This window comes from Halomonas sp. Cn5-12, assembly GCF_021532545.1.
Taxonomy (GTDB): domain Bacteria; phylum Pseudomonadota; class Gammaproteobacteria; order Pseudomonadales; family Halomonadaceae; genus Vreelandella; species Vreelandella aquamarina.
On sequence record NZ_JAKGAY010000010.1, the window covers coordinates 1 to 92862 of the forward strand.

At 56.6% G+C, this 92862-nt stretch carries 87 protein-coding genes; 44 read left to right on the plus strand and 43 right to left on the minus strand.

What is annotated here, in order from left to right; all coding sequences use genetic code 11:
* The coding region (locus L1249_RS07655; RefSeq protein WP_235253473.1) for an aminotransferase-like domain-containing protein at positions 1 to 1284 on the plus strand (1284 nt) is incomplete at its 5' end.
* Positions 1285 to 1302: 18 nt separating this feature from the next.
* Here L1249_RS07655 and L1249_RS07660 read toward each other — a convergent pair.
* Both L1249_RS07660 and pcsA read right to left on the minus strand, forming a co-directional pair.
* Positions 1303 to 1911, minus strand: coding sequence for a DNA-3-methyladenine glycosylase I (locus tag L1249_RS07660; RefSeq protein ID WP_058578131.1), 609 nt, complete (start codon positions 1909 to 1911; stop codon positions 1303 to 1305).
* A complete protein-coding gene (gene pcsA, locus L1249_RS07665; protein ID WP_228168742.1) occupies positions 1911 to 2651 on the minus strand; it encodes a phosphatidylcholine synthase in 741 nt (246 codons plus the stop codon). The genes L1249_RS07660 and pcsA overlap by 1 nt, the downstream gene beginning before the upstream one ends.
* 169 nt (positions 2652 to 2820) lie before the next feature.
* Between pcsA and L1249_RS07670 the strand changes: the two genes are divergently transcribed.
* Positions 2821 to 3270, plus strand: coding sequence for a GNAT family N-acetyltransferase (locus L1249_RS07670; RefSeq protein WP_062363059.1), 450 nt, complete (start codon positions 2821 to 2823; stop codon positions 3268 to 3270).
* Between the two features lie 16 nt (positions 3271 to 3286).
* Here the strand turns inward: L1249_RS07670 and L1249_RS07675 are convergent, their stop codons facing one another.
* From L1249_RS07675 to codB, 3 genes are read right to left on the minus strand one after another with little or no spacing between them, the layout of a single operon-like run.
* Complete coding sequence (locus L1249_RS07675; RefSeq protein ID WP_062363062.1) at positions 3287 to 3763, minus strand: YbaK/EbsC family protein; 477 nt, start codon at positions 3761 to 3763, stop codon at positions 3287 to 3289.
* Positions 3764 to 3814: 51 nt separating this feature from the next.
* A complete protein-coding gene (codA, locus tag L1249_RS07680) occupies positions 3815 to 5062 on the minus strand; it encodes a cytosine deaminase (protein ID WP_058578133.1) in 1248 nt (415 codons plus the stop codon).
* Positions 5063 to 5077: 15 nt separating this feature from the next.
* On the minus strand, positions 5078 to 6340 hold the full coding sequence (gene codB, locus L1249_RS07685; RefSeq protein WP_058578134.1) for a cytosine permease: 1263 nt from the start codon (positions 6338 to 6340) through the stop codon (positions 5078 to 5080).
* A 247-nt stretch (positions 6341 to 6587) separates the two neighbouring features.
* On the opposite strand from codB, the gene L1249_RS07690 reads away from it, so the two are divergent.
* From L1249_RS07690 to L1249_RS07700, 3 genes are all read left to right on the plus strand, one after another.
* A complete protein-coding gene (locus tag L1249_RS07690) occupies positions 6588 to 8024 on the plus strand; it encodes a putative bifunctional diguanylate cyclase/phosphodiesterase (RefSeq protein ID WP_172416584.1) in 1437 nt (478 codons plus the stop codon).
* Between the two features lie 65 nt (positions 8025 to 8089).
* Entirely contained in the window at positions 8090 to 8920 is an 831-nt protein-coding gene (locus L1249_RS07695) for an amino acid ABC transporter substrate-binding protein (RefSeq protein ID WP_058578181.1), read from the plus strand.
* Between the two features lie 11 nt (positions 8921 to 8931).
* Positions 8932 to 9810 (plus strand): amino acid ABC transporter substrate-binding protein, encoded by an 879-nt coding sequence (locus tag L1249_RS07700; protein ID WP_063610158.1) that lies wholly within the window; start codon positions 8932 to 8934, stop codon positions 9808 to 9810.
* 65 nt (positions 9811 to 9875) lie between these two features.
* Here L1249_RS07700 and L1249_RS07705 read toward each other — a convergent pair whose 3' ends face one another.
* Genes L1249_RS07705 through L1249_RS07730 form a run of 6 tightly spaced genes read right to left on the minus strand, consistent with a single transcriptional unit; the run spans position 9876 to position 16197 of the window.
* On the minus strand, positions 9876 to 10193 hold the full coding sequence (locus L1249_RS07705; protein ID WP_170968087.1) for an AtuA-related protein: 318 nt from the start codon (positions 10191 to 10193) through the stop codon (positions 9876 to 9878).
* Positions 10186 to 11559: an acyclic terpene utilization AtuA family protein gene (locus L1249_RS07710; protein ID WP_062360938.1), complete on the minus strand. Its 1374-nt coding sequence runs from the start codon at positions 11557 to 11559 to the stop codon at positions 10186 to 10188. The genes L1249_RS07705 and L1249_RS07710 overlap by 8 nt, the downstream gene beginning before the upstream one ends.
* A complete protein-coding gene (locus tag L1249_RS07715; RefSeq protein ID WP_058578138.1) occupies positions 11556 to 12404 on the minus strand; it encodes a 3-keto-5-aminohexanoate cleavage protein in 849 nt (282 codons plus the stop codon). Before L1249_RS07715 ends, L1249_RS07710 begins: the two co-directional genes overlap by 4 nt.
* Complete coding sequence (locus L1249_RS07720; protein ID WP_058578139.1) at positions 12401 to 13330, minus strand: 3-hydroxyacyl-CoA dehydrogenase NAD-binding domain-containing protein; 930 nt, start codon at positions 13328 to 13330, stop codon at positions 12401 to 12403. The genes L1249_RS07715 and L1249_RS07720 overlap by 4 nt, the downstream gene beginning before the upstream one ends.
* Positions 13327 to 15204: a TRAP transporter permease gene (locus L1249_RS07725; RefSeq protein WP_058578140.1), complete on the minus strand. Its 1878-nt coding sequence runs from the start codon at positions 15202 to 15204 to the stop codon at positions 13327 to 13329. The genes L1249_RS07720 and L1249_RS07725 overlap by 4 nt, the downstream gene beginning before the upstream one ends.
* Positions 15205 to 15222: 18 nt before the next feature.
* Positions 15223 to 16197, minus strand: a complete 975-nt coding sequence (locus L1249_RS07730; RefSeq protein WP_058578141.1) for a TAXI family TRAP transporter solute-binding subunit — start codon at positions 16195 to 16197, stop codon at positions 15223 to 15225.
* Positions 16198 to 16327: 130 nt separating this feature from the next.
* Here L1249_RS07730 and L1249_RS07735 point away from each other — a divergent pair, with 130 nt between their 5' ends.
* Entirely contained in the window at positions 16328 to 17275 is a 948-nt protein-coding gene (locus tag L1249_RS07735; protein ID WP_063610144.1) for a LysR family transcriptional regulator, read from the plus strand.
* 18 nt (positions 17276 to 17293) lie between these two features.
* Here the strand turns inward: L1249_RS07735 and preA are convergent, their stop codons facing one another.
* Genes preA through L1249_RS07755 form a run of 4 tightly spaced genes read right to left on the minus strand, consistent with a single transcriptional unit; the run spans position 17294 to position 22391 of the window.
* Complete coding sequence (gene preA, locus L1249_RS07740; RefSeq protein ID WP_058578142.1) at positions 17294 to 18637, minus strand: NAD-dependent dihydropyrimidine dehydrogenase subunit PreA; 1344 nt, start codon at positions 18635 to 18637, stop codon at positions 17294 to 17296.
* Positions 18634 to 20013, minus strand: coding sequence for an NAD(P)-dependent oxidoreductase (locus L1249_RS07745; RefSeq protein ID WP_058578143.1), 1380 nt, complete (start codon positions 20011 to 20013; stop codon positions 18634 to 18636). Before L1249_RS07745 ends, preA begins: the two co-directional genes overlap by 4 nt.
* Before the next feature lie 40 nt (positions 20014 to 20053).
* Positions 20054 to 21493, minus strand: a complete 1440-nt coding sequence (gene hydA, locus L1249_RS07750) for a dihydropyrimidinase (RefSeq protein ID WP_058578144.1) — start codon at positions 21491 to 21493, stop codon at positions 20054 to 20056.
* A 31-nt stretch (positions 21494 to 21524) separates the two neighbouring features.
* Positions 21525 to 22391 (minus strand): nitrilase-related carbon-nitrogen hydrolase, encoded by an 867-nt coding sequence (locus tag L1249_RS07755; protein ID WP_058578145.1) that lies wholly within the window; start codon positions 22389 to 22391, stop codon positions 21525 to 21527.
* A gap of 620 nt (positions 22392 to 23011) precedes the next feature.
* Here L1249_RS07755 and L1249_RS07760 point away from each other — a divergent pair.
* The gene (locus L1249_RS07760; protein WP_058578183.1) at positions 23012 to 24529 is read left to right on the plus strand and encodes an NCS1 family nucleobase:cation symporter-1; all 1518 of its coding nucleotides are present in this window, start codon (positions 23012 to 23014) and stop codon (positions 24527 to 24529) included.
* A gap of 41 nt (positions 24530 to 24570) precedes the next feature.
* Here L1249_RS07760 and L1249_RS07765 read toward each other — a convergent pair whose 3' ends face one another.
* Positions 24571 to 25497 carry a LysR family transcriptional regulator gene (locus L1249_RS07765; protein ID WP_235253474.1) on the minus strand — a complete coding sequence of 309 codons (927 nt, stop codon included), beginning with the start codon at positions 25495 to 25497 and terminating at the stop codon, positions 24571 to 24573.
* Between the two features lie 378 nt (positions 25498 to 25875).
* Between L1249_RS07765 and L1249_RS07770 the strand changes: the two genes are divergently transcribed.
* A complete protein-coding gene (locus tag L1249_RS07770) occupies positions 25876 to 27597 on the plus strand; it encodes a putative bifunctional diguanylate cyclase/phosphodiesterase (RefSeq protein WP_228168743.1) in 1722 nt (573 codons plus the stop codon).
* On the opposite strand, the gene L1249_RS07775 is transcribed toward L1249_RS07770, so the two are convergent.
* From L1249_RS07775 to L1249_RS07795, 5 genes are read right to left on the minus strand one after another with little or no spacing between them, the layout of a single operon-like run.
* The gene (locus L1249_RS07775) at positions 27577 to 28605 is read right to left on the minus strand and encodes a CobW family GTP-binding protein (protein ID WP_172416583.1); all 1029 of its coding nucleotides are present in this window, start codon (positions 28603 to 28605) and stop codon (positions 27577 to 27579) included. The two genes, L1249_RS07770 and L1249_RS07775, sit on opposite strands and share 21 nt — an antisense overlap.
* A gap of 3 nt (positions 28606 to 28608) precedes the next feature.
* The gene (gene moaA, locus L1249_RS07780) at positions 28609 to 29601 is read right to left on the minus strand and encodes a GTP 3',8-cyclase MoaA (protein ID WP_044630051.1); all 993 of its coding nucleotides are present in this window, start codon (positions 29599 to 29601) and stop codon (positions 28609 to 28611) included.
* Positions 29598 to 30851 (minus strand): molybdopterin molybdotransferase MoeA, encoded by a 1254-nt coding sequence (gene moeA / locus L1249_RS07785; RefSeq protein WP_235253475.1) that lies wholly within the window; start codon positions 30849 to 30851, stop codon positions 29598 to 29600. Before moeA ends, moaA begins: the two co-directional genes overlap by 4 nt.
* A complete protein-coding gene (gene mobA, locus L1249_RS07790) occupies positions 30848 to 31468 on the minus strand; it encodes a molybdenum cofactor guanylyltransferase MobA (protein ID WP_062360934.1) in 621 nt (206 codons plus the stop codon). The genes moeA and mobA overlap by 4 nt, the downstream gene beginning before the upstream one ends.
* Positions 31465 to 32322 carry a formate dehydrogenase accessory sulfurtransferase FdhD gene (locus L1249_RS07795; protein WP_235253476.1) on the minus strand — a complete coding sequence of 286 codons (858 nt, stop codon included), beginning with the start codon at positions 32320 to 32322 and terminating at the stop codon, positions 31465 to 31467. The genes mobA and L1249_RS07795 overlap by 4 nt, the downstream gene beginning before the upstream one ends.
* Positions 32323 to 32473: 151 nt before the next feature.
* Here L1249_RS07795 and L1249_RS07800 point away from each other — a divergent pair, with 151 nt between their 5' ends.
* The 11 genes from L1249_RS07800 to L1249_RS07850 all read left to right on the plus strand — a co-directional run bounded on the left by L1249_RS07800 (position 32474) and on the right by L1249_RS07850 (position 43223).
* Positions 32474 to 32914 carry a DUF3305 domain-containing protein gene (locus L1249_RS07800; RefSeq protein WP_235253477.1) on the plus strand — a complete coding sequence of 147 codons (441 nt, stop codon included), beginning with the start codon at positions 32474 to 32476 and terminating at the stop codon, positions 32912 to 32914.
* The gene (locus L1249_RS07805; protein ID WP_235253478.1) at positions 32911 to 33522 is read left to right on the plus strand and encodes a DUF3306 domain-containing protein; all 612 of its coding nucleotides are present in this window, start codon (positions 32911 to 32913) and stop codon (positions 33520 to 33522) included. Before L1249_RS07800 ends, L1249_RS07805 begins: the two co-directional genes overlap by 4 nt.
* 197 nt (positions 33523 to 33719) lie before the next feature.
* Entirely contained in the window at positions 33720 to 35432 is a 1713-nt protein-coding gene (locus L1249_RS07810; protein ID WP_235253479.1) for a 4Fe-4S dicluster domain-containing protein, read from the plus strand.
* Positions 35433 to 35436: 4 nt separating this feature from the next.
* Entirely contained in the window at positions 35437 to 36090 is a 654-nt protein-coding gene (locus L1249_RS07815) for a TorD/DmsD family molecular chaperone (RefSeq protein ID WP_137093071.1), read from the plus strand.
* 77 nt (positions 36091 to 36167) lie between these two features.
* On the plus strand, positions 36168 to 36371 hold the full coding sequence (locus tag L1249_RS07820) for a twin-arginine translocation signal domain-containing protein (RefSeq protein WP_052509959.1): 204 nt from the start codon (positions 36168 to 36170) through the stop codon (positions 36369 to 36371).
* 24 nt (positions 36372 to 36395) lie between these two features.
* A complete protein-coding gene (locus tag L1249_RS07825; RefSeq protein WP_235253480.1) occupies positions 36396 to 39248 on the plus strand; it encodes a molybdopterin-dependent oxidoreductase in 2853 nt (950 codons plus the stop codon).
* 70 nt (positions 39249 to 39318) lie between these two features.
* Positions 39319 to 39933, plus strand: a complete 615-nt coding sequence (gene fdh3B, locus L1249_RS07830; protein ID WP_235253481.1) for a formate dehydrogenase FDH3 subunit beta — start codon at positions 39319 to 39321, stop codon at positions 39931 to 39933.
* A gap of 11 nt (positions 39934 to 39944) precedes the next feature.
* Positions 39945 to 41051 carry a formate dehydrogenase subunit gamma gene (locus L1249_RS07835; protein ID WP_235253482.1) on the plus strand — a complete coding sequence of 369 codons (1107 nt, stop codon included), beginning with the start codon at positions 39945 to 39947 and terminating at the stop codon, positions 41049 to 41051.
* Positions 41052 to 41154: 103 nt separating this feature from the next.
* Positions 41155 to 41502 (plus strand): DUF1244 domain-containing protein, encoded by a 348-nt coding sequence (locus L1249_RS07840; protein WP_062372825.1) that lies wholly within the window; start codon positions 41155 to 41157, stop codon positions 41500 to 41502.
* Between the two features lie 4 nt (positions 41503 to 41506).
* The gene (moaB, locus tag L1249_RS07845) at positions 41507 to 42025 is read left to right on the plus strand and encodes a molybdenum cofactor biosynthesis protein B (protein WP_016915144.1); all 519 of its coding nucleotides are present in this window, start codon (positions 41507 to 41509) and stop codon (positions 42023 to 42025) included.
* Entirely contained in the window at positions 42018 to 43223 is a 1206-nt protein-coding gene (locus L1249_RS07850; RefSeq protein WP_137093075.1) for a molybdopterin molybdotransferase MoeA, read from the plus strand. The genes moaB and L1249_RS07850 overlap by 8 nt, the downstream gene beginning before the upstream one ends.
* Here L1249_RS07850 and L1249_RS07855 read toward each other — a convergent pair.
* From L1249_RS07855 to L1249_RS07870, 4 genes are all read right to left on the minus strand, one after another.
* Positions 43206 to 43376: a hypothetical protein gene (locus L1249_RS07855; protein WP_161793468.1), complete on the minus strand. Its 171-nt coding sequence runs from the start codon at positions 43374 to 43376 to the stop codon at positions 43206 to 43208. The two genes, L1249_RS07850 and L1249_RS07855, sit on opposite strands and share 18 nt — an antisense overlap.
* A gap of 154 nt (positions 43377 to 43530) precedes the next feature.
* The gene (locus L1249_RS07860) at positions 43531 to 44697 is read right to left on the minus strand and encodes a glutathionylspermidine synthase family protein (protein WP_228168748.1); all 1167 of its coding nucleotides are present in this window, start codon (positions 44695 to 44697) and stop codon (positions 43531 to 43533) included.
* Between the two features lie 35 nt (positions 44698 to 44732).
* Complete coding sequence (locus tag L1249_RS07865; protein WP_228168749.1) at positions 44733 to 45335, minus strand: DUF1190 domain-containing protein; 603 nt, start codon at positions 45333 to 45335, stop codon at positions 44733 to 44735.
* Between the two features lie 12 nt (positions 45336 to 45347).
* Positions 45348 to 45761 (minus strand): DUF350 domain-containing protein, encoded by a 414-nt coding sequence (locus L1249_RS07870; RefSeq protein WP_062360914.1) that lies wholly within the window; start codon positions 45759 to 45761, stop codon positions 45348 to 45350.
* Between the two features lie 303 nt (positions 45762 to 46064).
* Here L1249_RS07870 and L1249_RS07875 point away from each other — a divergent pair, with 303 nt between their 5' ends.
* Positions 46065 to 47663 (plus strand): solute:sodium symporter family transporter, encoded by a 1599-nt coding sequence (locus L1249_RS07875; protein ID WP_228168750.1) that lies wholly within the window; start codon positions 46065 to 46067, stop codon positions 47661 to 47663.
* 249 nt (positions 47664 to 47912) lie between these two features.
* The gene (gene mtnK, locus L1249_RS07880) at positions 47913 to 49175 is read left to right on the plus strand and encodes an S-methyl-5-thioribose kinase (protein WP_228168751.1); all 1263 of its coding nucleotides are present in this window, start codon (positions 47913 to 47915) and stop codon (positions 49173 to 49175) included.
* A 178-nt stretch (positions 49176 to 49353) separates the two neighbouring features.
* On the opposite strand, the gene L1249_RS07885 is transcribed toward mtnK, so the two are convergent.
* Genes L1249_RS07885 through mtnB form a run of 3 tightly spaced genes read right to left on the minus strand, consistent with a single transcriptional unit; the run spans position 49354 to position 51211 of the window.
* The gene (locus tag L1249_RS07885; protein WP_074211445.1) at positions 49354 to 49902 is read right to left on the minus strand and encodes a 1,2-dihydroxy-3-keto-5-methylthiopentene dioxygenase; all 549 of its coding nucleotides are present in this window, start codon (positions 49900 to 49902) and stop codon (positions 49354 to 49356) included.
* 35 nt (positions 49903 to 49937) lie between these two features.
* Positions 49938 to 50624 (minus strand): acireductone synthase, encoded by a 687-nt coding sequence (gene mtnC, locus L1249_RS07890; protein ID WP_137093080.1) that lies wholly within the window; start codon positions 50622 to 50624, stop codon positions 49938 to 49940.
* On the minus strand, positions 50621 to 51211 hold the full coding sequence (gene mtnB, locus L1249_RS07895; protein WP_228168752.1) for a methylthioribulose 1-phosphate dehydratase: 591 nt from the start codon (positions 51209 to 51211) through the stop codon (positions 50621 to 50623). Before mtnB ends, mtnC begins: the two co-directional genes overlap by 4 nt.
* 104 nt (positions 51212 to 51315) lie before the next feature.
* Between mtnB and mtnA the strand changes: the two genes are divergently transcribed.
* The gene (gene mtnA / locus L1249_RS07900) at positions 51316 to 52335 is read left to right on the plus strand and encodes an S-methyl-5-thioribose-1-phosphate isomerase (protein ID WP_172514968.1); all 1020 of its coding nucleotides are present in this window, start codon (positions 51316 to 51318) and stop codon (positions 52333 to 52335) included.
* 13 nt (positions 52336 to 52348) lie between these two features.
* On the opposite strand, the gene L1249_RS07905 is transcribed toward mtnA, so the two are convergent.
* The 8 genes from L1249_RS07905 to L1249_RS07940 all read right to left on the minus strand — a co-directional run bounded on the left by L1249_RS07905 (position 52349) and on the right by L1249_RS07940 (position 61445).
* Positions 52349 to 53029, minus strand: a complete 681-nt coding sequence (locus L1249_RS07905; RefSeq protein WP_058578166.1) for an RES family NAD+ phosphorylase — start codon at positions 53027 to 53029, stop codon at positions 52349 to 52351.
* Positions 53026 to 53427 carry an MbcA/ParS/Xre antitoxin family protein gene (locus L1249_RS07910; RefSeq protein WP_054641243.1) on the minus strand — a complete coding sequence of 134 codons (402 nt, stop codon included), beginning with the start codon at positions 53425 to 53427 and terminating at the stop codon, positions 53026 to 53028. The genes L1249_RS07905 and L1249_RS07910 overlap by 4 nt, the downstream gene beginning before the upstream one ends.
* A 74-nt stretch (positions 53428 to 53501) precedes the next feature.
* A complete protein-coding gene (recQ, locus tag L1249_RS07915; protein WP_235253483.1) occupies positions 53502 to 55622 on the minus strand; it encodes a DNA helicase RecQ in 2121 nt (706 codons plus the stop codon).
* A gap of 62 nt (positions 55623 to 55684) precedes the next feature.
* Entirely contained in the window at positions 55685 to 56530 is an 846-nt protein-coding gene (locus L1249_RS07920; protein ID WP_058578168.1) for a carbohydrate ABC transporter permease, read from the minus strand.
* Entirely contained in the window at positions 56527 to 57411 is an 885-nt protein-coding gene (locus L1249_RS07925) for a carbohydrate ABC transporter permease (protein WP_058578169.1), read from the minus strand. The genes L1249_RS07920 and L1249_RS07925 overlap by 4 nt, the downstream gene beginning before the upstream one ends.
* Positions 57412 to 57479: 68 nt before the next feature.
* Positions 57480 to 58760, minus strand: a complete 1281-nt coding sequence (locus L1249_RS07930; RefSeq protein WP_058578170.1) for an ABC transporter substrate-binding protein — start codon at positions 58758 to 58760, stop codon at positions 57480 to 57482.
* A 44-nt stretch (positions 58761 to 58804) separates the two neighbouring features.
* A complete protein-coding gene (locus tag L1249_RS07935; protein ID WP_228168754.1) occupies positions 58805 to 59932 on the minus strand; it encodes an ABC transporter ATP-binding protein in 1128 nt (375 codons plus the stop codon).
* A 94-nt stretch (positions 59933 to 60026) separates the two neighbouring features.
* Complete coding sequence (locus L1249_RS07940) at positions 60027 to 61445, minus strand: sigma-54 interaction domain-containing protein (RefSeq protein WP_228168755.1); 1419 nt, start codon at positions 61443 to 61445, stop codon at positions 60027 to 60029.
* A gap of 253 nt (positions 61446 to 61698) precedes the next feature.
* Between L1249_RS07940 and speB the strand changes: the two genes are divergently transcribed.
* The 4 genes from speB (at position 61699) to L1249_RS07960 (ending at position 67261) form a co-directional block, all read left to right on the plus strand.
* The gene (gene speB, locus L1249_RS07945) at positions 61699 to 62649 is read left to right on the plus strand and encodes an agmatinase (protein WP_074211450.1); all 951 of its coding nucleotides are present in this window, start codon (positions 61699 to 61701) and stop codon (positions 62647 to 62649) included.
* A gap of 135 nt (positions 62650 to 62784) precedes the next feature.
* Positions 62785 to 64167, plus strand: a complete 1383-nt coding sequence (locus L1249_RS07950) for a YjiH family protein (protein ID WP_228168756.1) — start codon at positions 62785 to 62787, stop codon at positions 64165 to 64167.
* A 10-nt stretch (positions 64168 to 64177) separates the two neighbouring features.
* Positions 64178 to 65806: a 5-guanidino-2-oxopentanoate decarboxylase gene (locus L1249_RS07955; RefSeq protein WP_228168757.1), complete on the plus strand. Its 1629-nt coding sequence runs from the start codon at positions 64178 to 64180 to the stop codon at positions 65804 to 65806.
* Between the two features lie 9 nt (positions 65807 to 65815).
* On the plus strand, positions 65816 to 67261 hold the full coding sequence (locus tag L1249_RS07960; protein WP_228168758.1) for an aldehyde dehydrogenase family protein: 1446 nt from the start codon (positions 65816 to 65818) through the stop codon (positions 67259 to 67261).
* A gap of 67 nt (positions 67262 to 67328) precedes the next feature.
* On the opposite strand, the gene L1249_RS07965 is transcribed toward L1249_RS07960, so the two are convergent.
* Positions 67329 to 68270: an exopolyphosphatase gene (locus tag L1249_RS07965; RefSeq protein ID WP_074211454.1), complete on the minus strand. Its 942-nt coding sequence runs from the start codon at positions 68268 to 68270 to the stop codon at positions 67329 to 67331.
* A gap of 432 nt (positions 68271 to 68702) precedes the next feature.
* Here L1249_RS07965 and L1249_RS07970 point away from each other — a divergent pair, with 432 nt between their 5' ends.
* The 9 genes from L1249_RS07970 (at position 68703) to L1249_RS08010 (ending at position 76034) form a co-directional block, all read left to right on the plus strand.
* Positions 68703 to 68999 (plus strand): hypothetical protein, encoded by a 297-nt coding sequence (locus L1249_RS07970; protein ID WP_054641241.1) that lies wholly within the window; start codon positions 68703 to 68705, stop codon positions 68997 to 68999.
* A 191-nt stretch (positions 69000 to 69190) separates the two neighbouring features.
* Entirely contained in the window at positions 69191 to 70297 is a 1107-nt protein-coding gene (locus tag L1249_RS07975) for a heparan-alpha-glucosaminide N-acetyltransferase domain-containing protein (RefSeq protein WP_137093087.1), read from the plus strand.
* Positions 70298 to 70326: 29 nt separating this feature from the next.
* Positions 70327 to 71445: a serine hydrolase gene (locus L1249_RS07980; RefSeq protein ID WP_427775021.1), complete on the plus strand. Its 1119-nt coding sequence runs from the start codon at positions 70327 to 70329 to the stop codon at positions 71443 to 71445.
* 57 nt (positions 71446 to 71502) lie between these two features.
* Positions 71503 to 71781 carry a peptidylprolyl isomerase gene (locus tag L1249_RS07985; protein ID WP_016915098.1) on the plus strand — a complete coding sequence of 93 codons (279 nt, stop codon included), beginning with the start codon at positions 71503 to 71505 and terminating at the stop codon, positions 71779 to 71781.
* 101 nt (positions 71782 to 71882) lie between these two features.
* Positions 71883 to 72818 (plus strand): ABC transporter ATP-binding protein, encoded by a 936-nt coding sequence (locus L1249_RS07990; protein WP_228168759.1) that lies wholly within the window; start codon positions 71883 to 71885, stop codon positions 72816 to 72818.
* Complete coding sequence (locus L1249_RS07995) at positions 72815 to 73576, plus strand: ABC transporter permease (RefSeq protein ID WP_054641238.1); 762 nt, start codon at positions 72815 to 72817, stop codon at positions 73574 to 73576. Before L1249_RS07990 ends, L1249_RS07995 begins: the two co-directional genes overlap by 4 nt.
* A gap of 46 nt (positions 73577 to 73622) precedes the next feature.
* The gene (locus L1249_RS08000) at positions 73623 to 74636 is read left to right on the plus strand and encodes a nucleoid-associated protein (RefSeq protein ID WP_228168760.1); all 1014 of its coding nucleotides are present in this window, start codon (positions 73623 to 73625) and stop codon (positions 74634 to 74636) included.
* A 182-nt stretch (positions 74637 to 74818) separates the two neighbouring features.
* A complete protein-coding gene (locus L1249_RS08005; protein ID WP_228168761.1) occupies positions 74819 to 75412 on the plus strand; it encodes an exopolysaccharide biosynthesis protein in 594 nt (197 codons plus the stop codon).
* Between the two features lie 58 nt (positions 75413 to 75470).
* Positions 75471 to 76034 (plus strand): YqhA family protein, encoded by a 564-nt coding sequence (locus L1249_RS08010; RefSeq protein WP_228168762.1) that lies wholly within the window; start codon positions 75471 to 75473, stop codon positions 76032 to 76034.
* A 301-nt stretch (positions 76035 to 76335) separates the two neighbouring features.
* On the opposite strand, the gene L1249_RS08015 is transcribed toward L1249_RS08010, so the two are convergent.
* On the minus strand, positions 76336 to 76656 hold the full coding sequence (locus tag L1249_RS08015) for a hypothetical protein (RefSeq protein ID WP_054645118.1): 321 nt from the start codon (positions 76654 to 76656) through the stop codon (positions 76336 to 76338).
* 168 nt (positions 76657 to 76824) lie between these two features.
* On the opposite strand from L1249_RS08015, the gene L1249_RS08020 reads away from it, so the two are divergent.
* The 4 genes from L1249_RS08020 (at position 76825) to L1249_RS08035 (ending at position 82486) form a co-directional block, all read left to right on the plus strand.
* Complete coding sequence (locus L1249_RS08020; RefSeq protein ID WP_228168763.1) at positions 76825 to 78147, plus strand: UDP-glucose dehydrogenase family protein; 1323 nt, start codon at positions 76825 to 76827, stop codon at positions 78145 to 78147.
* 177 nt (positions 78148 to 78324) lie between these two features.
* Positions 78325 to 79674 carry a flagellar filament capping protein FliD gene (gene fliD, locus L1249_RS08025; protein WP_228168764.1) on the plus strand — a complete coding sequence of 450 codons (1350 nt, stop codon included), beginning with the start codon at positions 78325 to 78327 and terminating at the stop codon, positions 79672 to 79674.
* Positions 79675 to 79886: 212 nt separating this feature from the next.
* Entirely contained in the window at positions 79887 to 81287 is a 1401-nt protein-coding gene (gene fliD / locus L1249_RS08030; RefSeq protein WP_235253484.1) for a flagellar filament capping protein FliD, read from the plus strand.
* A 254-nt stretch (positions 81288 to 81541) separates the two neighbouring features.
* Entirely contained in the window at positions 81542 to 82486 is a 945-nt protein-coding gene (locus L1249_RS08035; RefSeq protein WP_235253485.1) for a hypothetical protein, read from the plus strand.
* Between the two features lie 207 nt (positions 82487 to 82693).
* Here the strand turns inward: L1249_RS08035 and L1249_RS08040 are convergent, their stop codons facing one another.
* Positions 82694 to 83338 (minus strand): cell division protein ZipA C-terminal FtsZ-binding domain-containing protein, encoded by a 645-nt coding sequence (locus tag L1249_RS08040; RefSeq protein ID WP_235253486.1) that lies wholly within the window; start codon positions 83336 to 83338, stop codon positions 82694 to 82696.
* A 223-nt stretch (positions 83339 to 83561) separates the two neighbouring features.
* On the opposite strand from L1249_RS08040, the gene L1249_RS08045 reads away from it, so the two are divergent.
* From L1249_RS08045 to L1249_RS08060, 4 genes are all read left to right on the plus strand, one after another.
* Complete coding sequence (locus L1249_RS08045) at positions 83562 to 85415, plus strand: flagellin N-terminal helical domain-containing protein (protein ID WP_235253488.1); 1854 nt, start codon at positions 83562 to 83564, stop codon at positions 85413 to 85415.
* Positions 85416 to 85505: 90 nt separating this feature from the next.
* Positions 85506 to 85862 carry a hypothetical protein gene (locus L1249_RS08050; protein ID WP_235253489.1) on the plus strand — a complete coding sequence of 119 codons (357 nt, stop codon included), beginning with the start codon at positions 85506 to 85508 and terminating at the stop codon, positions 85860 to 85862.
* Between the two features lie 6 nt (positions 85863 to 85868).
* Positions 85869 to 86066 (plus strand): hypothetical protein, encoded by a 198-nt coding sequence (locus tag L1249_RS08055; protein WP_228168772.1) that lies wholly within the window; start codon positions 85869 to 85871, stop codon positions 86064 to 86066.
* A gap of 101 nt (positions 86067 to 86167) precedes the next feature.
* Positions 86168 to 86767, plus strand: a complete 600-nt coding sequence (locus L1249_RS08060; RefSeq protein WP_228168769.1) for a hypothetical protein — start codon at positions 86168 to 86170, stop codon at positions 86765 to 86767.
* On the opposite strand, the gene L1249_RS08065 is transcribed toward L1249_RS08060, so the two are convergent.
* From L1249_RS08065 to L1249_RS08080, 4 genes are all read right to left on the minus strand, one after another.
* Positions 86764 to 87255 (minus strand): hypothetical protein, encoded by a 492-nt coding sequence (locus L1249_RS08065; RefSeq protein WP_228168770.1) that lies wholly within the window; start codon positions 87253 to 87255, stop codon positions 86764 to 86766. The two genes, L1249_RS08060 and L1249_RS08065, sit on opposite strands and share 4 nt — an antisense overlap.
* Positions 87236 to 88798 (minus strand): ATP-binding protein, encoded by a 1563-nt coding sequence (locus tag L1249_RS08070; protein ID WP_172416539.1) that lies wholly within the window; start codon positions 88796 to 88798, stop codon positions 87236 to 87238. Before L1249_RS08070 ends, L1249_RS08065 begins: the two co-directional genes overlap by 20 nt.
* Before the next feature lie 162 nt (positions 88799 to 88960).
* On the minus strand, positions 88961 to 90523 hold the full coding sequence (locus tag L1249_RS08075; protein WP_172416538.1) for an ATP-binding protein: 1563 nt from the start codon (positions 90521 to 90523) through the stop codon (positions 88961 to 88963).
* Positions 90524 to 90684: 161 nt separating this feature from the next.
* On the minus strand, positions 90685 to 92253 hold the full coding sequence (locus L1249_RS08080; protein WP_172416537.1) for an ATP-binding protein: 1569 nt from the start codon (positions 92251 to 92253) through the stop codon (positions 90685 to 90687).
* Between the two features lie 365 nt (positions 92254 to 92618).
* Here L1249_RS08080 and L1249_RS08085 point away from each other — a divergent pair.
* On the plus strand, positions 92619 to 92862 hold a 244-nt coding region (locus L1249_RS08085; protein WP_235253490.1), incomplete at its 3' end, for a transposase.

Here is a 92862-nt window from a genome sequence, read left to right on the forward strand (position 1 = left end):
CGAAGGCGGCAGCAGGTAATCGGTCTGGCGATCCACAGGGATGAAGCGGCTCATGGCGATCTTCTCAGCTCGGCGATGACGGTGGTCAGTATCTCACGGTGCAACGGAAAGTCCGACAGGCTGCTAGAGCTGGTAGCTACCCAGCGAGACGACAAACGGCTGCTGCTTGGGCGCGGTGTGCCCAATCTTGAGGTGGCGTCGTTAAAGCCATTGTCGAAAATCCTCGCCGGGCTGCACCGTAGTAACGATCTGCACGGCTTTAATTACGACAAACTCAGCGGTAGCCCTGAACTGCGCCAACAGGTGGCGCGCTTGGCGGTGGCATCTGGCTGCCTGCTGCATCCGGATGATGTGCTGATTACCACCGGCTGCCAGGAAGCGCTCTCCATTGCGCTTCGCACGCTCACCCAGCCCGGCGATGTGGTGGCGGTAGATTCGCCCAGCTTCTACGGCACCATGCAGATTCTGAAAGCCAACGGTTTAAAGGCGCTGGAGATTCCCACCGACCCGCAAACCGGTATCAGCCTGGAAGCGTTAGAGCTGGCGCTGGAGCAGTGGCCTATTCGCGCCATTCAGGTAACGCCCACCTATAACAACCCGTTAGGCTATACCATGCCAGAAGCGCGCAAGCGGGCGCTCTATCAGCTTGCCCAACGTTTTGATGTGGCCATTATTGAAGATGATATTTATGGGGATTTGGCATACACCCAACCCAGGCCGCTCACGATAAAATCCTTTGATACCGACGGGCGCGTGCTGCTGTGCAGCGGTTTCTCGAAAACCTTAGGGCCGGGCCTGCGCGTGGGCTGGCTGGCCCCTGGCTGCTACCGGGAAAAGGCGCTGCATATGAAGTACGTCTCCACCGGCGCGTCTGCCACGTTGCCGCAATTGGCCGTGGCGGAGTTTGTCGCCAAGGGCCATTTTGAGCGTCATCTACGCGCTGTTTCCCGCCAGTATCAACGCCAGCGGGATATCATGATTAGCTGGGTGCAGCGCTACTTTCCGAAAGGGTCAGGCATTAGCTACCCGCAAGGGGGCTTTTTACTCTGGGTAGAGCTACCGGCGGATGTCGACTGCGTGCGCCTTAACGAGCGCTTAGCGCAACACGCCATCCATGTGGCGCCGGGGGCGCTGTTCTCTGCATCGGGTAAGTTTCGCCAGTGCTTGCGGTTGAACTACGCGTTTACCTTAACGCCTGCGATGGAAGAAGCGGTGCGCACGGTAGGCGAGCTAGCGCGTGAGATGCTCAGCGAGGTACGCGAGTCCTCACTGGCGATGAAGTAAGAGCAACGAGGTGTTCATTCAAGAAGGCCGCTGAAACGCTGCGCGCGCCTGTTCAACGCGTTCGCGAGTAATGCAATTTAACGAGTGATCATTGATCAGCCCCATGGCCTGCATAAACGCAAACGCGGTGGTGGGGCCGAAAAACTTCCAGCCGCGCTTTTTAAGATCTTTTGCTAACGCGATAGATTCCGGCGATGTGGTTTGCGTTTGTGGGGCAGGCAGAGAAGCGCTATCCGGTTCATAGCGCCAGAAAAACGCCGCTAGCGAGCCTTCTTGAACCACCATTTCCTGCGCACAACGCGCGTTATTGATGGTGGCTTCGATCTTACCGCGGTGACGAATAATGCCCGCATCTTGCAGCAAGCGCTGCACGTCCTCTTCGTCAAAACCGGCGACTTTATTGAAATCGAAGTGGTGGAAAGCCGCGCGGAAATTCTCACGCTTGTTCAAAATCGTTCGCCAGCTCAAGCCTGATTGAAAACTCTCCAAGCAGAGCTTTTCAAACAGCCGCTGGTCATCGTCAACGGGAAAGCCCCACTCGTGATCGTGATAGGGCAGAAACTCCGCTGCTCCGCCACACCACTGGCAGCGTGGGTGGCCGTCGGGAGCGATAAAGGCGTTGGCCATTAGCGCGCCTCCTGCCCGTCGAACCACTCCTGGGCCGTGCGCCAAAGGCACATGCCGGCGAAGTAAGCAGAGGTCAATCCTAAGCCCCATAGTGCCCAGGTAGCTTGATCAGGGGCTGAAAGGATTAACGCGGTCGCGCAGCCACACCAAAGCAGCGTCACAGCGATATTGAGCGGCATAAATAGGCGCACGCGAAACGGATGCAGAAACTTCATTTTCGTCACGGTCAGCATCGCCAGGACGAGTATTGCGCCAAGCGTCAGCAGTGGCGGTAAATCAAGAATGTAAAAATAGGCGGCGGCAATGTTCCAGGCGGCTGGAAAGCCTACGAAGTAATTATCTTGGCTTTTCATATCGACGTTGCAGAAGCAGAACATCGACGATAGCAAAATGATAAAGACCGAGATCAGCCCTAAATAGGGCGGCAATTCAATGAAGTAGTAAATGAACAGCGCGGGGATAAAGGCCCAGGTGAGGTAATCAATCACCATATCCAGCGTGGAACCATCGAAGTGGGGGAGTACGGACTTCACCTCATATTTGCGCGCCAGAGTGCCATCAATACCATCGATCATCATCGCCGCCCCCAGCCAAAGCAGGCAGGCCACCGGGTTGTTATCAACCAGCGCCAGCAGCGCCATCGTGCCAAGCAGCACGCCGCTGGCGGTGAAGACATGGACACTCCAAGCTTTGTAAATCGGTGCTCGGGATTCAGTTTGAGTAGAGAGTGATTGGACCACGGTAACCCCAGTGGGAACGCGTCGTCCCCTTGCTGTTGGATTGATTAATAAACGTTCAAAAGACGATACACTACTATAAGAAAGCCGTCAGGAAATACGCCGCGTATCCGTTGAGTGCCGCTTTACTCCATTGCCACGATGATTGAGTGAACCACGAGAAAGGTAACGTATGACCCATGTTCGCCCTGCCACTATTCATGATCTCGACGCTTTAACCGAACTGCTAGATGGCTATCGTCAGTTTTATCAACAGCCAAGGGATATCCAAGCAGCGCGTGCTTTTCTGCGCCAGCGCTTTGGGCAAGCGGATTCCCGTATTTTAGTGAGTGAAAACAGTGATGGCGCACTTACGGGGTTTGTTCAACTTTATCCCGGTGTTTCCACCGTCGGTTTGAATTCACGCTGGACGCTGAACGACCTTTTTGTTCTGCCAGAGTGTCGTGAGAAAGGAACAGGCAGGGCGCTCATGGAAGCCGCCACCCAGCTTGCCCGTGAACATGGCGTCGCGCGTTTGATATTGATGACGCAGGTAGAGAATGAGCGCGCCCAGCGGCTGTATGAATCGCTGGGTTGGCAGCGCAATACGGCGTTTTATGGCTATTTACTTGATGTAACGTAAAGCACTTAACAGCTATTTAGCGGACGTTCTCCGGCAACTTACACACATCCACCCAGTGGGCACCAGCCAGCTCGGCCAAGTGCTTGGGGCTTAAACGCACCGCGCTGTTCGGTGATCCCGCCGCGGGCAGCACTTCATCGAATGCGTGTAGGGATTCGTCGCAATAGACTGGGAGATCCGTCGCCAGCCCGAACGGGCATACTCCGCCCACCGGATGACTGGTCAGTTCCATCACGGTGTCAGCATCGAGCATTTTAGCTTTGCCGCCGAAGGTATCGCGGATTTTGCGGTTATCGATCCGTGCATCGCCACTGGCCACAATCAGCAGCGGTTTCTCGCCTACTTTAAACGCCAATGTTTTCGCAATCTGCCCAGGGGCGACACCGTGAGCCTCGGCGGCGAGCTGTACGGTCGCGGTGCTGGTTTCCAACTCTTCAATGGCCACCTCTGGCGCGTGCTCGGCAAAAAACTGGCGAACGGTCTCGATGCTCATGGTGTGCTCCTTAGGCAAGTAGAATCGCTAATCTAACTTGCCAGCGTGGGCTTAGCCAATCCATGGCGGCGTGACGATACGTGATGGCTCCCGCTGCATGATGATCTCACCGTGCCGCACGGAAAGTAGTACATCACCTTGGTTGCGCAGCACGATGTAGTCATCTTCGCCCTCTAGTAGATTGAAGCTGGCCGGTTTGCCCACTTCTATGCCGTAGCGCGATTCGATATTCATAGTGCGGGCGCTGTTATCGGTAATCAGCGAAAGTGCGCTGCTAAAATCCTGGTAGCCCATCATTTGGCAGATATGCAGGCCAAAATCGAGCGTGCGTAGCAACTTGCCGTTACCTAACGAGTACCAGGGGTCGAAGATCGAGTCTTCTGCAAAGCAGACGTTGATACCTGCTTCGTTAAGCTCTTTCACGCGGGTGACACCCCGCCGTTTTGGGTAGGTATCAAAGCGCCCTTGAAGGTGAATACTCTCCGTTGGGCAGGAAATAAAGTTAATGCCCGAGCGCTTGAGCAACAGAAAGAGTTTAGAGCAGTAGGCGTTGTCGTAAGAGTGCATCGCGGTAGTGTGACTGGCGGTCACGCGGCTGCCTAACTCATTGAACAGAGCCTCGCAGGCCAGCACTTCAAGAAAGCGCGAGTTGGGATCGTCGATCTCATCGCAGTGCACATCCACCAAGCGGTCATACTTCATCGCCAGCTCAATCACCCGCTTCATGGAGGCCACGCCTAGCTCGCGGGTGTATTCAAAGTGGGGAATACCACCCACCACGTCAGCGCCGATCTCCAGCGCCTCCTCCATTAGCTTGTCGCCGCCAGGGTAAGAGAGCAGGCCATCCTGAGGGAAGGCCACCACCTGGATGTCGATCTTATCCTTCAGCTCATCACGCAAGGCGCAGAGTGTTTTTAGCCCCACCAAGCTTGGGTCGCTGGTATCGGCGTGGGTGCGCACAAACTGAACGCCGTTACCGATGAGTAGGTTTAAGGTTTTTAACACGCGTTCGCGAATGTCGGCCTCGTTAAGCAGCGGTTTGCGCTCGCCCCAGCGCTCAATCCCTTCAAACAGCGTGCCGCTTTGGTTCCAGCTTGGTTCACCCGCCGTGAGGGCGGCATCTAAGTGGATATGAGGCTCGATAAACGGCGCGCAGATGAGCTTGCCGCCTGCATCCAGTTGTTCAGCGGTTGCCGTTTGTGGCGAATCTTGTGCCGTGATATCTGTGAATAGGCCGTTGCTTATCTCGATTCGGTAAAGCTCCGGGCGTTGGCGCAGGCGTGCGTTAACAATTTGCATAGGAGTACTCACTTATTATTTAGCGGTAGCAGAGACGTGGTCACTGAGCGTTGCATGCTTTAACCGTAGCAGCAGCGCGTAACTTCCCGCAGCAACCAAAACGCCTACCAGTGGTGGTAGAAGAGGAGAGAAGTAAGCGGCGGCTGCACCGGTCGCATAGGCAGTTAAACCACGACGGTTGAAATCAGGAAGCTGAGCGGTGGCGAGCGAGGGGTACTGACCTTTATGTTTCAACCAAAAGTCAGCCATGATCACTCCGCCCATGGGCGGGATAAATGTACCCAGCAACACTAGGAAAGGGATGAGCAGGTTATACATGCCGCCCACGGCTAGCACGGTGCCAATGGCGGCTCCTCCGACCGTGACCAGTCGGCGCTTTTCCGTGCGCAGTAAGTTGCAGCCCGCCACAGCGAAGTTGTAAATGGTGTTGTCTTGGGTGGTCCAAATATTCAGAAACAGCATCAGCACGGCGATGGAGACAAAGCCCTGAGCGATGAGAACATCGACGATATCTGCCTGCTGGTAAATCATGGTGCCCAGCGCACCGGTCAGCACCATTAGACCGTTGCCAATGAAAAAGGCTGCAAGCGTTGCGATCACCGCAATTTTCGGTGTCTTGGCAAAGCGGCTCCAGTTGGTTGCTTGAGTGCCGCCGCTAATAAAAGTGCCGATAATAACGGTAATCGCTGCCGCTACGCTCATACTCTCAGAAGGTGTTTTCTGGCTAAGCCCTGCAAACCCTCGTACATCCACCAATCCGGTGAACAGGCTGATCAAAATAAATAGCATCATGGCGGGAACGGCAAAACGTGACAGCCAATCCATGCCTTTATAACCAATCATGGCAGTTATGCAGAAACCGAAACCAAAGAGCACCATTAAGGGGATTTCCAACCAATCAGGCATTCCAGTGGTGCGTACCAGCACTAGTGAAATGGTTGCGGTACCCCAGGCGTACCAGCCAATTTGAGTAAAACCAAGAATAAAATCAGACAGTTTGCTGCCTTTTTCACCAAAGCAGAAGCGGCCCATCAATACAGAGTTCAGACCGCTTTTACATGCGATATAAGCAAGCGAGGCTGCATAAGCGCCTAATAGCAGGTTGCCAATTAGAATGATCAGTAGTAGTTGACCGATTGGAAAAGCTTGGCCTAGCGAGCCTCCGGCCCACATGGTGGCGGTAAAGAAGGTAAAACCAAGAAGCACGGCAGAGGTTGAGAGTAAGCCTTTGCGTGCACTTTGGGGTACTTCACTAAGTGGGTAGTCAGTTTGGTGCATATCAAGCCCCTTTTGAATTACAGAGTGAAACCATTAAGTTTCAGCAAAAGGCATGCCAAATAAGCCGCTCAATTCAGAGGCGTAGCGTTTAAATGGTGTACTTATGAATGTTTCATTTAGTGATAGTTTGTTAATTAATCATGAGCCTACAGCTATTGCTGAGAGGTCGATACCGTTACTCCAAGATTTTGGTCGCTTATAGCATCTGTGCGGATGGCCATAATGCAGATTAAAGGACACGTACTGCATGCAAGAGGTCAGTGCTGACAACGCGCCTGTTTCCAAGGTTAAGCTTCCGTGGCATCGCACGGTGGTGGGCAAAGTCGCCATCTTTATGCTGCTGGGCGTTGTTTTTGCCTACCTGATGGGCGCGATGCTGGGTTTTACCATGGTCGAGCGTAGTGCCCGCGGCCAGTGGGGGCGCGAAGCTCAGGTCAATGCACAGATTGTCAGTGCCACCATTCGCCGAATTTATACCTCCGTCGCTGTGCGTACCGATTCCACTGGTCAAGTGAATCAATTGGTCTCTGCACGCTCCATTGGCGATGAAGACTCGGTGCTCAGCAGCGGGTTCAGCCCTATTGATGTGCTGGCGTTGGCCAGCGCCCAAACACGGCATAACGTGTGGCTCTTTGCATTTGATGCAAGCGGTACCTTCACTCCGGTGGCAGATGCTTATAACAGCACCATTGAGGAGATGATGTTCCCGGATACGTTTGAGCTGAGCAATGACGTGTTAGCCAACGAGTTTTATGTAGGCTTTGCCCATATTGGTGAAGAGGAGCACTTCGTGAGTGCTCTGCCCATTACGACACCCCAAGGTGTTTTACACGGGGTTGTGGTCTCAAGCATTGGCTTAAAAGGTGAGCTTTATCAGGTGCACCGTGACCTGATACTCAAAGTGGTGGCGTCGTTATTCGTTGTGCTGCTAGCCACTGCAATGTTGGTCAGTATGCTGATGAATCAGCTGTTTAAGCCTGTTCCCCGCCTAATACGTTCCCTCTCGGATATTGCCCAGAATAAGACTGACCGTGCCACGCCCTATACGCAGCGCAGCGATGAGATAGGCTGCATGGCGCAAGCGATTGAGGCGTTGCGAAAGAAAGTCGAAGAGCGTGAACACCTCTTAGAGGTGAAAGAGCAGGCGCTGCGCTACCAACATTTAGCGCATCACGATGCCTTAACCAAGCTGCCGAACCGGGTGCAGTTCAACGACGCGCTACAAGAAGCCGTCATGCAAGTGCCTGATGGCACTCCCTTTAATGTAATGATTTTTGATTTAGACCGATTCAAATCAGTGAACGATACGCTCGGCCATGCGGCGGGCGATGCGTTGCTGGTGGAGGCGAGCCAACGAGTAAAAGGGCTGCTGGAAGAGTGTGATTTAGTCGCGCGGTTGGGAGGTGACGAGTTCTCCATTATTCAGCACGCTAATCACGACGCATTAGCCGAGGCTAACCAATTAGCCCATCGACTGGTTCAAGTTCTACAGGAGCCATTCTCGATTGATGGTCATGAAGTGCACATTGGTGTCAGCGTAGGCATTGCGCTGGCACCCAGAGACGGCACCAGTAGCCATTCACTGTTACGTAGCGCGGATGTGGCGCTTTACACCGCCAAGGCGATGGGGAGAGGGCGCTATGCGGTTTTTGGCCCTGAGATGACGATGGGAGGCACTTCATGACGGCGAAGATAACATCATGCTTAGTAGCTTCCCTTTTCAGCGTGTTAGCTAGCAGCACTACGCTCTTGGCAGACACCTCTCCTACACTTGAACGTATTGCGCAGAGGCAGACCATTACGATTGGTCATCGAGAAAGCGAGGTGCCATTCTCTTACCTAGTCGATGGGCAGCCGGTTGGGTACGCCATCGACCTATGTTTGGCGGTGGTAGAGCGCATTAGCGAACAGCTTGAAGGCCCTCCGCCCAGAGTGGAGTTTGTGCCGGTGACTCCGGTGAATCGTTTTATTCTGCTGCGTAATGGTGAGATTGACCTAGAGTGTGGCGTCACCACCAGCACTTCTGAACGCCGCCAGCAGGCCGCGTTTTCCTATCCTCATTTTCTCACCGCCACGCACTATGTAGCCCTCGCTGAAAACGACATAAATACGGTAGCGGACTTGGCTGGCCGCAGCGTTGTCTCGACAACGGGCACGATTAACGTTGAGCAGTTAAATGAGCTCAATCGTACCCAAGAGCTGAATATCGCAGTGATGTTAAGCCGTAGCCATGACGAAGCGTTCGCGATGGTCGCCAACGAAAAAGCCACGGCGTTTGTGATGGACGATATTTTACTCGCCAGCCTAGTATCTGCGGCGGCCTTGCCTCAGCGTTTCCATATTTCGGAAGAAACAATTAGTGAGCCAAAGCCCTATGGCTTGATGATGCCATTAGAGGATGCAGTGTTTGCTGAGATGGTTAACGAAGCGCTGTATGAGCACTATCACAGCGGCGCTATTCAGGCGCTGTACGATAAGTGGTTTTTAAAGCCTATACCACCTGGAAACCGAGTGATTGGCTTGCCGGTAAGCTCAGAGCTGGCCGCTATCTTTGAGCGCCCAGATGCCTATGCCCACTAAGGAGGTAAGAGATGCAAAGAGTGCAAGCGCGGTGGTGGGGGCTGTTGATGGCTGTTTGGATGCTCTCTACGGCAGCAGCAGCGGAGATCAATACGCTACAGCGGCTGAGTGAAACCGGCACGCTTCGCGTGGGGTATGGCGATACCGCTCCCTTTTCTTACCAAGATGACGAAGGCAATGTGCGTGGCTACTCCATTGAATTATGCCAGCGGGTGGCGGAGCAGTTACAGCAGCAGCTTAACCTGCCCAAGCTCGATATTGAGTACGTTTTCCGCACCCCCGGTAATCGGGTTCAGCTGTTAAACAGCGGCGAAATCGATATTGAGTGCAACGCCAGCACCAATAATGCGGAGCGAAGGCGCAGCGCTGATTTTTCGCTTAGCCACTTTTTTGTCTCTGTACGCTTTGTGGCACTTAAAGAGAACCAGTTTTTCACTCTGCAGGACCTCGCCGGGAGGAGCGTGAGTGTGGCCCGGGGAACCGTCAATGTAGGACAAATTAACCAAGCCAACCGCGAACAGCAGCTCAACCTTTCTGTTGTGCCGGTGGAAACGCTGCAAGAAGCCTTTGATCTAGTCACGGAAGGTCGTGTTGCCGCCTTTGCCATGGACGATATCCTGCTCAGCACGATGATCGCTGAATCGGAAGATCCCTCAGCCTATTCGCTTTCAGAAGAGGCGGTTACCGCTGAAGAGCCGCTGGGCTTACTGATGCGCCAAGGGGACCAAGCGTTCGTGGAGCAGGTCAACCAGGCGCTGCGCGAGATTTATCAGCGGGGAGACATATTGGCGTTGTATGAAAGATGGTTTCTGCAGCCGTTACCCGGCAAGGGCATCACTCTTAACGTGCCTATTAGTGAGACGCTAGCGCAGCATTTTATGAACCCGTAGCGCTATGAATACGACGCCAAGCCACCCACGTTGATGGGAGCCGTTCAAAGGGCGGCTTGGCGTATTTAAGTAGGAGGAGTCACCTGCATAGATAACAATAAGGCCGATAGCGTTTTACCATGCCCATCCAAGTTTAGAGCGCCATTGACGCCACCTTGTAGCGCGTCATCAAGCACTAAGTTCACCCCTTTTAGATGAGGCAATAAATAGCGGGTGACGTGACTCACACCCCGATGCTCAAATAGCGCTGCAACGTTTGGCTCTGAAAGTTGCTCAACTAGCCAAGCGTAGTGATCCTCCTGATACACAAATACCCCTAGGCTGAGTCGGTCGCCTTTATCGCCGGCCCGGGCATGGGCATAGCGGTGCAATAGTTCACTCATTACCCTCTCCTCCATGCAGTGTAACGGTGGGGGCCACTTGTTGCCTGGGTACCAAATACGAGGCTGTTTTTAAGCGTTGTGTATGGTGGCGTCGTACGCCGCCACCTCCCGCTGGCCCGCAGCAATAGAGCGCCAATAACTCCTGTGTTGCCAGCTCAACCACGCTTTTGTCTGCATGCTCTACGGCAAGACGAAGGCGAATATCGTTGGCGGCGTCCTGCAAAGTTTGAGCGGTGAGCTGTGAGTCGCCATCGAAAACGCTGGAAATGCCAATTAAGTCAAAGCGTGCACGCAGATTGGCGGGGCAGCGCAATGCCAGCCGCTGGCGCAGGGTTTCTCTGGCCAGGTTTGCTCTAGCGAAGGCATTAGGGCCCGCATAGGAAATCTCGGCTTCGCCTTGGTAACCATCTAGAAAACTCACAGTGGTTTTTAAACGATCAGGCGCTGGCTTGCCGCGTACACCGGTGACTTCAACACGATCTTTAGTAAGCTGCCTGACCCGGACGTGCTCAAGATCAATGACGACATCGGGAGTGATATAAGCGCCGGGGTTATGTATTTCATATAGCAGTTGCTCTTTGACCGTTTGCTCGGTGACTAAACCGCCCGTACCCGGTGGTTTGGTCACTACCAGCCGCCCGTTACGCTCAACCTCCACCAGGGGATAGCCTAGGGAGGCCATGCCAGGGACCTCTTTAACTCCCGGATCAGCAAAGTAACCGCCGGTCACTTGCGTGCCACACTCAATCAAATGGCCTGCTAAGGCCCCGGCGGCTAGTTTGTCCCAATCATCGCCTGCCCAGCTGTGGTAATAACAGAGTGGGGCAAGCGCGAGTGAGGGGTCGGCCACTCGCCCTGTAATCACGACTTGAGCCCCTTGGGCCATGGCCTCGATTAAGGCATCGGCACCCAGATAGACATTGGCGGCGACCACTTGCTCTAGTGCGGAAATAGACCGCTTTTCGCCCTCCCAAGCCTGCCAGTCGAGGGCATGCAGCCGGTCTCTAACATCATCGCCATGAATAGTGGCCAAGCACGCTTGAGAGTGGCCTAAGCGCTGAGCCAACTGCTGAATACGACGGCATGCGGCAGTTGGATTCGCCGCGCCAAAGTTACCCAAAATCGTAATGTGGTTAGCCAGGCAATCACTCAGAACCGGCGATAAAAACTCTTCCAGCAACGGCTCATCACCGCTGTCCGGGTCTTTGATCCGGCGTAACTGGGCAGCCGCCAGCGTGCGTTCCCCGAGTGTTTCAAACATCAGCGCACGAGGAGCATCATAAGACATGAGGGCATCGACCAGCGGCCTAGCCGCATCGGTGCGATCACCAGAGAAGCCCGCGCCACAACCTACCACGACCGTCATAAGGTCACCCCCGTATTAGCAGCGGTAGTCAGGGCGAGAAAACGGCGTGCCTCGGAGGCATTCATCACCCGGCGTCCAGTCGCTTCGATACGAGCTTTAGTCGCGGCGACTAGCTCGGCATTGTTGGTGGCGAGTTGGCCATCCGATCGCCATAGATTATTTTCAAAGCCGACTCGGGTATGACCACCTTGCTGGGCCGCCAGCGCTAAACAATCACCTTCGGTTGGCCCAAACGCACAGACTGCCCAGTGGTCACCAGCCATTAATGCTTGTAAAAAGCCGGGTAGACGGCTTGGGTCGGCAATGGGTGGGTCAACGTAGCGCCCAAGTACGAAGAGTAAGAAAGCCGGACCATTAGGCACATCACCTTGCTCTCTTAAGTGATTGAAGTGGGTGAGGTCTTCAGGCGAATAAACGATGTATTGAATATGTGTTCCGCAGCTGGCCAGGTAACGGCACAGCTCGCCACTGGCTTGAACCTCATGAGCATCACCGAACCATTCACGCACCGCGATAGACACGTAGCCTGGCTGCAATGCCTCCATCACATCTCGTTGTTCTGAGGGGGAATACCGCCCTCCTGCTTCGCTGGTGACTTGAAGAAGTAATTGATCTCCTACGGTTTCCTTAATGGCGCTAATGGCATCTCGGTAGGCACCAGCATCCAGTAAATGACGCCCGCCGGCTTCACGTACATGCACATGCATGGCGGAGGCGCCCGCTGCCAGGCACTCTTGTGCGTCTCTTGCAAGTTCCTCAGGGGTGAGAGGAATAGCGGGATGGTCGTGGTAGACGCGCCGAGCCCCATTAGGGGCTACCATTAGCAAACAAGGTGAGAGGCTCATAAGGTCTCCTCCTGTTTTACGTTAATTGCCAGCGCTTGCTGAATAGCCGTCAACTGCCGATCTCGTTCAGAAAAAAGGTCAGGCAGTGATTGGCCTTGCGTCGCAGATTCAACCCCATGGATCACTTGCGCATACAGCTCATCGTTCATGGTCGGTTGGCCTAAGCTAGCCCAGCGATACTCCTGGCTAGGGCCGAGGTGTTCCAAGTAGTGGCGAATGCCCCCTTGGCCGCCGCCCAGATGATAAGTCAGAAATGGCCCTTGAATGGCCCACCGCAACCCTGGGCCTGCCGTTACTGCCAGGTCGATGTCTTCCACGCTAGCCACGCCTTCCTGTAATAGATAGAGCGCTTCCCGCCACAATGCCGAAGAGAGTCGATTCGCAATATGGCCAATCATCTCTTTACGTAGCATCACCGGCTGCTTACCGATACGCCGATAAAAATCGACCAATCGCTCCACAAGCTCAGTTTCTGGCCCATAGAGTTCGACCAGAGGGACTAGGTGGGGTGGATTGAAGGGGTGCGCGATAATAATGCGCTCAGGCGCAGGTGCACCCTTAGTGATATCAGAGTGCTTTAAAGAGGAGGTGCTGCTCACCACCAACGCTTGTGAAGGCGCTGCCTGTTGAATATCTACTAAGAGCTGTTGCTTGAGCGAGACGGATTCAGGCGCATTTTCGACGACCAGCTCTACGCCTTCTAAGGCCTCTGCCAGCGTTTGCGCGACCACTGGCGTGCGGGCCTCGGCACCAAGGGCACGCATATCCTCAGCCACACGCTGGGTAAATTGGGCGCGGGCGTTGGCATCCGGGTCGAAAGCCGTGACATGTAAACCGCGAGAAAGAAAATAGGCGGTCCAACTAATGCCGATAGTGCCACAGCCAATCATCGCAATATTCGTCATGTTCACTCTTTGATGACTCATAGCTCCGCTCCTTGAAGTGCAACACGCCGAGAGGATTGCCAGGCCCATAGATAGAGCCCCGTCAGTCCCGCAATGCCGACTAACCCAAGTGCGATATTCGGCACCAGCGCCAATAGCCCTGTGGTTGCCAGCAGCGCACTATCCAGCCATCGGTTGCCGAAAAGGCGAGCGCCCCCCAATATGCCCGCGAAAGCCAAAACAAAGGCCATGGCACGTGCGGCGGCTAAGGTAATGTCCCAGGCATCGCCTAAACCGATAAGCGCGGGGTACGCCAGAATCAAGAAGGGAATAACGTAGGTGGTGGCTCCCAAGCGGATAGCATGCCCCGCGACTTGTAACCAGCCCGCCTTAGCGATCCCCGCAGCAACAAACACCGCGATGCACACAGGCGGAGTGATGACCGATATCGTCGCAAAATAGAAAACGAACAGATGGGCGACCAAGGGTTCGATACCGATGCGGGTCAGTGCAGGAGCCAGTACGGCGGCGACCAGCACATAGGCTGCGGTAGTCGGAATGCCCATGCCCATAATCAAGCAGATGACCGCGACAATTAGCGCGACTAGAAACACCTGCTCGCCAGCGACACTGACCACTAGCGTCGACAGCGTGACGCCAATCCCCGTTAAGTTGAGCATGGCCACCAGAATCTGCGCCCCGGCGAGCAACACTCCAATGATGACCATGCCCTTGCCAGCATCTTCCAGACCCGTCAGTAGCGAACGTAAGATTTGGCGGGGCGGCGTTCGGTCCAATAAAGCAAAGAAGAGATAACTGACAAGCAGCAAAGTAATGCCCAAGAAAGCTGCGAATTGGATGGAGTAGCCATTGAGAACGCCACCAAACAAGCCACCCAATGCGGCAACAATCGGGGTCAGCCGCTTAAATTGGAGCACATCTGGCCAAGCGGGAAGCTCGCTCTCTGGGACCAGCGGTAAGGCTTTGCGCACAGCGACCAAGTGCAGCGTAAAAAAGACCGCTACATAGAAAAGGAACGCGGGTAACACGGCGGCTAAGGCAATGGTGACGTAGCTGACACCGAGTATCTCAGCCATGATAAACGCTGCAGCGCCTAAAATCGGCGGCGCGATCTGGCCCCCGGTAGATGCAACCGCTTCAACGCCGCCAGCAAAGGCCGGTGGGTATTTGAGCCGTTTCATCATAGGAATGGTGAAGTTGCCCGTGGTGGCTACGTTAGCCACCGCGCTTCCGCTCACCATCGCAAATAGGCTGGAAGCCACGGTCGCGATTTTGGCGGCGCCCCCTTGGCTTCGCCCACCGATGCGCATTGAAAGATCAATAAAGGTCTGGCCGCCACCTGTGTGGAGCAAGAGACTGCCAAAGAGTACAAACGCGGCAATGGTAGTGGCAGCTACGCCGAGTAGCATTCCCCATACGCCTAAATCCCCGAGAAACAGCGTCTCTGTCACGAAACTAGCATCAAAACCTCGATGGCTGAGCGGGCCTGACAGTCGGTCACCCAGCAGGGCATAGGCGATACCGATGGTGACTAGTAGCGGGAATACCCATCCAATAGCTCGTCGGGCCACTTCCAAAATAGACACCACTAAAATGGCCGTGAGCGCCATATCCTGGGGGGTGGCCCAGGGTAGCGTGGTCAGAATGCTATTGGCGTTGAAGGTAATAAACAGGCAGGCGGTTATTGCCCCCAGGGCTAATAAACAATCAATCACCACCCCTACTGGGCGCCATGTTTTACCAGCGCCCAAGGGATAGGTGAGTAACCCCAGCCCGATCACCAGCGCAAGAAACAGACTGCGATGAACCAAGCTTTCAAAAGGCCCAGCCGCTGAGGTGTAGAAGATGAAGCCGCCCAAAAACAGGGCGACCAGCATGAGCAATTTATTGCGCATGGAACCGAGCTCCTTCCCTTATTCTGATGGCATCAGACGGTCAGGAATATCGTATCCCTGCTCTTCAAAATAGCGTGCGGCACCAGGGTGAAAAGGCACTGTTCCGCTGCTAAGGGTGAGTTCGGCGATATCAACATCGGCGAGATTAGCGAGCGCACTGACCTGCGGTTCGGGATTTTCCATCACGGCTTTAACAATTTGGTAAGCCGTTTCTTCATCAAGTTCGGGGCTTGCGTGCATCGCTAAGCCAAAGCTCCAGGTCGTGTAGGCGGGCATGCCATCCGCCGCTCCCTCGGGGATATTGACCACGGAAATATCAGGCATCTGTTCATTCAGCGTTTCAGCCTGTTCATCGCTAAGCGACAGCACTTGGATCGGCGTAAACGTTGCAATATCCATGGAGGAACCATCCAGCTTTTCACCTACGCCAGATTTGACGTACCCCGCCATGCGATTGTCTTTTACACCGGCAACCACGTCTGTGGTAGAGCCACGCACATACTCAGGGGTTAGGCCCAGCGTCTCCATGACGGCAATCGTCGTTGCTTCGGTGGCAGAGCCGGTGATGCCAGGATTGAGGCGGGCACCGTCCAATTCCGCCATGCTGGTCACGCCAGAGTCTTCGCGCATCACGACATTTTGTGGTGCTTGGGAATAGACCCAAAGCAGGCGGTTATCGACGGGGCGGCTTTCAAACTCTCCTTCACCCGCATAGGCGTGATAGCCCACGTTCGTGGTGACGAGGCCCATGTCGACCTGGTTTCTTAAAATGCGGCGCAAGTTGTCCACTGTGGCACCGGTTTCTACGACCGAGGTGCGCACACCATCCACATGCTGATTAATAATTTGCCCAACGGCGACGAAATAGCCGTATTGGCTAGACGATGTAGAGGTTGAGCCAATTAACAGCTGCTCTTCTGCTTGAGCAGCCGTGCCTGCGATTAAGCCAGCGCTGAGAATGGCGGTTAAGAGCGGCGTTTTTAGTGAGTACATAGCAATTGCTCTCTCTGGGTATTGTGGGTTGTTGGTTCCAGAAGATGCGTGTCATTTGACTTATTAAGAATGAGAGAGCCTGCTAGTATTTGTCTAATATAATTATACGAACGAGACTTTTACTTTATTTATGCAGCCTTCAATCCGACAACTAAAAGCCTTTGTGGCGATTGCCGAGTTCGGCAGCTTCGTTGAGGCGTCCGAGCGCCTGCACATGTCGCAGCCAGCCTTGAGTATTGCTATTCGAAAATTGGAGGAGTGTGTTGGCGGTGTCCTGTTTAATCGCTCGCCGCGAGGCGTACAGCTCACTCCGGAAGGAAAGTTCTTTCTGCCCACGGCTAGACGGCTGATTGGCGATTGGGATGAGGCGCTGGGCGATCTGGGAGAGCTGTTCAATAAACAGAGAGGCAAAATAACGCTCGCCGCGCTGCCGACATTAGCGGCGGGATTTTTGCCGACCGTGCTCGCCGACTATCGGCGTCGATTTCCTAATATCGCCATCAGCGTTCACGATGTATTAGCCTCCCAGGTAGATGATCTTGTTAGCGATCATCGGGCCGATATTGGGCTATCGGTACAGCCGCTGCGCGCAGAAGCAACCCATTTTGAGCCGCTTGTAGAAGACTACTTTGTCGCGGTATGTCCGGATGGGCACCCCTTATTAGCTATGGACACCGTGCCTTGGGAGGCGCTACTGCGCTACCCCATTATCGGCGTGAGTCGCTTGTCGAGCACGCGTGCTGCGATAGAGAGCGTCTTAAAAGAGCTGAGCCTTGAAATGGATTTGATGTGTGAAGTCAGCCAAATTGGCACCGCCGGACGGATGGTGGCCGCAGGTTTAGGGGTGGCTGCGCTCCCTTCACTCAGCTTTCGCCAGATTTCCGCGGAGGGCATAGGCTGGCGGCCTTTAACGGCCCCACACGTTCCGCGGTCATTAGGCATTATTACTCCCTCGCGTGGCTCACCTTCTGCAGCAGCGACCGCCATGCTGGAACTAGTCCGAGAGCATGCTGCCTTCCTACGCGTACGTTTTGAAAGTGGAAATGCGACCGCTTCCTATAAAGGAGGCGGTCGTTAGAGTGATCATCCTGGGTGGTTATGAAGCGACACGGAAGGGGTTACGCGGGTCGTTATCCCAGGCGAGGAAGGGTTTGCCGGTTTCCTGAGGCACCATGGTGATGCAGTTCTCTACGGGGCAGGTGATTTGGCACAGGTTGCAGCCCACGCACTCGTCTTCGATGACCTCGTAGCGGCGTGCGCCGTCCTGCTCGGTGAGTTTGGCAATCGACTGGTGAGAGGTGTCTTCGCAGGCGATATAGCAGCGGCCGCAGTCGATGCACAAATCCTGGTTAATATGGGCGATGGTCTTGAAGTTGATATCCAGATGCTTCCAGTCGGTGGTGTGCGGCACCGCCTTGCGGGAAAACGCCTCAATGGAGTCGTAGCCTTTTTCTGCCATCCAGCGGGAGAGGCCGTCTTTCATCTCCTCTACAATCCTAAAACCGTTGAGCATGGCAGCGGTGCACACCTGCACGCTGCCTGCGCCCAGGGCGATAAATTCCGCCGCATCCCGCCAGGTGGAAATACCGCCGATGCCGGAAATAGGTAGCGTGGGTGTGGCTGGGTCACGGGCAATTTCTGCCACCATGTTCAGGGCGATGGGTTTCACCGCGCTGCCGCAGTAGCCGCCGTGGGTGCTCTGGTGGCCTACGGTGGGCTTGGCGACCATGTTGTCCAGGTCGATGCTGGTGATGGAATTGATGGTGTTGATCAGCGAGACCGCATCCGCGCCGCCACGTAGCGCCGCCTGGGCACCCACGCGAATATCGGTAATGTTGGGGGTGAGTTTGACGATCACCGGTTTGGAGTAATGCTTCTTACACCAGTAGGTGACTTTTTCGATCAGATCCGGGTTTTGGCCCACCGCCGCGCCCATGCCGCGTTCCGGCATGCCGTGAGGGCAGCCCAGGTTGAGCTCAATCCCGTCTGCACCGGTGGCTTCTACCAGCGGCAAGATGTACGCCCAGGCTTCCTCGTTACAGGGCACCATGATGGAGACGATTAGCGCCCGGTCGGGCCAATCCTTCTTCACCTGGGTGATCTCTTTAAGGTTAATCTCCAGCGAACGGTCGGTAATCAGCTCGATATTGTTAAAGCCGATGACCTCGCGGTTTTTGCCGTAGTGAGCGGAGTAGCGGGAGGAGACGTTGACTGCCGCAGGCTCTTCGCCAAGGGTTTTCCACACCACGCCGCCCCAGCCCGCTTCATAGGCACGCACGACGTTATAGGCTTTGTCGGTGGGTGGGGCCGAGGCCAGCCAGAACGGGTTCGGGGCTTTGATACCAGCAAAATTCACCGACAGATCAACGCCGTTCACCACGCTGTCGCCGCTGTTTTTCTTGCCTGGAAAAGAGAGGGTGTTGAAAGGCGTAGTGTTCATGCGGCCTCCTGCTGGGCGGCGAGCGATTGATGGATGGCGTGAGCCGCCAGCTTGCCGTGCTGCACGGCTTGTACGGTGAGGTCCTGACCAGGTTTCACACAGTCGCCTCCGGCGTAAACGTTGGGCAGAGAGGTTTGGAACATCTCATTGACGTGAATGCGCTCGCCGTCGCGGGCAAGCTCCGCGGCAGTGGCGTCGCGCAGGCTTTCGCCAGCGAAGCCCTGTCCGATGGCCTTGAAGATGGCATTCCCAGCAATTTCGAAGGTGTCTCCGGTGGCCGTTAATTGGCCCGCCTGCTCCTGAGTCTTGGCAAAGCGCATGCCTGCCACCTGCCCTTGCTCATTCAGCAGAATCTCGTCGGGCTGCGCCCAGGTGATCATGCGTACGCCGTTGGCTTTGGCGATCTCCTGTTCATGGTCGGTGGCGGACATCGCCTCAACGCCACGGCGATACACCAGCGTGACCTCAGCCGCGCCCAGCCGCGCCATTTGCGTGGCCATATCGATCGCGGTGTTACCCGCGCCAATCACGATGCAGCGCTTGGCCACGGCCAAGCTGCCCAGGTCATCGGTCTGGCGCAGGGTTTTAATGTAGTCCACCGCAGGCATCAGGCCCGGTGCATCCTCGCCGGTTAGTCCCAGCGTACGGCTGGCCCCTAGCCCCAAACCCAGGAATACGCTGTCGTACTGCTGGCGCAGGGTGTCGAGGGTAAGGTTGTCGCCCAGGCGCTGGCCGTACTGAAGGTCGATGCCGCCGACTTCCAGTAAGAACTCGACTTCTTTACGGGCAAAGTCATCGGTCATTTTGTAGCGGGCGATACCATACTCGTTGAGCCCGCCGGGTTTTTGCTCGGCCTCAAAAATCGTCACCTGATGGCCCAGCATGGCAAGACGATGCGCACAGGAGAGCCCCGCAGGCCCGGCACCTACCACGGCGATGTGGCGGCCAGTGCTGGCGGCGCGCTTAAACGGGTGGCTCTCAAACTGCATATGATCGGTGGCGTGGCGCTGGAGCAGACCAATCAGCACCGGCTGGCACTCGGCGTCGTGGTTACGCACGCAGCTACGTTCGCAGAGAATTTCGGTGGGGCATACGCGGGCGCAGCTGCCGCCGAGGATATTGGCTTTCAGAATGGTTTCCGCTGCGCCATTAATGTTGTTTTCACTGATTTGGCGGATGAAGCTCGGTATATCAATATCCGACGGGCAGGCCTCGACGCAGGGCGCGTCAAAGCAGTAGAGGCAGCGCTGGCTTTCAATGATGGCCTGGCGTGGCGTCAGCGGCGGGTGAAGGTCGCTGAAATTATGCGCCAACGTCGCTGGGTCGTAGGTGCCGACCTCTTTTGCGCTGGGCAGATGATCAAGTGAATGGGTCACGGTCGTTTCTCCATTGCTCTGTTCTTCGTAGGTGCTGGGATTAGCGAGTTACCGCCACGGGTGCATTCAGCTCGGCACGTTTTGCGAGCAGCTCGAACACGCCGGGGTAGGCGGGGCGCTTTAAGTAGCGCCCTGCGCCGCGCTCGGCATGGAGTTCACCGTCCCGCCATGTCCACTTGCCCTGGCTAATGGTGTGGCGAGCAATGCCGCGCACCGTTTTGCCCTCGAAGATGTTGAAGTCGACGTTCTGATGGTGAGTTTTCGCGGAGATCGTGCGCGTACCGTTCGGGTCCCACACCACGATGTCAGCATCGGAGCCCACTTGGATCGCCCCCTTGCGCGGGTAGAGGTTGAAGATTTTGGCGGTATTGGTAGAGGTGACCGCGACAAACTCTTGGGGCGATAGCTTGCCGGTATTCACGCCTTCGTCCCACAGCACGGCCAGGCGGTCTTCCACGCCTGCGGTGCCGTTGGGGATCTTGGTGAAGTCATCTTTCCCAGCGGCCTTTTGCTCTTCGCAGAAGCAGCAGTGGTCGGTGGCGGTGGTTTGCAGGTTTCCAGATTGAAGGCCGTGCCACAGCGCTTCCTGATGACCCTTAGGGCGGAAGGGCGGACTCATCACATGGGCAGCCGCCGTTGCCCAGTCGGGGTTTTGATAAACGCTGTCGTCGATCACTAGATGGCCCGCTAAGCACTCGCCAAATACCGGGTGGCCCTGCTGGCGGGCGTAGGCGATTTCGTCCACCGCGTCCTTGGTGGAAACGTGTACCAAATAAACCGGCGCCCCCAGGGTGCTGGCAATACGAATCGCCCGGCTGGCGGCTTCGCCTTCCACCTGAGGTGGTCGGGAAAGCGGATGCGCTTCTGGCCCGGTCATCCCCTGGGCGAGCAGCTTTTGCTGCATGTGGTAGACCAGCTCGCCGTTTTCTGCGTGAACGGTGGGTACTGCACCCAGCTCCAAGCAGCGGGAAAAACTCTCCACCAGGATATCGTCGGTGGCCATGATCGCGCCCTTGTAGGCCATGAAGTGCTTGAAGCTGTTAACGCCGTGCTCCCGCACCAGCGTCCCCATCTCTTCTTTGACGCTCTCATCCCACCAGGTAATCGCCACGTGGAAAGCGAAATCGGTGGCGGCTTTTTCGGCCCAGCCTTGCCAGGTGTTAAACGCTTCCAGCAGCGACTGGCCGGGGCTTGGGATCACAAAGTCGATGATGGTCGTGGTGCCCCCTGCCATAGCCGCGGCGGTGCCGGTGTAGAAATCTTCGCTGGCCACCGCACCCATAAACGGCATCTGCATATGGGTGTGGGGGTCGATACCGCCGGGCATCACCAATTGGTGGCTGGCATCGACAATCTCGCAGCCTTCCGGCACGTCTAAATCGGTGCCAATGGCGTGGATTTTTCCATCGACGCAGAGCACGTCAGCGCGGTGGGTGTCGGCGTGGGTGACGACGGTGCCGCCCTTGATCAATAAACTCATGATTCACTCCTGGGATAATTGACTGAGGGGCTTATTCGCCGTCGGTTAAGCGGGTGTAGGTTTCCGGGCGGCGGTCACGGAAGAACTGCCAGTTGTTGCGCACCTCGCGCACCATGTCTAAATCGATCTCGTGTACCAGCAGCTCGTCTTCCGTTTCGCTGGCCTGGGCTTCGATTTTGCCGCGTGGGTTAACGATGTAGCTGGAGCCGTAAAAGTCGCCGATATTCCAAGGCGCTTCGCTGCCCACGCGGTTGATGGCAGCGATGAAGCAGCCGTTAGCGGCGGCCGAGGCGGGTTGTTCAAGCTCCCATAAATATTGGGATAGCCCGGCCACAGTCGCGGAGGGGTTGAAGATCACTTCGGCACCGTTAAGGGCCAGTGCTCGCCAGCCTTCAGGGAAGTGGCGGTCATAGCAGATATACACGCCGATCTTGCCGTAGGCGGTATCGAACACCGGCCAGTTAGATTGGCCAGGCTTAAAGAAGAATTTTTCCCAAAAGCCAGCCACTTGGGGAATGTGTGTTTTGTGGTATTTGCCCAGATAGCTACCGTCAGCGTCGAACACCGCTGCCGTGTTGTAGTAAACGCCGGTCTCGGTCTCTTCATAGATAGGGACGATGATCACCATACGGTGTTCGGCGGCGAGCTTCTGCATCATCTGGCAGGTGGGGCCTTCCGGCACCCGCTCGGCAGCGGCGTACCATTTGCTGTCCTGGCTGGGGCAAAAGTAGGGTTGATTAAACACTTCCTGGAAGCACAGTACTTGCACACCTTGTTCAGCGGCTTGTTTTATCAGCGGCAGATGCGCTTCGTTCATTGTGTCTCGAATAGCGGCGGGTTCCAGGTCGGTACTGGTTTTTAGGCCCATTTGAACCAGGCCGATTTTCATCTTCTGCATACAAAGCCCTCTCGTGTCATACGCACCAACCGTCTGCTAGCGCATAACGGTGATTAACGGTCAGGTAAAACCATGTATTGCTAATACGGATTAGCAAATACGGCGGTCGCTTGGCGTGTAGTGACATCGGCTTAAAGCCAAATGTTTATTGTTATGAGTAAAAGTTGTCATATTTGACAGCTTTTTGAACATAGACCTTTACGTAGTCACTTTTCAAGGTTTTTTTATGGGGTGTGCGGCTATCTATTAACCAATTGATTTTATTTGTTTTTATTTTTTATGTGATCTTTTTTTGCTAATTTAGTGAGTGTTTGCACATATTTGGTGGTTTTTAAATTCTTTTAAAATCAGTAATTTGATTTTTCATTGACTGGTTTGTGCACTTTTTATGGTGCTTTTATGGTGCAATATTTTTTTAACGAACTAAGGTTTTTAGTGGGTTTGCTATACATTGGCGAAAACAATAACAAGCGCGTAGGTAGTGACTGCCTATCTGTCGATCAAGTCAGCTTTTTGTTCAATAAGTTAACGATCCTGTCTTCAGTTTAGGCATGCTTATTGCTGCGACAAAAGCTGAACCCGTACCTGCGGTCGGCAATGTCGCTGCTGAGGAGAATAAAATGACTGGCTCAAGAACCCAGATGGTAGACAGAGAGGGGTTGATTGAACTTAATGTTGGTGAGGACGTGCGTAATAGTCCCCGCTTCAATAAAGATATTGCACCTACCCAGGCAAGTGAGCGTACCTGGAGTAAGTGGAATATCGCGGCGCTATGGGTGGGGATGTCGATCTGCGTGCCCACGTATACGCTGGGTGGGGTGCTAACCGCCTACTTCGGCTTGAGCGTGGGGGAGGCGCTCTTTGCCATCCTGCTGGCCAACGTCATCGTACTGATTCCACTGACGCTGAATGCCTTTCCTGGCACTAAGTTCGGGATTCCTTTTCCGGTGGTATTGCGCTCATCCTTCGGTATTTTGGGCTCGAATGTGCCGTGCCTAGTACGTGCGCTGGTGGGCTGCGGCTGGTTCGGCATTCAAACCATGTTTGGTGGTTTAGCTATCCATTTGCTGCTGTCGGAGCTAATTCCTGCCTGGGCTGCTTTGGGTGGCGTGGGGGAGGTGATTGGCTTTTTTGTTTTCGGCGCGATGAACCTGTATGTGGTCATTCGCGGAGCGGAGTCGATTAAGTGGCTGGAAACGCTGGCTGCACCGCTGCTGTTGGCCGTAGGCGTTGGCCTGATGATGTGGGCGTGGCCGCATATGTCGATGACCGAGCTGCTGGCTCAACCGCCATCGCGCCCTGAGGGGGCTTCCGTTTATGGTTATTTCTTTGCCGGTTTGACCGCCATGGTGGGTTTTTGGGCGACTCTCTCACTAAATATTCCTGACTTCAGCCGCTTTGCCAAAAGCCAAAAAGATCAAATTGCAGGTCAAATTATTGGTCTACCGCTGACGATGTTCTTCTTTGCTGCCCTTGGGGTTGTGCTAACCGCTGCGTCTGAATCGCTAGTAGGGCAAACCGTTGCAGATCCGGTGAGGTTAATCGGTTATATCGACAGCCCCTTCTGGGTCATTATGGCGATGTTATTGATCATTATTGCCACTATTTCGACCAACACCGCTTCTAATATCGTCTCACCTACCAATGATTTTCAGAACATAGCGCCAAAAGTGATCAACCAGACGCGTGGCGTGCTGATAACCGGTGCGGTGGGAGTGCTGCTGATGGGCTATGACCTGTTACAAAAGGCAGGCATCATTCCTCCTGGAGTGTCTCTTGAGCAGATGTACTCCAATTGGCTGCTGGGTTACTCCAGTCTGTTAGGCCCCATTGCGGGCATTATGGCGGTGGACTACTTCCTGATTAAAAAGCAGCGCCTGGATGTACCCAGCCTGTACCTGGATAGTCACGCCTATCCTGCGGTCAACATGGCCGGTTTTATCGCTTTCGGGGTTCCTGTTGTGCTGACCTTACTGTCACTGTTAACCGGCACGATGAACTGGTTCTATGACTACGGCTGGTTCACTGGCTCCGCGCTGGGGGCGATTGTTTACTACGTCGCAAGCCAGGTATTGGCGTCATCTCCAAAGGCGGGGCCTGCGCCAGTGATGGCCAGCGAGGTGACAGAGCAATCCTGATCGGCTGTCGATGATAGTGGCTGTATGACAAAGCTCGGCAATTAGCCGAGCTTTGTCAGGCTTAGCCCCCCCCCACTGATAAACCCCAAAAACGCATCCACCACGCGGTTGGGGCGGCGGTCATGGCGGGTAATCAGTACAAACGGGATGCGGTAGTGCTGAGTAGCGGTGTGAAGCGCGCGCATCTTGCCAGCTGCCACCCACTGCTCGGCGACATGTTCGGGTAGAAAGCCCATAAAGCGTCCGGTCAAAATCAGAAAGGCGGCCCCTTCTCGGTCCGAGGCAGAAGCCTGTAGGTTGAGCGCTTCGTGGGCCTGACGTGCGCTCTCTGGAAGCGGGTAGCGGGGTCGAATGGCCGGGTATCGAGCAAGCTGGGCGGCGCTCTCGGCGTTGTCGGGTACGCTGAACAGCGGGTGGCCAGCGGAGCAGTATAGGTAAGAGGGCTCCTCGTAGAGCAAGCGTGTTTCCAGGCTGGTGGGCAGGTTCACGGCGGGCACGACGCCCACGTGTAGGTGACCATCCATCACGCCGCGAATCACCGCGTCCGATGGCTCCATATGAATATGGACCGTTACCTCGTGATGAGGGGCGGTGAGTGCTGCCAATGCATGGGTCACATCCATGGCGGGTAGCGTGACGAGGTTATCGGTAATACCGATATTCAATTCGCCTTTGATAGTGTGATGCAGCGCGTTAACGTCACTTTTAAAGGTCTCCAGCGCCGTAAGCAGCGTTAGCCCTGCCTGATAAATCTCTTTCCCCTCTTCTGTTAGGCTGAATCCGCCGCGTCCTCGCTGACATAGGGAAAACCCCAGACGCCCCTCCAGGTCGTTCATATGCTGGCTAATGGCCGAGCGACTAATCCCCAAGGTGGTTTCCGCAGCGGTAAAACCGCCGCACTCAACGACCGTCTTAAAAATGCGGATCAGGCGTATTTCGTAGTCGCTCATTTGGCCTAGTGATGCCATAACTGTCTCTTGATCAGGAAAAAAGAGGGGGTTGCTGCATTGCGTTTAACAAAAAATTGATATACATCAAAAAAGCGAAGCGTCACTATCTGGCATTGCGCCCATAGAGTCGCGGTGGTGTATCTTCCACTGTTATCCATGCCATCGTAAAGGACAAGCTACTCTTGGGTAGCCAGCAAGCGCTAGGATTGCACTATCAGCAGGTGTTTCCCCCCCGCGTTGGCAAACACCTTTGACGCCATCTTTCATCAAGTTCAGCAAACCCGTCAGGTGGCGACGTTTGAATACCCGCTAATGCTAGGCCAACAGCAACGTTACTTTCATGCCACTGTTAGCCCCTTGGCAAGCAAAGCAAAATACTTTGAAGGAGTGCTTTCTGTGACCCGCGATATTACCGACGCGAAGCAAGCCGAGGTTGAACTGCAAATCGCCGCTGCGGCATTCCAGGCGCATTTAGGCATTATGGTGACCGATGCGCGGGGCAATATTCTGAAGGTTAATGATACTTTTAAGCGTATTACCGGTTACAGCGATGAGGAGGTGATTGGCAAAAACCCGCGTATGTTTAGTTCCGGCCACCATAACGCTGCGTTTTATCGTCGGCTGTGGCGTAGCGTTATGGCAACGGGTAACTGGGAAGGAGAGATCTGGAATCAGCGTAAAAACGGCGAGCTGTTCCCTGAGTGGCTGACGATTAGTGCAGTGTATGATGCCGACGGTAACCTCACGAACTACGTTGCCACGATGAGTGATATCAGTGAGCGCAAGGCGGCCGAGCAGGAGATCCACCAGCTTGCTTTTTATGACCCCATTACGGGTTTCGCTAACCGGCGGCTGTTTATTGACCGTATTGGCACAGCGCTAAAAGAGCTGAACCGCCATCAGCGCTGCGGCGCGTTAATCCTGATCGATATTGATAACTTTAATCATGTTAACGATACCCTAGGCCACCATGCGGGCGACCAGCTGTTGCAAAGTGTTGCCCGGCGCTTTGGGCGAATGCTGCGAGATACTGACACCTTGGCAAGGTTGGGAAGCGACGAGTTTGCGGTGCTGATTGAAGGGATTGATGGTAGCCCACGGCAAACTCAGCAACTGGCTGAACATATCGCGTATAAGCTGCTGGCGGCGCTGGATGAGCCGATCAGCGTGGGGGAAGAGAGTGCGTTAGTCACCGCTAGCGTAGGTATTACGATCATCGCAGATAGCCAGCGCAGCGCAGACGACTACCTTCAACAGGGAGATATGGCACTTTCTCAAGCGAAAGCCAGCGGCCGACGAGCAGTGCGCTTTTTTGACCCTTCCATGCAGGCAAAACTGCTAGCTAAGGTAAAACTAGAGTCGGAGCTTCGCCAAGCGCTTGAGCATCAGCAATGGCGGCTGCATTACCAACCTCAGGTTGATCGTCGGGGTAGATTAATAGGCGTTGAAGCCCTACTGCGCTGGCAGCACCATGAGCGTGGGTTAGTCTCGCCGGGCGAGTTTATACCGCTGCTAGAGAGCACAGGGCTGATTAATGATGTCGGGGAGTGGGTGCTGGAAGAGGCTTGCCAGCAGTTAGCCCAGTGGGCAGGTTCGCCGCTGCTGAATAGGCTCACGATTTCGGTGAACATCAGCCCACTACAATTCCGCGAGAACAACTTTCTGCAGCGGGTCGAGCAGGTATTTCAGCGCACTCAAGCGCCGCTAGAGCAGCTGAAATTAGAAGTCACTGAAACGCTGTTTGTAGAGGCGCGTGACGATGCACGCGATAAAATGCTCAGTCTAAAAGCCTTGGACGTTCGTTTCTCGCTGGACGACTTCGGCACCGGCTACTCGTCGCTGGCTTACTTGGCCCAACTGCCGTTGGACCAGCTGAAAATTGACCAATCCTTTGTGCAGCAAGTGCTCGAGAGCAAAGCAAACGCGGCGATTGTGGAAAGTACCATTGCCCTGGCGAAGAGCTTAAACCTGGATGTGATTGCCGAGGGGGTGGAAGTGGAAGCGCAGCAGGCGTGGCTGATGGCCCATGGCTGTCACGCCTTTCAGGGCTATCTGTTCGGACGGCCGGTGTCCGTTAATGACATTGAAGCAGCCGTGCTAGCTCAGTCCTACGCTTGAGGCATGCAGCTTGATGAGTAACGCCGCGATCAGCGCGGCGTGCTCAAAGCTCTCGGGGGTAATCACCTCAAGCCGCGAGTCTTGCCGCCAAGCGCTGCTGGCAACGCTCAGGGCGCCATCCGCGCGGTTGAACCGTTTCCAGCCGTCGGTGGTGTGGAACACTCCCTTTACCCGCGCCGTAGCGGGCAGCTCGCCAATACAATGGGCGAGATGGTCGAGGCCGAATCGCTCGGTAGGGTGCCAGCGCAGGCCCGTACTGGTGTAACCCAGGGCAGTGGCGGTTTGCTGTTGGGGCTGGCCAGCAGGGGGCGGAAAATCGAAAAAAGCCCCCTCTAGGCTAGGGCTGGCTGCCAGAGCCTGATGCTCGGCAGGCATCGCAGGCTGATCTTGTTGGCGCGCCTGGCCGCTGTCCAAGATGAGCGACACCGGCAGCACCCCTTCCTCAACGGTGTACACCCATTTACGGGCCGGCCATAGCGTGCCGATAAACTGCTGCGCTTGTTGATGCTGGGCGCTGCTTGCCTGCTCGCCCATGGTGATGGCGATGGCGTCGGCCATGTGGAGCTGGTCCTGAAACGTGTCGTGCTCACGCACGCGGGCTTCATCCAATCGGCGTGGGTCAAGTGTGGCGATGATATCTTGCACCGTCACCACGTCTTGAAACGCCTCGCCGCGCAGTAAATCTAATAACCCCGCCGGATGGCCAAGGCCCGATGGCTCGATAATCACCCGATCGGGCTTGCTGCGCGCCAATAAATTAACCAGCGCCGCCTGAAGCACAAACGCCAGCTGGCAGCATAGGCAGCCGCCGGGCAGCCCTTTCACTACCACATCATCGCGCGCATCAAACATCGCTTGATCAATGCCGATCTGACCAAATTCGTTGACCAAAATCGCCCACTTCTCATCCACAGGCTTTTGCTCGATCAGGCTGTGGATAAGCGTGGTTTTGCCGCTACCTAAAAAGCCGGTGACGATGTGAACGGGAACGCGTGAAGCGGCTGCCAACGGTTAACCTCCGGTCATGTTCATAAAGCGCACCACCTGCACGTCGCCATCGGTGGTGAAGTGGTGGCGTTCGGGCTTAAGCGGTAGGGCGTTAATAATGGCGGTTTTGAGCGCCTGCATATCGCCAGGATGGCGGCGCAATACGGCGCGCAGGTCCACCGAGTGCTCATTACCCAGGCAGAGCAGCAGGCGGCCTTCCACGGTGACCCGTACGCGGTTGCAGCTATCGCAGAAGTTATGGCTATGGGGCGAGATAAAGCCCACCCGGCTGTCGCTGTCGGCCATTTTGAAGTAACGCGACGGCCCTGGTGTGCTCTCTGTGGTGGGCATCAGCGGGTAGCGTGTTTCGATCAACGCCTGAACGTCGTCGCTGGAGTAGAAGGTCTCTGCCCGGGAGTGGTCCGACACATCGCCCAGCGGCATCTCCTCGATAAAGCTAATATCGAGGCCCTCCTGACGGGCAAAGGTCACCAAGTCGAGCACTTCGTCTTCGTTGCGCCCCTTCAAGATCACCGCGTTTAGCTTGATGCGCTTGAAGCCCGCCTCTTTGGCGGCGTGAATGCCGTCGATCACCTTGGCTAAGTCGCCGGTGCGCGTCAGCTGTTTAAAGCGCTCGGGGTTGAGGGAGTCGAGGCTGATATTGAGCCTACGCAGGCCGCCGTCATACAGCCGCTTGGCGTGCTTGCGCAGGCTGGCGCCGTTGGTGGTCATGGTGAAATCGTCCAGCCCCGGTAGGGCGCCAATCTCGTCCACCAGTTGCTCAATCCCTTTGCGCACTAGCGGTTCGCCGCCGGTCAGGCGGATCTTCTCGACGCCAAGCTCGGTGAAGGCGCGCGCCACCATGGCAAGCTCTTCCAGCGTGAGCACTTGCGCGCGGGGGAGAAACGTCATCTCCTCGCTCATGCAGTACACGCATCGGAAGTCGCAGCGGTCCGTCACGGAGATGCGTACATAGCGGACACGGCGGCCAAAATCGTCAATCAGTTGTTCGGTCATTGCCAGCTCGTTATCGGTTGAATGCAGACCGCCTCGCCTGGCTGTGCGTCTGCCTGGTCACCGCCAAGTTCAATCAAACAGTTGGCCATCACCATGGAAGTCAAAATACCCGAGCCCTGGGCATCTGTGCTGCGCACATGTAGCACGCCCTGCTCATCACAAGTATAAATGCCACGCAGAAAGTCGGTGCGCTTCAGGCGGCTTTTTAGCGGTGTTTGGGCAATCGCTGTGAGTCGTAAGGGCGGAGAAGGCAGTTGCCCCTGCAGCCGTTGCAAAAGCGGCACCACAAACTGGCTGAAAGTAACCATCACCGCCACTGGATTACCGGGTAGCCCCACAAACGGTGTGCGGGAGTCGCTCAGTTGGCCGCAGGCCATCGGGCGGCCAGGGCGTAGCGCCACCCGCCAAAAGGCCAGCCGTCCGAGCTTTTCCAGCGCAGCGCGGGTGTAGTCCGCGTGGCCCACGGATACGCCGCCGCTGGTAATCACAAGGTCACACTGCGCCGCTGCTTCCGCAAGCGCTTGCTCAATAGCGCGCGGGTCGTCGGGCAGAATACCTAAATCCACCACTTCGGCCCCTTGCTCGCTAAGCATGCCGATCAGAGTGAAGCGATTGGTGTCGTAAATTCCGGCACTGGGGAGCGGCTCTCCCGGCGGCGTGACTTCGTTGCCGGTGGAGAAGATCGCTACCTTTGGACGCTGATAGACGTCGATGGTGGCATGGCCTAATGAAGCAATCAGCCCCATGCTGGCAGCATCCAGCCGTGTGCCCGCCGTCAATGCAACGGCCCCTTTGGCAATATCCTCCCCGGCTTGGCGTACGTGCTGCCCAAAACTGACCCGCTCTGGCGCATCGATGGTGACACTGTCGTCACCCTCAATGAGCTGCTCACGCATAATCACCGTATCGGTGCCGCTGGGCAGCGGCGCGCCGGTGGTGATGCGTACGCACTGGCCAGAGGGCACCTCACCCTCAAACGCTTGCCCGGCGAAGGCATCGCCCGCAACAGGCCATTGGGTTTGAAAGGGCGGCTGCTTTGGCCAGGATAAGGCAACGCCATCCATCGCCGCATTGGTATTCTGTGGCACGTTAATAGGCGCAGTGATATCAATCGCCAGCCTGCGTCCGTAGGCGCTAGCTAGTGCCACCTGTTCTACCGCTACCGATTTCTCAACCAGCGTCATCAGCGCATCACGGGCGGCATCGACGCTGAGCATCTGCTCGCCCAGTTCAAAACACGACAGGCTCATGGCGTCTCCTGGGAAGGCGTTGTCAGTGCCAGCTCCAAGCGGGCTTTCTCCTCTTCGGTATTGAGGTTGGCGAACGCTTCAGGGCAGTCAGACATATCCACCCGGCACCATGCGTGGCGCGCGTACCAGCGATCGATTTTACGCTCGCCTTCGGCCAGGGTGGCCGCTAAGTCGTCAGCCAGCGACGTACGTAGCAGCGCGACGACGGGGTGCAGGCGCTCGCCATCAAACGCCACGGCGATATCGTGCTCGACACCCTCGTGAGTAATACCTGCGACCATGCGCGCCACCAAATCGTGGGGCAGCGCAGGGGAGTCGCAGGGTGCGACCAGCAGCCACGGAGTTTGAGCCGCACGCAGGCCGCTGTAAATACCCATCAGCGGGCCTTTAAAGCCGCCTTCGGCATCTTCAATCACACGGTCGGCAAACAGCGCATACGCATCGCTATTACGGTTGGCGTTAATCACCAGCTCATGTACCTGGCCTTCGAAACGCTTGACGGTGTGTGCCACCAGCGGCAGTCCGGCAAATGGCTCTAGGCCCTTATCACGGCCACCCATGCGACGGCCTTCTCCGCCCGCGAGGATCATGCCAGTCAGTTCGTGCTTGGCGATCATATGCCTGCCTCCTTGGACGAGCGCGCGCTCGGAGGCTTGGGGGGAATCGCGTCCAGCGTCAAGCGGCCAGCGGCGTTAATAGCTTGGAAGCCTTTGCCCTTCGCACGGGCAATCAGCATCACGCCGAAACGCTCGGCCAGCTCTACGCCTTTTTGTGTCACGCCTGAACGCGATACCAGTACGCTAATGCCCATTTGCGCGACTTTTAGCACCATTTCCGATGTTAGCCGGCCCGTGGTGTAGAAAATATCGGCGCTACGGCTATCAGCTTGGTTAAGCCACTGGCGACCCGCCAGTGTGTCCACGGCGTTGTGGCGGCCCACGTCTTCGACGAAATCCATCACCTGAGCTTGGTGGCACAGCGCGCAGCCGTGTACCGCGCCCGCGCTGCGGTAGGTGTCGTTATAGGTGTTCAAATTGGTCAACAGTTGATAGAGCGTCGATTGGGCCAGCGGTGTCTCAGGCAGCGCTGTGAGAGAAGTTTGCTCTAACAGTTTACCAAACACAGTGCCCTGGCCGCAGCCCGTTGTGACAGTGCGCGTGCTAAGGCGCGCTTCCAAGTCATCCGGCAGGTGACGAGTGACGATCACTGCCGCCTCTACCTCCCAATCGACTTGAACGGCGGTTAAGTCCTCTGCGCTTCTCAAAAGCCCCTGGTTGCGTAAATAGCCCACCACTAAGGCTTCGGGGTCATCGCCCAGCGTCATCAGGGTGACAATTTCACGCTTGTTAAGATACACCGTGAGTGCACGCTCGGCGGCAATGGCCTGGGGGCGGGTGTCGCCGTAGGCATCCATGACATCAATGGTGGTCGTGGCCGGTAAGCGGGCTCGGCTTAACTGAAGGGCGGGCATCCGCAATCCTCACTGATACCAAAACGCTGTGTGGCTGACGCAAACACGGCGCACAAGATCATAATAGTTGAGTAAAATAGTCTGAGTTGACGATGATGACGCTCAAAAGGCTTACTTGTCTACCCGTTCAAGGTCTAAGGTGGTGAAACCCATGAGTGATAGTTTACGCGCATTAAGCGTTACCTTAGTCGCCGAGCCCAAGCAGGTGCGCAGTTTCACGCTGACCCAGTGGCGCATTGCAGAGCTAGTGCCGGGGGACGAAGGGGAGTGCGTACTCAACCTGCAGCTCTATATGACCGAGCGAGCCGCCTATCGATTTAACCTCACCGCGCCGACGCCGCGCCTGTTCGTGCGTGCCGGGTTCACCGGGCAAACCCCGAAACCCGATGCCATCACCGCCAGCCAGGATGTGGCCGCGGGCTGGCTAGATGGCGAGCAGCAAGTATTAGAAGCGTCGATGCCGATGGCGATTCAGGTGTGGATAGAGCACTATCTCGCGCGCCACGGTGAAGCGCCGATGGAAACCCGCAAGAAAAAACGCAAAGGGGCCGGGCGCAGTAAAGAGACCCCGACCAAGGAGCAGCCACAGTGAGCCGTTTGGAGCGCTGGTCGCGTAAAAAGCGCGGCATTGAACATGAGAGTGATGACAGGCCGCCGGCGGAGCCGGTAGAGCCTCAGTTAGAGGTGGAGACGCACGCGCCTGAGTCTGACGGTATAGATGCCTCCTCCCCAGCGGTAGACGAGCAAGAGGCCGCAGCTCCGCCCCTACCGGGCAGCCTGGACCACACGTTGCCCGACCCAGACACTCTGCCTGCCGGCAGCGACTTCAGCGCCTTTATGGTGCCTGGCGTCAGTGCTGCGCTGCGCCGCCGTGCCCTGCGTAGGCTCTGGGCCACCGGTAACTACAATGTGCGCGATGGTTTGGATGATTACGACGCCGACTACACTCAACAGTTAAAGCCCATGGCCAGCGAGCTGGCGGGCAAGCTGCGGCGTTGGGCCAATAAGGCAGAAGAGACCTTAGAGAAGCTGGAAGACGCAGGGCAGAAGGAGAAAGCACAGGAAGAGACGTCGCCTGCGCCCGCCTCGGATCAGACCAGCGCTTGCACAAGTGATGACAGTTTTGTACAAAGTGCCTCACTAAACGACCAGTCTGATTATTCTGATCACGCTCTAGGAGAGCGAAAGAAAGACGGTTAGCTTTTTGAATCAGTGAGTTAAGGTAAATCTGACGTGCTTGCGTTGACAGCGGTACGACCAAAGGAAGTGGCAAAAAAGCTGTTTGCGCCATACTCTGATACAAGAAGCTATGTCGTTATAACGCCGAAAGTCATCCGTGAGATGACAAAATCTAATCTCTAATTATAACAAAAACGACCTCTTGACCGTGAGAATGCATGAACCAACGAATCCAACTGGCGTCGATTGACGACCAGCGCAACGTCGCCGCTCGTGAAGCGGTGCGTCGGCGTATCTCATGGCCGGTGAATTTAACGCCTGCCAACGTGACCTACCACAGCCGCGGTCATGTGCTGTTGCTCGGTAGTGCGCTGTCAGTGACTCAAGCGGCACGAGTGCTTCAGGGGCGAGGATTAGCGTCCCTCACGATGCTGACCACGGATGAGGCCGTTGATCTTTCCGTCGCCAGCGAGCCGCTGATCGCTCAAGTGCTGAGTGCGCATCAACAGTCACAGCTAAACATCGCGGGGCATTTGGGTGGTTTTCGTGCCACCCTGAGCCAAGACGATGGCGACTCTCTCAATCTTGCCCAAGCGCTGATTGAGCGGGACGTGTTTGACGTAGTGCTGGACCTTTCGGAGGGAGCACTTAACGTCGCTTCTTGGGAACTGCCCCCGCCGGGCTACCTGCGCCTCGCATGGGAGCGCCAGGAAGCTGAGCGTGCCGACGTGTTAGAGAGCGTGACGGAGCTGGTCGGTGAGTTCGATAAACCGCGCTATTTCCAGGTCAATACCGATCTTTGTGCCCACTCTTCCAGTGGTAACGTCGGTTGCACTCGCTGCCTCGACGTCTGCCCGGCGGATGCGATTTCTAGCATCCAAGGCCGCATTGAGTCGCGCATTGAGATTGATCCTTTCCTTTGCCAAGGCGTAGGCAGTTGCACCAGTGCGTGCCCTACGGGTGCCATCGAGTTTCGCCTGCCGGAAACCCGCCGTCAGCAGGATACGTTAGCCACTTGGCTCACTGCTTATCGGGACGCCGGTGGCGAGGTGCCGGTGCTGCGCTTTATTACCCATGACTCGCTGGAAGCTGAGCGTGCTGCAGGCATTACCACGCCGGGCCACATCATTGATGCCCCCTTGGAAGAGCTGGGCGCGGCGGGTCACGACCAGTGGCTGACGGCGCTCGCCAGCGGCGCTTCTGAAGTGCGCATTCAGCTTCACGACGGCATGCCGCCCCGGCTCAGCGCATTTTTAGAGCATCAAATCGCTCAGGCCCATAGTCTGCTGGCCGCGCTAGGCCACGACGCCGCGCGTATTAAGCTACTGTCGGTAGATGCCGAGGGCGAGCGAGATGCGCTGCCCAGCCTAACACCGCTCACCGAGTCGCCATTGAGCTTTAATGAGCCTAATAAGCGTGCTCGCCTGAACGTGGTGCTGGCGCGGTTGGCTGAACTGGGGGCTCCCAGCGGTGAGCGCCACGCCATGCCTCAAGGGGCGGCTTACGGCGGCATTAATGTCGATAGCGCGGCCTGTACGCTGTGCCACGCCTGTGTCAGCAATTGCCCAACGCCTGCGCTTAAATCCGGCGGTAATACCCCCGCGCTTAGCTTCCTGGAAGCCGATTGTGTACAGTGCGGGCTCTGCGAACAGGCCTGCCCTGAAGACGCCATCACGCTGGAGCCAGGCTTCCTCGCGGCACCTGCGCGCGAAACGCGGCATATTTGCCACGAAGAGGCGGCTTTCGAATGTATCAGCTGCGGTAAGCCGTTTGCCACCGCCAGCACCGTTGCCACCATTAAAGCCAAGCTGGCCAACCACCCTTACTTTGCCGGTGATGCCATGACGCGCTTAGAAATGTGTGAAGACTGTCGGGTGAAAGACGTGTGGAAAACCATGGCTCGTGATCCTGAAGCGCAACTAAAGGTGTAAAGCAATGAGCGATGCAATGCCGACGCTAAGTGAAACCGATGCGCTGCGAATGGATATCTACCAGCTGTTCGCTAGCCTGCTGCGTCAGGCCCCCGACAGCGAGCTACTGGCGTGGTTGGAAAGTCTCGATATTGAGCAAGATGGCAGCCGCATTGCTGAATGCTGGGCCGCGCTGTCAGAAGCGGCAGGCCAAAGCGATGTGGACAGCCTGAAGCGTGCGCATTTCCGCCACTTAGTAGGCGTCATTCAAGGCGACGTTGTGCCCTATGCATCCTGGTACCGCAACGGCGAGCTGATGGAAGCCGCGCTGGTCGCGCTGCGCCAAGATCTCCGGGCGCTAGGCTTTGAGCGCAGCGAGCATACCCGGGACCCAGAAGACCACCTGGCGGCGATGTGCGAAGTGATGGCCATGCTCATCGCCGCGCAAAGTAGTGAACAGTTCACCTTTTTCCAACAGCACCTTACCCCCTGGGCTAGCCGCTGTTGGGATGACCTTGCAAAAGTAGACACCGCTTTCTATTCAGCACTGGGGAAGTTGGGTAGTGCTTTTATGGAGAGCGAACAGGCACGTTTGAGCGATCAAGCGGCCTATCAACCGGTGCGCATAGTGGAGCCTGCTTCCTATGATGCCGGTGCAGCGCGCAAAGCCACACCGTGACGTGACCGTGCGCAGCGGTAAGCGAACAACAGGGCCTACGGGCCACGCATAAAAAGGGCATGAAAGAGGAGAACCCCATGCACCAGTCACATAACCCTGAGCGCCGCCGGTTTATGAAAACCGTTGGTTTAGGCACCGCCGCTGCGGGCGCAGCCGTTGCGGTAGGCCACGTCACGCTGGCACAGGCAGATGATAAAAGTCCGGTTGAGCGCGACAAGCAGGCGGTGAACTACCGCGAGACCGACCATATTCGTGCTTATTACGCCTCGCTGCGTGACTGACGGCGAACTGCCAGGAGATTTGCCATGCGTCTAACTCGCAAAACGAACACCCCCGCTACCACTGGGTTGGGTATTTCCCGTCGTCAGTTCCTAAAGCGCACGGGTGTAGCCACCGGTGGGGTGGCTGCGGCAGGCTTTATGGGCGCGCCGATGATGCAGCGCACTGAAGCGGCTGATAAAACGCCGGTGCTCGACTCCCCGGTAGAAACGAAGCGCACCATCTGCTCCCACTGCTCGGTAGGCTGCGGTGTGTATGCCGAGGTTCAAGAGGGCATCTGGACCAAGCAAGAGCCCGCGTTCGACCACCCGATCAACCGCGGCGCTCACTGCGCCAAAGGGGCATCGCTACGCCAGCACGGCCACTCCACGCGCCGCCTGAAGTACCCGATGAAACTGGTCGCCGGTGAGTGGCAGCGTATGGACTGGGATACCGCCGTCAACGAAATTGGCGACAAGCTGATTGAGCTGCGCGACGCCCACGGCCCCGACAGCGTTTACTGGCTGGGTTCCGCAAAATTCAGTAACGAGCAGGCGTACCTAATGCGCAAGCTCGCCTCTATGTGGGGCACCAATAATACCGATCACCAGGCGCGTATTTGCCACTCCACCACTGTGGCGGGCGTTGCGAATACCTGGGGTTACGGAGCGATGACCAACTCGCTCAACGATATGCATAACAGCAAATCGATGCTCTTCATTGGCTCCAACCCCAGTGAAGCCCACCCGGTGGCCATGCAGCACATTTTGATCGCCAAGGAGCGCAACAACTGCGACATCATCGTCGCGGACCCGCGCTTTACCCGCACCGCTGCTAAAGCCAACAAGTACGTGCGCATTCGCCCCGGTTCTGACGTGGCCTACATCTGGGGCTTGCTGTGGCACATCTTCGAAAACGGCTGGGAAGATAGCGAGTACATCAACCAGCGCGTGTACGGCATGGACGACGTGCGGGCCGAAGTCGCCCAGTTCCCGCCCAGCGTCGTGGAAGACATCACCGGCGTCTCGGAAGCCGACATGTTCGAGGTGGCCAAGCGGCTTTCCGACAACCGTCCGGGCTGTGTGGTCTGGTGTATGGGCGGTACTCAGCACACCACCGGCAACAACAACACCCGCGCCTACTGCATCCTGGAGCTGGCACTGGGCAATATCGGCAAGTCTGGCGGCGGTGCCAACATCCTGCGTGGTCACGACAACGTACAGGGTGCCACCGATTTGGGCCTGGGGTCTGATTCACTGCCGGGCTACTACGGCTTAGCAGAAGGCGCTTGGCAGCACTGGGCCAATGTGTGGGACGTAGACTACGAGTGGCTGAAAGGCCGCTTCGACGACACCGAGTACGCCGACGGCAAGCCCATGTACTCCAGCGGTATTACCGTATCGCGTTGGGTAGATGGCGTGCTGGAAGAGGACGAAAACATCTCCCAGCGCACCGCGCTGAAAGCGATGTTCTACTGGGGCCACGCGGTCAACTCACAAACCCGCGGCGTTGAAATGCAAAAGGCGATGCAGAAACTGGAGATGATGGTCATCGTCGACCCTTATCCCACTGTCGCGTCCGTCATGCACGACCGCACCGACGGCGTCTACCTGCTGCCCGCTGCCACGCAGTTTGAAACCACCGGTAGTGTGACTGCCACCAATCGCTCGATCCAGTGGCGTGACCAAGTCATCGAACCGCTGTTCGAGTCCAAGCCCGACCATGAAATCATGTACCTGTTTGCCCGCAAGCTGGGCTTCGGTAATGAGCTGGTCAAGAACTATGAAATGAACGGCGACGAGCCGCTGATCGAAGATATTCTGCGTGAAATCAACCGCGGCATGTGGACGGTGGGTTACACCGGCCAAAGCCCGGAGCGCCTGAAAGAGCACCAGCAAAACTGGCACACCTTCAGCTTTGAAAATCTGCGTGCTCAGGGTGGCCCTGCCGATGGCGACTACTACGGTTTGCCGTGGCCTTGCTGGGGCACCCCGGAATTCCGTCACCCGGGCTCCCCGAACCTCTACGATACCAGCGTGCCCGTGATGGAAGGCGGCATGGGCTTCCGCGCCCGCTTTGGCATCGAGCGTAACGGCGTCAACCTGCTGGCCGAAGGCTCGGCACCGGTGGGTGGCGACATCGACGACGGCTATCCGGAGTTCAACGACCAGTTGCTGAAAGACCTGGGCTGGTGGGATGACCTGACGGCCGAAGAGAAAGAGGCTGCTGAAGGTAAAAACTGGAAAACCGACTTCTCCGGCGGTATCCAGCGCGTTGCTATCGAACACGGCTGTGCGCCTTATGGTAATGCCAAGGCCCGTGCCGTGGTGTGGACGTTCCCGGACGCGGTGCCGAAGCACCGTGAGCCGCTCTACACCACTCGTCGTGACCTGGTCGAGCGGTATCCCACGTGGGACGACTTTGACTCCATCATGCGTCTGCCCACGATGTATAAAACCATCCAGGATCGTGACAACAGCGCGGATTACCCGATCATTCTGACCTCAGGTCGTTTGGTCGAGTATGAAGGGGGCGGCGAAGAAACCCGCTCCATGTCGTGGCTGGCGGAGCTGCAGCAGGAAATGTTCGTCGAGATGAACCCTGCCGATGCCAACGATATCGGCGTACGTGACGGTGACGATGTCTGGGTCGAAGGCGCCGAGGGCGGCCGCGTCAAGGTGAAAGCCCTGGTCACCCCCAGGGTGGATCGCAAGGTGGCCTTCATGCCGTTCCACTTTGGCGGCATCTTCCAGGGCGAGAACCTGCATGATCGCTACCCGGAAGGCACGGCGCCCTATGTTCAGGGCGAGGCAGCCAACACGGCGACCACTTACGGCTACGACCCGGTGACACTGATGCAAGAGACCAAGTGCACCATTTGTCGTATTGAGCGCGCTTGATCGATAACGCGCGACCCGACCAGATAGCAGGCCGATGCGGCAATGTCCGCATCGGCAAGAGGAGAACACCATGGCTCAAATGAAATTTATGTGTGACGCCGAGCGCTGCATCGAGTGCAACGGCTGCGTCACCGCCTGTAAGAACGCCAACGACGTCGAGTGGGGCATCCAGCGCCGCCGAGTAGTGACTCTGAACGACGGCGAAGCGGATGAAATGTCCATTTCCGTTGCCTGTATGCACTGTGATGATGCCCCTTGTATGGCGGTTTGCCCTACCGACTGCTTCTACAAGACCGACGATGGCATCGTGCTGCACGATAAAGACCTCTGCATCGGCTGCGGCTACTGCCTGTATGCCTGCCCCTTCGGCGCACCCCAGTTCCCCCAGCAGAACGCCTTTGGCGAGCGCGGCAAGATGGACAAGTGCACCTTCTGCGCAGGCGGCCCGGCAGAAAGCAAGGAAGAGGAGTACCAGAAGTACGGTTCCAACCGTATTGCCGAAGGCAAGCTGCCGCTGTGCGCCGAGATGTGCTCGACCAAAGCGCTGCTGGCAGGTGATGCGCAGGACGTTGCCGACATCTTCCGTCAGCGTGTCGTCCATCGTGGCCACCCGGATGGAGCGTGGTCGAACAATCCCCAGGCCAGCACCGACAACCTTGCCTACGATGCTGCCCGTAAAGGCTAAGGAGGCGTGTCATGACCATAATGACCATGACCACCGTTGAAATGCCTGCATCGGCCAACGGGCATGCCGCCCGTGGGTTGAAGCGCATCTGGCACCTGTGCCTGATGCTGCTACTGCTGGTGGCCAGCCTCGGTGTGAGCCAGCTGGCCGTGGCCCAGGCGGACCCGCAACGGGAAATGTCCACCGCCGCCCCTGGCATTACGGCCGAGCAGTGGCGCCAGGTACGCAGCGGTGAAACCGGCCCGAACTATCGTGATTCGCGTCACGACAGCAACTACAACCTGATCAACGCCAGCGGTGAAACGTGGCGGATTCTGCGCAATCGTTGGGTATCGCCATTTGGCCTGATTGCCATTCTGGGCATGGCCAGCGTGATCACGCTGTTCTATCTGGTGATTGGCCGCAAGCATCTGGACGAGCCGCGTACAGGCCGCAAGCTGCTGCGCTGGTCGCTGCTGATGCGTGCGCTGCACTGGACGGTGGCGACGCTGTTCATCACCCTGGCGCTGACCGGTCTCAACCTGCTGTATGGCAAGTTCGTCTTCCGCTCGCTGTTTGGCGACGCAGTATGGGCCTGGATGATTGCGGCCTCCAAGGTGCTTCACAACTACCTGGGGCCACTGTTCGGCATTCTGCTGATCGTGCTGCTGGTCAAGCTGCTGAAGGACAATATCCCCAAGAAGCATGACCTGCAGTGGTTCAAGCAGGGCGGCGGCCTGGTCGGTAAAGGCCACCCGGATGCAGGTTTTGCCAACGGCGGTGAAAAAGCCTGGTACTGGCTGCTGGCTACCGCAGGGCTGTTGGTCGTGGCCAGTGGCTTCGTGCTCGACTTCCCGAACTACGGGCAGAGCCGCGATACCATGCAGTGGGCCAACATCATCCATGCCGTGGGCGCGCTGGGCTTGACCGCCGTGGCGCTGGGGCACATCTACATCGGTACGGTAGGGACCGAAGGGTCGCTGGAGGGCATGACCACCGGCTACGTGGATGAAACCTGGGCTAAAGAACACCACAACCTGTGGTATGAAGCGGTTAAAGATCAGACCGTTAGTGAAGAGGAGCTGGCCGCGCGTAAAGCGGGCGGCAGCGGTGAGCCTTCAGCAGCCAAGCCAAGCTGAGTCACGCCGTCGAGATAAGTGGACGTGAACGCCCTTCGACACCGCCTTCGGGCGGTGTCTTTTGTTATGCTGCACTCCAATGACTTTTGAAAGAGGAATCACCATGGCGACATTTGACGAACTGGATGCCACCACCCGCACTGAGCTGGAAGCCGCCGCCTTTCGGCGCTTGCTTAAGCATCTGGACGACAATAAAGATGTGCAGAACATCGACCTGATGATTCTGGCGGATTTCTGCCGTAACTGCCTCTCCAAGTGGCTGGTGACCGCCGCCGATGAGCGCGGCACCGAGCTTGAGCTGGACGCCGCCCGCGAGTACGTCTACGGCATGCCCTACAGCGAGTGGAAAGCCAATCACCAGGGTGAGGCAACGCCGGAACAGCTGGCTGCTCTTGAAGCGCGCCAAGCCAAGAAAAAGGCCAACGCCTCCCCCAACGAGCACAAGGAGTAGCGCCATGGATGCCATGGAAGCGCTGAACATTGCGGTGCTCACCGTCTCCGATACGCGGACGGAAGAGACCGACCGCTCGGGGCAGTCGCTGGTGCAGCGGCTAACTGAGGCGGGGCACCGTTTGGCGGATAAGCGGATCGTACCGGATGACGTTTACCAGATCCGTGCGGTGGTAGCGCAGTGGATTGCCGACCCCGGCGTGCAGGTGGTGCTAACCACGGGCGGCACAGGGTTTACCGGGCGCGACTCCACCCCCGAAGCGGTCTCGGTGCTGCTGGATAAACGTATCGAAGGTTTTGGTGAGCGTTTTCGCCAGCTCAGCGGCGATGAGATCGGCAGCTCCACGATCCAGAGTCGCGCATTGGGTGGCTTCGCTAACGCCACGGTGGTGTTCTGTTTGCCGGGCTCTACCGGTGCGTGCCGTACCGGCTGGGATGGCATTCTGGCCGAACAGCTCGATAGCCGCCATAAGCCCTGCAACTTTGCCAACCTGGTGATTCCCGGTCGGGGGCAGCATGGCTGATCTGCAGCCGATTGAAGCGGCGCTGGAAGCGCTGCTGGCCGACGTGACGCCGCTCGATGCCGAACGGGTCGCGTTGAGCGACGCCGCTGGCCGCGTGCTGGCCGAACCGGTCACGGCCACGCTGGACGTGCCGCCGTTCGATAACAGTGCGATGGATGGCTATGCGCTGTGCGCGTTAGACGCGGGTAAGCGGCTGCCGGTGAGCCAGCGGATTGCCGCGGGCAGTACGGCACGGCCATTGGCGGCGGGCACCTGCGCACGAATCTTTACCGGCGGGCAGATTCCGCCAGGTGCCGACTGCGTGGTGATGCAGGAGCGGGTGGCTGAGGAGAACGGCGAGGCGCTCATCCCCGTGGACGTGCCTGAAGGAGACAACGTTCGCCTGCAGGGCCGCGACGTGCGCCAAGGCGATGTGCTGCTCAATGCTGGCGAACGCTTGGAAGCCGCCGCGTTAGGGCATTTGGCGGGGCAGGGCATCACCGAGGTTCGCGTACGACGCCGCCCACGGGTGGCGCTGCTTTCCACGGGTGATGAGATCGTCGACCCCGGCACACCGTTAAAACCGGGTCAGCTGTATAACTCCAACCGCCCAATGCTCAAGCGGCTGCTGGAGACGTTCGGGGCCGAGGTGGTGCAGTTGGTGAGCGTGCCCGATGACTACGCCCAAACCGTGGCGCTGTTGAACCACGCCGCTGCCGAGGCCGATGTAGTGGTGAGCACCGGTGGCGTCAGCGTCGGGGAGGAGGACCACGTCAAAGCGGCGCTGGAGTCTCTTGGGCAGCTCGATATGTGGAAGCTGGCGATTCGTCCCGGCAAGCCGCTAGCGCTGGGTCGCTTGCCCCGCGACGATGGCAGTCATGCTCGGTTTGTGGGGCTGCCGGGTAACCCGGTGTCGGGGTTTGTGGGCGCGTGGCTATTTCTACGCCCACTGATGGGGGCACTACTGGGCTGCCCTGCGCTGGCGGAGCTTCCGTGCCTAACCGCCACCGCGACCTTTACCACCGACACCGGCCCGCGCCAGCACTATATGCGGGTGGCGCTGCGCTTTACGCCCGAGGGCATTGAGGCCGATGCCTTTGATGATCAAAACTCAGCGGTGCTCTCTTCCTGCATTGCGGCCGATGCGCTGGCGGTGATTGATCCGCATAGCCAGGTGGAGAAAGGTAGCCAAGTGCGCTGCTTATGGATGGTGGGTTGAACTTGCCTCGGAAGGTGGGCTTAGCCGAGCTCCGTTTAGGAGCAGAGTGAGCTGCTCCCCTTCCAGGGCGATGCCGCACAGCGCCGGATGGCGGGAGCGGGCAGCCAGCAGTGGCGGTAGTGGGTAGATCGCGGCGGAGGGCAGGCGCATCATCTCACTGTCGCCGGTAATGCCTAGCTGCCATGGCCCCTCGGCATCGCGTAGGGTTAGCCAGCGCGTTGGGTGGTTCGGTGGTTACGGAACTGATCACGCGATTAATTTTGAAAAGGCACTTAATCGGTTGCTAGAAAAAAGAATGATCGAGCAACTAAATAATGGCATGGGGAATAAAACACGACGTATCCTTGGTAATACGCCCCACGTCTTCGCGAATGCCCATGCCACACGCGCGGTCGCCCACTACCCAACTGCCAATTAGCGCGTGCTTGTCGCCAAAGCGCGGCAGCGGGTGGTACGCCTGGCGTATCCACGGGTTATCAGTGTAAGGCCCGCCCACGCTCTCTTGCTGGCCGCTGGGCGTTATCAAACTGATATTGCTCCCTTCCCGTGAGAAAAACGGCTTGCGCACCCAGCCTGCTTCCAGCGGCGAGTGACTATCTTTTTCAAAATACGCTGGTAGCAGATTCGGGTGCCCTTCAAACTCTTCCCACAGCAGCGGCAGAATCCCTTTATTGGAGAGCACGGCTTTCCAGGGCGGCTCGAACCAGTGGGTGTTGAGTTGCGTGACCGCCTCGCCAAACGCTTCTACCGCCATCTCTTCCCACGGATAGAGCTTGAACAGGGCGGTAATCGGCTGCTCGTCCAAATCGACAAAGTGCTCGACTCCTGGGGCCACGCCAATGTCTTCGATGTAGATAAACGGTGCCTGTAAGCCTGCTTGTAGAGCGATATCCTGCAAGTAGCTGACGGTGGCGCGCTCCTCGTCGCTGCCTTTTACACAGGAGAAGTAGAGGGTGCGGTTTTCCAAGCGGTCGCCCAGATGCGCCATGGCATTGAGCAGGCGTTCTTGAATCGAGTTGTACTGGTCGGCGTGGCGGGGCAGGATGCCTTGCTCAATCGCCTGCTCCAGCCATACCCACTGGAAAAAGCCCGCCTCATAGAGCGAGGTGGGCGTATCGTAATTCAGCTCTAACAGCTTGGCGGGGCCGTTGCCTGAGTAGGCAAAGTCCATTCGCCCATAGAGGGGCGGTTGCCCGCTGCGCCAGGAGTGGTGGATGAGGTCCCACATATGCTCGGGGATTGCGAGGCGCTGCATTAAGGCATTGGAGTGACAGACCTTATCAACCAGCTCCATACACATCTCGTGCAGGGCTTCGGTGGGTGCTTCGATCTCTTGCTCCACCTGCTCCAGGGTGAACTGGTAGTAGGCGTCCTCTTTCCAGTAGGGTTCGCCATCAATGGTATGGAAATGAAACCCCAGCTCTTTGGCCAGGGCTTTCCATTGCGGGCGTTCAGAGACGTTGATGCGCAGCATGGTAGCTCCCAAACGGTGGTCAATACCCCAAAATGCTAGGAACCCCAAGAGGCCGATCGTGTGCCCAGGCCGCGCCGCGTTGTGGCTTGGCGGTTTTGCACCACCGAGCTACGCAGGGCCTCGTTACGCTGATTGACCCGTTGCGTCGCCTGGCTGGCCGCAGCATTCCAGTTGCCCTGGTTTTGGCGGTTGCGGTAGACCGGCTCTTGATACACGCGCTCGAACGAGCGCCCTCGGCTGGTATTCGCCAGCATGTTACCGACCATATAGCCCATCATGGCAGGCATGAACCAACTGCCGCCGCCTGCGGCCTGGGCCTGCTCATCGGTGGGGGCTGCGCAGGCGCCTTCGCCGTGTTCAGCTTCGCAGGCTTCTAGGGTGTCGAAGCGTGGCACGGACTCTAGAGAGGCCTCGTAAGCGTCTTCGCAGGCGCTGCGGGTGTACACGTTGGCGGCTACGCACTCTTCGACGCCTTGATAGCTTTTGGGCTCGTCGAAGCGAACATCGGTGAGGTGCTCGTCCTCTGCGGGCTGGGTGCAGGCGGTCAAACCAAAGGCGCTCGCGCCCATCATCGCAAGCGATAGGCGTGCGCTACGTTTACGACGTGGCAGGTGGGTAGGGTGAGACTGCTTTTCCATGATGGCGCTCCGTTACCAGGTCATTGAAGCCGCGTTAATTAAGCCCACGGCAATCGAGATACTGCCCACTAGCGTGCCGTAGGCCTGATGACCTTCGGTGATGTGCTGGGACAAGCTCTCCCCCTGACGACGCAGGAACAGTTTTACACCAAAGAACGTGGCGATCTGTACGCCGAACGCCACCACGCCCCACAGAATAAAGTCGATATAACTAATGGAGTGGGCCATGGCGCTGTACAGCGGCAAGGTGAAGCCCAGGATAGAACCGCCATAGGCAGTAGCGGCTGCCGCATTGCCCGCTCGAATCAGCGCCCACTCGTGGTGAGGGGTCAGGCGGCTATAGCAGTACATAAAGGCCACCAGCAGCGCGAGCGCGCCAAGCAGGTAGGCGAAGAAAGACGGTAATCCCTGTAGGTAGTGCAACATGGCGGTGTGCATCCTTGTGGTTAATGACGTGTGGTCAGTCAACAGTCAGCATTGTGACATAGCTTAGCTGGAGAGCGGCAATCATCCATCGCCTTTCGTCGCGCCGCTTGGTAAGTAGTAAAAAAACCTATTTTTTGACTTTTGTTGCGACTAAAGGCTAATAGATGAGACGTGTCACCTGCTTAGAATCCCGCGATGGTTGGTATTTTTACCTAAACTCACCGTGTCGTATCGCTTGATACCGCTCTTCGTGCCCGTGTTGGGCACCGCTTTAGACGCGACCGCTTCGAAGGACTTCCCCTCATGCATGCCCTAACCCTGGCATCGTTTCTGTTTTTTACGGGCCTGGTGGCCTTTGTCACATGGCGCATCACGCGGCGTGATGACCACCGCAGCACCAGCGGCTATTTCCTGGCAGGCCGCACGCTGACCTTTCCGCTGATTGCGGCCTCCATGCTGATGACCAACCTCTCCACCGAGCAGATGGTGGGGCTGAACGGGTCCGCGTTTACCGATGGTTTGAGCGTCATGGCGTGGGAAGTGATCGCCGTGATTGCCCTGGTGGCGCTGGCGCTGTTCTTCCTGCCGCGCTTTTTGAAAAGCGGCATTGCTACGCTGCCGCAGCTGCTTGCGATCCGTTTTGATACAGGCACGCAGCTGATTGCCAACGTTATCTTCCTGATTGCCTACGCGGTGGTGCTGCTGCCGATCATCCTCTACTCCGGGGCCATCGGCCTTCAGGGCATGCTGGACTTACAGGGCCTGACCGGCATTGAATCCAACACTGCGCTGCTCTGGGCGACGGTATGGGCGGTGGGCCTGATTGGTGCGGTCTACGCGCTGTTTGGCGGCCTGCGTACGGTAGCGGTATCGGACACCCTCAACGGGGTAGGCCTGCTGATTGGCGGCTTCGTGATCGTTTACTTTGGACTACAGGCGGTGAGCGGCGGCAGCGGCGTGATGGAGGGCTGGAATATCCTGAAAGAGAGCGCCCCCAGCAAATTCAACTCCATGGGTGGCCCTGAACAGCAGGTACCGTTCTCGACCATCTTTACCGGCGTGCTGCTGCTTCACCTCTTCTACTGGACCACCAACCAGCAAATCATCCAGCGCACCTTTGCCGCCAAGAACCTGGCCGAAGGCCAGAAGGGCGTACTGCTCACAGGGTTTCTAAAGCTATTGGGGCCGCTGTACCTGGTACTGCCCGGCATCATTGCCTACCACCTGTATGCCGACCAGGGCATTCGCGCCGATGAAGCGTATGGCCACCTGGTATTCAACGTGCTGCCGCCTTACCTGACCGGCTTCTTTGCCGCCGTCATGGTCGGGGCCATTCTCTCCTCGTTTAACTCTGCGCTGAACAGCACCACGACGATCTTCAGTCTGGGCATCTACAAAGGCGTGCTGAAAAAAGATGCGACGGAAGAGCAGGTGGTGAAGTCTGGTAAGGTGTTTGGCTGGACCATGGCGATTACCACCATGATTATTGCGCCGCTGCTGGCGGGTCAGGACAGCCTGTTCGGCTACCTGCAGAAGATGAACGCGATCTACTTCATCCCAATTCTTGCCGTGGTGCTGGTGGGTCTGCTGACAAAACGCGTACCGCCCATGGCCGCGAAAGTAGCGCTGGTCGGCGGCTGTTTGCTGATTGCGGCGGGCTACTTCGTGCCGCCGTTCAACAAGCTGCCCATGGTGATGCACGAGTTCCACTTCGTCGCTTCGGTGTTCGTGCTGCTAGTGGCGGTCATGCTGGTGATCGGTAAGCTGCGCCCCCGCGCTACGGACTGGGTGCAGGAAGACTCCGGCGATGTCGATCTCACCCCGTGGAAAGGCGCGGTGCCTACCGGTATCGTGCTGGTGGTGTTGGTGGTGATCATGTACGCCTCCTTTGCGGGTGGCTAATCACGCCAGTGTTGTAAATGGAATAGCCCCAACGTCCCGCATTGCGGGGCGTTGGCGTTGTTGGCGATAGGCTAAGCGGCGTGGTAGGGGGCGTCGAAGCGTTAGAGAAGGTGTGTAGAAGCGTACTGAGCGAAATGCATTTTAAAAAGTGATGCAGCCAGTGGTGTAGCGCCCCCATCATGCTGCACTGAATTGACAACGTTGCCGGGGTATGACAAACACACATCCATTTTGTGCGAGGAATCATCGGTGGCAAACGAGCAGACTTATCAAGCGTTGGGAGTGGATACCCTTGGCCAACGGCTAGGCGGTGTGGAGGCCGTCGCCAGCCGTGTGGGTGGCAACCCCGCCGAGTGGCACATCCGTGAAGTAGGCGACGGCAACCTCAATCTGGTGTTTATCGTGACAGGCAGCACCGGCAGCGTGGTGGTCAAGCAGGCACTGCCCTATGTGCGCATGGTGGGCGAGAGCTGGCCGCTGCCGCTCTATCGCGCCCATTTCGAATATTACGCCTTAGTGCGTCAAGCCAAGCGCGCGCCCGGCGTGGCCCCCGAGGTGTACTACTTCGATAAGCCCCAGGCATTGATCGTGATGGAGTATCTGCACCCCCATGTGATTCTGCGGCGCAAGCTGATCAGCGGCGAACGCGTGGCGGAGCTGGGTGCTACTCTGGGTGAGTTTTGTGCGCGCACAGCGTTTCGCGGCTCTGAACTCTCCATGGCAAGCCCGGATAAGAAAGCCGATGTCGGGTTGTTCTCTGGCAACGTGGCGATTCCGGCGATCACCGAATCGCTGGTGTTTACCGACCCCTACTACGGCGCGGAGATGAACCGCCACACGCCCGAGCTATCGCCCGTGGTGGACGAGCTGCGCCGCAACGCCCGCCTGAAAGCCAAGGTGCAGCGGCTGCTGATGAAGTTCACCGCCAACACCGAGACCATGCTGCACGGCGACCTGCACTCCGGCTCCATCATGGCCACCGACACCAGCGTGCGCGTCATCGACCCTGAATTTTCTCAATACGGCCCGATGGCGTTCGACTTGGGCATGGCGGTAGCCAACTTCTTCATGGCCTACTTTAGCCAGCCCGCCCACCGCCAAGAAGGTGACCTGGAGGAGTATCAAGCGTGGATTTTAGAAGTGATCACCGATTGCTTTACCCGCTTCGATGAGGAGTTTCGCCACCTCTGGCAAACCGAGCGCACCGGTATTCTGTTCCCCAGAGCGCTGTTTGAAGAGCAGGGCAACAGCGCCGACGACGCCTGCGACGCGCTGCTGGAAGAGATCCGTGAAGATGCGCTGGCCTACTGCGGCATCGAAATGCACCGCCGCGTGCTCTCGCTGGCCCACAATGCCGACTTCGAAGAGATCGAAGACACTGCCCTGCGCGCCAAGCTGGAAGCACGCAACGTGCTGATGGGCCAAGCGCTAATCATGGAGCCGCAAGCTTACTGTGATCTCAATGCGCTAGTGGCTTTAGCCAAGGCATACAGTCAGAAATCAGTGCTGTAAGCACTTTAGGTGGCACCTTCGGCACCGCTTTGCGGTGCTTCGCGGGTGCGCTCCGCTTACGCCGCGCTACGAATGCCCCACCTGGAGTTCGGCGAAGCCATGTAGCGCGGCGTAACGAATCTTGCGAGGTACGAGCAAATGAGGCACCCGCGAGGGCGGCGATAGCCGCCTTCACACGTTAAAGCTGATCCAAACGATCAAATTTTCCGGCGATGTCGCTTTCGGTCCAGTGGGGGACCCAGCCTTCCACATTGTCGAAGAAGCGCAGCGCGGTGAATTCCGGCTCGGGGCCCATGTCGAACCAGTGCGGGGTGTTGGCGGGCACGCTGATCAGGTCGTTGCGGGTGCAGAGCACCTGGTAGACCTTGTCGTCGATGTGCAGGCAGAACAGCCCCTGGCCTTTGACGAAGAAGCGAACTTCGTCTTCATGGTGGCGGTGCTCGTTCAGGAACTTCTGGCGCATCGCTTCCTTGTCCGGGTGGGTGGGCACCATGTGCAGCACGTCGACGGTCTGGTAGCCGCCCTTGGCTTTTACCCGGTCGATATCTTCCTGGTAAAGCGCCAGGATCTCTTCCTGGGTAGCATCGTCGGCAATCTCGCCTGGGGTTGCCCAGCGCTCGAACAGTACGCCTACCTGGTTTAGCTCAGCGGTAATCCGTTCGCCGTCGGTGGTGTCGATGAGGGCATCATGGGGATTGTTATCGGCAAATACTTTGAGTTGCGACATCGTAAGCTCTCCTTGAAAGTGACGAGACAGAAACGTTACAGGTGGATCTCGTCGAAACGGGTGACGCACGGATGGCGGGTGCCCGCCTGGGTGCCTTCACGCACCAGCTGTAGCGTTTGCATGCCCGCCTGCTGGGCCGCATCCAGCTCTTCGACGACATCTGACAAGAACAGCACCGATGCGGGCGGCAGGTCAAGGGTGTCGAGGATACGCTGATACGAGGCGGCCTCGCGCTTATGGCCAACATGGGTGTCGAAGTAGCCGCTGAACAGCGGGGTCAAATCGCCTTCATCGCTGTAGCCAAACAGCAGCTTCTGCGCCTGCACCGAGCCTGACGAGTACACATACAGCGCCTTGCCTTCCGCCTGCCACTGGCGCAGCGCTGGCGCCACATCCGCGTATAAATGGCCGGTGAAGTCGCCGCGCTGGTAGCCGTCGGCCCATACCATGCCCTGCAGGGCTTTCAGCGGCGTCACTTTCTGGTCGGTGTCGATCCAGTGCAGCAGCGTGGCGATGACCGCTTCCAGCGAGGCGTCGGCGTCCTGCATGACATCACGCACGGCTTGGATCTGCTCGGCCACCGCCGGTGCCTCTGCGTTCTCGCGCAGAAAGTCAGGCAGCTTGGCGTGGGCATAGGGGAACAGCACTTTGTGAACGAAGTTGATATCGGTGGTGGTGCCTTCGATATCGGTCACGATAGCGCGAACGGTTGGGTTGCTCATTGGGGCCACCGGCTCTCTTCCAGTACACAGGCAAGTAAAAATTCAATCGCTTCCAGATGGCGGCGGCAGCTGGCAATGCTGTCGCCCACGGCGTAAATGCCGTGGCCTGCCACCAAAAAGCCCCAGGGCATCGGCCAGCCTTGGCGAACGTGCTCTGCTAACTCCTCCATATCCTGGGAGTTAGGCACCACCGGCAAAAGAATCGTCGCATCATGCGTCACATTGCCCGCCAACGCCTTTTGCATCTCGAAACCGCTCAGTTCGATGCCATCGGGAAAGCGTCGCGACAGCACGGTGCTGGCCACGGTGTGGGTGTGCAGCACGCAGTGAATGCTTGGGTCTAGCCGGTACAGCGCGGCGTGTAGGTCACTTTCGGCGCTGGGTTTGCCGTTGCCTTCCAGCACACGGCCTTCCAGGTCACACAGCAGCAGGTCATCCGCCTGGATACGGGTTTTATCCCGCCCGGAGGCGGTGACTAAATAGCCCGCCTCGGTACGCGCAGAAAAGTTGCCGCCGGTGGCGGGGGTCCAGCCTTGCTGTGCCGCCCAGCAGATGGCGTCCAGCAGTTCGGTGTGTAAGGTGTTCATCGGGTCAGCATCGCCTCGTCTAGTGGCAGCCATTCTATATGATAAGCTTCGCGCCTGATAAGCCGTGCCGCTGTTCTGCTCGTCCAATACCCAAGGAGTCCCTCATGGTTAATTTACAGTCACGCAGTTTACGGGTGTATGCCGACGCGCTTGAGTATCTGGACCAAACTCGGCTACCCCAGGCCGAAGAGTGGGTGCGCTGCGACTCCCCCGACGCATGGCAGCACGCGGTCAAACACCTCGCCATTCGCGGTGCGCCGCTGATTGGCTTAAGCGCCGCCTTTGTCCTGGCCCAGTACGCCGCTCGCCATCCCGAATCCGAGTGGCAAGCCGTCAGCGACCGCTTACGGGCGACGCGACCCACGGCAGTGAACCTGATGTACTGCCTGGACGCCATGGAAGCCTGCTTTGCCCAGGGCGCTAACGCCCTGGCCGAACGTGCCAAGGCGCTGTTCGAAGAGGACCGCGCGCTGTGCCAACGCATGGCCGAGCGGGGCGCCGACCTGCTGGCCTCCGGCGACCGGGTGCTGACCCACTGCAACACCGGAGCGCTGGCCACTGCCGGAGTGGGCACCGCGATTGGCGCGTTGGCCATCGCCAAACAACGCGGCATAGATCTGCATGTCTACGTAGATGAGACCCGCCCGCTGCTCCAGGGCGGGCGTTTAACCGCGTGGGAAATGGCCGATTTAGGCATTCCCTACCAGCTAATCACCGACAGCATGGCGGCCAGCTTAATGGCGGCGGGCAAGGTGGATAAAGTGATGGTCGGCGCGGACCGCATCTGCGCCAACGGTGACTTTGCCAACAAAGTGGGCACCTACATGCTGGCGGTGGCGGCGCACTACCATCAGGTGCCGTTCTATGTGGTTGCCCCCTACACCACGGTCGACCCCGCCTGCGCGACCGGCGCGGCGATTCCCATCGAGCAGCGCGATGGCGCGGAGGTGCGCGGTGCCGCCGGCGCGTTTGGCGAGGTGGTGTGGGCGCCCAGCGATGCACCGGTGTGGAACCCAGCCTTCGACGTGACGCCCGCCAAGCTAGTCACCGCCTGGATTTTGGATACTGGCGTGTTTGACTCAGCGGCGATTGCACGGGGCGAGCATCTGCGAGGATGGCGCTAGCGGTCAGGCAGGCTCAGTTTAGAAGCGTTAGCTCATAAACGTGCCGAATGCGCTGACCGTCCCAATCATAACCGAGATGACGGCCTTGCCGCGTGGCGGAGAGTACCGGGGGTCTTAGCACTGCGGCGCACTCGCCATCGGGGTCGCGAACGCTGGGGTAAACGATGCCATCTGCCTGCTGCTCCCAAGCGTTTCTGCCCAGGGCTTGCCCGGCAGACCAGCTGTCTGGGGTGAGTAGGGGCTCTGCGTCGCGGTGGCCCCGCAAGTCAATCAGTTGCCCCATCAAATCGGAGAGATAGACGCGCTGCTGCAGCATCATGGGCGGCTCGTTGGACTCCCCCATGAAGCGCTCTGCGTGGTACAGGGTTTCTGCAATGGCGGTGGCTTCGGTGAGTGCGCAGTAGTAGGCACCAAAGGTGCCATCGCTAAACCGCGAACCGGAGGCAGGGAAATGACAAAACGCCGCCATGACGGGTGTCCATCCAGGCCCATACCGGCGGTCGCCGTCGCGCACCAGATGGATCGCGCCCATTTCTTCACGAAGCCTAGCAGAGGTCTCGCCTTCCAGTTCGTTAAGCAGGTCCCAGTCGTCAGTGTGGCTATTGACGCCTTCGAACAGATCAATCGGAGGGAAGCGCGAAGGGATAACGCGGTAGCTTGGCCGCCATGTGACGTTGCTGAGCGGGAAGTTCATACATGGCCCCCTCCACGTGCGGCATCCAAGTGCTGCCGAACGACATAGAGGTCGGAAACGTGACCACTTAACAGGCGTTCCATGGGCGTGTGACCGGCAAACAGTGGGTTGCTGTTGGCTCGTTTTAGCCAGCTATCGGCGGCCTCCTGATTGGGGAGCAGGATATGCAGCGCCTTGTAGATGCCCAGAATCAACGACATGCGCTCAAGATGGTTGGCATCCAGGCGGGCTTGCTCGGGAGTTTGCTTCCAACGCCGGTAAGTGGAGTCGGGCACGCCGAGTAATAAGGCGGCTTCGCTCTCTTTCAGCCCCCAGCGGCGGGATATGTTGGGATACGTGCGCATGGCAGCGGCTCCCATGTCACGGCGCTTGGTAGCGGTGTTGTGCTGAATGGCCATATCGCTTTCTCCTCTCTTGAATAGAGAATACACCAAATGAGCGATTTTTAAAAAATACGATTATTTGGTGGGCGTTAACGCTTGGCAGCCATGGATGCCCGCACGCAGTGCAGAACCGGGTAATCAATACGGCCCTCCAGCGCTTCGAACACCACTTTCAGCCCTTGGTCTGGAAACTGCTCAAACGCTGCGTGAATCTGTGCCAGGGTTGCTTGGTCCAGGTTGACCACCTCTTCCAGGCTCAGTTCGCCGCCTTGAATGGCATCGCTCAAATGGCGGTAGACCGTGTTGGCGGCCAGCCCGCGCTGCTCGGCGACTTGTTCGGGGGTTAGCCCCTGGCGCAGCAGCGTGGCGGATTCCATGGCGCTATTGCCGATGTCGGTGGGCGTTTCGGGCTCATTGGGGTGCGCCAGTACCACCGCCAGAAATCCTTCGCCGTAATCGGCCAGTTTGCGCGCGCCGATGCCCGAGATGGTGCCCAGCGCCTGCAGCGTTTGCGGTTTTTGCGCTACCAGCTCGGCCAGGGTAGCGTCGTTGAAGATCACGTAGGCGGGTACGCCCTGGGCATCGGCCAGCGCTTTGCGATGCTGGCGCAGCGCTTCCCACAGTACGCCGTGGCCCTTGGCGGCAGATGCCCCTTTGGCTCCGCGTCGCGCGGGCTTGCTGGGTTTGCGCAGGGTGAGACGTTGCTCGCCGCGCAGTATGGGCCTGGCGTTGGCGGTGAGCTTGATCGCGCCATGGCCCTCCATATCCACGCTCAAATAGCCGCTGGCGATCAGCTGCCGAAAGAGTGCTTTCCACTCGCTGGCGGTGAGCTCCTGGCCGATGCCGAAGGTGCTCAGGCTGTCGTGACCAAAGCGGCTGATACGCTCGTTGCGCTTGCCGAGCAGCACATCCACCAGATAAGTGACGCCAAAGCGCTGCTCGGTGCGGTAGACACACGACAGCGCCTTCTGCGCAGCCACCGTGGCCTCCCAGGTGTCAGGCGGGGTGAGGCAGTTATCGCAGTTGCCGCAGGGTTCGTCTAATGAATCGCCAAAGTAGTGAAGCAGCGCCTGACGGCGGCAGCTGATGATCTCGCATAGCCCTAGCATGGCGTCGAGCTTCTGCTGTTCGATGCGCTTTTGCTGGTCGGCGGCACTGGAGTCCTGCTGCATCTGGCGCAGGGTGATCACGTCCTGCAGGCCATAGGCCATCCAGGCATCGGCGGGCAGCCCATCGCGCCCGGCGCGGCCGGTTTCCTGGTAGTAGGCTTCGATGCTTTTGGGCAGATTGAGGTGCGCCACGAAACGCACGTCGGGTTTGTCGATGCCCATGCCAAAAGCGATGGTGGCGACTATCACCACGCCGTCTTCGCGCAGAAAGCGGGTTTGGTGCTGCTGGCGCTGCTCGGCGGGCAGCCCGGCGTGGTAGGGCAGCGCGGTCAACCCCTGGCGAGCCAGCCAAGCGGCGGTCTCCTCCACCTTGCGCCGAGAGAGGCAGTAGACGATGCCCGCTTCGCCGTCGTGGTGTTCGCGGATGAAACTCAGCAGCTGCTCTTTGGCATTGCCCTGATTTTCCGCGATGTGGTAGCGAATATTGGGGCGGTCGAAACCGTTGTTGTAGAGCGCGGCTTCCTGAAGCTGCAGGTGCTCCATGATGTCGTGCCGGGTAGGCACGTCGGCGGTGGCGGTGAGCGCGATGCGCGGCACGTCGGGAAAACGCTGGTGCAGGTGGGAGAGCTGGCGATACTCGGGGCGGAAATCGTGCCCCCATTGGGAAACGCAGTGGGCCTCGTCGATGGCGAACAGCGCGATGCGTGTCTGCTCGAGCAGCATCTGCATGCGTGCCGTGGCCAGCCGCTCGGGCGCGATGTAGAGCAGGTCCAGCTCGCCTGCACGCAGGCGGTTCTCCACCTCCATCGCCTCATGCATCTCAAGGCTGGAGTTCAGGTAGGCGGCGCGCACCCCGTTCTGGATCAGCGCGGCCACCTGGTCCTGCATCAGCGCGATCAGCGGCGAGACCACAATCGCGGTGCCTTCACGTAGCAGCGCAGGGATCTGATAGCACAGCGATTTACCGCCGCCGGTGGGCATCAGCACCAGCGCATCGCCTCCGGCCATCACATGCTCAATGATGGCCTGCTGCGGGCCACGAAAGCGCTCAAAGCCAAAGACTTCCCGCAGTACTTTGAGGGCTGCCGAGTCGTCGTGCATCGCTGCTCTCCTTGTCGTGTGCGTGAAGGAGAATTGTCGCACGAAAACCCGAGTGAGTTGGGTTAGCGAATCCCCGCCCGTAAAAACGACTGCACGAACTGGCGCTGGAACAGCAGAAAAGCCACCAGCAGCGGCGCAATACTCAGCAGCGTGGCAGCGCTGACGGTGGCCCAATTGACGCCGGTTTCTGGCGCGGAGAACACGCCCAATCCTACCGTCAGCGGGCGGCTTTCCACGGAGTTGGTCACCACTAGCGGCCACAGGAAGTTGTTCCAGTGGTGGCTGATCGACACCAGCCCGTAGGCCAGATAGGTGGGCTTGGCCAGCGGCACGTAGACCTTCCACAAAATTTCCAGCCAGCCACAGCCCTCGATACGGGCGGCGTCCTCCAGCTCTCGGGGGATGGTCTTGAAGGTCTGACGCAGCAGGAAAATGCCGAAGGCGCTGGCCACGTAGGGCAGGCCAATGCCGGTGATGGTATTGATCAGCCCCAGCTCGCTGGCGATACGGTAGTTTTCGACGATCAGCACTTCGGGAAACACGAACAGCTGAATCAGTACCAGCATGAACAGCAGGTTCTTACCGGGAATGGGAAAGCGGGCAAAGGCAAACGCCGCCAGCGTACACACCACGAACTGGGCAACGACAACGCCAGTGACGAGGGCAAAGGTATTCAGGTAGTAGCGCCCAAAGGGTGCCTGAGCCCAGGCGTTGGTGAAGTTCTCCAGCGTGAGCGGGGCGAATAGCTCGAAATTCACCATAAATTCGCTGGGATGGAAGGCGGCCCAAAAGGCGTACAGCAGTGGGAAAATCCAAATAACTGCGAGCATCCATGCCGCTACTGTTTCCAGCGCTGGAAGTGAGTAGTAGAAACGTGAGCGGGGCGCGTAGGTAGCGGGCGTATTCATTGGTAGTGCGTCCTGCGATCTAGAATCGTGAACTTCAGCGTGGCCACCACGGCCAACACCAGCAGAATCACCACGGTGATGGTGGCCGCCATGGTGCGGTCAAAGAACGAAAAGGCATTCTCATAGACGTAGTACAGCAGCAGGTTGGTGGCGTTATTGGGCCCGCCCTTGGTGAGAATGAACAGGTGGTCGACCACCCGCACTGCATTGATCAGCGCATTGATCAGCACGAACAGCGTGGTGGGCATCAGCAGGGGAAAGGTCACTCGCCAAAAGAAGCTCCAACGGCTCGTGCCCTCCAGGTCAGCGGCTTCCTTAAGCTCCGGGGGGATGGCCTGTAGCGCGGCAAGGTAGAAGATCATGAAAAACCCCGCCTCTTTCCACACCGACATCACGATGACCGACCCAAGCGCTACGCTGGGGTCGCCCAGCCAGTTCACGCCAGAAAAACCTAACGCGCCAAGCAGCTTGTTAAATAGCCCTATCTGCGGGGCATAGAAAAACATCCAGATATTGGCGGCGGCGATCATGGGCAAAATGGTGGGTGTGAAGTAAGCCATGCGTACCAGCCCACGCCCTGGCAGCTTGCCGTTCACAAATAGCGCCATGCCGAGGGCCAGCGCAATGGATGTGGGAATCGTACCCAGGGCGTAAAGCAGGTTGTTGCGGGCTACCTTCCAGAACGTGGGGTCGTCCAGCAGCACGCGATAATTGTCGAGCCCGACAAAGGCGGTGGGTTCGCCGCGAAAGCCGGGCAAAAAAAGACTGTTGATCACGGTGGTGATCGTGGGCAGGTAGGCAAAGGTACTGAGCAGCAGCGCCGCTGGAAGGAGCAGTAGGGCACCGTAAAGCTGCATCGTTCGATGGGCGTTCAGGTTCATAAGGCAGCCGTGATGAGAAAAAGCCGGGGCGAACCCCGGCGAGCATGGAAACGTAACCCTAGTGACACTTACTGTGCATAGCGGCGTAGCGCGGCATCGGCCTCACGCTGGGCCTGGCTCAGCGCTTCGGCAGGGCTCATTTGGCCCGTCAGCGCGGCCTGCACGGCGTTATCTAAGGCACGGCGCACGCGGCCACCCTGGTAGGTAGAGAGCTCAGCAGTGCCATGTTCGAGCTGGTCCCGGGCCACGGCGGCGGGAGCAAACTCTGCCACGTAGCGCTGCAATGCATCGGTGTCATAAGCGGCGGGGCTAACGCCCATATAGCCGGTTTCAATCGACCACGCGGCGGCACGCTCGGGGGCGGTCATCCAGCGGATGAAGGTCATCGCCGCGCGCTGCTCTTCTTCACTGGCATCTTCAAAGATATAAAAATTGCCGCCACCGGTGGGGCTGCCGCGCTGGGTCTTCATGGGCAGCATGGCGACGCCAAAATCAAAATTGGCCTCGTTGCGCACGGCGGTCAGGTTGCCCGTGGTGTGCCACATCATCGCGGTGGACTGCTCGATAAAGTTTTGGCGCAGCGTACCCCACTCGATGGTGCCATCGGGCATGGCATTGTGCTCGGTGGCCAGCGACACCCAGTACTCCAACGCTTCAACAGCGGCCGGGTCGTCAAAATAAACTTCCGTACCATCGTCGCTCATCAAGCGATGGCCGTTCTGAAAAGCGAAGGCCTGAAACATCCAGTAAGGGTAGCCGGTGGAAGGCACCATCACGCCCCACTGTTCACCGTTGGAGGCTTCCCGCACGGTGGCGGCCATTTCAGCCATCTCTTCCCAGTTCTCAGGGGGCGTTTCGGGGTCTAGGCCAGCGGCTTCAAAGGCGTCTTTGTTCCAGAACAGCACGATAGTGGAGCGCTGGAAGGGGATGCCGTAGGTTTTGCCATCCAGCTGACCGTTCTCCATCAGACCGGGGTAGAAGCTCTCCAGCCACGCTTGCTCTTCCTCGGTTTCGATGAGGTCGTCAAAGGCCACAATGGCGTTCTGCTCAATCAGTTCGTACAGGTCGATGGAGAACAGCACCGATAGCTGAGGCGTATCACCCGCTTCCATGGCGGACATGGCGCGTACTCGGGTGTCGTCGTAGTTGCCCGCGTAGATGGCTTCTACGTTGATGTCCGGGTGTTCGCTTTCAAACTCTTCCACCAAGTTGTCAACGACCTCGGTCAGTGCGCCACCTACTGAAACAGGGTAGTACATCGTCAAGTCGACACTGTTAGCGCTGGCGTGGCCGGCACCTAACAGTGCTGCGGCGATGGCTGTCATTGCAAAAGAGAACTGAGAACTCATGAGAGACTCCACAAGTGTTTGTGATGTTGTCAGGATGAGAGCGGTCAGTGTTGGAAAGAGCCCACTGCGGGCGGGCGCGGTACGCTTCGATGCGAAGCGGGTAAGGCAAGAGGCGCTAACGCTTGCTGACGCAGACCCTGTTGATCAAACAAATGGGCGCTATCTGGCGTCCAGTAGAGTTTGCAGGGCTTACCAGAGAGCGCTTGCTTACCGCTTAGACGAACGCGCACGGTGTGATTGCCAACGGCGACATGGGCAATCGTGTCGGCACCTAAGTACTCATCGCTGAGTACCTGGGCCGGAATGCCTGCCTCGGATGCTGGGCGCAGTTCGATATCTTCAGGGCGCACGCCCAACTGACCCCCGGCGGCCTCCATGGGGGCCACTGGGGTCGAGGGTTCGCCCTCGATAACGGCCCCCTGGTCACCTTGCACTAGAGGCAAAAGGTTCATGGCCGGGCTGCCAATAAAGCTGGCGGCAAACGCACTGGCGGGCTGGTTATAAAGCGCGTCGGGTGTGCCGTCCTGCACGATATGTCCCTGTTGCATCAAGATCACACGGTCTCCCATGCTCATGGCCTCCACCTGGTCGTGAGTGACGTAAACCACCGTCATATCGAGTCGTGATTGCAGGGCTTTGATCTCCCTGCGCATATCGCTGCGCAGCCGCGCATCTAGGTTGGACAGCGGCTCATCCATCAAACAGATGGGGTGCTCTGAGATAATCGCTCGCGCCAGCGCCACCCGCTGACGCTGGCCGCCGGAAAGCTGGGCCGGTTTGCGGTGCAGGTAATCCGTCAGGTCCACCAGCTCGGCCACCTGGGCCAGGCGCTGCTGCCGTTCTGCCTTCGCTACCTTCCGGCTGCGCAGGCCAAAGACGATGTTGTCGGCCACGCTCAAATGCGGAAATAGCGCATAGGACTGAAACACCATGCTCAGCCCACGGTCGCCAGGTGGCAGGCGTGTCACATCGCGCTCACCAATATGAATCTCCCCGCCGCTGGCTTCTTCCAAACCTGCGATCATGCGCAGCGTGGTGGATTTTCCACAGCCTGACGGCCCCAGCAGAATGACGAACTGCCCAGGCTGGATATCGAAGGAAATGTCGTTGACTGCCGTGGTCGCGCCCCAGTGCTTGGAGACGCCTGCCAGGCGAATGCGCGATTGGTTCATGGCTCTCATCCGTCATGCGTGGCGACGATCTATAGTGAGAGCAAGGTGTTGCGTTTGTATGACGCCTGGATGTCAGGTTGATGTCGTGAGGCGATCACGGGGTGATCTTGATGCCGTAATGCTGCAGGCGGCGCACGACGCTGGATTGGCTGATGCCCAAACGTTTGGCGATGGCATACGTGCTGGGCAGAGTGCCGCACAGTTGGCTCAAGGTCTCGCGCTCGATGCGCGCCAGGTACTCCTTCAGGCTTTCGTCCTGTTGCAGAGACGCCGCTGGGGACGTCAGCCACGCAGTGGGCAGCGGTGTGTCGGGTGGCTCAGAGGCCGAAGGTGCCGCGGGCGCTTCGATCTGGTCGCCGGGGCTTGAGAGCCAGGCTCTTTCCAGCCAGTTTTCCAGCTCCCGCACGTTGCCGGGCCAGTCGCTGCCCATCAGCGTCGACCAGGCCGGGTTACTGATGATTTTTTGGCGGCCATAGCGGTGGTTCAGCCGGGTCAGGCAGGCTTCCACCAGCACGGGAATGTCTTCGCGGCGCTCGCGTAGCGGGGGCAGCGTGATGGGGATGACGTTCAGACGATAGTAGAGGTCGAGCCTGAACAGGCCGGTTTCGACCCGTTTGGCCAAGTCCTGATTGGTCGCCACGACCAGCCGGAAATTGACGCGACGAGCCCGCGTGTCGCCCAACCGGGTCAAGCTGCCATCTTGAATCACTTTCAGCAGTTTGGTCTGCATCAGCAGTGGCAGCTCGCCAATTTCATCCAGAAAGAGCGTGCCCCCTTCGGCCTGCTCCAGCAGTCCGGCCTTGCCTTGCCGCGCGGCACCGCTGAAGGCGCCGGGCTGGTAGCCGAACATCTCCGACTCGAACAGGTTTTCCGGGATCGCTGCGCAGTTGACCTCGATGAACGGGCCATGATGGCGCTCGCTCCAGCGGTGGAGCTGCTTGGCAAAGGCTGTCTTGCCCACGCCAGACTCCCCCAGCATCAGCACGTTGGCATCCGATGATGCCACGCGCTTGAGCAACAGGGCGATTTCCCGCATCACATGGCTTCTGACCTGAAGGTGGTCCAGCGCAGCATCCAGCGCTTGCTCTTCGGCATCGGGGGCGGCCTGGCTGCGTTTCAAGTGTTCACTAAAACGTTTTTGCAGCAGAGCGTATTCGTCCTGCAGCAGCTGAAGGTCGGTCAAATCCCGTGAGCGGCTGACAATGCGCTCCAGCTTGCCGTTGGCGAACACGGGGTAGGCTTCGGCAATGACGCGGCGGCCCGTGCCGGTGATTTGCATTAGCTGAGCGGGCTGTCGAGTGCGGATGACTTCCATGGTGATGGACGGTTTCAGAACACCGGCGGCCTGGAGCTGTTGAACGCTGCTGGAAAGCAGCTCCTCCCGTGATACGCCGTATACCGCCTCGGCACCGGGGCTGATATCCATAATCTGACCGTCGCCGCTGACGATAAAGAAGTGGTCATTGGCGGTTTCCACGATGGTTTGCAGTACGCGCCTGTCGATTTCACTCATGCGTCTTCCTTATCTACCGCACCGGCTTTTGTATCGTTAGATGAACAGGATAATGCAAATATGACTCATTGATTCATTTTTGCATCATTTCATTGGCGTTGCGATTCATTTTTGCATCGATGGGGCGGTAAACCTCCCTATTTATCAGCGCAGGTGACTTGGCATGGTCTGTGCAGTACCTGTGTATGAGCTAGATAAATCGCTAAAGCGCTAGGCCCGTCAGGCTGGCCATAATAAATCCAAGGAGAAAATGATGTCGGACTTTAATCAGCCGCTGGGCGGCAACACCATGCCGCGCTTTGCGGGGCCTGCCACCATGATGCGCCTGCCCACGCAAGAGAGTGCTGAAGGGCTGGATGCGGCGTTTATCGGTATACCCATGGATATCGGTACATCGAACCGCCCGGGTACGCGCCTAGGGCCACGCCAGATTCGCGATGAGTCGCGCATGTTGCGCCCTTATAACATGGCAACAGGTGCCGCGCCGTTTGAAAGCCTACAGGTGGCGGATATCGGCGATGTGCCCATCAACACCTTTCACCTGCCGAAAAGCGTCGACATCATCACCGCCTTCTATGACGACGTGCTCAAGCACGACTGCATTCCGCTAACGCTGGGCGGCGAGCACACTCTGACGCTGCCCATTTTGCGTGCCATAGCGAAAAAACACGGCCCGGTGGGGCTAATTCATATCGATGCCCATGCGGATGTGAACGAGCACATGTTTGGCGAACCCATTGCGCACGGCACGCCGTTCCGTCGTGCCCAGGAGGAAGGGTTACTCGCCCATAACAAGGTCGTGCAAATTGGCCTGCGCGGGACCGGTTATGCCCCTGAAGATTTCGACTGGTGCCGCGAGCAGGGCTTCCGTGTGGTGCAGGCTGAGGAGTGCTGGCACCGCTCGCTGGCGCCATTGATGGCGGAAGTGCGTGAGCAGATGGGCGATATCCCGGTGTATATCAGCTTTGATATCGATGGCTTAGACCCCTCCGTTGCCCCTGGCACCGGCACTGTGGAAATGGGCGGCCTGACATCCGCCCAAGGTTTGGAAATTGTGCGGGGCACCGCTGGCTTGAACATCGTCGGTGGTGACCTAGTAGAGGTATCACCACCTTATGACCCCAGCGGTAATACGGCGCTGATGGGTGCCACGCTGCTGTATGAAATGCTCTGCGTACTGCCGGGCGTCAAGCGTAACGCCTAAACCTAGCATGCACGTGTTCGTGAAAAAGCGCTGACCTAACAAGGCGCAGATGACAAAACATAAGAAGGGGAGCCGCGCTTCCCTTCAGGACGCCGCCAGCCCACCTCCAATAATCACATCCAATAGGTGAATCGTATGTCTTATTCACAAGCGAAGTCGGAAGAACCCACTTCGTCTTCATTGATCCCCCGAGCACATCTTCTAAAGTTTTTGCTGCCATCGCTGATGGGCGTACTGCTTTTTCTGGTCCCGTTTCAAGTCGGTGATTCGATCAATATCGGCATGGGGTTAATGGCCGATGGCCTGCAGTCGCTTTTGGGCGCTGCACTGCCCGCGATTGCACTATGTGTGCTGTGTCTATCCGTCATCGTGACGCTCTATGTGAAGCTCGCACAGCCTAGCTGGGCACAGCAAGGCCACTTCAAAGACATGTTCGACGTGGGGGCTATTTGGGTAGCGCTGCGGATACTCGGTGCGATCTTCGTCATCATGACGTTTTTCCAGTTCGGCCCCGAAGTTGTCACAGCGTCTTACACGGGCGGAGTGATGCTTAATGATCTGGCACCCGTGCTACTGACGTTCTTTTTCTTTGCCGCGCTGCTACTGCCTTTTCTGGTCGAGTTCGGCTTTATGGAGTTTATTGGCACCATGGTGCGTAAGCCGTTCCGGGTCATCTTTAACCTGCCGGGGCGCAGCGCGATTGATGCCACTGCGTCATGGATGGGGTCGGGGACCGTTGGCGTGCTGATCACCGCTCAGCAATACGAGCAGGGTTACTACAACGGCCGCGAAGCATCGGTGATCGCAACTAACTTTTCGGTCGCTTCCATCGCCTTCAGCCTGCTAGTGACCAACTTTGTTGATCTTAACCACCTTTTCGTGCAGTTCTATTTCACTGTAGTGGTATCAGGTTTAATTGCTGCGGTCATCGTGTCGCGGATCCCGCCGCTGTCGCGTAAACCTGATGATTACTATGAGCCGGTCGGTTGCCAGTTGAGTGAAGAACGCACTGAAAATGTAGGCCTATTTCGTTACAGCCTGCTGCAGGCAACTCGCCGTGCAGGCAGTGCGCCTGGGCCGCGTGAATTAGCCCGTATAGCGCTGTTCAACGTTATCGACATTTTCCTAACGTTACTGCCGCTGGTCTTTGCTATCGGCACCGTCGCGCTGATTTTGGCAGAGTTTACTCCGCTGTTTACATGGCTCTCCTACCCTATGGTGCCAGTGCTGGAGCTGCTGCGTATCCCTGAAGCACAGGCCGCCGCTCCAGCAACGCTGGTGGGATTTGCCGATATGTTCCTGCCTGCGGTATTGGCGACCAACATTGAAAGCGAGCTGACGCGTTTTGTGATTGCCTGCCTCTCAATGACGCAGTTGGTGTATATGTCAGAAATTGGAGCGCTGTTGCTTAAGTCGAAAATCCCTATCAAATTTTGGGAACTAGCGGCGGTTTTCTTACTGCGTACTGCGATTACGTTACCGATCATCGCCTTTATGGCCCATACGTTTTTCTTCTAAGGGACTATCGATGAAAGATAAGCAGACAATGACCTGCGCCGATTTGCTGATCCGTCTGCTACGCGATACCTACGGCGTACGTGCTCTGTTCGGCATTCCCGGCGTGCATACGGTGGAGCTTTATCGCGGGCTGGAAGGTAGCGATGTGCAGCATATAACCCCGCGCCATGAGCAGGGCGCGGGGTTTATGGCCGACGGCTATGCCCGCGCTAGCGGGAAGCCAGGCGTGTGCCTGATTATCACCGGCCCAGGCATGACCAACATTGCCACCGCCATGGGACAAGCCCTGGCGGACTCCATCCCCATGCTGGTGATCTCCAGCGTGAACCGCCGCGATACCTTGGGCCTAGGGCAGGGGCGGCTGCACGAATTGCCCAGCCAGCAGCAGATGATCAGTGGTGTGGCGCGCTTTAGCCACACGCTGCTGGATGCCAATACACTGCCCGAGGTGTTGGCCCGCGCCTTTGCCGTTTTCAACGGCGCGCGCCCAGGCCCGGTGCATATCGAAATCCCTATCGATCTGTTCAATGCGCCGGTCAACGTTCCGGTTAGTTGGCAAGCGCCCACGCTTTACCGCGCTGCACCTGACCCAGAAGGCTTGGCCGAGGCTGCACGCTTACTAAAAGCAGCGAAGCAGCCCCTGGTGCTATTGGGCGGCGGCTGCGTTTCAGCGCCGGAAGCCGCAAGAGCATTAGTTGAGCAACTGGATGCCCCCACGGTGACCACCATCAACGTTAAGGGACTGCTGGGTCGTGATCACCCGCTGGACTTAGGAGCCAATGCTGCTCTGCCCGCCGTGAGGGCACTAGCCGCTAAGGCGGATGTGATTCTGGCAGTAGGAACCGAGTTGGGCGAAACCGACTATGACGTCGTTTTTGACGACGGTTTTCACCTCAACGGCACGCTGATTCGTATCGACGTTGATCCCGAGCAGCTGGTGCGCAATCAGCGCACCACGCTTGGTTTGGTGGGCGATGCCGGGCGCAGTTTGGAGCTTCTGCTAATGCATTTTTCTGAGCCGCTGAAGCGTCAGGGCGGCGAGCGGACCGCCACTGCTCTGAACGCTTTAGATTTGGCCAACGATCCCGCGTTTAGCGATTTTGTCCCACTCTATGCAACGCTGGCCGACCACTTACCTAACGCGATTCTAGTGGGCGACTCCACCGCCCCGGTGTATGCCGGAAATCACCTCGTCAGTCAGCCTGCGCCACGCCGCTATTTCAATGCATCCACCGGTTACGGCACATTGGGCTACGGGCTGCCTGCGGCATTAGGGGCGCAGCTAGCCCGGCCAGATCTACCCGTAGTGGCGCTGGTGGGAGATGGCGGGGTGATGTTTACGCTCTCGGAACTTGCCACCGCCGTGGAAGCCCGCCTGCCGGTGGTCATCGTGCTATGGCATAACGCGGGCTACGAAGAGATCCGCCGCTATATGGATGCCAACGGCGTGGCCCGCTTTGGCGTGGATATTCAAGCGCCAAACTTCCTGACTCTGGCCGAAGGTTTCGGCTGCCCCGGCATGTTGGTAGAGAGCCCCGCTGAGCTTTCCCAGGCACTCGCCAACCGCGTTCCCACCGGGCCGCTACTGATCGAAATTGACGCCGCTGCTTGGCAGCGCGCGTGCTCACTTTCTGACTAGGGTATTCCCATGCAGACACTCAATCATCAGTTCATCAACAACCAGTGGGTTGCATCGAAGGGCACCCGGTTGCTCGATGTGATGAATCCTTACCGCGAAGAGCGCATTGCTCAGGTTACTGCGGGGGATGCCGCGGATGTAGACGCCGCCGTAACAGCGGCCCAGCAAGCGCAGCCCGATTGGCAGGCGTTGGGCGGCACCGCACGTGCAAACTACCTTGATGGATTTGCCGATGCACTGGAAGCCCGTCGGGAGTCGCTGATGACGCTTTCGGCGACCAATAACGGTAAGCCACTGGCGGAAGCAGGCATTGACCTAGACGATGCGATTGCCTGCTACCGCTACTACGCCAAGCAGGCCAAAGCGCTGGATGCCCGGCAAGGGGAGCGGGTCAGTGTCGAAATGGAAGGCGTTGAAGCGCGTACGTATCACGACCCGGTCGGGGTAGTGGGATTGATTGCGCCATGGAACTTCCCTTTAGTGACCAGTGCTTGGAAGCTGGCACCTGCCCTAGCGGCGGGCTGCACTGCGGTATTTAAACCTTCAGAAGTGACGCCGCTGCCTGAACAAGTGCTGGCGGAGATCGCGCTGGAAATCGGCTTGCCTGCAGGCGTGCTAAATCTGCTCAATGGTGACGGCGAGGGCATCGGTGCGCCCCTAACTAACCACCCCGGCGTGGATAAAATCTCTTTTACTGGCAGTAATCGCGTTGGCGAAGCGGTCATGCAGGCTGCCAGCGCCCTTACTGCGAGTGTGTCGCTGGAGCTGGGCGGTAAATCACCCATTTTAGTGATGGAAGATGCGGACCCTGCCCAAGCAGCTGATTGGGTAATGGCGGGTATTTACTTCAACGCCGGCCAGATCTGCTCTGCCACCTCGCGTCTGTTGGTTCACGAAGACGTCGCCGAAGCACTCTACGCTGCGCTTGCCGAACGCATGGATGCGCTGACGCTAGGCGACCCGCTAGCCGAAGGAACCGACTTGGGCCCACTGACCAGCGTTAAGCAGCGCGATGCAGTACATCGCTACATGGATATTGCCGATCAGGAAGGGCTCACGGTGGTACGCGATGCACAACACCGCACGCTGCCCGCTCAAGGCTATTTCCTAGCACCCACGCTTTACCGTGATGTGCCGGTAGAGAGCCGTCTGTGGAGAGAAGAGATCTTCGGCCCCATACTTTGTGGTCGTAGCGTCGCAAGCGAAGCCGAAGCGATTCAGCTTGCCAATGACAGTGACTACGGCCTCGCCGCCACGGTGATCAGCGGCGACCCGGAGCGGGCCAGGCGCATTGGCCGTCAGTTGAAGGCAGGCAGTATTTGGTACAACAGCGAGCAGCTCGTGCTACCCGAAACTGCCTGGGGTGGCTTCAAGCGCAGCGGTATCGGGCGTGAGCTGGGCCCTTGGGGGCTGAGTGCGTACTTGGAAGTGAAGCATGTGGTTGGCGCTGAGTAGCCTGCGTTAACTAAGTAGAGTGGCCGCCAGTAGCGGCCACTCTACTTATGACAGATAAGTACCCGTTTTACCCATCCGCATTAATCTTCTTAACAATCGCCGCCAACGCGCTCTCCGCCTGATCATTATCAACTTGGCAAGTGCCCGCATTCAGGTGGCCGCCGCCACCGTAGCTTAGGCACAGTTCGCCCACGTTGGTGTTGCTGGAGCGGTTGAGGATCGATTTACCAATCGCCAGCACGGTGTTTTGCTGCTTGAGCCCCCACATCACGTGAATCGAGATATTGCATTCGGGGTACATGGCGTAGATCACGAAGCGGTTGGTGGCGTAGATGGTCTCTTCGTTGCGTAGATCCAGAACCACCGCATTGCCGTGCACGGTTGCGCAGCGCTCAATTTGCTCCTTTGCTAACTGCTCATGCTCACGGTAAAGCGTGGTGCGCTCATGCACATCGTCAAGGGCGAGGATTTCATCGATGGTGTGCTCGCGGCAGTAATCGATCAGCTTCATCATCAACTGATAGTTGGAGATGCGGAAGTCGCGGAAGCGGCCCAGGCCCGTGCGGGCGTCCATGATGAAGTTGAGCAGTACCCAGCCCTGCGGGTTGAGAATTTCGTCTTTGTTGAACTGGGCAGAGTCGCCTTTATCGACGGCTTCCATCATATCATCCCAGCGTGCGGGGAAGGCTTCGTGGCCGCCGTAGTACTCCCACACTACGCGGGCAGCGGAAGGGGCGTCTGCATTGATGATGTGGTTGTCGGCACGCTCAACGTTGCGCACGGTTTCGCTTAGGTGGTGGTCGAACGCTAGGTGGCAGCCGGGCACGTAGGGCAGGTTGGTGGTGATGTCGTTGGCATCAATCTCAATCTTGCCATCCTGCATGTCCTTCGGGTGAACGAAGGTGATGTCGTCAATAAGGCCTAAGTGCTTGAGCAGGGCACCGCATACCAAACCATCAAAATCGCTGCGGGTAACTAAACGAAACGTGGATGCTTGTTGGGTAGACATTTATTTTCTCGATACGGTGAACGGTGACCAAAAGATACCAGCAGTTATATTGGGTTAAAATAAGCCTTTCTAGCCTTGCAACCTTTCTCACCAACGCTTTCGCCCTATGTACCTATTTATTATGCCAAGTTAGCCGCGGTGCGGGGTGGCATGAATCGCTGGGGCTCATGTGCCAAACGTAAACAAGATTTTGCTAATTAAAAATCGCGATTCACCTTGTTTCAGTTAATGAATTTTTTATTAAGTAGTTGAAAAATAGTGTTTATGTTTATTTTTGGCATGCCCTGGTATGGCGTCTGCAGTAGTTGGGTAAGAGCGAAAGGTTAGGATGACTCGCCGCTCTTATCGATCGTGAATCTATCGTGAAGACATAACGTTGTTAAATGTTTAACGCTGAATTGAACGAAAGAGTTGCCATTAGGAGGCACGACCATGAAAAAGGAAGCTCTCAAGAAGTTAGGTATCCTGGGTGTATCATTTGGTCTGGTAGCGAGCCCGCTCGCGTTTGCGATGGAAGAGCCTGAAGAGCAGCCCGCAACGCCGCAAGAAGAGACCATGCAGGATGATCAAGGCACCTACAACTCCTACGACACCGAGCAGGAGCAGGGGTCGACTACTGAAGGCGTGACCACCGAGTACGAAGAGGAAGAGCAAGAATTTACTTACGAAGAGGAGGAGGAAGAGCAAGAGCAGTGGGAAACGGAAAAGGATGACACATCCGGCCAGTAAACCCATTTTAGCGAAAGGAAGTCCTTCCCCTCACGCTCACGGATGAGCAGCACAGTGCCCCGCCCATTGCGGGGCACTGTTGTGTTGGGTGAGTGGCAACGTTTAATAAAGCGCAATAGCACACTAGGTGAATAGGCTATGGTAAAAGCAATGTTTCCCTAACACGAACACCCTACAAGGACGTTGCTAACGTGTTTACCTGGCAAGAAGTGCCACGCCTGCCTCGTGCGGAAGGGCGTATAGATGCGATTGATCTCGCCCGTGGTATAGCGATTGGGCTGATGATTCTCAGCCATACGGTGAGTGGGCTGATTGGCATACGCAACGTGCCCGATTGGGGCATGGTGCCCGTCCATTTTCTCACTAAGTTCTCTTCTTCCCTGTTCATCCTGGTCTTCGGGATTGCGCTAGCCGTGGCATTTTTAGCGTCTACCCAAACAGAGGCGTGGCCAAGAAGGCGGCTAAAACTGTGGGTGCGCGCGATAGAAGTGTGGTTTTGGTACAAGGCGCTGACCGTTATCGAGATGCTGCCGTATTACGCTCCTGGCGATATTCTTGATGCGCTGCTTTATCAGCGCTTTGCGATTTGGGTAGAAATCCTCGGATTTTACGCTATTGCCCTGCTGTGGGTGCCATTGGTACTGCCGCTATGGGCGCGAACGCCTCTCTGGGGTCGGTGTGCGCTTATTATTGGTTTAACCGCGCTCTCCGCTTGGCTGCAGGGGCTGAGCTTTGGCGGTAACGACACGTTAAAAGCGCTGCTGGTGGACCATGAAGACCATTATACCTGGGGCCAGCTCAGCCGCGCGCCGTTGATCTTGGTGGGCCTGCTGATCGGTGAAGCCTTGCTGCGCTGCTATTTTGATACGGCGCTGCGGCGAAAGCTGGTGCTGGCGCTGGTGGGTGTGGGAGTTGTCATGGTCGCCGCGTTCTATGGCTTGGCCTTTGCCGAAGGCGATGTTTCCGCAGCGATGCTGGCGGTGGCGAATAACGATGGCAAGCACCCACCTGGGCTGAAATTCACGCTGTACAGCGTGGGCGGCGCGCTGGTTATTTTAGGCGCTGCACTCGCTGGTGGAGCTGCGGCAGCCAAGGCGCTACGGCCATTAACCATGGTGGGTAGTGACGCGCTCAAAGCGTTTATTTTCCACATTGTGATGATTTTTCTGGTGCTGCGTTTTCTGCTGGAAGGCGAAGGCATGTACACCTATCCACAGGCGCTTGGTGTGGGTGGGCTGTTAATTCTTGGAGCCGCGTTGTGGATTTGGCTAACGCGCTGGATCGCCCGTTACAAATAGCCCGCCACCAGCCGCGGTAGGAGGTAAGGTTGCGACATCTTCAACGCTGGCTAGTTGCCGCGCTGCTGTGCGCTTTATTGCCAGCCAGCACCGCGGTATTGGCAAGTACGAACTGGTACTACGAGGTCGATAAACAGAGTCCTTGGCAAGGCGATCTAGACGCCCGAATAAGCGCCATTGAAGACGTATTTGGCGGAGCACTTGGCGTTTACGTTCAGAATCTCGCAACGGGCGAGGCGTACGCGTGGCAGGCAGACGCCCCCTGGTATTTGGCCTCGCTGATTAAAGTGCCCGTAGCGGCTCAGGTGCTGGCTGAACGCCAAGCTGGCTCGCTCTCTCTGGATGAGCGCCTTACATTGGCACGCAGCGACTTTGTCGATGGCGCAGGGCCGATCAACTGGCACGACCCCGGTACGCCGATCTCGGTGCGCTACCTGCTCGAGCAGATGCTCACCGTCAGCGACAACACCGCCACGGATATGCTGATTGATCGTGTGGGCTTGGATGCCGTGAACGCCCGCGCCCGCCGCATGGTGGCCGTCAGTAACGGCCAGCCGGAGCACCTTGGCCCCATCAGCAAGCTGGTGGAAGTTCGCCAAGGGGTATATGGCCAGTTACACCCCGAGGCTCGCCAACTGGGCGGGTTAGATTTTATCGCCCTGCGCCAACATCGCGTTAATCAGCGCTCGGCCGCCCTTGCTCGCACGCTGGGAGTGAGCGAAGAAATCTTCGAACAGCCCGACTATGACCACGCTTTTGATGCCTACGAAGCCACCGGTGAAAATGTGGGCACACTGCGCGCCTATGGCGACCTGCTGGCCAGCCTGCATCACGGTGGTATGGCGGATGTGAATGCCGAACAGCGCCAAACGCTGCTGGCGATCATGCAGCGAACTAAATCTGGCGAGCGCCGCTTGAAACGGGGCATGGGCAGCGAATTCACCTTTGCGCACAAAACAGGCACGCAGCACCGGCGAAGCTGCGATGCCGGTATTGCATCGCGTGCCTCTCAAGCAGGTGACGCCGCCAATGGCCCCTGGGTCATCGTGGCCTGTGCTCGTGGTCCGCTCTCGGTGCAGGTCCATGAGCGTGCCCTGGCGAGTGTGGGCGAAGCGCTGCGTTATAGCGGCGCCTTGGGTCACGACTAGCAGCGAGCGTGATAAACTGGCCCACCGTATTGGGTTTTTTTGATTAAGGAGTTCGTTATGGCACGTGCCAGCGCCCGTCATATTTTGGTAAGCAGTGAAGAGCAGTGCAACGCGCTGAAACAAGAGATCGAAAACGGCCGTGACTTCGCGGACGTAGCCAAGCAGCACTCCAGCTGCCCCTCCGGCCGTCAGGGCGGCGACCTGGGCAGCTTTGGCCCCGGCCAAATGGTGCCGGAATTCGACAAAGTCGTCTTCAGCGGTGAACTCAACAAGGTTCACGGGCCGGTTCAAACTCAGTTTGGCTATCACTTGCTCGAAATCACCAGCCGCACTTAATACCTTTTAAAGGCCGTCATGCATCGCGGCAGCCATGTCGCGGTGCCATTGGCATCGCGCTGTGCCGGTACTGCGCTGGCCCGCGATGTAAGGAGTACGCCTTGAACGACCCCATCATTACCATCGATGGCCTGAATAAAACCTACGAAGGTGGCTTTCAGGCGCTCACCCGTGTGGATTTAACCATCCAGCGCGGCGAAATTTTTGCACTGCTCGGCCCGAACGGGGCGGGTAAAACTACGCTCATTAGCTTGGTATGTGGCTTGGTCAATCCCAGCGAAGGCCATGTCATTGTCGATGGCTTCGACAGCGTGCGCGATTACCGCCAAGCCCGCGAGCGGATTGGCCTTGTGCCGCAAGAACTTACCAATGAAGCGTTCGAAACGGTCTGGAATACGGTGAGCTTCAGCCGTGGCCTGTTTGGTAAGTCCCCCAACCCCGCCCATATCGAAAAAGTGCTCAAGTCGCTCTCGCTGTGGGATAAACGGCACAACCGCCTGATGACCCTCTCCGGCGGTATGAAGCGGCGGGTGCTGATTGCCAAGGCGCTCTCCCACGAGCCACGCATTCTGTTTTTAGATGAGCCGACCGCCGGGGTGGACGTCGAGCTACGTCGGGATATGTGGAACGTGGTACGCGGACTGCGCGACGATGGGGTGACGATCATTCTCACCACCCACTACATTGAAGAAGCCGAAGAGATGGCCGACCGCATTGGCGTCATCAATCGCGGCGAGATCGTGCTGGTGGAAGAGAAAGCCGCGCTAATGAAAAAGCTGGGCAGCAAGCAGCTCACCCTGCAGCTCCACAGCCCGCTGGCAGAATTGCCGCCTGCGCTGGCGCAGGAAGAACTCAGCTTGACCGCCGACGGCTATGAGCTGGTCTACACCTACGATGGCCGCCAGGAAGAGGAGGGGCGAGGGATCTCTACCCTGTTAACGCAGCTAGAGCAGGCGGGCATCAGCTTTAAAGATCTACACACCCGGCAGAGTTCGCTGGAAGATATCTTCGTGGACCTGGTGAAGGAGCGCTCATGAACCTCTATCCCGTTCGTGCGATTTACATGGCGGAAATGGCCCGCACTCGCCGCACGCTGCTACAGAGCGTTGTCTCACCGGTGATCTCTACCTCGCTCTACTTTGTGGTGTTTGGCGCGGCGATTGGTTCGCGGATTACCGAAATTGGCGGGGTGAGCTACGGCGCGTTTATCGTCCCTGGTTTGATTATGCTGATGCTGCTGACCCAGAGCGTCTCGAACGCCTCGTTTGGCATCTTTTTTCCCAAGTTTTCCGGCAGCATCTATGAGATTTTGTCGGCGCCGATCTCCTATTTAGAGATTGTCGTGGGCTACGTAGGGGCGGCGGCCTCGAAATCGATACTGCTGGGGCTGATCATTCTCGGCACGTCCAGCTTCTTTGTGCCGCTTGAGATCGCCCACCCGTTCTGGATGCTGACGTTTCTGGTGCTGACCGCCGTCACCTTCAGCCTGCTGGGCTTTATCATCGGCATCTGGGCGGATGGCTTCGACAAGCTGCAGCTCGTGCCGCTGCTGGTGATTACCCCGCTCACGTTCTTGGGCGGCAGCTTCTACTCCATCGATATGCTGCCTCCGTTTTGGCAGAGCGTGACCCTGGCAAATCCGGTGGTGTACCTCGTCAGCGGCTTCCGCTGGAGCTTCTACGGCATTAGCGATGTCAGCTTAGGAGCTAGCGTGGCGATGATTTTGCTGTTTTTGGCGGCAAGCCTTGCCACCATTGCCTGGATTTTCCGCACCGGCTACCGCTTAAAGCCCTGATGCTGAAGTGACCTCTTCGACGTTTTTACAAAGGTAATGCCTGTTTATGCCGCTACTGCAAAGTACTGTCTACCGCCTTGAGCCATCCCTCGACGGCGAGCGCTTAAGTGTGACGGCCCCGCCTGCCGAGGCCGCCGCCGCCAGCGACGACACGGTGATGGCCAGCCTAGTGAATGCGCTAAACGACACCTACAACACCAAAGCGAAGGGCTGGGGGCGCTTCGCCGAGCAGGGCGAGCAGGCCGGGCCGCTGGTGGCGTGGCTCACGGCGTATCAAGCCGACGAGCAAACCTTTGCTCAGTTGGCCAGCGCCATGGCCGAGCGGCTGGCCCAAACGCTGCAGGGGCAGCTCTCGGTGGGCGGTTTCTTGGTCATCGCCCATCTGCGTCAAGGCGACACCGAAACGCTGTTCATGGCGCTCGTGCATCAGCGGGAAGGTATCGGCTTTAACGACGCGCACCAAGCGGTGCCCGCCGCCCAGCTAAACACGAGCCAACTCACCCTGGCGGCCCGCATCAACCTGACCCAGTGGCAGAGCGGCGCGGAAAGCACGCAGTACGTCTCGTTTCTAAAAGACCGGGGCGGTAAAAAGCTCGCCGATGGCGTAGCGGCGCTACTGGGCATGGAAGAGGGCATTGATGCCCCCGCCGAAACCCGCACGCTGCTGAAAGCCTTTAGCGACTACGTCGAAAAAGAGGACCTGGACGACGACGCCAGCCGGGAAAAAACCGATACTCTGGTTGATTACGCCAACGAGCAGCTGCGCCGAGGCGAACCCATGACGCTGGAAGAGCTCTCCGAGCTAGTGGATGAGAAGCAGCCCAAGGCGTTTTACGACCATATTCGCAACGCCGACTACGGCCTTTCGCCGGAAATCCCGCCGGACAAACGCACTATCAGCCAGTTTCGCCGCTTCACCGGGCGCTCTGGAGGCGTCTCGATCAGCTTTGATTCACACCTGCTGGGTTCCAGCATTGAGTATGACGAAACCCAGGACCGGCTGATCATCAAGCAAGTGCCCAAACAGCTCAAAGAGCAGCTTGCCAAGCGGAAAGAGTGACAAGGTTAAAAGGGCTTGAACAGGCAGCGTAAAGCTTGGGTGGCGAACGGCTCCAGGGGCTAACCTATAGAGGCCAAGCGATTAACCAAGCAGCGATGTTCAACAGGCCTGAGCTAAACAGATCGACGCGAAACATACCTACTTTAAACAGAGCTCAATGGCAAAGGAGCGCCGCAGTGCCCATGAAAGAAACGCAGGATGCGACGAATTTAACCGAACTGATCCACACCATGGAACGGATGGAGCGGGAAAACGCGCAGGTCAGTGTGGATGATGTGGTGCATGCGGTAGGGAGACGCTCGTTTGGGCCGCTGCTTCTATTGGCAGGCTTGATAACGCTGGCGCCGATTATTGGTGATATCCCCGGCATGCCAACGCTGATGGCGGTGTTAGTGCTGCTGACCTCTTCGCAGCTGCTGGTAGGGCGGGAAACGTTCTGGCTGCCTAAATGGCTGCTTAATCGTTCTTTATCACGGCAGAAGTTTGATAAAGCGCTGCACTACATGAAAAAGCCCGCCAAATGGGTGGATAGCTTGCTGGGCGTGCGCTTGGCTTGGATGACCGGCTACATCGGTATTCGGGTGACGGCCTTCGCTTGCCTGCTGGTGGCGTTAGCGATGCCACCCATGGAGTTCATCCCTTTCAGTGCCAATGGCGCTGGATTGGCACTCACGCTGTTTGGATTGGGGCTGGTGGCCAGAGATGGCCTGATGCTGGCGTTGGGGTTTTTGCTTACCGGCGTGACCTTCACGGTAGTAGTGATGAACCTGATCTAATGCTTTACTAGGCACTTTCGCTATTCGACGTAAATTAAGAAGGAGCTAAGTGCCTACGATGAGCAACTCACCCCATTCACCGCCACCCCCAAAACCTCCTCACCAGCAGTCCACATGGGAGCGGCGTATTGAAACCGCGCTGTGGAACTCGCGCTTTTTGGTCATGCTAGCGGTGGTGCCGAGCTTACTAGGCTCGCTGATGCTGTTTATTGTCGGCACGCTGGATATCCTTAAAGTGGTGGGCGATGTACTGCACTACTACTTGGTGGATGACACCCATAACATCCACGACACCCTGGTGCCCGATATCATTATCGCGGTGGATATCTACCTGATTGCCATCGTACTGCTGATTTTCGGGCTAGGCGTATACCGGCTGTTTGTCTCGCGTATCGACCAAGCGGAAGTACGCTACCCCGCACACCCCTTCAACGTTGCCTCGCTGGATCAGTTGAAAGACAAAATCGCCCGGGTGGTGATTCTAGCGGTAATTATCGAATTCTTCCGGGCGGTGGTGGATATCCGCTTCACCACGCCGCTGGATGCAATCTACCTAGCGCTCTCCGTGCTGGCGCTGGCAGCGGCGCTCTACTTGATGAGCTTGGCGCATAAGGGAGAGTAACAAGGCAAGCCGCGATAGAGGTGGCTGATTACGCAAAACAAAACAAAGCCTGCTAGGCTGGAAGGGTCAGCTCAAGGGTGAGCAACCATCTGCTTTCTCGAAAACGCAACAAGCAAGGAGTGCCATTATGCGTAACATCATCTATATCATCGGCCTGATCGTTGTTGTTCTGTTTATTCTTTCGCTGTTAGGCCTGCGTTAATCTCTGCCATGAATAACCCACGACCTGCATGATGCGATATTAGCGCTTCTAAACGCCCGCTCCCCCAGCGGGCGTTTTTATACGTGCTTCACCCCAACGTTAGGCGCAATCCGCTGCCCCTTGGCCAAACATATCAAACATCAGCTCGCGGCCCATGGCTGTTAACACAAAACGGCCATAGTCATTAAAAGTGGCGGCATCACTCTCTTCCAGCACTTGCTGGCAAAGCGCCCAACGGGGGTGCTGATGGCTCAGAGAGATCAACTCCTGGTGCGATAAACCACGCTGTATCAAGGTGATGGTTTCAAGGACGTGGCCGCTTTCATAAAGCAGTTCCGCTACGCTAGAAAGGCAGTGGCGCAAGCTGCGCTGTACGTGGAAGGAAGCAGTGGTCGCGGGGGATAATGCTTCAGCGGGCATGGTAGGTTGCTCCTGCAATCGTCGCAGCAAAATGGGTGTGCTGCAGTGCATTATAAAGCAGTAGGAGTGTTAGACCAAGGTCTATGTATTGGGTTGAGTTTTGCGTGTCATCTGAATTACAAGAAAGGTGTGGTAGTCTCGCAAGACTTCTTTTAGAGCTGGTTGATTATGCAGATTAGTGTCTTTGGTACCGGATATGTAGGGCTCGTGGCAGGTGCGTGTTTGGCGGATGTGGGGCATCAGGTCATCTGCATGGATATTGATGCTAACCGCATCGCACAGCTTAGCCGTGGTGAGATCCCTATTTTCGAGCCAGGCCTGAGCCAGCTGGTAGCGCATAATGTTGCCGCTGGGCGTTTGCGATTTACCACAGATACCGCGCAGGCGGTAACCGAAAGCGACACGCTGTTTATCGCGGTGGGCACCCCGTCAGACGAAGATGGCAGCGCTGATCTGCAGTACGTATTAAGCGTCGCGGAAAGTATCGGCCAGCACATGCAGGGCTATAAGCTGGTGGTTGATAAATCGACAGTGCCGGTAGGCACGGCCGAGCGTGTCAGCGACACCATCAGCCGCGTGCTACAGCAGCGTAAAGTTGAACACCCTTTTGATGTGTGCTCCAACCCTGAGTTTATGAAAGAAGGCGCTGCCATTGATGACTTCACCCGCGGCGCTCGCATTATCGTAGGCACCGAGAGCGAGCGGGTAAAAGAGCGCATGAAAGCCTGCTACGCGCCCTATAACCGCAACCACGACAAGCTGATGTTTATGAGCGTGCGAGCGGCAGAGCTGACGAAATATGCCGCCAACGCCATGTTGGCGACCAAAATTAGTTTCATGAACGAAATGGCGAATTTAGCGGAGCGCTTAGAGGTTGATATTGAAGATGTACGCCGGGGAATCGGAAGCGACCCGCGTATTGGCTATCACTTTATTTACCCTGGTTGTGGTTATGGCGGCTCCTGTTTCCCGAAAGATGTGCACGCCCTTGAGCAAGCCGCTTTGCAATTAGGTTACACGCCGGAATTATTAAAAGCCGTAGAAGCCGTTAATCAGCGCCAAAAACAAACGCTTTACACAAAATTGCAAGAGAGCCTCGGTAACTTAGAGGGGAAAGTGATTGCTATTTGGGGGCTAGCATTTAAGCCCGGCACTGATGATATGCGCGAAGCGCCCAGCCGAGCACTGATGGAAGCCCTGTGGGCAGCAGGCGCAAAGGTGCAAGCGTTCGACCCGGAAGCGATGGGTGAGTGCCGAAGGCTTTATGGCGAGCGTGACGACCTGATGCTCGCAGGCGATCGCATACAGGCAGTAAAAGGTGCAGATGCACTGGTTATTTGCACAGAGTGGAAAGAATTTCGCACCGTTGACTTCACTTGGTTAGCAAGCCAGCTAAACAATAAACTAATAGTAGATGGGCGTAATTTATACGCACCCAGCGCGTTGAGTGAGGCGGGTGTTTGCTATGTGGGTGTCGGTAGAAAGTCTTAATAAACATAGGTTTATAGCTTTGGTTTGTTGTTTCTGATAAATGGGTAAGCCCAGGGCTAATAAATTTGTTAAAGTTAATAGTCTCAATGCCGAATAAATCACTAATTAGCTAACTTGAATAATGGCTGCCGCAAAATCGGTAAGACGGCCGCACAACGCGAAAAAGGGACGTAACGCATGGCTTCCATTTCATCACTGGGTATCGGTTCAGGGCTTGATCTCAACGGCTTGCTAGACCAACTGCAAGAAGCCGAACGCGGCAAGCTGGAACCCATCGAGCGACAACTGGAAACCCAGCAAACCAAAATTTCCGCCTACGGCCAGCTGAAAACGGCCCTTTCTGCCTTTCAGGACGCAGCGGATGCTCTCAACGACAGCACACTGTATGAGAGCCTCTCGACCAACGTTAGCGGTGAAGCATTCACTGCCACGGCCAATGGCGAAGCGCAGCCCGGTAGCTATAACGTATCCGTCACTCAGTTAGCCACATCGGGCACCCTGGCAACCGAAAGCGTGCCGGATTCAACTGCCGCCCTGACCACAGAAGCGACCAAGCTGACACTCAACTTTGCAGGCGCTGAGCAAGCTGACGTTGTGGTAGACATTGCTGCCAACAGCACGCTTGAAGAAGTACGCGATGCCATTAACGCGAAAGAAGATAGTGGTGTCTCTGCCTCTATTATCTTTGATGGTGAAAATTACCGGCTAGCGCTTAATTCCACGCAAACCGGTGAAGACGCATCTATCTCAGGCATAACGCTAGGGGAGGAATTTGGCGGGCAGTTGAAATCAGAGTTTACGCAAGCAGGCCAAGATGCGAAATTGAATGTTAACGGTGTGGCCATCACTAGCCCTACCAACCAAGTAGAGGGAGCCATTCAAGGAGTAACACTGAACCTTCAGGAAGAGGGAAATAGCACCGTGGCAGTAGAGCAAGATACTCGTGCAGTACGCGAAGCGATAACCGGCTTTGTCGATGCCTACAACGATCTAAAAGGCACCATTGGCGAACTCACCAGCTTTAATGCTGAAACGGGCGCTGCTGGGGAGCTGCTGGGCGACAGTGCGGTACGCACGGTGGAGTCTCGTTTACGCAGTGTGCTGGGTGGAGGTATCGAAGGCCAGTTCTCCATGCTGACGGATATCGGTATTTCACTACAGCGCGATGGCACGTTGGAAATTGATAGCGGCAAGCTAGATGATGCCATTGCCAATAATCAGGATGCGCTCTCCGCCTTTTTTGCAGGCGCTGCCGATAACGAAGGCATGGCAGGCCAAGTGAACCAAACCATCGAGCAGTTGCTAGGCACTAATGGCACGGTATCCGGCGCGATTTCAGGCGCTGAAACCCGCATTGAGTCGCTGGGCGAGCGTTACACGCGCATGGAGCAATCCATCGAGCAGACCATTTCTCGCTACCGTACCCAGTTTGGTCAGTTGGATAGCATGATTGCCCAAATGAACCAAACCAGTGACTACCTCACTCAACAGTTTGATGCGTTGGATGCTCAGTTAGGCCGCAATTAAGCTAACATTGGCAAAAACGCTGCAAAACGACGCCTGCGCTAAGCAGGCGTTTTTGTTGGGGTAATGGGGTATTCGTAGTTAAGTGATAAAAAAGGCCTAAAGTTAGCCGCTGTTCCGTCGATAAAAAGACTATTAAACTCAGTCGCAACGCCACCGCTGGCGCACTGTATTAATGACTGTGGGTTTAGCCTTTTGCATCGAGGAACATCTGCATGGCGACAATAACCTCTCTAGGCGTCGGCTCTGGCCTGGATCTCACCGGCTTGTTGGATCAGCTTCAAGAAGCGGAGCGGGGCAAACTCGCGCCGATTACCCGCCAAAAAGAGCAACAGCAGGATAAGATTTCTGCCTACGGCCAGCTGCAAACATCGCTAAACAGCTTTCAAGATGCTGTAGCGAAACTCAACGACCCAAAGCTCTACCAAAGCCTTTCCGCGAACGTGCGTGGCGATGCCATTAAAGCCACTACCTCCGCCAGTGCCTTGCCCGGTAGCTACCGGGTAGAGGTATCGCAGTTAGCCACTTCTGGCACCCTGGCCTCAACCCGTGTGACTGACCGAGACACCGCGCTGGACCTGCAAGGCGCAACGGCCCTACGGCTGGAATTTGGTGGTGCGGACGCTGTGGATATTGATATCGCCCCCGGCAGCAGCCTTTCGGCGATACGCGATGCCATTAACGCCAATAAAGATGCAGGCGTTAACGCCACCATCATCAACGATGGCCAAGGCTACCGGCTGGCGCTCAGCTCTAAAAATACCGGTGCGGATGCTTCTATTGCCAGCTTTAGCTTTGTCGATACCAGCCAATCCCCTGAAGTCACGGTGGCAGGGCCCTTTGCTGAAGATGCCGCCACCAAGCGTGCTGGCGAAGATGCAGCGCTAACCGTCAATGGCATTGCCATCAGCAGTGCCAAAAACCAGATCGAAGGTGCTATTCAGGGCGTTACCCTTAATCTAGCGGAACTCAGCATTGCCAATGGCGAAACCGCCACCAGCACGGTTAATGTAGAGCGCGATACGCTCAAGCAGCGCGAAGCCATTAACGGCTTTGTAAAAGCGTTTAACGACCTAAAAGGCACCATTGGCAAACTCACCAGCTTTAATGGCGACAGCGAAACCGCCGGTGAATTGGTAGGCGACAGCACCGTGCGCACCATTGAAAGCCGCCTGCGTAGTGTGCTGACGGGAGGCATAGCCGGGGGCGAGTTTTCCACGCTTAACCAGCTAGGCATTACCCTGCAACGAGACGGCACGCTGGAAATGGATGACGATAAAATCAGCGATCTAGTCGCCAATAACCCCCAAGCACTCAGCGACTTTTTCGTAGGTGGCGAAGCAGGGAATGGCTTGGCAGCCCAGCTCGACAGCACCGTAGAGCGAATGCTTGGCGATAACGGAGTAGTCAAGCTAGCGATTAGCGGTGCCGAAAACCGTGTAACCAGTCTGAATGAGCGCTACGAGCGCATGGAAGTGACCATCGAGCGCACCATCAGCCGCTACCGCACCCAATTCGGCCAGCTAGATAGCATGATTGCCCAGATGAACAGCATGAGTAGCTACCTAACCCAGCAGTTTGAAGCGCTAGACTACCAGCTAGGCCGTAAAAAGTAGCTAACGTCATGGTAGCCAATAACGCCAAAAGCGGCCTCAACGGGCAATAAAGTGAACCGCTCAGAAAGAGGCCGCTTGGCAAAATAAAATGGCTACTTTGTGAAATACGTAGAAAAATCCGCACAGCCATCAAGCACGAACCTAAAAAGGTAATCTGTGTTTAGGTGGTGTCGCCGACAATACTGTTGTGCACGACTTCTCACCAATTCAAGAACGCTCTTTGGTAAGGTATATGTACCAATAGAGGAGCCATCATGAGCGATCAAGATGACCGTCACCGCGCTGACCATGACAGCCCATGGAAAATGGCGTTAGAGGCATATTTTAAAGAATTTCTAGAATTGCTGTTTCCGACGATAAACCAGCACGTTGATTGGTCAAAAGGCTACAGCTTCCTTGATAAAGAATTGCAACAGATTACGGTTGGTGCCGAAAGCGGCCGACGTTACGCCGACAAACTGATCAAAGTCTATGCCAAAGACGGTAGCGAGACCTGGGTGCTGATTCACGTTGAAGTGCAGGGTGAGCCCGAAGTTGAATTTTCCGAGCGGATGTTTACCTATCAGTATCGCTTGCGGGATCGCTACGCAATGGAAGTGGTCAGCCTTGCAGTACTGGCAGATACCCGTAAAAGCTTCCGCCCCACAACGTTTCATTACGAGCGCTGGGGGTGTGAACTGACCTTTACCTTTCCTATGGCTAAACTGATAGATTGGGAAGGCAACTGGGTTGCGCTAGAAACCAGCGACAACGTTTTTGCGCTGGTAGTGATGGCTCAGATCCAGGCTAAACGGGTGAAAAATAGCGCGACGCGTAAAGACACCAAAGTAGCCCTCATTAAGCTTTTATATGAGCGTGGCTACAACCGCGAACAAATTTTACGGCTATTTAACATTATCGATTGGATGATCCAGTTACCAAAACGCCTAGACCCTGATTTTGCGCAAGCGGTTTATGCGATACAGGAGGAAAAACACATGCCTTACGTGAACACCATTGAGCGCTTAGGTATTGAAAAAGGCCGCCAAGAAGGCCGGCAAGAAGGTCGTCAGGAAGCCGAACAGCGGGCATTAGAGGGCAAGCGCAACGCAGCGCGCAAGCTGATTGCTTTAACAGAAATGAGCGACCAGCTCATTGCCGAGATTGAAGAACTCCCCTTGGAAGAAGTAGCGAAACTCCGCGCCGAAACCAAGCACTGAATTCACTATAAGCCCTATCCTTACAAACTCCCTGGGGCACTCATAAGGCTTCCCTCACAGAGCTTCAGCTAAAAGTAGAAGCCAGCTAAAAGTGAAAGTCAGTCTAAAGTGGAAGGCCGCTTCAACGGGCGACAGATTTCGGCACCCTTCTTAATGCGCCCCATGTAATTGCAGGGCACAACAACAAAGCAACCTAACCACTTCCAGCTACTCCCCCTCTCGGTACATGGCCGCCAAACTCTCTTCCGTGATGGGTTTACGCTGAGCATCCAAAATTTTGCCACCCAGTGCCGCCACCTCATGGGTGAAGGTAATTAAGTCCTCCGGGTTGCGCGACACCTTTCGCGTGTTCAAAAAGCGGATCAAGATCGACACCCCCTGCACCGGCGTATGCTCCCCCTCTTTATGCTCTTTATGTAGCGGCGGCAGCTTACCCGGCGAGGTAGCGCTAGCCAGCATAATCGGGTAGCCCTGCAGCCCTGGCGGTAGGTGAAAGGCGCCTAGCTCCGCCTCGTAAAAAGCATTTTTCTCGGTGAGCATCTCCCCCAGCGCTTGGTTAATGGCTTGGCTGGGCGCATCAAACATCACAAACAAACACTGCTGGGTTGGCTTTTTGCTTTGCTTGCTGGTTGTTTTAGGCTGGCTTTGCTTGCTGGTTGTTTTAGGCTGGCTTTGATAGCTGGGGGTATCCGCCTGCTTTGCTGAGGAAGTAGGTAAGGGAGCAGGGGCCTGCTGAGAGGAAGGCTCGGCCTTACGTGGTGCAATCACCACCTTGTAAAACAGCACAACGCTTATTAGCCCTAGCACAACAGCGATGCCAGCCAGTAGCAAAGGTAGGTAGGTGGTTGACATGGGTATTTCCTATCGAATATGCAAGTGGAGATACAATACGCGTTCGCGCAAAAAAATACAGCGTCTCAACCGTATGGCTTAGCTGCGCGTTCACTAAAAATTACATAAATTTTTGGTATCTATCCTAAAGATTCTCTTCAGTAAGCCGTTAACTAATATGACGGCACACACAGTGGCCGAAAAGCGGGCCTTCTAGGCCAGTGTTCCAGCAAGGAGAATCACCATGTCAGTGATCAATACCAACATTACCTCCATGATTGGCCAGCAAAACCTGTCCAAATCACAAAATGCTCTGACCACCTCTATGGAGCGTTTGAGCTCTGGCCTGCGCATCAACAGTGCCAAGGATGATGCGGCTGGTCAGGCCATCGCTAACCGTATGTCTGCACAGATCACCGGTTTGGCAACCGCACAGCGTAACGCCAACGACGGTATCTCCGTTGCACAGACCGCAGAAGGCGCTCTTAACCAAGTCAACGACAACTTACAGCGTATTCGTGAGTTGGCAGTTCAGGCTGAAAACGGTACCAACTCTCAAAATGACCTCGATTCAATTCAGAACGAGATCAACCAACGCCTGAACGAGATCACGCGCATCTCTGACGAAACTAGCTTCAACGATACCAAAGTGCTGCAGTCTGACCAGGGCATGAAAATCCAGGTGGGTGCTAACGATGGTGAAGCGATTACCATCGACCTAAAAGAAATCAATGTTAAAACGCTGGGTATGGAAGGCTTCAATGTCACTGGTGCTGGAGAGATTGATAACGAAGCAGCCACTAAAGAGGATTTGACGTTAGCAGGCTTCGCAGCTGGCGTTACCAACGCAAATAACTCGGTCACCTATTCCAAGACAGAAACTACAGCTACTGACCAGATGACTTCTGCCGATCTGGTAGCGAAGTTGGATGATGGCGCTACTGTCACTGTGGGTTCAGCTTCACCTACTGCTTTTGATGATTTTGCTAGCGATGCTGATGTCGCGTTCAGCACAGAATCTCTAACCTACAATGAAGCGAATGACAATTTTACCTATGACTTGTCTACTGCTGCCAATGCTAGCTCTGTCGCCAGTGCACTGACTCCGGGGGCAGGTGAAGGTCCTACTTCAGCTACCATTACAGTTGGTGGCCAAGAGGTTGATGTAAAAATTAATGAAGATGGCTCCATCATGAACAGCAATGATGAGGCCCTTTTCATTGATGGTGATGGTAACCTGACAGCTACCACTAACGGTAACAACGCTACTTATGCCAATGCGACAGTAGATAACCTCGCAACGTTGATGGCAGGAGATAACACTGGCACTACTACGCTGACGGCTGCTGATGGCTCTACAACATTGACTGTTGGTGCCGATATCGATGCAAACCAAATCGGTAATGCCGTTATCGAAATCGCTGATTCTGGAACAACATTTACTGGCTCAAATGCTGCTGGTATTACTGTTACAGGTATTGAGGCAAGTAAAGAAAGCGTCGTCGGTATGCTTGAAGCTGATGGCGGTAATGTTGTGCTGGCAGCAGGTGTCACTGTGACAGATGATGCTGATGCAGATCAAACTGTTACTGATTTTGATGTGGCGGCTGGCGGAAATGTTACCTCAGGCGCAACAGTGGGTGCTCTGGCAGATGGCGACGCCATCAGAGTGACTGAAGCGGGCGATCTAACCGAAGCTACAGAAACCACTGAAACTACCACTTACTATGCTCAAGAAAACGGCAATGTAACTAATGAGTTTGGTGAGCGTATCTACCAAAAAGCAGATGATAGTTTCACCACTGAAGCAACTTCAGAAGCCGAGCGTTCTTCACTGGGCGATGTAGATGAAGCGCTTTCTACTGTTGACGCTCTGCGCTCCGACCTCGGTGCGATCCAGAACCGCTTGGAATCTGCTATTGAGAACCTGAGCACGACCGAGACTAACCTCTCTGCTGCACGCTCACGCATCGAAGATGCCGACTACGCTACTGAAGTAGCTAATATGACCCGTGCGCAGATTCTGCAGCAGGCCGGCACTTCCGTACTGGCACAGGCCAACCAGATTCCGCAGAACGTTCTTTCTCTGCTGGGTTAATCTGAAGCGCCTTTACGATAAAGTGCTTGCTTTTGCAACAATGTAGTACAACTAACCGGCCCCAAAAGGGCCGGTTTTTTAGGATGTGATATGAGTATATCGACGACCACCATCTCAGCCCGAGAGGTCATCAATGACCTCGTCCCCAAGCTCAATGCGGTTGAAAAGCAGATTAAACTGACAATCAGTGCCGTTGTGGAAGCCAGCAGCACAGCGCCTGAAAAAAAAGAGCGCTACGCCAAGCTGAAGGCGGAGTTCGAGTTGGAACTCACCATGATTCGTATGAACCTGGAGCATCTGCTAAAACGCTACCGTAACGAGCTGGAAGCAGCGATGCACGACCCGCGTAAAGATATGCTGCTCACCCTGGATGCGTATGAAGCCACAGCGGTTGAAAACGCCAAGCAGCTGTATGCGCGGGTACAGCGCCTGCAGCAAGGCCATTAAGTGAGTATGCAGCCCGAGGAGCATGAACAAGTAGCGCTCGCGTTACAAACGCTGATTCGTGAAACCCAGGCAACGATAGCGCGGGTAGAGCAACACGGGCTGGATGCTTCCATGCCAGAAGATTACCAGGCACTGTTGGATATTTTGGACAGCGCTATCAAGCAGCAGCGCGAGCATACAATGGGGATGCTCAACACAGAGTGACATAATGTAACAGATAGTTAGCTTGCAAATTTTCTGTCCTAGGCTAATGTTTCATGCATAAAAATAAAGCTTTGTTTGGCTAACAGCATGAGATAAAGGTAATGGACACGCAAACGCTTGTATTGGTGGTGGCGATTGGTGCGCTTTGGCTAAGTTTTACTTGTGGGTGTGTAGCACTATATCTATTTCTGGTACGTGGAAGGGCGGGTGGCGTGCCTGTTGCCCAGGGGGCAGCTGTCGTTTCCAATGGTTCACTCTCTCCCCAGTCAGCACCGGTGTTACTCAATCAACAGAGCGCCGCTTGGGAGGTGCAAGTGCTGTTTGAAGCGCCCTCACCTGCGCTGAATGATCGCTTGGGCGTAACGCTGTCATCCCTGGATGCGGTATACGAACAGCGCAGCAAAACCTTTGCCGTGACAGAGGATTCCTCGCGCACGCCGATCGTCATCGAAAATGCCGTAGGCGCTGGTCAGCTTCCCCCCTTAACCGAATCACCAGCGAGCCAACCGCCAGTCAAAGGGGTGAGCATTAAAATTGTTAAAAACAGCCGCACGCTAACGCCTAGCAAGCTCCAGCTAGCGAAGTTGGTATCGCTCTCTAAAAAGCTGGCGCGCTTAGGGGGCACGGTGGTCGATGCCGAACAGCAGCCGATTACCCCGGCAGGCTTTAATGCGGTGATTCAAGGGCGGGCGAGGGTTTAGCGCTGTAGCTCTGTTTGCAGCTTGGCAATGTCTTCTAGATCCAACCCGGTTGCCTCGGCAATCTGATCGTTATTCAGTACGCCAAGCTTCAGTAGGTTGCGCGCAGTTTTTTCGATGCCTAGCTTTGTGCCCTGTTCAATGCCTAGCTTTGTGCCTTTTTCAATGCCCGCTTGCCGTTCTTGCTGCGCCCAGTTTTCAAGATTTTCTGCCAACATGTCTTTGTCCTCCATCAAGCTTGTGAGCTGGTCTAGGTTTGCCTTGGCTCCTAGCCGCTGAAGATATCGTTTGAGCCAGCGGGTGATAATGTTATCGATCCGCTCTTTATCAGGAGAGGCTTGTATGATGGCAACAATGCGATCAACGGCTTGCTGCAGCCCTTTCCTGTCGGCAGACGCCTTTTCAATACTGAACACGCCGCTCAGCGGTGTTGGGCGTAATCCCAGCTCTTCATCGCTGGCTACACCTAACTTAAAGCGTCTCCACGTCAAACGCGACTATCTGCCGTTGAACGCTTGAAAACTCAACGCCCACCAAGTGGATCGGCTTGCCGCTGGCGCGGTGTTTGTCGGCGTAGCTTTTGGCTTTGATCTGCTCTAGCGCTTTACCTTCGGGTAGCTGCTCGACCACTTTGAATTCAAACAGGTAGATATGACCGTTAAAGTCGACGCTCATATCCACTTTGCCGTGGTGGCTGGCGTCTTCCACCGTCACATCGACACCCAGCGCTGCAAAGTGGCTGTAAAAAACGCTTGCGTAGTGGCCTTCATATTGGGCGATAGGATTGTTTCGGTACCAGTCGTGGGGTAAACCGGCATAGAGCGCTTTGAGATGGAGGCCTAAGCCCGCGAGATCGTTCGCCTGTAGCAGACGAAACAGCGTTAGCCGTTCTCGCGGTGGTTCTTGAAGGCCTAGCAGTGGCAAAAGCGCTTGGTTAAGGCTGGTTTCTACTTCGCGGTTCGGGTAACCCAGTGTGTAAAGGCGGTAGCCTGTCATGGGTTCTTCGGTGGCGTGTACCGTTAGGTAACCCGTTTGGAATAGCAGCGCTTCTGTAGCGATATGGTCAACATCAAAGCGCCCCAGTAATTCTGCCTCTGTTTGCAGCTGGCTCAACGCAGGCGTAAACACACCGCGTTGTGTCAGTATATCCACCAGGAACGTAGGGGTGGCGCTCTCAAACCAGTAAGGGCTGAAGTGACGCTCTTCGAGCAATAGCAGCACATCAAAGGGGTTATAAACACTGGGAACTTCTGGCCCACCCCAGCGGTAGCCGTTGTACCAGCGGCGAATCTCGTTACGGTCAAGGCCGGGAAGCTCGGGGGCAAACACTGTATCTACATCATGGTCGGTATAGCCACAAACGGCCGCATAGTCTGTTGAAAGCGTGATATCGCGTAGGTTATTCAACCCCGAAAACAGGCTGACTTTGCTGAACTTGGAGACGCCGGTGAGCAGCACGAAGTGCAAATGGGGGTCGGCATCTTTCAGCACGCTATAGAGGTTTTTTAGCCCCTCGCGCAGTTCACGCGCCCTATCGCCGTCTAGGATATTGTCCAGAATGGGTTTGTCATACTCATCGATTAGCACTACCACACGTTGGCCATAGTGCGAGTGGGCTTGGCGAATAAGCTGCTCAAACTCACCGGCGATATCGGTATCGTAGGTGAGCGTTAGTCCAAGCCGCTCACGTTCGGTGCGCAACTGGTCGCGGATACGTACGTCCAATTCCTGACGTGTTTGCATCACCCCGCTCCCAAAGCTTAAACGCACCACGGGGTAACGCTGCTGCCAGTCCCACTTATCGTAAATATATAGGCCTTCAAACAGTGCTTGGCGGCCTTCAAACAGGCAGCCTAACGTATCCAGCAATAGGCTTTTGCCAAACCGGCGCGGGCGAGAGAGGAAGTAGTATTTATTTTGGTTGGCCAGCTTCTCAATGAACGGTGTTTTATCGACATAGTAGTAGCCGCCTTCGCGAATATCGGAAAAGGTCTGAATCCCGATGGGCAGTTTACGGCGATGAGTAGCTGGCATGCTGTCCTCCAAGGGTGGCGCTGTGCAAACGATGGGTAGTCTAGCATGCGGAAGTGCGGGGTAGTTCGTGCTTAGCGGGCTTGCATGGTGCGATTAGCGCCATGGATACTCCTGTCTAAATACACATGTTGTACCACTCTTTTATTGCTGGCTAAACCTAACTTAAAGCGTCTCCACGTCAAACGCGACTATCTGCCGTTGAACGCTTGAAAACTCAACGCCCACCAAGTGGATCGGCTTGCCGCTGGCGCGGTGTTTGTCGGCGTAGCCTTTGGCTTTAATCTGCTCTAGCGCTTTACCTTCGGGTAGCTGTTCAACCACTTTGAATTCAAACAGGTAGATATGGCCGTTAAAGTCGACGCTCATATCGACTTTGCCATGGTGGCTAGCATCTTCCACCGTTACCTTTACACCTAGCGCAGCGAAATGGCTGTAGAACACGCTGGCATAGTGGCCTTCGTACTGGGCAATAGGATTGTTTCGGTACCAGTCGTGGGGTAAACCGGCATACAGTGCTTTGAGGTGGATGCCTAGGCCCGCGAGATCATGAGCCTGTAGCAGGCGGAACAGCGTTAGTCGTTCCCGGGGTGGTTCTTGAAGGCCTAGTAGTGGCAAAAGCGCTTGGTTAAGGCTGGTTTCTACTTCGCGGTTTGGGTAACCCAGTGTGTAAAGGCGGTAGCCTGTCATGGGTTCTTCGGTGGCGTGTACCGTTAGGTAACCCGTTTGGAATAGCAGCGCTTCCGTGGCGATATGGTCAACATCGAAGCGCCCCAGTAGCTCTGCTTCCGTCTGTAGTTGGCTGAGTGCGGGCGTAAACACGCCGCGTTGCGTCAGTACATCGACCAGAAACGTAGGAGTCGCGCTCTCAAACCAGTAGGGGCTAAAAATACGTTTTTGTAGTAACAGCAATACGTCAAAAGGGTTGTATACGCTGGGCACATCCTGCCCACCCCAGCGGTAGCCGTTGTACCAGCGGCGGATCTCGTCGCGGTCAAGGCCGGAAAGCTCGGGGGCAAATATGGTATCAATATCGTGGTCGGTATAGCCGCAAATATCCGCATATGGTGTATCTAGCGTAATGTCGTTGAGGTTATTTAACCCTGAAAACAGGCTGACTTTGCTGAACTTGGAGACCCCAGTGAGCAGCACGAAATGCAAATGGGGGTCGGCATCCTTCAGCACACTATAGAGATTTTTAAGCCCTTCACGCAGCTCGCGGGCTAATGCAGGGTTAAGCAGGTTATCCAAAATCGGTTTGTCGTATTCGTCAATCAGCACGACAACGCGTTGACCGGCGTGCGTGTGAGCTTGACGAAGTAGGTGCGCTAACTCACCGGCAATATCGGTATCATAGGTTAGCGTTAGTCCAAGCCGCTCACGTTCGATGCGCAACTGGTCGCGGATACGTACGTCCAATTCCTGACGTGTTTGCATCACCCCGCTCCCAAAGCTTAAACGCACCACGGGATAACGCTGCTGCCAGTCCCACTTATCGTGAATATATAGGCCTTCAAACAGTGCTTGGCGGCCTTCAAACAGGCAGCCTAACGTATCCAGCAATAGGCTTTTGCCAAACCGGCGTGGGCGAGAGAGGAAGTAGTATTTATTTTGGTTGGCCAGCTTCTCAATGAACGGTGTTTTATCGACATAGTAGTAGCCGCCTTCGCGAATATCGGAAAAGGTCTGAATCCCGATGGGCAGTTTACGGCGATGAGTAGCTGGCATGCTGTCCTCCAAGGATGGCGCTGTGCAAACGATGGGTAGTCTAGCATGCGGAAGTGCGGGGTAGTTCGTGCTTAGCGGGCTTGCATGGTGCGATTGGCGCCATGGTACTCCTGTCTAAATACACAAGTTGTACCACTCTTTCATTGCTGGCTAAACCTAACTTAAAGCGTCTCCACGTCAAACGCGACTATCTGCCGTTGAACGCTTGAAAACTCAACGCCCACCAAGTGGATCGGCTTGCCGCTGGCGCGGTGTTTGTCGGCATAGCCTTTAGCTTTAATCTGCTCTAGCGCTTTACCTTCCGGTTGCTGTTCGACCACTTTGAATTCAAACAGGTAGATATGGCCGTTAAAATCGACGCTCATATCCACTTTGCCGTGGTGGCTGGCGTCTTCCACCGTCACATCGACACCCAGCGCTGCAAAGTGGCTGTAAAAAACGCTTGCGTAGTGGCCTTCATATTGGGCGATAGGATTGTTTCGGTACCAGTCGTGGGGTAAGCCGGCATAGAGCGCTTTGAGGTGAGTTTCTAAGCCTGTCAGATTCTGTTTCAGAAGCACGTTAAAAAGTGCCAATTGATAGGTTTGCGCTTCACTGTTCTGGATGCCCAGCACGGGAAGTAGAAATTCGTTCAGGCTACTTTCTACTTCTCGGTTAGGAAAGCCGAGCGAGTAAAGCCGGTAGCCGGTCATGGGCTCTTGCACGTCTTGAATCGTAATATAACCCGTCTGGAACAGTAGCGCCTCGGTGGCGATGTCATCCACATCAAAACGGCCTAGCAACTGCGCCTTTGCTTGGAGCGTATTAAGTTGTGGTGTAAACACTCCGCGTTGTTTTAACAGGTCAATTAAAAAGGTGGGCGTGGCGCTCTCAAACCAGTAAGGCCCAAATTCGCGTTTTTGTAACAGCAGCAATACGTCAAACGGGTTATAAACACTAGGAACGTCTTGCCCGCCCCAGCGGTAGCCGTTGTACCAGCGGCGGATTTCTTCACGGTCAAGCCCCGGTAGTTCTGGCGCAAATACCGTATCCACATCGTGATTGGTATAGCCGCAAATAGCCGCGTAAGGGGCGTCTAGCGTAATGTCGTTGAGGTTATTTAACCCTGAAAACAGGCTGACCTTGCTGAACTTGGAGACGCCGGTGAGCAGCACGAAGTGCAAATGGGGGTCGGCATCTTTCAGCACGCTGTAGAGATTTTTAAGCCCCTCGCGCAGTTCACGCGCCCTATCGCCGTCTAGGATATTGTCCAGAATGGGTTTGTCATACTCATCGATTAGCACTACCACACGTTGGCCATAGTGCGAGTGGGCTTGGCGAATAAGCTGCTCAAACTCACCGGCGATATCGGTATCGTAGGTGAGCGTTAGTCCAAGCCGCTCACGTTCGGTGCGCAACTGGTCGCGGATACGTACGTCCAATTCCTGACGTGTTTGCATCACCCCGCTCCCAAAGCTTAAGCGCACCACGGGGTGACGCTGCTGCCAGTCCCACTTATCGTAAATATATAGGCCTTCAAACAGTGCTTGGCGGCCTTCAAACAGGCAGCCTAACGTATCCAGCAATAGGCTTTTGCCAAACCGGCGCGGGCGAGAGAGGAAGTAGTATTTATTTTGGTTGGCCAGCTTCTCAATGAACGGTGTTTTATCGACATAGTAGTAGCCGCCTTCGCGAATATCGGAAAAGGTCTGAATCCCGATGGGCAGTTTACGGCGATGAGTAGCTGGCATGCTGTCCTCCAAGGGTGGCGCTGTGCAAACTATGGGTAGTCTAGCATTCGGAAGTGCGGGTTAGTTCGTGCTTAAGTGCCTATTCAAAATTAATCGCGTGATCAGTTCCGTAACCACCGATGCACTCCTCGCAACGGTATATCCCGCCTCATTCACGAGGGTGCTGATCGAGCGGTCTGGAGGTACTGACTGGTGGCATCGCTTATCAGGATCGGCTTCTTCAGCGCGAGTGGCCGGTGAGTGGCGGACGCGTAGCGGATTGCGGAGGTCGACCAGGTTGTCTTCCAGCGCCTCGATCACGCCGCTGATCCTGCCCAGTAACGGTGGACACCTCAAGAACGTCATACGTTACGATGAGGTGAACCATGGCAAGATCGACAACATCAATGAAGAAAAAATCATATACCCGTTACTCAGATGCCTACCGGCAAGAAGCCTTAGCGCTTGCGGATCGCATTGGCGTTGCAGCAGCGGCGCGTGAGCTGGGAATACACGCGAGTCAGCTCTATCAGTGGCGATCTAAAGCACAGCTGCAGCAAGACACATCCGAGCGAGAGCGGTCGTTGGCAGAAGAAAACGCCCGCTTGAAGCGCCAACTAGCCGAGGCAA

Bases quoted from the DNA above. Each gene is read 5' to 3' on its own strand.
- L1249_RS08035 (WP_235253485.1), top strand. From the start codon at position 81,542: ATGAGCGATCAAGATGACCGTCACCGCGCTGACCATGACAGCCCATGG.
- preA (WP_058578142.1), bottom strand. From the start codon at position 18,637: ATGAACACTACGCCTTTCAACACCCTCTCTTTTCCAGGCAAGAAAAAC.
- fliD (WP_228168764.1), top strand. From the start codon at position 78,325: ATGGCTTCCATTTCATCACTGGGTATCGGTTCAGGGCTTGATCTCAAC.
- L1249_RS08045 (WP_235253488.1), top strand. From the start codon at position 83,562: ATGTCAGTGATCAATACCAACATTACCTCCATGATTGGCCAGCAAAAC.
- L1249_RS07660 (WP_058578131.1), bottom strand. From the start codon at position 1,911: ATGGCCAACGCCTTTATCGCTCCCGACGGCCACCCACGCTGCCAGTGG.
- L1249_RS07795 (WP_235253476.1), bottom strand. From the start codon at position 32,322: ATGCCCGCCCTTCAGTTAAGCCGAGCCCGCTTACCGGCCACGACCACC.
- L1249_RS07815 (WP_137093071.1), top strand. From the start codon at position 35,437: ATGAGCGATGCAATGCCGACGCTAAGTGAAACCGATGCGCTGCGAATG.
- L1249_RS08055 (WP_228168772.1), top strand. From the start codon at position 85,869: ATGCAGCCCGAGGAGCATGAACAAGTAGCGCTCGCGTTACAAACGCTG.
- L1249_RS07810 (WP_235253479.1), top strand. From the start codon at position 33,720: ATGAACCAACGAATCCAACTGGCGTCGATTGACGACCAGCGCAACGTC.
- L1249_RS07800 (WP_235253477.1), top strand. From the start codon at position 32,474: ATGAGTGATAGTTTACGCGCATTAAGCGTTACCTTAGTCGCCGAGCCC.
- L1249_RS07925 (WP_058578169.1), bottom strand. From the start codon at position 57,411: ATGAACCTGAACGCCCATCGAACGATGCAGCTTTACGGTGCCCTACTG.
- speB (WP_074211450.1), top strand. From the start codon at position 61,699: ATGTCGGACTTTAATCAGCCGCTGGGCGGCAACACCATGCCGCGCTTT.
- codB (WP_058578134.1), bottom strand. From the start codon at position 6,340: ATGCACCAAACTGACTACCCACTTAGTGAAGTACCCCAAAGTGCACGC.
- fliD (WP_235253484.1), top strand. From the start codon at position 79,887: ATGGCGACAATAACCTCTCTAGGCGTCGGCTCTGGCCTGGATCTCACC.
- L1249_RS07765 (WP_235253474.1), bottom strand. From the start codon at position 25,497: ATGGCATCACTAGGCCAAATGAGCGACTACGAAATACGCCTGATCCGC.
- fdh3B (WP_235253481.1), top strand. From the start codon at position 39,319: ATGGCTCAAATGAAATTTATGTGTGACGCCGAGCGCTGCATCGAGTGC.
- L1249_RS07955 (WP_228168757.1), top strand. From the start codon at position 64,178: ATGAAAGATAAGCAGACAATGACCTGCGCCGATTTGCTGATCCGTCTG.
- L1249_RS07905 (WP_058578166.1), bottom strand. From the start codon at position 53,029: ATGAACTTCCCGCTCAGCAACGTCACATGGCGGCCAAGCTACCGCGTT.
- L1249_RS07860 (WP_228168748.1), bottom strand. From the start codon at position 44,697: ATGCTGCGCATCAACGTCTCTGAACGCCCGCAATGGAAAGCCCTGGCC.
- L1249_RS07920 (WP_058578168.1), bottom strand. From the start codon at position 56,530: ATGAATACGCCCGCTACCTACGCGCCCCGCTCACGTTTCTACTACTCA.
- L1249_RS07940 (WP_228168755.1), bottom strand. From the start codon at position 61,445: ATGAGTGAAATCGACAGGCGCGTACTGCAAACCATCGTGGAAACCGCC.
- mtnA (WP_172514968.1), top strand. From the start codon at position 51,316: ATGGTTAATTTACAGTCACGCAGTTTACGGGTGTATGCCGACGCGCTT.
- L1249_RS07885 (WP_074211445.1), bottom strand. From the start codon at position 49,902: ATGTCGCAACTCAAAGTATTTGCCGATAACAATCCCCATGATGCCCTC.
- mtnB (WP_228168752.1), bottom strand. From the start codon at position 51,211: ATGAACACCTTACACACCGAACTGCTGGACGCCATCTGCTGGGCGGCA.
- L1249_RS08005 (WP_228168761.1), top strand. From the start codon at position 74,819: ATGAAAGAAACGCAGGATGCGACGAATTTAACCGAACTGATCCACACC.
- L1249_RS07865 (WP_228168749.1), bottom strand. From the start codon at position 45,335: ATGGAAAAGCAGTCTCACCCTACCCACCTGCCACGTCGTAAACGTAGC.
- L1249_RS07715 (WP_058578138.1), bottom strand. From the start codon at position 12,404: ATGAGCCTCTCACCTTGTTTGCTAATGGTAGCCCCTAATGGGGCTCGG.
- moaB (WP_016915144.1), top strand. From the start codon at position 41,507: ATGGATGCCATGGAAGCGCTGAACATTGCGGTGCTCACCGTCTCCGAT.
- moaA (WP_044630051.1), bottom strand. From the start codon at position 29,601: ATGACCGAACAACTGATTGACGATTTTGGCCGCCGTGTCCGCTATGTA.
- codA (WP_058578133.1), bottom strand. From the start codon at position 5,062: ATGCAAATTGTTAACGCACGCCTGCGCCAACGCCCGGAGCTTTACCGA.
- L1249_RS08010 (WP_228168762.1), top strand. From the start codon at position 75,471: ATGAGCAACTCACCCCATTCACCGCCACCCCCAAAACCTCCTCACCAG.
- L1249_RS07670 (WP_062363059.1), top strand. From the start codon at position 2,821: ATGACCCATGTTCGCCCTGCCACTATTCATGATCTCGACGCTTTAACC.
- L1249_RS07930 (WP_058578170.1), bottom strand. From the start codon at position 58,760: ATGAGTTCTCAGTTCTCTTTTGCAATGACAGCCATCGCCGCAGCACTG.
- hydA (WP_058578144.1), bottom strand. From the start codon at position 21,493: ATGAGTTTATTGATCAAGGGCGGCACCGTCGTCACCCACGCCGACACC.
- L1249_RS07825 (WP_235253480.1), top strand. From the start codon at position 36,396: ATGCGTCTAACTCGCAAAACGAACACCCCCGCTACCACTGGGTTGGGT.
- L1249_RS07730 (WP_058578141.1), bottom strand. From the start codon at position 16,197: ATGTACTCACTAAAAACGCCGCTCTTAACCGCCATTCTCAGCGCTGGC.
- L1249_RS08000 (WP_228168760.1), top strand. From the start codon at position 73,623: ATGCCGCTACTGCAAAGTACTGTCTACCGCCTTGAGCCATCCCTCGAC.
- L1249_RS07700 (WP_063610158.1), top strand. From the start codon at position 8,932: ATGCAAAGAGTGCAAGCGCGGTGGTGGGGGCTGTTGATGGCTGTTTGG.
- L1249_RS07820 (WP_052509959.1), top strand. From the start codon at position 36,168: ATGCACCAGTCACATAACCCTGAGCGCCGCCGGTTTATGAAAACCGTT.
- L1249_RS07735 (WP_063610144.1), top strand. From the start codon at position 16,328: ATGCAGCCTTCAATCCGACAACTAAAAGCCTTTGTGGCGATTGCCGAG.
- L1249_RS07935 (WP_228168754.1), bottom strand. From the start codon at position 59,932: ATGAACCAATCGCGCATTCGCCTGGCAGGCGTCTCCAAGCACTGGGGC.
- mobA (WP_062360934.1), bottom strand. From the start codon at position 31,468: ATGATCGCCAAGCACGAACTGACTGGCATGATCCTCGCGGGCGGAGAA.
- L1249_RS08070 (WP_172416539.1), bottom strand. From the start codon at position 88,798: ATGCCAGCTACTCATCGCCGTAAACTGCCCATCGGGATTCAGACCTTT.
- L1249_RS08020 (WP_228168763.1), top strand. From the start codon at position 76,825: ATGCAGATTAGTGTCTTTGGTACCGGATATGTAGGGCTCGTGGCAGGT.
- L1249_RS07760 (WP_058578183.1), top strand. From the start codon at position 23,012: ATGACTGGCTCAAGAACCCAGATGGTAGACAGAGAGGGGTTGATTGAA.
- L1249_RS07985 (WP_016915098.1), top strand. From the start codon at position 71,503: ATGGCACGTGCCAGCGCCCGTCATATTTTGGTAAGCAGTGAAGAGCAG.
- L1249_RS07970 (WP_054641241.1), top strand. From the start codon at position 68,703: ATGAAAAAGGAAGCTCTCAAGAAGTTAGGTATCCTGGGTGTATCATTT.
- L1249_RS07870 (WP_062360914.1), bottom strand. From the start codon at position 45,761: ATGTTGCACTACCTACAGGGATTACCGTCTTTCTTCGCCTACCTGCTT.
- L1249_RS07725 (WP_058578140.1), bottom strand. From the start codon at position 15,204: ATGCGCAATAAATTGCTCATGCTGGTCGCCCTGTTTTTGGGCGGCTTC.
- L1249_RS08080 (WP_172416537.1), bottom strand. From the start codon at position 92,253: ATGCCAGCTACTCATCGCCGTAAACTGCCCATCGGGATTCAGACCTTT.
- L1249_RS08075 (WP_172416538.1), bottom strand. From the start codon at position 90,523: ATGCCAGCTACTCATCGCCGTAAACTGCCCATCGGGATTCAGACCTTT.
- L1249_RS07840 (WP_062372825.1), top strand. From the start codon at position 41,155: ATGGCGACATTTGACGAACTGGATGCCACCACCCGCACTGAGCTGGAA.
- L1249_RS07965 (WP_074211454.1), bottom strand. From the start codon at position 68,270: ATGTCTACCCAACAAGCATCCACGTTTCGTTTAGTTACCCGCAGCGAT.
- L1249_RS07675 (WP_062363062.1), bottom strand. From the start codon at position 3,763: ATGAGCATCGAGACCGTTCGCCAGTTTTTTGCCGAGCACGCGCCAGAG.
- L1249_RS07705 (WP_170968087.1), bottom strand. From the start codon at position 10,193: ATGAGTGAACTATTGCACCGCTATGCCCATGCCCGGGCCGGCGATAAA.
- mtnC (WP_137093080.1), bottom strand. From the start codon at position 50,624: ATGAGCAACCCAACCGTTCGCGCTATCGTGACCGATATCGAAGGCACC.
- L1249_RS07875 (WP_228168750.1), top strand. From the start codon at position 46,065: ATGCATGCCCTAACCCTGGCATCGTTTCTGTTTTTTACGGGCCTGGTG.
- L1249_RS07720 (WP_058578139.1), bottom strand. From the start codon at position 13,330: ATGAGTCATCAAAGAGTGAACATGACGAATATTGCGATGATTGGCTGT.
- L1249_RS07855 (WP_161793468.1), bottom strand. From the start codon at position 43,376: ATGATGCGCCTGCCCTCCGCCGCGATCTACCCACTACCGCCACTGCTG.
- moeA (WP_235253475.1), bottom strand. From the start codon at position 30,851: ATGAGCCTGTCGTGTTTTGAACTGGGCGAGCAGATGCTCAGCGTCGAT.
- L1249_RS07995 (WP_054641238.1), top strand. From the start codon at position 72,815: ATGAACCTCTATCCCGTTCGTGCGATTTACATGGCGGAAATGGCCCGC.
- L1249_RS07690 (WP_172416584.1), top strand. From the start codon at position 6,588: ATGCAAGAGGTCAGTGCTGACAACGCGCCTGTTTCCAAGGTTAAGCTT.
- L1249_RS07755 (WP_058578145.1), bottom strand. From the start codon at position 22,391: ATGCAGAAGATGAAAATCGGCCTGGTTCAAATGGGCCTAAAAACCAGT.
- L1249_RS08040 (WP_235253486.1), bottom strand. From the start codon at position 83,338: ATGTCAACCACCTACCTACCTTTGCTACTGGCTGGCATCGCTGTTGTG.
- L1249_RS08015 (WP_054645118.1), bottom strand. From the start codon at position 76,656: ATGCCCGCTGAAGCATTATCCCCCGCGACCACTGCTTCCTTCCACGTA.
- L1249_RS08060 (WP_228168769.1), top strand. From the start codon at position 86,168: ATGGACACGCAAACGCTTGTATTGGTGGTGGCGATTGGTGCGCTTTGG.
- L1249_RS07960 (WP_228168758.1), top strand. From the start codon at position 65,816: ATGCAGACACTCAATCATCAGTTCATCAACAACCAGTGGGTTGCATCG.
- L1249_RS07910 (WP_054641243.1), bottom strand. From the start codon at position 53,427: ATGGCCATTCAGCACAACACCGCTACCAAGCGCCGTGACATGGGAGCC.
- L1249_RS07835 (WP_235253482.1), top strand. From the start codon at position 39,945: ATGACCATAATGACCATGACCACCGTTGAAATGCCTGCATCGGCCAAC.
- L1249_RS08050 (WP_235253489.1), top strand. From the start codon at position 85,506: ATGAGTATATCGACGACCACCATCTCAGCCCGAGAGGTCATCAATGAC.
- L1249_RS07950 (WP_228168756.1), top strand. From the start codon at position 62,785: ATGTCTTATTCACAAGCGAAGTCGGAAGAACCCACTTCGTCTTCATTG.
- recQ (WP_235253483.1), bottom strand. From the start codon at position 55,622: ATGCACGACGACTCGGCAGCCCTCAAAGTACTGCGGGAAGTCTTTGGC.
- L1249_RS07850 (WP_137093075.1), top strand. From the start codon at position 42,018: ATGGCTGATCTGCAGCCGATTGAAGCGGCGCTGGAAGCGCTGCTGGCC.
- L1249_RS07710 (WP_062360938.1), bottom strand. From the start codon at position 11,559: ATGACGGTCGTGGTAGGTTGTGGCGCGGGCTTCTCTGGTGATCGCACC.